The sequence below is a fragment of the Bacillus sp. FJAT-27986 genome, from assembly GCF_001685035.1.
Taxonomy (GTDB): Bacteria; Bacillota; Bacilli; order Bacillales; family Pradoshiaceae; genus Pradoshia.
Map to the genome: position 1 here is coordinate 230,687 of NZ_MAYV01000015.1, position 115,343 is coordinate 346,029.

The following is a 115,343-nucleotide window of genomic DNA, read 5'->3' on the forward strand; positions in this document are numbered from 1 at the left end:
GAAACGAAAGAATAAGTGTTGGTATAGATAGAGAATAGTTTTAGTGAAATTGATGACTTTCTAATAAGATAAGAAGAGCCTCAATTCAAATAGGATAACACTGGAAAGGAAAGTGTCTTCCTAAGTGTATCTTAAGGCTCTTCATTTTATTCGGAAGATTTTAAGGCAATATATGCCCGCTGTTCAAATAAAGGCGATACCATTCTTCACGGCTTAACTGTAATTCATTGCCCCGAATAATGTCAGCCATCCGTTTTTGATTAGTTGTACCAGCAATCAACTGAATGTTTGCTGGGTGTCGCAAAATCCAAGCTGCTGCAATAGCGGTTGGAGTTGTTTCATATTTATCAGCTAACTCTGTAAGAGTCTCGTTCAATTCGGGGAACTTCTCATCATTCCCGATAAAAACGCCTTCAAAGAAACCATATTGAAAAGGTGACCAAGCTTGGATGGTTATATCATGGAGTCTGCAATAATCTAGGACACTACCATCCCTCTCAACGGCGCCTTCTGTTTGCATATTCACTTCCATCCCATTAGCAATCATGTTCGAAAAGGGGAGGCTTAGTTGCAGTTGGTTTACAATGATCGGCTGCTTTACATATTTTTTTAACAATTCAATTTGCATTGGCTTATGATTGGATACGCCAAATTGACGGACTTTGCCAGAGCTCTCTAAGGTATCGAATGCTTCAGCTACTTCCTCAGGATCTACCAAAGCGTCTGGACGATGAAGTACCAGTGCATCTAAGTAATCGGTGTCCAGGCGTGTTAGTATTTTATCGACAGACGTTAAGATATGCTCTTTTGATAAGTCATACATAGTACCCGGCTTGATCCCGCATTTTGATTGCAGGATTACATCTTCTCTGTTATATCCCGCAATCTTTAAGGCCTTACCAAACTTGGATTCACAAATGCCATTTCCATAAATATCAGCATGGTCAAAGAAATTCAGCCCATTCTACAAAAAGTAAGATGTGCTGCTAAATTGTCATCATTCATAGAATCAATTCTCATACAGCCTACAGCAATAGCTGGAACGCTTAAACTGCTGCTACCAAGTTTTATCCTTTTCATGCTTATTCCTCCATCCATTTAAAAAACTCTTATTTTTCTATCTATGTTAGCGACTGATTATACCGGAAAACAGTGTATCCCTCATCGTAATCTGTACGCTGTCCCCATTTTACTATAATTCAGAAAATTTTTATGGATGACTCTATTCCTGTGTTAAAAGAATTACAGTCGAAATTTAGACGAGCATGTAGACACACTTTATAAGATATAGACAATGTAAAAAAAGAATAGGGAATTCATCAGTTTTATCGATTATTGTTTCCATATTTGGATAATGTATATTGACAAAGCATAATCAAGCTCATTATAATTTTAATAATTCAAAATATTATAAAGTATGGAAGAGGAGAGTAGATTCTGGATATTTCTCTTTTAGAGAGCTTCGGCAGCTGAAAAGGAGCGGGAAGTACCATTATTGAAAATGGCCTCTGAGCCTCGTGCTGAAAGTATAATTTATTAATTATATGAATAGGTTTCGACGAGATTTGGTACTCGTTATCCATATCAGAGTGTAGGAAGCGTTGATTCGTTTTTACGCTTACGAAGGCTGTTTATGTGAGTAAGCAGCGAATTAAGGTGGAACCACGTGAAGTCACACCACGTCCTCATCATGGTAAGGACGTGGTGTTTTTTATTTTGGACAAAGAAATGGGTGGGATGAAGTTGAAACGTTTATTAGTTTTTCAATCAGATTTTGGATTAAGTGATGGGGCTGTAAGTGCTATGTATGGAGTAGCGCTTTCTGTCGAGCCATCTTTAAAGATTAGTAATAATACGCATGATATTCCAACGTTTAATATATGGGAAGGCTCATACCGTCTATTGCAGGCTATTTCTTATTGGCCGGAAGGAACGGTATTTGTATCGGTGGTAGATCCGGGTGTAGGATGCGATCGCCGAAGTATCGTTGCAAAGACCTCTGGTGGACACTATGTGGTCACGCCTGATAACGGTACCCTATCCCATATCAAAAATAAAATTGGCATCACGGAAGCAAGAGTGATAGATGAGAAGGTAAATCGTTTGCCGCGTTCAGGAGAATCCTACACTTTCCACGGGCGTGATGTTTATGCGTATACAGGGGCAAGGATTGCAGCTGGGGTGATTAGTTTTGAGGAAGTGGGGCCGGAAATACCTGTTGATTCCCTTATTGAACTACCTCTTTATGAGGCATACATACATGATCATAAGATTACCGGTATTATTGAAATTCTTGATATTCGATTTGGAAATCTATGGACGAATATTTCGCGAGAACTCTTTAGAAAACTGGAAATCTCACTGGGAGATAAGGTCTGGGTTCAAATTGAAAAGGATGGAACAGTGAGGTTTGAGGAAGAGGTTGTATATGGCAGATCTTTTGCAGACAGTGCATTAGAGGAAGCCATTCTTTATGTTAATTCACTTGATAATCTGGGGCTGGCCCTAAATCAAAAATCATTCGCTGATACTTATCACATTAGTACGGGCAGTAATTGGCGCATTACCATTCGTAAAGCGCCATAATTGATGAAGGTTTGTCTAACCTTCCTTAAATACATCATTGAGACGTATTATGCGACTTAAGCATGGGTGGTGTGTTTTTCAGAACAAGGGGTTATTTTAGGTTAGATATTTTACTGCTAGTGTTGTTTAATATTGTTTTTCTCCTTTCAGCTAATGCTAAAATTGCATTTCGATGGAGATAATTCTTTTTGATTCATCTATCCACAGGCAAAGTGTTTGTGTGTGATGAGAGAAATAACGCAGAGCATGCGAATTTTTTAGGGAATCATTCAGAATCCAATTTGAGAGTTGAAAACCAAATGAAGGGCTTTCCGTGTTTTCTTTTAAATAGGCTAGTACTAGATCAAACTCCTTGTCCTCGTAGGAATTGATTTTCTCTGGAATTACTCTATACGGACTTGAAGGTGAGAATTGAACTTGTTGAAGTTGTTTGCTTTGTGGAAAAAGGCTCTTAATAACAGGGTTTAAGGGATTAGACATGAGATGCTTTAAAGAATCATTATTGGGCTTAGCCAACATGATCTCAATCGGTTTATCATTCACTATAAATTCTTTTCGCTCATCGAAGTGCAAGATGATTTCTCGCAGCTCCTTATCCTTGATAAGGCCATTTTTTATCGGATAATAAGTAACGCTATCGCTCAACTGTGCACTTAATAATAGGAAAAATTGCGTCAGAAGGGAATATTGTTTTGGCACTCCATTACCATCAATGGATTTGCTCCTGAAGAAAGGAGAGCTATCCTCTTCTTCATCAATAAAAAAATCTCTATTAAAAGGTTCTAGCCAATTCAAATGAACTCCCCCAATAACTATGATTTATTTTATTGTCTTATATTTCCTTTAAATGCGCATCTGTTATTTATCGTAAATGGAGTTTAACCTAATAAGAAATAGAGCTTTAAAGAGACCAAGCTGATTTTCATTGGGTTGGTCTCTTTGGATATTCAACCGAGAGCCAGTTTTTTGCCCCCCTGATAACGATCCTGATACCTTTTTGTAAACACAAGAGAGATGAGTAAGATTAATTCAAACGCATTGGTGATTGCGCCGCTTTCAATTGGGATCTTGACCATGCTCCCGACAATCATAAGTGCGGTTCCAACGAATATCCAATACCAACCTGTCCTTTTCCAAAGAATAATGGATGACACAAGAAGTGCCAGTGTGACCATTAAAATCATGATTGGCGGTCCTTGTGGAGAATTGGTTGAAGAATAGCTTAGAATGCCATAGCTTTTTTCCGCTTTTAGTGAGAGGTCCCACACAACTGTAAATAGTTCTATCAAAAAAGCAATTAGTGTAAAGGCAACTGTAATCAGTATGGCTGAGGTGGTATTCACCCACTTGACCCTAGCACGTTTAAGTACATCCCAGGAAAATAAAATTAACAAAGGTGTAAAAATCGCATGCATCCAGTATCGAGCAGCATTCAAATTCTCTAAAACTTCTCCCTCCCCAATCCACTTTCCGATGCCAAGAATGGCATTATCATAGATGAGCGGTACAATAACCAGAATTAATACATTCGATACTATGCTAACACCACTCTTTTTTATGGATTGAACCATCATGATGAGCAAGCCGGCATAAAAACAAGCAAACAGTATATACAAAAATGTATCCATCAGAAAACCTCCTCGTTATCCTATACCTTTCCTAAAACAGTAAGGACTTAAACATAGGAATGCTTACGATGTATTTATACATGAGAAAAGAGGATATCCGGTCTGGATATCCTCTCTTAAGCTAATGCAGTCTATTTTACCCCTACGCAAATTATTCATTGACCTTATAAGTAAAGTAATCAAAATCAGCAGCCTTGCCTTCTCCAGATGTATCCTGGCACTGCATGCCTACAAAGGCTCCAGTAAAGAATCCGCCACCTCGGATATAATCATCAGATAGTTTATAAGAGTATAGGGTTACTGGGATTTGTGTCCAAGCTTCTCCGTCAAATGAATAGGAGTAGTGATACGTGTTTGTTTGGACTTCGGAACGTATATAAACATATTCAATTTCATCCGGTACCGGAATTTCATTACCACTCAATGGTCGATCAAAGGTGAAATTATCACATACGGTTAAATCTAGAACTCTACCTTTCTCTTCGTTCCATGTAAGCTGAAGGGCGCTCCAATTTTCCGTGTTGTAATAGTTTACTAAGCCGGCGGCCTGCTGGAATGTGTCCGGGTTAAAAGCCAATTTAGTTTCAGCTGTAAAGTTAAAATGCTGCCAGCGTCTTGCCACAAAAGCCTGTGTGAATTTTGAAGTGAGTGATTCTTTACCGTACAATCGCAAGTGACCTGGTTTGTCTTCCAATGAGAGATAATCTCCTAGAGGAATCCGTAAAGTTTGGAAGTTAAGATTCAATGATTTCTCGTTAAAATCATCTTTTTCAGGATAATCTTTTTCCCATTTTACTTCCTCCATCTTAGGTCCTTCTATTTCAAGAGAAGGCTGATTACCGCCCACTACATACGGCCAATCGTTCTCCCAAGTCAATCGTTGAATGGCTGTTTCACGGCCGAGCGGACAAAACCCTCTTGGATCCAGCAATGCCTGATTCTCTTTAGGAAGAGGGCGTCCGGTTAAATGAACTAAAAACCATTCATCTGTATGAGTGTGAACGATAGAAGCATGGCCCGCTTTTTGTAATGGATTTCTTGGATAAGGAAACGATGTAATTAACGGATTTTCCGGATGTACTTCATATGGTCCATCAATCGTTTTGGAGCGGGCAATGGTTGCCTGGTGATCATATTTTGTTCCACCCTCTGCCGTTAACAGATAGTAGTAGCCATTCCATTTATATAAATGCGGAGCTTCTGTCAGTTTGATGTCGGTTCCTTTAAAGATAATTTTTTTATCTCCAACTAACTTTTTCTCTTCTACACTATATTCCTGAAGTACAATTCCATAGAAACTATGGTTTCCAAGGCGATGATCCCAGACCATATTCACAAGATATTTTTTGCTGTCATCATCATGGAATAAAGATGGATCAAAGCCAGAGCTATTAAGATGGATTGGATCAGACCATTCGCCATCAATCGTTTCACAGGTACTGAGATAATTATGGCTGTCTTTCCACTGTCCGCCTGTCACCTTGACATCTGTATAAATGAGCCAGAACTTCCCATCATGGTAGGAGAGAGCAGGAGCCCAAATACCCCCTGAATCAGGATTTCCCATCATATTTAATTGGCTTAATCTATTTAATGGGCGGGAAACTAATGACCAATTTTTTAAATCCTTAGAGTGATAAATACCGACCCCGGGGAACCATTCAAACGTAGAAACGGCAATATAATAATCTTCGTCACGTCTGCAAATACTTGGATCAGGGTTAAAGCCAGTTAAAATAGGGTTTTGAATTTTCATTATTGTAGCCTCCTTAATATATAAAAAAATAGAAGCGCTTTCATAAATGTGTAATCTTGATTGCGTCAGCAAAGAAAGCAGCTAATATTGATGCACTAATGGATAGGTCTGAATACTTTGATGATACAGGTCGTTATCTAAGAAATGTTCAGTTGAAAAAGCAGCTACGCCCAGTGCGCAAGAATGACTCGCTAAACTTGAATATTGTATATGTAAGTTCTTTTGATGATTAGATAGAGAATGATTTTTTATGGTTTCTACTAATGAAGAGTGAATCCATTTTTCACAGGCGGCCAGGCGATTGCCAAGAATAACTTGATTAGGGTTAAAAATATTAATGATATTATTAATGCCAATCCCAATCGATTTCCCTATTTCACTGAATAATTCAATTGCTGTTAGGTCTTCATTTTCAGCAAGATCAATTAAGTGTTCGAGTGTAATGGCGGGATCATTCATCATGAGCTTCGCCTGACTGACTAGGGCTCTCTCTGATGCATATAATTCCCAGCATCCATGGTCTCCACAGCGGCATTTTTCTCCGCTTCTTTCGATTGTCATGTGACCCAGCTCCCCTGAAAGTCCATTATTGCCCTGATAAAGTTGGTTATTCAGGATTAAGCCGCCGCCGATTCCAAACCCAATACTGATGTATATCATGTTGGTGAAGTTTATTCCGACACCGAATTTTTTTTCGCCATATGCCCCACAGTTTGCTTCATTCTCAACTTTAACAGGTACACAGTATTTCTTTGCGACCATATTTTTCAAATCGATGTTTTTCCAGTTTAAATTGGGAGCCATTAAAATTCTTCCAGTTGTATCAACTGTGCCCGGTACACCAATACCAATCCCGACTAAACCATATGGTGAATCAGGAATGGAAGCAATCATACAATCAATCATTTCATACAGTCTTTTTTTAATATCTTCATAGGTTAGTTCCTGGAATTTTTCCAGTTTTTCTTTGTGGATTTTCCCCTGTAGGTTGGTTACGATTCCTAAAATATAGTTAACTCCAAGATCAACTCCTATGGAATAGCCTGCATTTTCATTGAAGAATAACATAACTGGCCGTCGGCCACCGTTGGATTTGCCAGGTCCGGATTCAGATACGAGCTGTTCCTCTATAAGCTCGGAAACCAATGAAGAGACTGTTCCTTTATTAAGGCCGGTTTTATTGGCCACATCTGTGCGTGATAAAGGAGGAGATTCCTTAATAACATGCATGACCAAAGATTTATTTTCTTTTTTTACAACCTGCTGATTATACGTTTTCAATGGTCCGCCTCATTTCTATCACATTTACTATAATAGTAACATCTAATACTTTGTTTATCTAGTAGACAAACAAAGTATTCCATGATATTCTAAATTTAAGTTTAATAGTAAGTAAAATTAACTATTGGGGGTTTAATTATGCGTAAAAAGAAAGCGTTTTCATTTCTTGCTGGGTTCTTGGCCTTATTTTTAGTTCTAGCGGGATGTTCGTCAGAAACTGAAAAGTCAAACAGTGATGGAAAGAAAGTTGTTAAGTTTATGCACCTATGGCCGGAAGGAAGCTCTAAACAACATCATGAAATTGTTCAGAAAATCGTTGCTGATTATGAGAAGGAACATAAGGATGTTAAGGTTGAGCTTGAAGTACTTAGCAATGAACAATACAAGGATAAAATTAAAGTTTTATCTGCTTCCAATGAACTTCCTGATGTGGGAATGACATGGTCAGCAGGATACCTTCAACCATACGTGGATGGCAAAAAGTTTGCGCCGCTGGATGACATTCTAGAAGGAGATTTAAAGGATTCTTTTGTAGCTGGTACTTCGGAAGCTTACCAAATCGATGGTAAAACGTACGGTCTGCCACTGGAGCTTAATATAGCCTCTGTCTTCTATAATAAGAAAATGTTTAAGGATAATGGCTTAGAAGCTCCAAAAACATTTGATGAGTTAGTAAAGGCCGCAAAAACGCTTGATAAAAATGGAGTTGAGCCAATTGCGCTAGGTAATAAGGATAAATGGACTGGTTCATTATGGTATATGTATTTAGCAGATCGAATTGGCGGGACTGAAGCATTGAAAGGTGCCATTGATCGTTCAGGTTCTTTCGAAGATCCAGCGCTTGTATCTGCCGCTGAAAAAGTACAGGAATTAGTTGATGCAAATGGATTTGTAAACGGATTCAACGGTTTATCTGATGAAGAAGCAAAAAGTATGTTCATGAACAGCCAAGCCGCTATGTATCTAATTGCTACATGGGATTTGCCAAACTACACAACAAATCCAGATGTACCTCAGGAATTTAAAGATCAGGTTGGTTTCTTTGACTTCCCATCTGTTGATGGAAAAGGGGATATGAACAGTTATGTTGGTGGACCTGGAGTAGGATTGTTTGTTTCTGAAGACTCTAAAGTAAAAGAAGAGGCGAAGGATTTCGTATCTTACTTTGTTCAGCAGTGGGGAGAAAAATCTGTCACGGATGCCGGCGTAATACCAGCTACTAAAATTGATGCTGAGAAGCTAGATTTGCCGCAAATGTATGTAGATGTTTTAGGGAAATTAAATAAAGCAACTAATATTACCTTATATGCGGATGTACAATTAAGCTCCGATGCAGCACAGGTTCACTTAGATCAAATTCAAGCTTTATTCGGCAAGGAAACAACTCCAGAGAAATTTGCAAAAGAGCATGAAAAGGCGCTTTCTTCAAAGTAAAACGACAAAGGAAAAAGGATTCATCCTGATACGATGAATCCTTTTCCTACATACAGATGAGGTGGTTTTTATGAATAAGGTGATGTCCAATAAGTGGATTATAGCTATGTATATTCTGCCGGCTTTGTTATTGGTCAGTGTACTGATTTTTATCCCGCTTATTTTGACAGGTTATTATGGACTTATGGATTGGGATGGCATTGGAGCCATGAAGTTTATTGGATTGGAGAACTATATAAATGCAATCCAGGACGCGAAATTTTGGGATAGTGCCTGGCATTCCATTTTACTGGCTATCTTTTCAACATTGAGTTTAGTTATCTATTTAGCTATTTCTCTCATTCTTGCTTCCAAAATAAAAGGGGCAAATTTATTAAGGAAAATTTATTTGATTCCAATGCTGCTATCTTCAGTGGCAATTGCGCAGCTTTGGATTAAAGTGTTCAATCCATCGAACGGAATATTAAATACGATATTGGTTTGGTTTGGGGTTGAAAATCCACCATTATGGTTATCTGATACATCTATCGTTTTATATGCTATTTTTATCCCCATCCTATGGCAGTATGCAGGATTTTATATTTTGATTTATTATGCAGCCCTAAAAAATATACCTGAATCTTTAATTGAAGCAGCAAAAATAGACGGTGCTACTCCATGGCAGATTGCCATGAAGATTAAATTGCCACTGATCATGGGAGTTGTAAAAGTTACAATTGTACTGGCTATTGTTGGTTCACTTAAATATTTCGATCTTATTTATGTTATGACAGGCGGAGGTCCGAACGGATCCAGTGAAGTAATGGCATCCTATATGTATAAGCTGGCTTTCTCATCCTCTAATTTTGGTTACGGCAGTGCAATTGGCTTCCTGTTACTGGTCATTACGTTAATTGTGACGTTTATTATCAATAAACTGACTGCATCCAAGGAAGAAATCCAATATTAGAGAGGAGAGGAAAAGAATGGCTCGTTTTGGAAAGATAGTATTATATACTTGTTTGACAGTTGTTGCGGTCTTTCAGGTGTTCCCAATTATTTGGCTTTTCCTGTTTTCATTAAAGAGCAATCAGGAGATATTTGCGGGTTCGCCCTTTGCTCTTCCCTCCGAATTTAGATGGGAAAACTATTTGAAGGTTTGGGATGGAGGCATAGGATTATACTTTTTTAATAGTATTTGGATTACAGGAGTAGCCATTATTTTGACAGTTCTTTTTGCAAGTATGGCAACTTATGCGATTACGAGGATGCATTGGAAATTCAGTAAGCTGGTGCTTGGTTTGTTTATGATCGGGTTGATGATTCCAATTCACTCAGCATTAATTCCATTGTTCAATATGTTTTTGAACGTAAACTTAATTGATAATCCATGGTCGATTGTTCTTACCTACACTGCATATAATTTACCGATTACGATGATGATTCTGCTTGGCTTCTATACTACATTGCCAAGAGAAATTGAAGAGGCTGCGATCATAGATGGAAGCTCAATCAACCGGATGTTTTTCCGGATTGTCCTGCCAATGTCCATGCCTATTCTTTCTACGACAGTCATCATCAATATGATTTACAATTGGAATGAATTCGTTTTTGTTAATACGTTTATCAGCTCTGATAAATATAAAACCTTAACAGTCGGCATTCAGAATTTTATTGGACAGTATATGACTGACTGGGGTGCCATCGGTGCCACATTAATTATCAGTTTCCTACCATTATTGCTTGCCTTTATTTTCTTTAGTAATAAAGTAATTGAAGGATTATCAGCTAGCGCAGTAAAAGGATAATAGGATAAACCAAAGCGACATACACCTGGCATGGGGAGTATGTCGTTTTTATGGTTAAGGAATTTATTCAATGAAATCAATAAAAGCACAAGTGCGATAAAGGAGCATTTGTGCTTTGCGTTTTAATTAACTGACAGAGTTATAAATCAGTCAGTTTGATTTTGTTGTTTGCCTCTAAACGTTTGAAAGAGGAAGAGGCTAACCATGATGTAATAAAGGAATAAAAGCTTAAACCAAAAATAAATGCAAGTGCAGGGAAGATGAACGAGATGATTGAAAATGCAACAAGGCAAATGACCATCATGATAATTTGGATTGGGCTAATTAACATAATGAAGAATGCTTGTTTATAATTGGATCGTACCGTTAAATCATAATGAGCGAACACAGGAAACAGGTAAAAAAGTAAAAAGATAAAAAATAGAATGCAAGCAAATATCGGGATATGAGTCCAGGTCATAAGCTTGCTTGCCTCGCTCTGTATGTAAAAAAGATCAATACCTATCAATAAAAAGATAATGGATGTATAAATTCCTAAATGATTACTTTTCCAAAAGTCTTTTTTGTAATAGGACGAAAAAGTATTGAACACAGGTAAATCCGAATTCCCTCTCAACCATTCTCTCATTACAGAAAACATGGCTGTGGTGGCGGGGTATATCCCTAAAACAATTACACCGGCCAGCGTGAATAAAATCCATAATATATTTACATAAGCAAACCTCATAACCCATTCCAATATGGTATAAAGGCTGTTTCCTAAATCCTTCAATTACGAAAACCCCTCCCTGGTGAAATCATCTTATTCTATTTATTATACTGCAATATCGCAGGGTGTAATAAATATTAATAGAATAAATAGAATATTTGATATGGAACTATCAATAAGTATAAATAAAATCCCAGGCATTTTCTGCGTTTGGGATTTATGAATAATTCCGGTTGTTAAAATTTATTGTAATGTATCCAAATATGTTTCATATAAATAAGCAGTCCATTTAGTGTGGGTATTTGCCTTTAAGTTCTTTAGTAGGCCATGAATGATGACTCTTGGATATTGGGGATTCAATAAATCATCTTTTAATAGCACCAATGATTGCTGTATGTTTTGATCTGATATTTCATCCTTTTTTGCAGTGAGCAAATCCACCAGTTCCCCCTTGGTAGGAATGATAGATTTTGAGCTTGTATAGGTTAAATATTCTGCTGAAATAAGCGGAATGTCTGCCTGGTTAGCTAGAATGGTTACCTTTTCAACTAACGATTTGCATACTGTATCAAGCTCAAAAGGATAATTTGATATGAATAGCTCTGCATATAGTTTAGAGAAACTTTTAATGGTATAAACCAAATCTGGTCGCATCGAATCATCCACATTTGGAAATTGTCGGTCAACAATAGAGAATATAATAGAGTTCATAAATTGATCATATTTTGATAACTGTTCAAATAATTCCATACTACAGGAGGTAAATTGTTCTGTTATTAAAACCTTTGCAAAGTTGGAATGGCTTTGATACGAACTAAAAATATTAAAATAAAAATGATAAAGCAGTGAATGGTCTAAATTAGATTCACTGACCGCCTGTTCAATGTTCGCTGCCATATCGCTCAGGAAGTAATCAATAAGTGCATAAACTAATTCATCCTTAGATTTATAAGATAGGTAGAATGCGCCTTTTGAGATTCCGCATACTTCCGTTATTTGTTGAACAGATGTTGCTTCAATTCCATTCTTTGCGAAAAGCTCAAAGGCCCTTTCCATTATTAATTGTTTTTTAACCATGCCGACACCCCTGTTCATTTAGTTGACATCTGACCAACCAGTCATTATTATAATTAATTGTAGGAATTGAGTCAATTGCTTGAATTTTTTTAGTTAAAGGAAGGTGTAAGGGTGAAGGGGTTAGTCAACTTTGTTTTAGGAAATAAACTGGCCGTGTGGCTATTAACGATTATTATTACAGCATCAGGAATCTATTCAGGTACAAGAATGAAAATGGAGTCAATTCCAGATATATCTATTCCTTACTTAATTGTAATGGGTGTATATCCCGGTGCTGCTCCAGAGCAAGTAATGAATGAAGTCTCCATTCCAATGGAGAAGGCAATAGAGGGACTTGAAGATGTCAATGCCGTATATTCCAATTCATCATCCAGTGTATCTCAGGTTCAGGTAGAGTATGAGTACGGAGTAGATATGGATGAGAAAAAGCGTCAGCTTGAATCAGCTATTGACGGAGTAAAAATGCCGGAGGATGCTGAAGAACCATCTATTATGGCAATCAGTATGAATATGATGCCGATTCTATCCTTATCCATCAGCAGTGAGGAAGAGGACATTGTAGATTTAACCTCGACTGTTGAAGATACAATCCTGCCTAAGATTGAAGATATTGATGGTGTAGCTTCTGCAACTATCACAGGACAGCATATAGAAGAAGTAAACTTCAGTTACGATCAGGAAAAGATGAAGCAATTTGGACTGACTGAAGACAAAGTGAAGGAAATGATTCAGGCGAGTGATATGGAGCTTTCACTCGGTCTTTATGAGTTTGAGGAAGGCGAAGAAGCGGTTTATGTAGATGGTAAACTAAAAACAGTTGATGGCCTGAAAAACATGGTCATTCCAGTTACACCATCTGCGGAAAATCCAACGCCATTTGTGAAATTGAGTGACATTGCAAAAATTGAAACGGTTGGTAAAGTAGAATCCGTTTCACGTACGAACGGTAAGGATGCCATAGCGATTCAAATCGTTAAAGGGCAGGAAGCAAATACCGTGACAGTCGTGAATGCTGTTAAAGATTTAATTGATGACCAGGAGAAGGCAATCGATGGATTGAAGATCGATGTTACGCTTGACCAGGGTAAACCAATTGAAGACTCTGTATTTACGATGATTGAAAAAGCTTTATTTGGCGGATTAATTGCGATTCTGGTTATCTTGTTATTTTTACGGGATATCAAATCTACGATTATATCCATTATCTCTATACCAGTATCCATTTTCATGGCATTGTTGCTCTTGAATTGGATGGATATTACTTTAAATATCATGACACTTGGTGCGATTACGGTTGCGATTGGACGGGTAATTGATGACTCCATTGTCGTTGTGGAAAATATTTATCGAAGAATGCACTTGAAAGAAGAGAAGCTTAGAGGGCGTGCACTGATTCGTGAAGCAACGCTTGAAATGTTCAAGCCTATATTGTCTTCAACATTAGTAACGATAGCAGTATTTGCCCCAATGGTCTTCATTGGTGGTATGGTAGGAGAATTGTTCATGCCATTCGCCTTAACAATGTCATTTGCCTTGATTGCATCGTTAATCGTGGCCATTACAATTGTTCCGGCACTATCTCACTTCTTATTCCGTAAAGGAATATATGGTGAAAGAAAAGAAGGTCAGCATAAAGAAGTAGGTAAACTAGCATTATGGTATAAAGGTGTATTGGCGAAGGTGCTGAACCATAAAATCATCACCTCCATTATCGCTGTTGTTCTGCTAGTTGGTTCAATAGCCTTAACACCGTTAATTGGATTCAGCTTTATGGGATCACAGGAAGAGAAAACAATGTATATTACGTACACACCAGCTACTGGTGAGTTACAGGAAGATACATTGAAAAACATTGAGCAAGTCGAAGAGAAGTTAATGGATCGGAAAGATATAGATACAATCCAGATATCCGTAAACGATTCTGATTCTGCTGATATGGCAGCATCTATGGCTATGGGCGGCGGTGCTGGCGGAGCATTAATGTTCCTCATCTTTGATCCTGATATGGAAAACTTCAGTGAGGCAAAAGAAGAAGTTGAAGAATATTTACTTAATATCGGCCAATCAGGTGAATGGAAGCTGCAAGACTTTGCGGCCATGGGCGGTATGTCATCTAATGAAGTAAGCTACACGATTTACAGTAAAGACTTGGATGATCTGCAGAATGCTGTTAAACAAGTGGAAGGCGCTCTCGGTAATGTGGATGAAGTTGAAGATGTGACTTCTGATGCCGAGGATCCATATGTTGAGCACGTATTAAATGTGGATCAGGCGGATGTCCTGCAATATGGTTTAACTACTGGCCAAATTGTTATGGCACTAAATGCATCTGATCAAAAAGAAGTATTAACGACAGTTGAAAATGATGGCAATGATATAGAGGTAGTCGTTCAACGTGAAGCGAAAGCTGATCCGAAATCAATGGATGACTTACTGAAAACGCCAATACCAACTGCACAGGGTACGGCAATGCCTTTATCCGAGTTAGTAAAAGTTGAAGAAGGCACAACACTCAACACATTAGCTCGTTCTGAAGGTGAGTATTATGCGACTGTGTCTGCAACCATTATCGGTGAAGATGTATCCAAGGCTTCAACTGCAGCAGATGAAGAAGTGGATAAACTCGATTTACCTAAGGGTGTAACGACGGGAGTTGCCGGCGTTGCAGCAGATATGACTGAGACATTTACACAGCTAGGGGTGGCCATGATTGCAGCAGTTGCAATCGTCTACTTTATCCTAGTTGTCACATTCCGTGAAGGATTGGCGCCATTTGCCATTCTGTTCTCCTTGCCATTTGCAGTAATAGGTTCATTTGTTGGATTATATCTAACTGATCAAACCATTTCTGTATCTGTTATGATGGGTCTGTTAATGTTAATTGGTATTGTTGTTACAAATGCCATAGTGTTAGTTGACCGTATCATTCACATGGAACGTGAAGGAATGAAGATGCGTGAAGCCATTCTTGAGGCTGGAGCAACAAGATTGCGTCCAATTCTCATGACTGCTATTGCTACAATTGGTGCAATGATACCAATGGCACTCGGTGATGGCGGCGGTGGAGGTCTTGTTTCAAAAGACCTGGCTATTACCGTTATTGGCGGTTTGATTAGTTCCACGCTATTAACTTTAGTAGTAGTACCGATTGTTTATGAGGTACTTTCTAAAATGCTTAAGAAGAATCGTAAGGATATAGTAGAAGACTAAACAACTAAAAACACAGTTTCCTAGCAACCTAGTTTGCTAACGAAACTGTGTTTTTTTGTCTAGGCATTAATCAATATGAGTATGAATTGTGGTATAATTCACAAATATAAATCAATTTAGGTTTAAGGAGTGAACGGAATGACGATGGAAGTAATGGCGGGTTATAACGTAATCGTTCTTACGGAAAAAGCCACAGATTCAAGAGCGGTTTTATGTCCGGAAAGAGGGGGCATCTTAATTCAGCTAACTCTTCATGGAAAGGACATTTTATATTTACAAGAGGAAACGTTTGCGGATCCAGCAAAAAATATCCGTGGAGGAAACCCGGTTCTGTTTCCAATCTGTGGTCCATTACCAAACAATGAATATCAATTAAACGGACATACATATACAATGCGACAGCATGGATTTGCCCGGAATAAAGCTTGGAAAGTAATCGATCAAGCTTCAAATTGGGCTACTTTACATCTGCAGGATGATGAAGAAAGCTTTAAACAATACCCTTTTCATTTTTCTCTAGAATTTACGTATAAATTGGAAGACGGAAAACTAAGTATCTACCAAACCTACAAAAATTTATCATCAGAAACCATGCCATTCTATGCTGGTTTTCATCCTTATTTTAATGCGAATCATTCAAACAGTCGTTATGAAATTCCAGCAACTCAATATGTTGATAATGAAGATGGCATAACAAAAAAGTACGAAGAAAATCTAAAAGATTTACCTATTCAGGATGCAAAGAATTTCAGTCCAGTATCTGAAGGGATATCCAGACTAAGTAATAATCAAGACACTATAGAAGTAGAGTATAGCAACGACTTTACTACCATTGTTGTGTGGTCAGAACGGCCAGATCAATATGTATGTCTTGAACCATGGATGGCATTACCTGGTGGATTTGAACAGATGGAAGGTGTTGTTCGTTTACCTGCGCACGAAGAGTTACAGGCTAAATGCAGTATCTCAATCAAGCTGGGATAAACTTGGAAGGATACAACTCGGTAAGGCTAGTTACCGGGTTTTTTTATTTGATTGAAAGGAATAGAAGGTTTTTTGTCGAAATAAGGGATAGGAGCATAACAGAGTAAATATCTATCCTCACGTATAGATAGTAAAAGATAAGCAGGGATGTGGAGCAATGTATTTACAGATTCAAGAACCGACGCAGAGAATATCGAAGGACAGTATATTGGTTTGGAGGCTGTCCAAAACACTTGGGCATGGAGCCACTATCCTCGTAGCTGGGGTATTATGGTATCTATCTGAAATGTATGAATGGAAAACGTGGATCACCTATACTTTAATCGTGCTTATAGGTTTGACAGTGCTTTCAGCTATTTATGAAATTTTATTTGAACCGTACTATAAATATAAAACCTGGAGATACGAGATTGACGAGGAATACGTTCAATTGAAGCGTGGCCATTTTATTGTAGAGCACATTGTGATTCCGATGGCAAAAGTAGAATATGTATCGACACATCAAGGCCCCTTCTTACGAAAGTATCAGCTTTATGATGTTGAAATAGGAACCACAACTACAAATCATACGATTCCAGCGATACCAGCTGAACAAGCGATCGCTTTAAGGGAGCAAATTGCGATTTTCGCGAAGGTTAAAGACCGTGATGAAAAAGGAATGGAGCAGGAGTTATGAATCACTCTAAAAAAAGACAGCATCCTGCCTGGATTCTTATAGAAATCGTTTCATTTATTAAAAGTCTCTTATTTATTATCATCTTCCTATTTATTTTAAATGCTGGCACAGAGACCGGTTGGGTTGTATGGGCGCGATATGCATTTTGGGCTGTTGTTGCCTGGGCCCTTATATACATTCCATTAAAATGGTATTCAAATACCTATGAATTGAACGAAGAAGCGATCGTTCTTCATGAGGGTGTGTTGGTTAAAAAGCTGCGTACAACAACCTATGAACGAATTCAGGACCATCATATTCAAACAAACTTTATTCATAAGCTGCTTGGGCTAACAACGATTAAACTTGAAACCGGGACTACGGATGACGAATCGACTCTAATCTTTGAGGCTGTTAGTTCAGAGGAAGCGGATCGCATCCTTGATTTAGTATACAGGAAAAATTCCAATCGGTTAGATGAAGCAAAAGAAGAAGAAGTCGTTGAAAAACAGATCTACTTCCGCTCCACTCAAAAAGATAACCTAAAAGCTGCGCTGACGTCATTCAGTTTTCTAGCCATTTTCCCTCTTCTGGCAGCTGTGTACTCAAATATTGATGATTTTTTTAATGTAGAGGAATCCACTAAAGCAGTGTTTACCTACTTTATGAATCACTTAGGTTTATTGGTTCCGTTGATTATAATTGCGCTTCTTCTTTCTTTTGGAATAGGATATATCCAAACTGTCATCAAGTATGGGAATTATGAAATAGCCGGTGATAATCAAAGGATTTATATTTCTAAAGGAGTGTTGAACAGAAACACTTTTTCTATACAAAAAAGCAGGGTTCAGGCGATTACGATTAAACAGTCTTTAATCAAGCGTCTTCTGGGGATGGCCGAGGTCAAGGTAGTAAGTGCCGGCCAAACAGAGAGTAGTGAACAGGAGATTAGTTCACTTTATCCATTTTTACCAAAGCATGAAGCCTATTCGTTAACGAATGAATTATTGCCAGATTATCATATTGAAGAAGAAATGACTCATTTACCGAAGCACGTATTATGGCTAAGGCTAATTCGCCCTTATTACTGGACGATTGCTGCTTTGATCGGTCTCTTTTTATTCAAGAAAGACTGGATTTGGTTGGCGATAGGTGTATTTGTAATTGAGCTGATTCTCCGCCTCCTTAATTATAAATTTACAAGCTATTTGCAAACGGATGCTTTCATCCAAGTACGAAATGGCGGTTTAATTACAGAAACCTTTTTAACAAAACGTAAGAATATTCAGCAAACCGTGAGTAAATATTCATGGCTGCAGCGTAAATTTAACGTGGCTACATTGGAATTCACCAATCGCTCCAAGCCGGTTGTCATTACTTCATTACCTGATGTACCAAAGGAAGTTGTTGTGGAATTTCATGAATGGTATAAGGGTAGTGCCAATATAAAAAGATTGTAAGAGTATCCAAAATTCCCCTGTAATTTACATAAGAAAAATGATACTATGGAGATAGAAATGTTATCTGTCTCACATGTAACTGATACGATCAGGCATGGTGGTAAAGTGATAGGTTAGAAGTAACCTATTTCTAATTCCGCCATGCCTTTTTTGTTCAATGGGACAGGGTGAAGATTAATTTCTAAATACAATTCATATCTACAGACAGAGAGGAGCAATTAAGAATGGCATTTAGTTTTTTTAAGAAGAAAGAGAATAATTTGGTGGCACCGTTAAATGGTACAGTTATTTCAATTGAAGAGGTTCCCGATCCGGTATTCAGCCAAAAAATGATGGGAGAAGGTATTGCAATTCAGCCATCGGGCGGCCATGTATATGCGCCTATTAATGGAGAGATTATCATGATTGCTCCAACCAAACATGCCATTGCGATCCGCAGTAAATCTGGTATTGAGGTCTTAATTCATATTGGTCTTGAAACTGTTGCCTTAAATGGAGAAGGATTTCAGCCTTCTGTTAAAGAAGGAGAACAGGTGAGAGCTGGACAATTGTTGATAGAGGTGGATTGGGCGTATTTAGAGGAGCGAGTTGAAAGTACGGTTACTCCAATTATAGTGATGAATAGCGATAAGGAAATTACCTACGGCAGTAAGGGAACGTGTACACAAGGTGAAACGGTTATTATGACAATCTAAAACTATTTTTTATTATACATGAAAGGAGGTGATGAGAACTTTAGGAAAGTGCATTATTTTGAAAACGTTTTCAAAATCTGGTCAAATTTATGGCTTGAAAGCGTAGTCTAGCTCACTAATTAAAAGAAGTGGAGGGAGTAAAGTGAAGAAGTATATACAAAGGCTGGGCGGCTCGTTAATGTTGCCTGTCGCAGTTTTGCCTGCTGCTGCTGTTTTGATGGGACTTGGTTACTGGATTGACCCGAGTGGCTGGGGTGCTGAGAGTCCTGTGGCAGCCTTCTTAATCAAAGCCGGATCATCAATTATAGACAGTATTCCAATCCTGTTTGCAGTCGGTGTGGCACTTGGAATGTCAAAGGATCGGGATGGTTCAGCTGCTTTAAGTGGCTTAGTTGCCTTTTTGGTTGTAACGACCTTGTTGGCACCGGAAACGGTTGCGATGTTAAAGGGGATTGAATTAGAAAATGTGGATCCAGGCTTTGATAAAATCAAAAATGCATTTGTCGGAATCATATCAGGTATTATAGCATCTTCCATGTATAACCGATTCAGTCATGTCAAGCTTCCGGATGCATTAGCTTTCTTTAGCGGTAAACGTTTGGTACCGATTATGACAGCCTTAGCTATGCTGGTTGTCTCTCTCGTTCTACTATTTGTATGGCCTCCTGTTTATACAGCCCTGATTTCATTTGGTGAAGGTATCTCTAAATTGGGAGCTGTAGGTGCCGGTCTTTACGGATTCTTTAATCGATTATTAATACCAACCGGATTACACCATGCTTTAAACCAAGTTTTCTGGTTTGATGTTGCGGGCATCAATGATATCAGTAACTTCTGGAAAGGTGAAGGTGTAAAAGGTGTCACTGGAATGTATCAGGCCGGATTCTTCCCGGTAATGATGTTTGGGTTACCTGCTGCTGGATTGGCTATGTATCATACGGCGAAAACTAAACATAAGAAACAGATTGCTTCCTTAATGCTTGCAGCCGGCTTTGCTGCATTCTTTACAGGTGTGACGGAACCTCTTGAGTTTGCTTTTATGTTTGCAGCTCCATTATTATACTTAGTCCATGCTGTATTGACAGGAATTTCGCTAGCGATTGCCGCCACTTTTCATTGGACAGCGGGGTTTGGTTTCAGTGCTGGTCTTATAGACTTTGTCCTAAGTTTCAGATTACCGCTCGCTAATCAACCTTATATGCTGATTGTCCAGGGATTAATTTTTGCAGTCATTTATTATTTCTTGTTCCGATTCATTATTGTGAAATTTAATCTTAATACACCTGGAAGAGGAGAAGAATTGGAGAATGAGGCAAATGGAATGCAAGCTGCTGCGGCCTCTATTGAAAATAAATATGCCAGTTTAGCTGCTGCGATTTATACAGGATTGGGTGGTAAAGAAAATATCGTTTCTGTTGATAATTGTGCAACTCGCCTTAGACTGGAAGTCAAAAATATGGATGTGGTTGATCAAAATAAAATTAAATCAACCGGTGTACATGGTATTAAGATAACCGGAAGGGAAAGTCTGCAGGTAATTGTCGGTACAAATGTTCAATTTGTTGCTGATGAGCTAAAAAAATTAGTGAAGAACTAGTTCATAATCGTTTTAAATGAAAGATACAATCATAGAATTTCAAGTGGATCCTATTAAATTGGCAACTTAGCTTCATTTTTTGCAGGCATCTAGCCTATAATGCAACTCAAACGAAAGCTCCTTCCAGTCGATATGGAAAGAGCTTTTTTTAGTATTACAAGTTCAACTATGAGAGAAGCGGTCAAAGCTATCAGCAATAAATAACATAATCATCCCTTTCTGCCTCGCAATCTCTCAATATGAATCGTAATATAGCCAATTTCCTCAGAGGGAAGATGTATGCCATGCTGTGTAGATAGATGTTCTGCGATTGTTTTAGCACATTGGTAAGAGGAAGGAAACTTACTGCTTATCATCATTAGCATTTCTTCATCCATTGTGCGTTCAGGAGCTTCATTGACTCTATACAGGGTGTAGCGAAAATGAGTTATTAAGCGCTCGTAGGAAAGTCCTGTTTCTTCTAAACTGATAGAAAAATAGTCCCTGATCATATGTACAATTTCATTAATAATAGAAGTTTGGCGCAGGGAGACTTGCAGATTTCCAGACGGAATAGATGCCGTATGCAGATGGAGCGCGATAAAGGCAGCTTCATCTATGGGCATTTGTATACCTATTTTCTCCTTAACATGATTGATCGCCCAAATGCCTATGTCAAACTCCTTTTTATATAAAACTCTTATTTCGGGGATAAGTTTATTTTTTATAAATATACCATCTTCATGGCGTTCAATCGCAAACGTAAGATGGTCTGCGAGAGCAATAAAGATATGGGGATTTAATTTTACTTGAAGGCAATCCTCAGCATACTGAATAATCTCCTGTGTTAGAATCATATGCTCATTGGGGATTTGGGGCAAAAGCTGATCAAAATGATCACTGTTTTTGATAACAAATAGTTTATCGATCTTATTCCTATTGATGATATCGTTTTTCCCTTTATTAAATGCAATTCCTGGACCCAGCGCAATTTTTTCCTGATTTTCATCCATGACAATAACGGCATTATTATTAAGGACTTTCTTGATTTTCATGCATCTTCATCTCCTGCAATCCTTGGCATATTAGTTTTATATCGATGGGAAAGTGGTTACTTCTATCATATTAAAATAGATAATAGATGTAAAATTTATATTTAATTGGAAGAAAATTGTGTAGTTGTTAAAAATATAACAGGAAATAGATGGTTTATAACGAAGTATGTAAAAGAAGTCTTTAGATTTTCAGTAAAGAATTATTAATAGAGAAAAGGAGGCTGTGATGGTGTTGTCTACTATTAAATTACCAAGTCAAACTTTTATCGGCTGGGGTTCAATGGAGAGACTGGATGAAGGTTTGCAATCTATGAAAAGTAATAAAATCCTGCTAATCACTGACCAAATATTACTTGATATTGGATTGCTTACACCTTATATGACTCCATTGCAATCAAAATATAGAGTTGAAATTTACACAGATGTAGAGCCAGAGCCGACTCTTGCTTGTGCTCAACGATTGGTCGATTTTGCAAGAATAGAAGATTTTGATTGTATTGTAGGTATTGGCGGAGGATCGGTATTGGATTTAGCTAAGCTGGCCGCGGTTATATCTGACAATGAAGGGGATGTTGCCGACTATTTAAATTTAACTGGGACAAAACCAATCCTCCGTAAAGGGAAACAAAAAATATTAATCCCGACCACCTCGGGGACTGGAAGTGAAGTGACGGACATTGCCGTGTTATCACTTGATGGAACAAAAGATGTCATTACCCATAAGTATTTGTTGTCTGATCTGGCAATTGTCGATCCGCAGCTGACTGTTTCTGTACCAAGACGAATTACGGCTGCTACCGGTGTGGATGCTTTGACACATGCGATAGAGTCATATCTTTCAGTCCAAGCGAATGATGTGACGGATGGGATTGCCATTCAAGCAATTAAGCTTATTGGAGGGGCAATCCGCAGGGCTGTACAAAATGGTGAGACCCCGGAAGCAAGATCAGCAATGAGCCATGGGAGTTATCTGGCTGGCCTGGCTTTTCACAATGCAGGTGTAGCCGGTGTCCATGCACTTGCGTATCCACTAGGAAGTCAATACAAACTGCCTCATGGTGAATCGAATGCTGTATTGCTGCCTTATGTAATGGACTATATTAAGGAACATTGCCAGGATAAAATGAGTCATCTAGTAACGATGCTGGGAGATGAAAAGCAGACGCCATTCGAGGTGTTTCATCAATTGATAGAGGACGTTGGATTGCCTGTCACATTGAAAGAATATGGTGTGAAGGAAGCCTCGTTGGTAGGATTGTCCGATGATGCGAACAAACAGACAAGGCTGCTGGCCAGAAGTCCGCTCCCTTTAAATAAGGATGATATATTGAACATTTATCAGCATGCATATAAAGGAGTGCCTTTGAGTAGGGAGGCGGGAGGCCGGTATGTATAAGAAAACGATAGAGCCGAGAGTTTCTGAAACAGATGGCATTGGCCATGTCAATAATACGACGATTCCCATTTGGCTTGAAGCAGCAAGGAACCCGATTTTTAAACTGTTTACTCCAGATCTCTCATTTCAGAAATGGAAAATGATCATTCTAAATATGAATATAGATTATAGTAGACAAATATATTTCGGTACAAATGTCGAAGTTTTCACATGGGTTAAACGCATTGGAAATACAAGCTTGGAGCTGTATGAGGAGATTCACCAGAATGGTCAGGTTTGTGCCAAAGGGACAGCAGTATATGTTAATTTTAATTTGGAGACTCAGAAAACAGAACCTATACCGCAACATTTAAAACATGAACTTTCCCAGCATGTATATATTGAAAATTGATTAGAGACTTACGGATTACGTAAGTCTTATTTCTATTAGGGCAGCTAGTTGGTACAGAACGGAAATGGCATGCATGAATAGTATGTTTATATACTTTTCTGAGGGGTATCCTGTTTTATTATGGACTATATATGAGGAGCTGTTGATATGAAAGGTATAAAAGAAATTCCTCGTGAAAAAACCGTTGATAACACCCTTACCCTATTATCAGAAGGGTACGAATTTATTTCTAACAGGCGAAAGCAATTCAATTCGGACATATTTCAGACTCGCCTTCTGGGACAGAAGGTTATTTGTATGACAGGAGAGGAAGCTGGAAGAGCCTTCTATGATGAAGGTCGATTTATTCGTAAACCGGCAATTCCGATGAGAATTCAGAAATCTCTTTTTGGTAAAAATGGTGTACAAACGCTGGATGAAGAAGAACACCGACATCGTAAAGGGATGTTCATGTCGATTATGACACACCAAAGTTTGGACAAACTCCAGGAAATCACAAAAAAACAATGGATGTCGGTTATCCCTAAATGGGAAAAGAGTAAAAAAGTGATTTTAATGGAAGAGGCTAAACAAGTTCTTTACAGGATTGCCTGTGAGTGGGCTGGAGTTCCGTTAAAAGAAAAGGAAGTAAAAAAGAGAGCAGAAGAAATGTTTAATTTAGTTGATTCTATTGGTGGAGTGGGTCCAAGATACCAAAAAGGCAGATGGGCAAGAAGAGACTCAGATAAGTGGGTTGCTGATATTATTGGACAAGTACGAGATGGGAAACTAAGAGCTGAGCAAGGTACTGCTTTATCGATCATAGCTAATCATCGTGATTTGACTGGTGAATTGTTGGAACCGGAATTGGCCGCGGTCGAATTAATTAATATCATTCGACCTGTGGTGGCTAATTGTTATTTTGTTGTATTCTGTGCTATAGCGATGCATGATTATCCTGAGGTACGTAAATTATTGAAAACCAATAATGAAGTGTACAATAAAATGTTTGTACAGGAAGTACGTCGCTATTATCCTTTTGCACCATTTTTAGGAGCCAGAGTCCGCAAAGACTTTTATTGGAATGAATATCCGTTCAAAAAAGGGACATTGGTTCTTTTGGATCTATACGGAACCAATCATCATCCGAATCTTTGGGATGATCCAGATACATTTAACGTTGAGCGATTTAGAGAATGGAAGGACAGCCCATTTGCCTTTATTCCACAAGGCGGCGGAGATTATGATAAGGGACACCGTTGTGCAGGGGAATGGGCTACCGTCAAGATTTTGCAAACAACTGTTGATTTTCTAGTTAAAGATATTGATTATGAAGTACCCGAACAGGACTTAGCAATCAGTAAGACCAGAATACCAACCTACCCAAAAAGTGGATTCATTATCCAAAATGTAAAAAGTATTTAAATGAAGGGCACCCAGAGTGGGTGTCTTTTTTATGTTAAAGGGATTATAGGAAGCCACCTGTCTCTTGATGGGCTATTTTAATAAATATATAACCCCAGGGTGCATATAGGACACTTTTCTGCTATACGCATAATAGTGAGGCTAAAATTCGGGAGGTCTGAATTATATGTATCCATACTATAAGTATTTAAGGAAGGAAAGATATTGTAAAGATGTACCGATTGCTTTTCCTCCTCAACATCAAAGCGAGCATCCGGGGTTGGAATATGTAATGAATCCTAGACCTATATCTGAAAATCCATACTACAAAGGGAGCGGAAAGCTGGAGAGGAAGACTGCGCTTATTACAGGAGGAGATTCAGGTATTGGCAGAGCGGTCGCCTATTCTTTTGCGAAAGAGGGTGCGAATGTTGCTATTGTATATCTGTATGAGCATGAGGATGCCGAGGAAACAAAAGAAAGAATCGAGAAGCTAGGGGTTAAGTGCCTGCTTATATGTGGAAATCTTACCCATGAGGATATGTCAGTGGCTGCCGTTCGTCAATGTTTGGACGAATTTGGAAAGATCGATATTTTGGTAAATAATCATGCTGTACAGTTTGTTCAAAAACGGATTGAGGATATTACGGAGGAACAACTTGATTTAACATTTCGTACGAATATTTATTCCTATTTTTTTATGGTGAAGGCTGTCCTGCCACATCTCCAGCGTGGGTCTTCTATTATAAATACAGCTTCCGTAACAGCATATAATGGTCACCCTAAGCTATTGGATTATTCAGCAACGAAAGGGGCGGTTGTTACATTTACGCGTTCGCTTTCTCTTTCTTTAATAAAAAAGGGGATTCGGGTAAATGGTGTAGCTCCAGGACCAATTTGGACACCGCTGATTCCGTCTTCATTTTCAGCTGAAGAGGTAAAGACTTTTGGAACATTAACTCCTGAGGTACCGATGAAGCGAGCAGGCCAACCATTTGAAATTGCCCCCAGCTATGTATTTTTAGCATCAGATGATTCGAGCTATATGTCGGGGCAAATCCTCCATCCAAATGGAGGGGATATGGTAAGTTCGTAACAAGTAGTGACGAAACTGCAAGCCAAGGCATCCCCATCTGAATTGATCGAATATAGTATAGGTTTAGATTGTATCCATTGATATATCGTCCCATTCCTCATCCAAGATATTAATCATCCAATTTAGAGCATATCTTCTCTCGTAAACAACACCGGGACTAATTTCAATCGGAAATTCTTCATTATTCATACGAGTTTCGGCAATAGCCCAATGGAGTCTGTACAAAAGATCGAGTGCATCCAGTATTTCATTTTTGTCCCGATAGGAAGCCCGTTCCAATAGCTCTTCCTTGGTAGAATGCAATACAAGATCATAAAGTGTTTCTACATCGGATAAAGTATGTGGGAATGGAAGATCGGGTATCAGATTAATGGCCCATAAAAGGGCAGAGTTACATTCAATTTTCCAGGAGTAGGTGTTATATTCGTCCTGGTCAGGTTCTTCATTCTCAATGAACTCTTTTTCCTCAGGAGAAAATAATTCTTTCGCATTGTAACTCTCTAAAAATTCGTCGATCGTTTCATCGGGGGCACCGCTGCCTTTAGCCGATACTATGGTGATGGCAATAATTCGGTCAATCACCTGTTCAATATCTTTAAAATGCAGGCTATTTTCACTTTCTAATGTATGTAAGTGTGTATTTATTGGGATTCCCATCTCTTTTAATAATTTTTCTGTCCGCTTTTTTCTTCCTATTGGACTATTCATTTAAATCTCCTCTTTCTGTACAAAGGCCTGCCTTTTATCTTGTAAATATGGATAATCATTTTGTCATGATGATTTTAACATATTTTGGTTAAATGATTGAATATTCTGCACTGGGAGGAGAATTTTGTAATTTTTTTATGTAAGAGGGTTTGTATAAGAGAGGTTTGATTTGAGTGGGCAGTTCACTCAGAAAGATAAGGTAGTGCAAAAGAAAAAGAACGATGACATTACCACAGGATGTGGCGAATTTAGTCTTCGTTCCTTAACCCAGCCCTTCAGCCTTTTGCTTAATCCAGATTCAGGGCCTAGGAGCTCAGGACATAAGCATGACCTCTACAGGAGGGAGAACACCTCCTTCCGAGCTCCTGAGCTAGGCCCTTCATTTTTTTGCTTAATCTAGCTTCGACGGCTAGAAGCTCAGGACATAAGTATGAACTCTACAGGAGGGAGAACACCTCCTTCCGAGTTCCTGTCTTATGCTCCTCGCTTCTGGGCAAGCCGTCTCAGCCTTTTGCTTTTTTCCATTTAGCTTTTTCCGCGAGTGCGGCGCGTTGGTTTTCTTTTCGGTTTAGGTAGGCGAGTTCGCGTTGGAGTTTTAGGTAACTGGCAAAGCGTTCTTTACTCAGCGTTTTATTGGATATTGCCTCCTGTACTGCGCAACTTGGTTCGGTTTTGTGTTTACAGTCTGTGAATTTACATTGTGAAGCTAATTCTTCTATATCAGTGAAACTATGACTGATTCCTTCGTCGGCTTCCCATAATTGTAATTCCCTCATTCCGGGAGTATCAATTATGATCCCTCCTCCATTAAGGATAACTAGTTCTCGGTGTGTAGTTGTGTGTCTCCCTTTATCATCATCTTTCCGAATGGATTTAACCTCTAGGATGCTGTCGCCGTATAGTACATTTGTTAATGTTGATTTACCGGTACCAGATGAACCAAGTAAAGCAACTGTTTTACCTTCTTGGATATAAGGGTCTAATTGCTCTAAACCCATCCTGTTTTCCGCACTGATAGCATGAATGGGTACACCTAATGCGATTGCCTCTACTTCTCTGATTTTTTGATCAACATCATCACATAAATCAGATTTGCTTAAAATAATGACAGGATTTGCTCCGCTTTCCCAAGCCATCAATAAGTAACGTTCCAGCCTGCGCATATTAAAATCGGTGTTAAGTGCATTGACTAAGAAAATGGTATCGATATTGGCTGCGACAAGTTGCTCTTCAGTAGTCACTCCAGCTTTCTTTCTTGAGAATTTACTTCTTCTTGGCAGTACTGCGTGGATGGTTGCTTTTTGCTCCTCTTTTCGGGAAGTGATGGCAACCCAATCACCGACTGCAGGAAAATCGGAGCTTTCCTTTGCTTCATGACGCATTTTGCCTGTAACTTCAGCTAAAAGATTACCATCTTCCGAGAAAACACGATACATACCCTTATGTTCCAAAGCTACACGGCCTACTGTATATTCTTTATGGCTATATTGTTTGAAAGCTTCTTCAAAATGCTGATTCCAGCCTAATTGTTTTAAATTCAATTTAAATTCCTCCAAATGATTGTTTTGATTGCAAAATAAAAAGGAGGCCAAATACGTTGGTCTCCTTTATGTCGTTTCTGTGTTATAGACAGATTCGGACAAATAAAAACCGTGGGCGCACACAGCCCACGGAAATATGCAAATTCAATCATGTTAAAATAAAGGAATTTTATGCATCCTTACCAGAGGGCTGTGATATGAAATTGACAGAAACTATATTTACGATTTGAGTTTCCATAATACATTCCTCCTTTAAGTAAGTGATTACATTAACTATAGTTTAATTTTTTTTGATTTGCAAATGAATTATTCAGTTTATTCAAAAATGTTTGTATATGACATATGTCATGTTCACCTATTGACGTTTATGACTAGTTTGGAGTTGAACTATTCTATAACATTAAGAATAAATATTGTTATAGAGGTGAATAAAATGTCCAAGGAGAAGAATATATCCTTAAGAAAACAAATTGCTCCCTATGAAAAGGCGAATACAAAATCAAGCGTAAAACAAATTCTAAATACATTTATTCCATTTTTAATTCTTTGGTTTGCTGCCTATCAAAGCCTGGAGATTTCGTATTGGCTGACATTGTTTTTTGCGGTACTTACATCCGGATTTGTTATTAGATTATTTATTATCTTCCATGATTGCTGCCATCAATCCTTTTTTAAAAATAGGAAATGGAACGATATTTTAGGGACGATAACTGGAGTTATTACCATGTTTCCATATGAACAGTGGAAAAGAAGTCATTCCATTCATCATGCGACAAGCAGTAATTTGAATAAGCGTGGAACCGGAGACATTTGGATTATGACTGTCGAGGAATACAAGATGGCCTCGTTTAAGGAAAAGTTAATATATCGACTATATCGGAATCCAATTGTCATGTTTGGGTTAGGTCCTATCTATTTATTTTTAGTTACAAATCGTTTCAATCGTAAGGGTGCCAGAAGAAAAGAACGCATAAACACGTATATTACCAATCTATCTATCGTCGTCATATATGCATCTATGTGCTTGCTCATCGGTTGGAAAGAATTTTTATTGATTCAATTGCCGATCTTGTTTATTGCAGGTGCTCTGGGAATCTGGTTATTCTATGTACAGCATCAATTTGAAGATTCATATTTTGAGGAAGAAAAAGATTGGGACTATGTCAAAGCGGCAATCGACGGAAGCTCCTATTATAAGCTTCCAAGAATTCTTCAATGGGTGACGGGGAATATAGGGTTTCACCATGTCCATCATTTAAGCCCAAGAGTACCAAATTATCATCTTGAAAAAGTCCATAATGAGACTGCTCCTTTACAGCAAGCTACAACCATTACGATATCTTCAAGCTTAAAGGCAATCCGTTTTCGCTTATGGGATGAAAAAGGTAAAGGCTTTGTGAGCTTTAAAGACATAAATAGGCGTGCTGGTAAGGTAAAGTCATAATTTAGATGTTACAAAAAAATACAGTAAATTTACTGTATTTTTTTTATTTACTGGTATATGCTGAAGTAAAATTAATGGAGGGGGAGAGGACAATTGAATGCTTTGAATCAGTTATTTCCAACTAATAAAGGACTGAATCTTTATGTTTGGCTCGTATTTAGTATTCTCCCTTTCTATTTTATTTTTCATGCAAAATCCATTTTTATGATTGTGTTAGGAATCATTCTTATTCTGTTATTTTTTATAAGCAATCGTATTTCAGCTATTTCGAAAGGTGGATTTGTTTATTTCTGGGTAGGAATCCAAATGGCGATTTGTATCGCTATGTCATTAATATTTGGGTTTGTTTATTTTTCGCTCTTTCTGGCTTATTATATTGGAACTGTTGAGAATAAGGTAGGTTTCTTTATTTTATATGGTATTCATGTTGGAGGCACAGTACTGACGGTTAATTGGGGATTCATTACTCAGAATCCACTCTTCTTTTCACAATTTCCTTTTATTTTAATATGTGTAATTGGTGTTATTTTACTTCCATTGAGCTCCTATAATATTCACAAAAGAGAAAGGCTGGAGGCTGAGCTGAAAGATGCTCACAAACAAATATCAGATTTAGTTAAGCTTCAGGAACGCCAGCGAATTGCAAGGGACTTACATGATATTCTTGGTCAGAAACTCTCGTTGATCGGACTGAAAAGTGATTTGGCCGGTAGGCTGGTACAAATAAATCCGGAGCAGGCAAAGAATGAATTGAAAGATATTCAAGTGACTGCAAGAACAGCATTAAAAGAAGTGCGTGACATTGTAGCTGATATGAGGGGCACCAAAATGGAGGATGAATTAATCCGTATCAAGCAAATATTGAGAGCAGCTCAAATGGAATTTTATGTTGAAGGAGAAGAGAGTATCCAGAAGATTCCGCTGCTTGTGGAAAATGTATTGAGTATGTGTTTAAAGGAAGCTATTACTAACATCGTGAAGCATAGCAGGGCCAATGAATGCAGACTCGATATTAAAAAAACGCATACAGAATTAACAATGATTATTCAGGATAATGGAACAGGAATTGTTGAAAAAGAAATGGGTAAAGGGAATGGATTAAAGGGAATGAGGGAGCGGCTTGAATTTGTGAATGGAAGCCTTGATATTCGGGTTAATTCAGGAACAGAATTAATTTTTAAAATTCCACTGATAGAGCGGAACGTTCAACAGGAGGTAATGGCATGATTAAAATCGTAATAGCTGAAGATCAAAGAATGCTGCTTGGTGCATTAGGCGCATTGTTAGATTTAGAACCAGATATGACGGTAGTTGGTAAAGCTAAAAATGGAGAGGAAGCTATATCCATGATCAAACAGCATAAGCCAGATGTTTGTGTGATGGATATAGAAATGCCTGGAAAAAGTGGACTCGATGTCGCAGAAGAATTAAAAGGAAGCGCATGCAAAGTAATTATACTTACAACCTTTGCGAGATCAGGTTATTTTGAAAGGGCACGAAAAGCGGATGTACGCGGGTATTTGTTAAAGGACAGTCCGAGTGAAGAACTGGCCAACTCTATCAGGGTTATTATGGATGGACGACGTATTTATTCACCCGAACTGGTTGACATGATTTATGAAGAGGAAAACCCTCTTACGGAACGTGAACAGCAGGTTTTGGGCTTAATAGCTGATGGGAAAAATACGAAGGAAATTGCCAATCAACTATTTATAACAACAGGGACGGTTCGAAACTATATCTCTGTCATACTTGATAAACTGGACGTCAATAATCGAATAGAAGCTATCTCTCGATTTAAAGAAAAAGGCTGGTTTAAGTAGAATATGTTATAATTTTTAAAAAATATGATTGATAATGTTATAATATACCAGTAAAATCTAAATTATATGATGAAATATAGGTAAAATAGGATTGAACAAATGTAGTAACATGTTCCTATTTTGCTTTTTCATTTATCGGAGGAAATATTCCTTTTAAACATCTTTAGATCTACATTTCTATTACCTCAGAGTATGACACTTCTTAGTACAGCAAGTTTTACATCTAGATGAGATGAATTTGCTACTTCAATTCTATTAGAATGATTAAACCACTACACACAGATAATAAAATAGTATATTCCCATGATAATAAGAGGTTATTTCATGAATCTTATCTAAGTATAATTACCCCAAAAATGGAAAACATTGTTTTAATTTGGTTGACGGACAAACTTTATATACATATAATTCTAAGTAGTCCATATAATATCAGAAAATATAAAATATTGCCGCAAATATCAGCAAGGGGGAAGTATTTTGATTGTCTTTGATCATGTAAATAAGTATTTTGGTGATTTTCATGTTCTAAAAGATATAAATCTACAAATTGAAAAGGGAGAAGTAGTAGTCGTAATTGGACCTTCGGGATCTGGTAAAAGTACGATGCTCAGATGTATTAATCGTCTCGAAGCGATTAATAGCGGTACTTTAAAAGTAAATGGTATTTCGGTGACGGATAAAAAGACAAATATCAACGAGCTTCGTCGTGATATCGGTATGGTATTTCAGCATTTTTATTTATATCCTCATAAAACAGTCCTTCAAAATATAACATTGGCTCCTATGAAAGTGTTGGGTAAGTCTGAAGAGGAAGCCGTAAAGACCGCAAAACTATATCTTGAAAAAGTAGGTATCCCTGATAAGGCAAATGCATTTCCTGCCCAGCTTTCCGGCGGGCAGCAACAGCGTGTTGCTATTGCGAGAGGATTAGCGATGAATCCGGAAGTTATGCTTTTTGATGAACCAACCTCTGCTCTCGATCCTGAGATGATTGGTGAAGTATTGGATGTTATGAAAGCGCTGGCGAAGGAAGGCATGACGATGGTTGTCGTCACGCATGAAATGGGCTTTGCGAAAGAGGTTGCTAATCGTATTGTCTTTATGGATGAAGGAAAAATTTTAGAAGAATCCACACCGGCTGAATTCTTTACGAATCCACAGGAAGAAAGGGCTCGTTCATTCTTAAGCCGTATTTTAAATCATTAATAAGGGGGAAAAAGAATGTCATTAAAAAAGTTTTGGAAGGTATCAATACTCTCAATCATTGCTGTATTCATGTTGACAGCCTGCGGTAGTAAAGAAGAAACAACCGGAGGATCATCTGAAAACGGTCTGGAAAAAATTAAGGATAAAGATAAAATCGTATTTGGTGTGAAAAATGATACACGTCTGTTTGGATTGAAAAATACAAGCACTGGTAAAGTAGAAGGCTTTGATGTGGACATTGCAAAAGCATTGGCTAAAGAGGTAATCGGGGATGAAAATAAAGTAGAGTTCGTAGAAGTAACTTCTAAAACGCGTGTGCCACTGCTACAGAATGGAAAAATTGACGCTGTTGTTGCCACTATGACAATTACAGAGGAACGTAAAAAAGAAGTAGATTTCACAGATGTTTATTTTGAAGCAGGTCAATCATTGCTTGTTAAAAAGGGAAGCAAAATTAAAAGCATAGATGATTTAAAAGCAGGTACCAAAGTTCTTGCTGTTAAAGGTTCTACTTCTGCTATTAATATAGCAGAAAAAGCACCGGATGCAGAAGTTCTGCAATATGAAAACTATGCAGAAGCTTTTACAGCACTTAAATCCGGACAAGGAGATGCTTTAACAACGGATGATGCCATCCTGTATGGAATGGTTGATGAAGATCCTTCGTATGAATTAGTTGGCGGACAATTTACGGAAGAGCCATATGGAATCGCTGTTAAAAAAGGTAATACAGAATTAGTGGATGAATTAAATAAAGCTCTAAAAACAATTAAAGATAACGGAACTTATGATGAGATACTTAATAAATGGATCGAAAATAAATAATTTCTCCGATCAGGATGGGCATGTATGCTCATCCTGATTGATTAAGAGGAGTGAATCAATTGCTGGATTTTTCTATACTCGCAGAAAATATGGATATGTATTTGGAGGGTTTTTTAAAAACGATACAAATTAGTTTATTAGCCCTCGTAGGAAGCTTTTTTTTAGGGGCATTGATTGCAGTCATGAGGATTGCGCCGTTCAAGCCACTAAATTGGATTGGGACTGCCTATGTTGAATTTGTCCGAAATATCCCCTTATTGATCATTGCATTTATCTTTTATTATGGAGCGAAAATGCCAGGCTTTGCGGCGGGATCATTAGCATTAACGATCTATACAGCTGCCTTTATAGCAGAAGCCATTCGTGCGGGGATCCTTTCAATTCACAAAGGGCAAATGGAAGCAGCCCGTTCATCAGGTTTAACCTATGGGCAGGCTATGAGAATGATTGTTTTGCCTCAGGCTATAAAAGTTGTAATTCCTCCATTAGGCAATCAATTTATCAATTTAGTTAAAAATTCATCCATTTTGGCTGTCATTGCCGGCGGTGAATTAATGTATCAGGCTGATTTGATCTCTCTCCACACATTTGTTGTATTTGATGTCTATATTTTTGTTGCTATATTCTATTTGGTTATCACCATTCCACTAAGTTTAGGTGTTGGCTATTTAGAAAAACACCTGGAAAAAAGCTCGTAAGGAGGCGTAATCATGGATTTTGCAGGAGCATATACGCCCGATAATCTCAAATTTTTAGTAGATGGATTTCTTGTTACGCTAAAGGTTGCTGTAATTTCTATTATCCTTAGTTTTATTATCGGGGGGATATTAGGAATAATCCGTTATGCCAAGATACCATTGTTATCAAAGGTTGTGGCGGTTATAGTAGAAACGATTCGAAATCTGCCACTAATCCTAATTATTTTCTTTGTTTATTTTGGTTTACAGGATCCAAGCAGAGGCTGGTCCTTGAATATGAGTGTAACGACTGCTGCCATTATGGCGTTAACCATTTTTGAATCTGCTATGATCTCAGAAATTATCAGAAGTGGCTTAAACTCAGTGCCAAAAGGACAAATAGAAGCAGCCCGTTCATCAGGTTTAAATTATATGCAGACACTTATTCATATTATTTTGCCACAGGCCTTGCGGAACATGGTTCCACCTATTGTTAGTCAGTTTATTTCCTTGTTAAAAGATACATCATTAGCGGTTATTATTGCATTGCCAGAACTGACACATAACGGCCAGATTATTTACGCGCAAAACGGGAACTATATTTATCCCATCCTGCTCCTTGTTGCACTTATGTATTTTGTGGTTAATTACGGTTTATCCTTAGTTGCAAGAAGATTAGAGATTAAAAGGGCTTAGAGTGTGTACGTAGCATCATCCTTAAGAAGGGATGATGCTTTTTTGCACATTAGTTTAGGTATATGTCATATACATAAAGAAAAATGGTTCACTTAAATAAATCGATGTATCATGATATAGATATTACTATTTTTTAATAGGGCACATTTATAGTATGATAGTCAATGAGGTTGATTTATAAGATATCTCAAACAGGATTATCGTTGTACTCATGAATGTAGTTTTAGCGATTTCCAACCATTTGCAGTGATTTACCAGAGTGAATCATGTATATAATAAGATATGACAAATATAAATTCAGAAGGTTGAGAGTATGAATAAACAAAAAACAATTGAAGAATTGCAGCAGATTATTCAGGCAGAACATATTAAACAGGATGAACCTTTACGTGAATATACATTTACTAAAACGGGTGGGAATGCAGACTTTTTGGTGTTGCCTACAACCTATGAAGAGGTTCAAAGTACGATACTTTATGCAAATAAGAATGATATACCGTTGACTATTTTAGGAAATGGGTCGAATTTAATTGTTAGAGATGGTGGAATAAGAGGAATTGTCCTGATTCTAAATCATTTGGATAAGATTTATATGGAAGATGGGAAAATTATTGCCCAGAGCGGAGCAACCATTATTGATGTATCCCGCTTTGCTTTAGAACAGAAGCTGACGGGATTAGAGTTTGCTTGCGGAATCCCTGGTTCAGTCGGTGGAGCTGTGTATATGAATGCTGGTGCTTACGGTGGAGAAATTTCACAGGTCATTGAGTCAGCTATCGTGTTAAATGAGAAGGGTGAGCTTCTTACATTGACGAAGGATGAGATGGAGCTTACTTACCGTAGCAGTTTGATCGCCAAGCAAAATTATATCGTTTTAGAAGCCCGTTTTGTTCCAGTACCGGGAGATGTAAAAGTAATTAAAGAAAAAATGGATGAGTTAACCTTTTTAAGGGAGTCCAAGCAACCGCTTGAGTATCCTTCCTGTGGAAGTGTATTTAAACGTCCGCCTGGCTATTTTGCGGGTAAACTGATTCAGGATAGCGGTTTGCAAGGGGCTCAAATTGGTGGAGCACAGGTATCTACAAAGCATGCCGGTTTCATCATTAACACTGGCGATGCTACTGCTACTGACTATCTGGCGCTGATTAAGCATGTTCAGGACACGGTTAAAGCTAATTTTGGCGTCAGCCTGGAAACAGAAGTAAAAATAATTGGTGAAGAAGAATAGAATTTGATAAATTGAATGTCTGGCCCCTCATAAAAGAGGGGCTTTTTTAGTGTCAATTCTTATGCAAAAGGGTATAAAGGAGCAAAAAAGTTTAGATTTTCCCGAAATAGGATATAGTAATAAGTAGGGGAAAATGGTTTGTTTCAAAAAAATACATAGAAGGAGTGGTTGTTTGCAGCCAAAAATAAGTATAAAAAATGTTGTAAAAGTGTTTGGAAAATCTCCACAATCTGCACTTGAATTATTGAAGCAGGGCTCTTCAAAAAAAGATATCTTAAAGAAAACAGGATGTACGATTGGGGTTAATAATGCCAATCTTGATATCTATGAAGGAGAAATTTTTGTTGTTATGGGGTTATCGGGGAGTGGGAAATCCACGTTGATTCGAATGTTAAACCGTCTAATTGCCCCGACATCCGGTGAGATTTTGATTGATAATGAGAATATAGTTAACATGTCACCGGCTGAATTACGTGAAACTAGAAGAAAGAAAATTAGTATGGTGTTTCAAAACTTCGCCCTATTTCCTCATAAAACTATCCTGGAGAATACAGAGTATGGATTGGAAATTCAAAAAATACCTGAACAGGAACGAAAACAGAAGGCAATGGAATCACTCGAAGTAGTTGGCCTAAAAGGATATGAAGATCAATATCCATCCCAGTTGAGCGGCGGGATGCAACAGCGTGTTGGACTTGCGAGGGCTTTGGCCAGTGATACAGATATTCTTCTTATGGATGAGGCATTTAGTGCCCTTGATCCACTTATCCGCAAAAGCATGCAGGATGAGCTGCTGGAGATCCAGGATAATTACAAAAAAACAATTGTGTTTATTACGCATGACTTGGATGAAGCTTTAAGAATAGGTGACCGGATCGCTTTGATGCGTGATGGCAGGGTAATTCAAGTGGGAACTCCTGAGGAAATCATGATGAATCCTGCCAATGATTATGTTGAACGATTTATTGAAGATATCGATTTGTCACATGTTCTGACTGCGTCTTCGATTATGACTCGGGCGGAACGTATTACAATTGACAGAGGTCCTCGTGTTGCCTTACAAATTATGAAAGACAGGGGATACTCCAGTATATTTATCGTAGACCGCAAGCAGACACTGCTTGGGGCGCTCTCCGCCGACCAGGCAAGAGAAGCTATTCTAAAGAAAATCCCTATAGAAGAGGTCATGACAAAAGAAGTGCCAACAGCATTGGAAAATACGATTCTATCTGATTTGCTCGACGATATGGCAAATGCACAAATCCCATTAGCAATCGTTGATGAAGCTAACAGATTGAAGGGTGTTCTTGTACGTGGTGTTGTCATTGGAGCATTGGCTGGTAACAAAGATGTACTCCAAGATAAGGAGGAAAGTCAATGAACCTAGAAAAATTACCGATAGCTTCTGGAGTAGATCGTTTTATTGATTGGGTAACAGAAGTATGTGGACCACTATTTAATTGGATTTCGATGTTCATTCAAACTATTATTGATACAAGTGTGGAAGTACTGGGCTTAGGACCTTCCATTCTGTTAATTATCCTGATTACTCTGCTAGTTTTATATACAAATAATTGGGGCATGGCATTATTAACGTTTATAGGATTATTATTGATTGATAATTTGGGATTATGGGATGCTATGATTCAAACATTGGCATTAGTATTGGCATCCGTACTGATTACGGTTATTGTCGGAGTCCCAATTGGTATTTGGGCGTCACAGAGTAATACGGTGAAGAGAATTGTAATGCCGATTCTGGATTTCATGCAAACGATGCCTGGCTTCGTTTATCTGATTCCTGCCATCCTTTTCTTTGGAATTGGAGTCGTTCCGGGAATCGTGGCCTCTTTTATTTTCGCTGTTGCGCCGACGATTCGAATGACGAACTTAGGAATCCGGGAGGTTCCGGCAGATTTAATAGAAGCTTCTCAAGCCTTTGGTTCCACCACGTGGCAGAAAATCACAAAGGTCCAACTGCCATTGGCTGTTTCAACGATAATGGCCGGAATCAACCAAAGTATCATGCTTTCTTTATCTATGGTGGTTATGGCATCCCTTGTTGGTGCGCCTGGATTGGGTGCCGAGGTATACCGTGCCGTTTCGCAAATAGCAGTAGGTGAAGGATTCGAAGCTGGTTTAGCACTTGTTATCATTGCAATTATTTTAGACAGATTATCGCAAAACCTCAGAACTCCTGTATATGAAAGAGTAATTGCTAAGAAATGGGTTTATAGTTTCATCATCTTAATTTTCCTTGGAGGATACGCATATATAGCATTATCTTCTTCTGCAGAAACAGGTACAAAAGATGATGCTTATGTGGGCAATCAGGTGGATTATAAAATTGTGGGTATTGAGCCTGGAGCAGGAATTATGTCAGCAACTGAAGAAGTGTTGAAGAAATATGGACTGGAAGAAGACTGGACTTTGCAGGAAGGATCATCTGCTGCTATGGTTGCTGAGCTTCAAAAAGCTTACGATAATCAGGATCCAATTATTCTGACAGGTTGGACACCGCATTGGAAGTTCCAAAAATATGATCTGAAATATTTAGATGATCCCAAGAATGTATATGGCCAAAGTGAAAACATCCATACATTGGTCCGAAAAGGCTTGAAAGAAGAGTTGCCTGGAGCAGAACAAATCTTAGATCAATTTTACTGGACTCCAGCTGATATGGAAGAGGTAATGGTGGACATGGAAGGAGGAATGACACCAAAAGAGGCAGCCGCCAAATGGATTGAAAAATATCCAAATAAGGTGGATCAATGGCTGACAGGTGCAGAAAAGGGAGAAGGACAAAGTATTAGTCTAATCTATGTTGCCTGGGAGTCAGAGATCGCATCAACAAATGTTATTGGTGAAGTATTAAGAATGCATGGATATAGTCCGGAATTAAAGCAGGTAGAAATTGGGCCGATGTTTGCATCAATTGCCAATCAAAAAGCAGATGCCATGGTTGCGGCTTGGCTGCCATTAACTCATAATGCCTACTATGATAAGTATAAGGAAGATTTAACCGATCTGGGTCCAAATCTAAAAGGTGCCAAGAGTGGACTCGTTGTTCCTACTTACATGGATATAGATTCAATCGAGGATCTAGTGAAAGAATAATTGAGTAAATGACATATTGTTTTGCAGATGATTTAGGGCATGAGTTCGGTACTTTACTGGACTCATGCTTTTTGTTTTGCCTGCATGATAAATCAGAAAGTTGGACGGCTGCATAAAGGATTAGAACAACTCGGTGCCTCAAAGGATGTTAATCTTTTTTACGTGATCTTTTTGTAAATTTAAATGTTCAATAATTGAAACATATTAGCGTTTATGCTGGAAAGTACAAAATTCTCTTGAATTCGAGGTAAAAGGCGATAAAGAATCGCCTTTTATCTTTCAATCACTCGATTTAATTCTGAATTTAGTATTCGTAATCCTTCCTGACTTAACACAATCTTTCCATTGGCTAATGAAATATTCTGATTACTGACTTCACCTGTAATGGCACAAGCCTTACCCGGTGTATATTTTTGCAGGATAATTTTGTCTTCATCCGTAAAAATCTCTATAGAATCTTTTATGTTAATATCAAGAGTTCTTCTAAGTTCAATCGGCAGTACAATTCTGCCGAGTTCATCGACTTTTCTAACAATCCCAGTTGACTTCATTTTCACACCACTTTTCTTTCCTTTTTATAGAATAATAGTCTTAAATTGGTTATAAGTAAATAGTTTTGCTCAAATATTAACATGATTGTAATACTAAATGCTATACCAGTAATAATAATATATATACCAATATTTCGATTGACCTTCTGCATTTTTGGTATAATTTGTCGCCTTAATGGACAATTTACATAAGAAGGAGGTGGATGTTATGGCTAAAATTGGTGTGGAGCAATCTTTATCAGACGTTCAACAAGCTTTACGTGATAAAGGACATAATGTAATCGAATTAAAACAGGAAAATGACACACAAGGGTGTGACTGCTGTGTTGTATCCGGCCTGGATATTAACGTAATGGGTATGCAGGATACAGCAACAAAAGCTTCAGTGATCAACGCTGATGGTCTTACTGCTGAGGAAGTATGTCAGGCAGTTGAAAACAGAATTCAATAAAAAATAACGGCTGCCGTGTACAAGCAGCCGTTATTTTTTTTCAAAGAAATAGATTTACATCAATACGATCGTACAGGGGATATAAGGTGAAGATGAGACGGATTGTTAACTGGTTCAATCAAGACGGGTCTTAAGGATCCGCCAAAACTTAATTTTACTTCTTTTTCTTTTATGGCTTTTAAAGCATCGAGTAGAAATTCTCCATCAAGAGATATACTTAAATTAATTTCACCTTGAACCATTCTGATATCCATTATTTCTTCGATTTTCCCCATGTCTGTTGAGTTTGATGCAATCTTTATTTGTTTACCATCTATCATTTCAATCAATATATTGTTATTTTTCCATTCACTTGCAAACAGCCGAGCCCGATCTATCCCCTTTAATAACTTTACTGTATCTAGTATCATGACGGTTTTCGAATCGGCTGGTATAAGTTTAGAGATGCCAGGGAAATTACCTTCAATAAGTCTGGAATATAATGAGGTAGTCGACGATTTGAATACGATATAATTGTCTAATATGTAAATATGTATAAGATCTTTTTCATTATTCATTAGTTTTGTGAGCTCAGTAAGGCTGGCACCAGGAACAATGAAAGAAGCTTCAATTTGTGAGTTTATTGGTACTTTCCTTAAAGCCAGTCGATGGGAATTGGTCGCAACACAGGTTAGCTTATTCTCTTTAAACGACATATTCACACCAGTTAGAACAGGTCTTGTTTCACTTTTGGAGACTGCAAATGTAGTTTGTTTGATTATTTCCATTAAGGCAGAGCTGTGTATCTGTATAAAATGGTTTGTCTTTATTGAAGGGTAAGTGGGATACTTGCCAGGATTAAATCCATTTAGGTATACCATGACTTCATCAGATTGAATTTTAGCTACGTTATTTCCAGTTACCTTTATATGAATATCATCAGATAATTTTTTTACAACTTCACATAAATATTTAGCTGGAAGAACTGCGCTGCCAGTTTCATCTATGTTTAATATCCGGATACCGTTCATTTCTAAAGGAATTATTTTTTCTATTGCAATATTGGAATTGCTGCCAATCAGGATTAAACAATCCTCCTTAGCGACCAACTTTATGCCTGTTAGAATTGGTAAAAGCGATTTTGTTGTCACTGCCCTGCTAACATCGGATAATGCCTCGTTGAAATAATCTTTACTTATTGTAAGTTCCATTAGAAGTCTCCCAAGTCCATAATTAGTTTCATGTATATTCAATTCTCCAAAAAGAATCATATTCCTTCTTTCAGCATGAATCCTTCCGGTTAACTTACTAGCCATTAAGTTGCATAAAATTAAGTAAAGGCTCCCCGCTAACAAAATGTTAGTTATGATATACCTATATTCTATAATTCACTCAAAATTCCTCCTAAATATAGACCGAATCTAGATTGCAAGTGAAATAGCGGAAAGGAAACTGATGATTAGGATATTCTAGGGAGAGTAACAGGGGGAATCCCGCCGATTCGGCAGGAAATCCAGCGGGAAAGAGGCAGAAACCAGCCAATTAGGTGAATAAACCAGCGGAAAGCAGGAATAATCAAGCCGGATTGAGGAAAAAACCAGCCAGCGCCTGCCCATAGCGCTTAAGATTACCTCTTATAAAACAAAAAAGCCTCCGATGGTAAAAATCGAAGGCTTCAATACTATAATTTTATAAAGCTTGAACTTTTCTTGCCTGAGCATGGTAAACCTGATAAAGCAATAATGCACCTACAGTCAGAATAGCTCCTGAAATATAAGGGAGCCCAACGGCGAATGAATACAGTAGACCTCCAAGTGGCGGGCCGATGATCCTGCCAAGGGAATCAAAGGATGAAAGTAGTCCGGTTGAGCTGCCGTGTCCTCCTGTTGAGGTCTTTGTCAGCAATGCAGTGACAGCTGGACGAATAAGCCCATTGCCTAACCCGAAGATTGTTATAAAGAGTGTTGCAGTCCAGAAGCTATTGGTAAATAGGATTAGTATAAACCCGATGATTGAAACGATTAGCCCGATTTGAATGACTCGGCCTTCTCCCCATTTCTTCGTCATAATTCCAATGAGTCCTCCCTGCACAATCGCGCTTCCAAATCCCATAATCATAAAGATATACCCTAGCTGGACCGTATCAATTCCAGCCTTAATAGCGGCAAAATAAGCAAAAGTTGCTTCAAGACCAGCCATAGACAAAGATACGACGCATTGAAGCACGAACAGAATAGAAGCAGCACCGCTAAAATTCATCCACATCGATTTGTTGCCCGAGCTTTGTTTTCCTAACTGTTCAGCTGTTAAGGATTCCTTAAGAACAATAAGTACTAATAAGAACGTCAAAGTAGAGAGGATTCCGGCAATTAAGAAAGGCGTATTTAAGCTGGATTTTGAAAGAATCCCGCCAATTGCCGGACCGAAGATGAAGCCTAACCCGGTCGCTGCTCCTATAATCCCCATTCCTTTTCCACGATCTTCTTCAGTCGTAATATCTGCTACATAGGCCATGGTAGTTGGCATATTGGCTGAGGAAAGGATACCACCAATGATCCGTGCCACAAACATTAACCATAGTGAGTCGGCTATGGCCATGATGAAGAATGATAAAGCCAAACCAAATATACCAATTAACATAACTGGTTTTCTGCCGATTCGATCTGATATCTTTCCCCAAATCGGGGCGAAAATTAACTGCATTAACGAATAAACTGCCATTAGTAAGCCAAGTTGAGTAGGCGTGCCGCCGACCTCTTCTGCTAAAAATGGAAGGACCGGAATGATAATCCCGAAGCCAACCATCACTAAAAACATGACCAGGAATAGAACGGGCAATATTTTTTTATTTTCCATGAGTTTCTCCTCTAAAACCGCTCAAAATGCTTAGATAGTTATGTGTCTATGAAGTATAAAAAAATCTATGTATCAAGCGGTTATATTAATAGTTATATTCTTTTCAACTGTACATAATCAACATTTCTAACGTCAATTGTAAAGCTTTTCATACAAATATAATAGTTTCGCCTACACAAATATTTTTAGTTTTGTTTGACATTTTATCGACACATTATGGTCGTAAGATTTTTTATAGAAAAGCTTTTCTAAGGATTTACCCGGTATAGATTGTCAGAAAGGATGAAAAAGATGAACTTTATAAAAAGGGCTTTTTTAAGTGTAAAAGCCAGAAAAGGGAAGAGCATTTTGCAGTTGGTTATATTTACTGCTATCTGCGTGCTGGTTTTATCAGGTCTTTCAATTCAGACAGCGGCAAATAAATCAGCAGAGCTCGCAAAACAGAGTCTTGGCAGTGAAGTCACACTAAGTGCAGATCGAGAAAAATTAATGGAGCAGCAGCGACAGGAACGTGAAAATCAAGAAAACAGTGAAAATAGAGAACCTGTTAGATTGATGGAAGAGCCTGTCGCGGTTGAGGATGCCAATGAATTACTATCTTTGTCACAGATAAAAGGATATAACTATTATTCTACTACATTTGGAGTGGCTGGAAATTTTGATCCAATAGAAACAGAGTCAACAAGTACAACAAATGAAACGAACAAAAATGGCCAAGGTCCGGGATTTGGAGGAGGCATCAGTCCAAGTATGGCGGATGCCGATATTAGTCTCCAGGGAGTAGCTTTTACAGATACAACAAGCGAATTTATGGATGGAGATGCCGAAATGGTAGAGGGCACTCATCTATCAGATGACCATTTAAATAAAAATGTAGCCATTATCGAAGAGACACTGGCTGAAGAGAACGAATTGGTAGTTGGGGACCAATTAGAGGTGACCTCTTCAACAGATGAAGATACAACTGTTGAAGTCGAAATAATCGGCATTTACAAAACTTCTTCAATATCTACTGATTCAGGTATGATGAACTTCACTGCCATGAATCCGTATAACAAAGTATATGTACCATACACACTTGTTAATGAATTGAAGGGTGAAGATTACAAGGATACAATCGAAAGCGCAGTCTACTACATGAATGACCCAGCGGATACGGATTCTTTTATTGAGGATGCAGAAGCGACCGGAGCTATTGATACGGACATATTTAAATTGGATGCCAACGATCAGTTGTATCAACAAATGGTTGAACCAATTAACAATGTAGCATCCTTTTCTAAGAACGTTGTCTATCTCGTGACTATTGCAGGTGCGATTATTTTAGGACTGATTGTAATGCTTGGTATACGGGAGCGTAAATATGAAATGGGCGTACTGCTGGCCATTGGAGAAAAGAAGAGCAAGTTGATAGGGCAGTTTATTGTAGAAATACTAATCATTGCTGTATTTGCACTTGGTATAGCTTCTGTCACTGGTAATGTAGCAGCTGATAAAATCGGCGATCAATTATTATCCCAACAAGTAGAAACGGATACACAATCCACAATGGATCCATTTGGCGGTAAAGGAATGCAAATGGAAGGCGGTATGGGCCCTGGAATGGGAGGAGGAGGAAACGCTCCTGGTGCACCGAATCAGGCACAGGTGGAAACAGCTCAAGTGGATGATCTAGATGTTAAAGTAACTGCTTCCGATCTTGGTATGTTAACCGGTATTGGTTTACTGATTGCCATCCTGGCTACATTGATCCCATCATTATCCATACTTCGATTGCAGCCAAAAGCAATACTTTCAAGACAGGATTAGGAGGAACCGTAAATGAGCGCATTATTGGAGTTTAAGGATCTAAGTTATTGGTACAGACATAATAATAAACAGCATGATATAGTAAAGAAAATTAATGTTTCTTTTAATAAAGGATTATTTTATGCAATTGTCGGTCCTTCCGGTTCAGGAAAAACTACGCTTCTCGCCTTGGCGAGTGCGCTGGATGCTCCTAAGGATGGACAGGTATTATACGAAGGAAAAGATATTAGAAAAATCGGATATACCACGTTTCGAAATAAATATGTTTCGATTGTCTTCCAATCCTATAATTTACTGCCCTATATGACTGCGTTACAAAATGTCACTACAGCGATGGAGATTACCGGAAATAAGGTTAAGGACAAAAAACAGTATGCACTCGAGATGCTTAGAAAAGTGGGCATCGATGAAAAGCAGGCTGGACAAAAGGTGCTCACACTGAGTGGCGGTCAGCAGCAACGTGTCTCCATTGCACGAGCCCTTTGCTGTAAATCAGATTTAATTGTAGCAGATGAACCGACTGGAAACCTCGATGAGGATACCGCTCAAGACATCATTAAGTTATTTATGCAGCTGGCACATGAGGAAAATAAATGTGTCATCATCGTTACGCATGATCAGCATATTGCTGACATTGCAGATCAAACGATTCGCCTTTCTAAAGGCCAAATAACGATTGTTAATAATATAAGCGAACATTCGCACCAATAAGTGAATTTTGTTTAATGAAAATCTCCGAGTTATCGGGGATTTTTGTCCTATCTTTTAATCCTCGAGGAGTGAGTACGAAAGATGCAAAAAATCATGATTGTAGAAGATGAAAAAGCCATCAGCCAGGTTTTAAAGGCTTACTTGAAGAAAGTAAACTACGAAGTTGAACAAGTATTTACAGGTGGTGAAGCCATTGCTAAATTTGAGGAGTTTCAACCGAATCTTGTTTTGCTCGATGTTATGCTTCCAGGTATGAGTGGATGGGATATATTAAAAGAAATTCGTACGAAAAGCGCATGCCCTGTTATTATGCTCACAGCACTTGGTGATATTAATTACAAGCTCACAGGCTTAAATGATGGAGCTGACGACTATATCACTAAACCCTTCATTGGAGATGAAGTGGTTGCCCGTGTCCAGGCAGTATTGAGAAGATCTGGACAGGTCATTGATGATAAGGAAAAGAAACAGTTTGGCGCGTTGTGCATTTATATGAAAGCTCATAATGTTACATTAAATGGAGTAGAGCTTGACTTAACACCGCGCGATCTCTCACTGCTCATCTTCTTGGCACAAAATCCTAATCAATTATTTACGAGAGATCAATTAATTGATCATGTATGGGGGATGGATTACGACGGCAGTGACCGAGCGGTAGATTTGTCCATCAAAAGGCTGAGAAAGTCTCTGCAAAACTGGCCTGCATCTGAAGGAGAAATTAAAACTCTGCGAGGATTGGGGTATCAATTAAGTGTCTATGAAAAAAAATAATAAACTGCAAATGTATTTTCTGAAGCACTTGGGTCAAAAAAAGAAAAACCATCCGACTAAACGTGTCAGTTTGTTGAAATACTGGACGACACGATATCTGGTTACCCTGTTTATTGGACTTATTGTCATAGGATTCCTTACAGGAATCATTATCAGGCAATCCACTCTTAATAAGAACCTGGATATTAATAAATATTTGGCTGAGGAAGTAGCAGCGCGAATACTGGATCAAATGGTTGGAACTGATATTCAAACAGAGCAGAATCCAGAGGTTTTTGCCAATCGAAAAAAATTATTAGAGGTCAGCGGCAATCCGTCCATTTATGTGGTGGATGTAAATGGAAAAATAGTAATTGAGAATCGTTCAAGTAATCACCTTAATGTATCTTCATTTTCAACTGCACTGCTTAATAGTAAGGATGAAGTGAAACAATTAAACAATATTGGTGGCAGAGATTATTATTTGGTTAAGCGGCCTATGATTGTGAATGATACGGTGATTAGTTGGATTGTCGTTATGCAATCTGAGGATGAGTTAACTGCAGTAGATCAGGAATACAAATTACTTTTGATTATGATTTTAAGTTTGGCCTTGCTCGGATGGGTTGCGATTTACTTTTTATCCAAAAGACTGGTTAAGCCGATTGAGAATGTAGCTGAAGCAGCTAAGCAGGTTCAAAAAGGAAATTATACTATTGAACTTATTGAAGAGGTAAATGAACAGGAAGTTTATGATTTAGTCCATTCCTTTAAGGAAATGGCTATTAAATTGGAGCAGCTTGAAGCTATGCGAGCTGAATTGCTGGCAGGTGTAACACATGAATTAAAGACGCCTGTAACGTCTATCAGCGGTTTGCTTCAAGCCGTTAATGATGGAGTTGTAACAGGGGAAGAAGCAAAAGAGTTTCTGGCCATATCCTTACAGGAAACGACTCGTATGCAAAAAATGGTGGGAGACTTATTGGAGTTCAACTCCTTTACAGCCAATGCCATCCCTGTTAACAGAGAGTCTGTAAAAATTGGTGAGGTCATTAATGAAATGATTTACCAATGGGATATTGTGCAGGATGATCAACTTGTTAAAGTTACTGTACAGCAACCAAAAGAAGATATGGTAGTATCGGCGGACCCTCTGCGATTGCAGCAAATTATGATTAATCTCTTGAATAATTCCAAGCATGCTATTCAAGGAGAGGGAACGATAGAGGTCCGTATTTATAAATATGATGAGGATCATGTCGCAATCGATGTACAGGACAGCGGTTCGGGAATCCCGCTTGCCGAGCAGGATTTAATATTTGAACGTTTTTATCGAGGAGAAGATAAAAAATACAAAATCCGCGGTCTAGGACTAGGACTCCCATTCAGCAGAATGCTCGCCAATGCAATGGATGGAGATTTGGTATTAACGAATAGCAGTGAAGAAGGTACAACCTTTACTATAGTACTGAAGAGCCTTATCTTAAGGAACGAAGACTAAGAACGCCACGTCCTGTGGCAACGTCTTCATGACCTACATCCTGTAGGCCCGTGAGGAGCATAAGACAGAGGCTCGAAGGGGATGTTCTTCCCCGAAGAGGCTATGCTTATGTCCCGAACTCCTAGGCTCTGAAGCCGGATTACCATAGTGCTGAAGAGCCTCGTTTAAGGAACGAAGACTAAAAGCGCCACGTCCTGTGGCAACGTCTTCATGACCTACATCCTGTAGGCCCGCGAGGAGCATAAGACAGAGGCTCGGAAGGATTAAGGGTAAGGGACAAAGACTAAAAACGCCATGTCCTGTGGCAACGTCTTTGTGACCTACATCCTGTAGGCCCCCAGAACATAATGAATATGTTTAAAAGCTGCCAAAGAACAGGCAGCTTTTAAATTTTTTAAGAGGAGAAAAGATTTTGACATTTTGTTGACACATACAGTTAGTAAATTAGATAGTGAGAAGAGCAGAAATGCAATTATTCTACAATTATCGTAATATATTAAATAGACAGTTTAATGAGTGAGGAGAGGAATTTGGATGGAAAACAATAACCGTCGTGATTATGATGATTTTGATAGACCAATAGATACTGCTAATCAGGATAATATTCAGATTCCTGCATTACCAGACGAGAAAGATATTGAAACAGAAATTATTTCATATCGTGGATATCATGAACTAAGCTCTGCCAAGGAAGAAGATATGACAGATGAAAATAATGAACAAGTAAATGAATGCGTGGAAGTACAACCGCTTCAAGCATCTGATGATCAAGCAGAGGTTAGATCTACAAGAGAGAAGAAAAAAAGGTCCAGATGGCTGACACCAGTCATTACCGCAATTCTTGGTGGAATGGTGGCACTTGGAGCAGGTTCTTACTTAGGTTTTGTTGATTTATCAGGCGTACTGCCAGGTGATGATGGACCTGTTAAAACAGCCATTGCTACAAATGATAAGGTAAATGATGAGGATGGCCTGAAGATTGTTGACTCTACGAAAACAACCTCTGAACTAATTCAAATGATTGAGGAGGTTTCTCCTGCGGTTGTAGGTATAGTGAATATACAAAACTCATCTAATTACTATGACTACCGCCAACCAACAATCAATGAGGAGTCCAATAACAGCCAGGAGAGCGGGACTGGTTCTGGGGTTATTTTCAAAAAATCGGGAAAAGATGCATTTATTGTGACCAATAATCATGTTATTGAGAATGCAGATACTATTGAGGTGTCCTTGGCAGAAGGTACAAGGATAACGGCTGAACTGGTTGGAACAGATCCATTAACAGACTTGGCGGTATTAAAAATTGATGGAAGCAAAGTGACAAAAGTAGCCGAATTCGGAGACTCTGAAAAGCTAAGTGTTGGTGAACCAGTGTTGGCAATAGGTAACCCTTTGGGTCTTGACTTCTCGGGGTCCGTAACCCAGGGAATTATCAGCGGATTGCAGCGTACAGTAACGGTTGCTACATCTGCTGGTGAATGGGATATGGATGCAATTCAAACGGATGCAGCTATAAACCCTGGGAACAGTGGCGGAGCGCTTGTCAATTCCGACGGACAAGTTATTGGTATCAACAGTATGAAAATATCATCTGAAGAGGTTGAGGGAATAGGGTTTGCTATTCCAAGTAAGGATGTTTCAGATATTGTGAATGACCTTCTTGCCGATGGAAAAGTACAACGTCCATATATTGGTGTAGGCTTGCAATCTATATCCGAAATACCTCAATATGTATTGCAGCAACAATTGAATCTTCCTTCCGAGATAACAAGTGGAGTGTTAGTAACTCAGGTGGAAACCGGTTCTCCCGCTGCTGAAGCAGGTATAGAGGCTAAGGACGTGGTAGTGGCAATCAATGATGCGGAAGTCACTACACTTGGGGAGTTCAGAAAATACTTGTATTCTAATGCTGCAAATGGAGATAAGGTCAAAATCAAGCTTTATCGAAATGGGGTGGAGAAAACCGTACCTGTTACAGTAACGGAGAAATAATAACTGAGAATAACTGTCGACTGCCTTGCCCCCTTGGGTAGAAGACATTATTTAAATAGATGAAGATTTCGCTTTGAAGCCTTATTTTAAGGCTTCTTTTTTTTTGCATTTATGAGCAAGTTGGTATTTTCGTGTACATATATATAGAAGAAAAGATATGAGGGAGATCAAAATGGGAGTGTCGTACTGTCCTAAACGGAAAATATTCCATTTGCAAGCTGGTGAAATGAGCTATGTGATAAAAATCTATCATCAAGCATATCTGTCTCATTTATATTGGGGGAAAAGGATCAAGGATGTGAATGAAAGCAATCAATTACAGTTTAAGTACCGATTGTTCTCTCCACAACCAGAAGGGTTTGACAGAACGTTTTCCCTTGATACGTTGCCTCAGGAATATCCAGCAAACAACACTGATTTTCGTACGCCGGCCTATCAAGTTCAATTTTCGGATGGTTCAGCCGTTACTGATTTAAAATATAAACATTTTCACATATATAAAGGGAAACGAAAATTAACCGGGTTACCTGCTACGTACATTGAAGAAGAAGAGGAAGCAACCTCTATAGATTTTACCCTTATGGATAATCAAACGGGGCTTCAGGCGATATTGACGTATAGTACATACGAGCAATCCAATGTGATCACTCGGTCAGTCCGGTTTATAAATCATGGAGATAACCCAGTATGTATACTTAAAGTCATGAGTGCTTCTGTAGATTTTAGAGAAAGCGAATTTGATTTGCTCACTTTATATGGCGCCCATGCGAATGAATGTAATCTATCGAGAAAACGTTTAACAGCCGGAAGCCATCTCATCGAGAGCAGACGTGGGGCCAGCAGTCATCAGCATAATCCCTTTATGTGCCTGGCAAAGCCAGATACAAATGAAGAGTATGGAGAAGTATATGGGTTCAGTCTGGTTTATAGTGGGAATTTTAGAGCGCAGGCTGAGGTTGATCAGTATGAAACCACGCGCCTTTCCATTGGTATTAATCCCTCTAATTTTAGTTGGCATTTGGGGAGAGGAGAAATCTTTCAAACACCGGAAGTCGTTATGGTTTATTCTTATAAGGGTTTCAGTGACATGTCGAGAACTTATCATGAATTATATCGCTTTCGATTGGCGAGAGGGCAGCACAGAGATTGTCTGCGGCCAGTATTGTTAAATAACTGGGAGGCTACGTATTTTAAATTTGACTCTGACAAGCTTTTAAAGCTTGCACGAGAAGGTAAGGAGCTTGGGATTGAATTATTTGTCCTGGATGATGGATGGTTCGGAAAACGTAACAACGCCAAAACTTCTCTTGGAGATTGGTATGTAAATAAGCAAAAATTACCTGGCGGGTTAAAAAAGCTGGCAGAGCAAATTAATCAGCTTGGGATGAAATTTGGGCTTTGGTTTGAACCTGAAATGGTATCTATGGAAAGTGACTTATATCGAAATCATCCCGATTGGTGCATTCAAGTGCCCAATCGCCCGAAATCATTAGGACGTAATCAATTGGTCCTCGATCTAACAAGAGCCGAGGTATGTGAGTACATTATTGAATCGGTTTCAAATGTCTTATTATCTGCTCCTATTAGCTATGTGAAGTGGGATATGAATCGACATATGACGGAAGTGGGGTCACTTGCTTTACCTATAGAACGCCAAAGAGAAACAGGGCATCGCTACATTTTGGGACTATATTATATATTAGAGGTATTGACTAGCCGCCATCCAACGGTCTTATTTGAGAGTTGTTCAGGGGGAGGGGGAAGATATGATCCAGGAATGCTGTTTTATATGCCTCAGGTGTGGACGAGTGACAATACAGATGCTGTCTCAAGGTTGAAAATCCAGCACGGAACAAGCCTTGTGTATCCGCCGGTGACAATGGGAGCTCATGTGTCAGCAAGCCCAAACCATCAGGTGCATCGTCACACTTCTTTAAACATGCGTGGACATGTTGCTATGTCAGGAAATCTAGGATACGAGCTGGATTTTTCCAAACTGAGTCAATTAGAAAAAGAAATGATCAAAGACCAGATTTCCTTGTATAAGGAAATTCGTCCGATTATACAATATGGCACGTATTATCGATTACTTAGCCCATTTGCAGGAAATCAGGCAGCTTGGCAATTTGTCAGTCAAGATTTATCTGAAACGGTTGTGATGTATTTCAGAATGATGGCACAGCCTGCAGAACCGTTCCATATTCTGAGGCTCAGGGGGTTAAATCCCGAGAAAGAATACCTCGATAAACATACATCCTTAATATATGGTGGAGATGAATTAATGTATGCAGGACTTTCTATCCCGGAAATGAAGGGGGATTATTGCAGTATGTTTTGGAGGCTCGCCTTTGAAGGTTACGAAAAGATTAATAATATAGAGTTCTAGCTTTTATGAGTTTAGATTAATATACTGAGACTTCTAAAAATAATAATTTACTTTGGATATATTTTCCTCTAAACTTCAAAGTATAGATGTGTTTAGAAGGAGAATCAGATGACAAGTGAATTCATTGCAAATTTATTTATTAATCTATTTATCATTCTGATTATTATTCAATTCATTTACTTTTGGCATGTTAAATATGAGGTACCTGGAGTGATTAGTCCTTTAATCGTTGGAATTGGTCAAGCGATTGCGATTCTTATTAATATTGTATTCTTCACTGCTGAATCACCTCCTGTCTTTCAGATCATGAATTTTAGTTCTATCTCCATTTTTATCGGTATCTTTTATGGTGGGTATGCGGTTGGTATCAGTTTATATATGCTGACGCTTACTACGTCTATCCTTTACACCACTTCATTTGAATGGTTTCACTTCTTTTCAGGTTTTTTTGCCCTTTTCTCTGCAATGGTTATTAGAGAGCAATACGTTAAACTAATGACCAGACAGCGTTTAGTAGCCTCCTTTGTAACGGCGCTTATTTCCTCTTTGGCTATTATGGAGATTTTTACAATTATAATGATTAACGATATTAAAACACTAAATCAAATTTTATATGTTTTCTTGTATATAACTGGAACGGTCTGGCTTGTTTATTCAATAGAAAGGCTAGAGAAAAACAGAAACTTTAAAAGTAAATTGATTGATACGGAAAAGATGCAGTCTGTCAGTCATTTAGCAGCCTCAATTTCACATGAAGTTCGTAATCCATTAACAGCCACGAAAGGATTTTTACAATTATTAAGAAGTGATGAGAATCTTACGAAGGAAAAAAAGGAGCAGTATATTGATATTGCGCTATCCGAATTGGACCGGGCTGATAACATTATTAAAGATTTTCTGGCGTTTGCTAAACCGCATATTAACAGTAAAGAAGATATCAATATTCAAGCAGAGTTGAATAAAGTAGCTGATATTGTTCAGCCGCTGGCTACTATGCGAAATGTACGTATTCAGATTGAAGTAGCTTCCTTTATAGTGAGAGGAGAAAAGCAATTATTTCAGCAATGTTTCGTTAATATCTTAAAAAATGGAATCGAATCAATGGGTCATGGGGGTTCTCTTACAATCAACACGGATCATAAGAGAAAAGGTGTAGATATACATATCATCGATACGGGCATTGGTATGACCAATGAACAATTAAAGCGTTTGGGCGAGCCCTATTATTCAACAAAAGGGGTAGAAGGAACAGGTCTTGGAATGATGGCGGTATATCGGATAATTGATTCGATGAAAGGGTCAATCCGTGTAAAAAGCAAGCCTGGTGAAGGGACAGCCTTTACCATCTATTTTCCGGGACAAGAATAAATAACTCCATAAATGGAGAAGACCTGAAGGGTTATAGCCCATTCAGGTCTTTTTATGCCTTTAATCAACATGGTATAAATCAGTCGGTATCCCATCAAGAAATGGACTCATTTCATCACTGCTAACCAGATAGAGTTCGTGCATAGCTCTTGTACAAGCCGTATAGAATAATTTTCTCTCCAATTCGCGGCTATAGGTTTCTTTTGATGCATCAAAAATAATGACAGCATCGAATTCAATTCCTTTTGATAAATAGGAAGGCAGAATTAATATTCCCTTATTATACGAATAGGTGTTTTTTTGCATGAGCTGGACATCGAGGTTTTTTGATAATTCTACGTAGGCATTCCGAGTTTCTTCTTCTGTTTTGCATATAATCGCAATGGTTTGATGACCAGCGTTCTCCAAAGAAGCGATCAGATTCATTATTTCCTGGGTCCGTTCTGAATTGTTATTTACGATTTTTATTGTAGGTTTTGGCCCAGTTCTATTAAATGGCTCAATTTGGACATTGCCCAAAATTTCCTTCGTAAAGTCAACAATTTGACGGGTTGATCGGTAGCTCTTTGTCAGAACCATCTTGTCAAAGCTCTCTGACTCATACAGCTCATTAGACAGAAGGGTTGGCGCATTCATCGAATGAGCATAAATAGCCTGATTAAAGTCGCCTAAAATGGTCATTTTACTATTTGGAAAAAGTTGTTTAAGAACAGCAAATTGAAATGGCGAATAATCCTGTGCCTCATCAATAAATAAGTGCCGGATAATATTATTAGTTTTTCGCCCCTCCAATTGTGCCTTTAAATAAATATAAGCTGTTGCATCTTCATTGGCTAATTGGTTTTGTTTGCATTTGTCTAAGGTGTAATCACAAATCCTTGGCCATGATTCAGGATAATCTGCATCATTGATATATTTATAGCCATTAAGGAAGAAGTTCTTATAGATAGCTTTTACATGGATAAATTTTAGATTTTTAATGGCTTTTTTTATTGGATTAAAATATTTACGAACTAATTTTTTTGCCAATTCATCTTTCTCGTGTTCAAAATCATTAAATGTGTCCTCTGACAAGCGATCTTTTGCCTGAATCTCCAAATAAGTCTCGGTATATTCATCTGTTTCAAGTAACTCTAGTTCATCTTCTACCCATTCTTTTTTATATTCGAGTTTTTCTTTTTGATCCAGCTTTTGTAAAAGCCAATCCTTCACGGTCTGCATACGAAGTTGGATAGGACTCCTGTTATCAAGAGAGTAAAAGTATTCCGCAATTTCACTTGCCGAAATAAGTGTTTCACCGCGAAAAGAAATTGTTTTAAATTTTAAATCCTGTCGACTGAGATGGTGAATATAGGCATCTATCAATTGTTTATACTGCAAATGGGATTTAAAACGAATTCCTTCAAGTCGAGCCTGGTAATATTCATCCTGTTCATTTTTCAATACGTATTCCATTTGCTGAAAAGGATCCTCGATATCAAATTCGTTACCTACATACTTTTCGATATAATCCTGAAAAGTAATTTGTTGCATGTTTTCTTCACCTAAATTAGGCAGAACAGTGGCTATATAGCTGTTGAATAAGGGATTTGGAGAAAATAATAAGATATGATCTGATTTGATCTTCCCAAAATAACGATATAGTAAAAAAGCCACGCGCTGAAGGGCAGCCGAAGTTTTACCGCTTCCGGCCACACCCTGGACGACCAAATACTTACTTTGTACGTTACGAATAATTTTATTTTGCTCTTTTTGAATCGTGGCAACAATATTCTTCATTTGATTATCCGCACGGGTGCCAAGAACTTCTTTTAAGAGTTCATCCCCTATTGTTAAGCCGGTATCAAACATACTTTTAAGCTTTCCATTTTTGATGATATATTGTCTCTTTAGCTCCATCGTGCCCGTGATGGACCCTTCGAGTGTTTGATATTCAGCGGGTCCGGGTGAGTGGTCATAGTATAGACTCGAGATTGGGGCACGCCAATCATAGATCAGGAAATTTTCATTGTTCTGATCCATTAGAGAAGCAATTCCAATATAGACTTGATCTATTTGTTCTTCACCGTCTTCATGAAAATCAATCCTGCCGAAATATGGGGAGTCTTTAAGTAGGTCCAGTGTTTTTAGTTGCTTCGTAATCTGATGTTGGGTTCTTTCTCTTTCTGACAGTAATTCAGATTGCTGTTTTATGCTCGCCAATGTTTCGACTGCATCCTCAACATTGTCCATATTGACGGTGACATCTTCCCAAAAGGTTTTACGAATATAAATGACTTCATCCTTGAGTCCACCTGATGATTGGTTCAGCTTATTGGCTTTATTCTCAATAATCTTGATAATGGTTGATAGTCGTTGTTCTTCCTGTTGTTTAGCAAAATTTTGTTCGGTCATATCCTGTCCTCCTAGTGATTCGGATATTGATACACAGTCATACTTTCTATAATGGTTGATTTTGGTGAATATAATGAAAGACGGATCAAATTATTCTTTTCCAAACTATAAAATATCAATACCCGGTATCGGTGACATTTAAATCCTGTCATCAATACCGGGTATTGGTGGGTTAAATTACAGTTTAGTTGAATGAACTTCTTTCTGTTGATCTGCATCTTTTTCAAAGAACAGGATTAGAGAAGGCAGTAATAGGCCTCTTACAAGGAATGTATCCAATATAATGCCTATTGCTACAATAAAACCAAAAACAAATAAAACGGCTATGGGCTGTGTCATTAATACAGCGAATGTGGCCGCAAGAATGATTCCAGCGGAGGAAATGACACCGCCTGTATTAGCCACCGCGATTTCTACAGCTTTTTTAACAGGGTGCTTTTCACGTTCTTCTTTGTATCTGGATATTAAAATAATATTATAATCGATACCCAGTGCTACAAGGAAAACGAAAGCATACAGCGGTACACGGGTGTTAATAGCATCAATACCAAATAGGATATCTGTTAAAAATGTTCCAAGGCCTAGAGCTGCCAGGAAGGATAGCAAAATCGTTCCCATCATATAAATCGGCATCTTGAAGGATCTGGTCAGAACAAACAGTAGGACTAAAATGAGTAATGTTTCTGCAATGACAATCACGATAATATCCCGATCATTAATGGTTCGATCGTCCACTTTTGTAGCAGTTTCTCCAGCGAAGTATAGCTCCCCTTCAATGTCTGCATCTTTTAAGAGCTTATCTGATTTGTCTCGTATGGACTCTAAAGCATCTAAGGATTCTAATGCATATGGACTTTCTGAAAATGAAAGGCTGTACTGTAGTGCTTTTCCATCTTCAGTAGCACCTGATTGGCGAATACTTGCCACTAGATTTTGTTCTTCAAGTGTTTTTGCAAGTTTTTCACTTTGGTCTTTTGAAATAGATTGTTCAGATTTAAGTAAAACGGTTGTTGGTGCCAAGTCACCTTTATCGAACTTTTCTTCCACAATCTCATAGCCTTCGCGAGATTGCATATCCTCTGGGAATCCTTTTACTGTATCAAATTCATATTTTATATTAAATATGTTTAAGGCAGAGATAAGTAGAATAGCAAATACAATTCCTCCAGCCATTAAAGGCTTGGTGGTAACAAAGTTTGCAGTTCTGGACCAGAAAGTAGCTTTTGTTTGATTGCTTTCCCCAACCTGAGGGACCTTAGGCCAAAAGGATTTTCGGCCAAATAGGGTAAATAAAGCCGGAACGAGTGTCACTGATGCGATCATGATGATAAACATCGTTGTGGCAAAGGTAGGTGCAAAGCTTTGATAATCCCCATTTTTAGCTAGGAATAGGACAAGCATGGCAGCCAAAACCGTCCCGCCTGAGAAGAAAACAGGTTCGCCTGTTTCTCGCATCGCCAAACTCATTGCTTCATGCTTGCTGGTATAACGTTTCAGTTCTTCTCGATATCGTGCAAAGACAAATAGAGAATAATCTATTACAGCTGCAAATAAGAGAATGGTCATAATGGAGAGAGATTGCGTGCTCATTTCCAAACCAGCTTTCCCCATTATTCCGAGCAACTGATCTACTACTATATACACAAAACCAGCAGCCAAAAGCGGAATAAGTGCCAATAATGGGGAACGATAAATAACAATTAGCAGGACTAAAATCAATCCAACTGTTGAAAATAATAAGACAAGGTCGGCTTTTGAAAATAAGCCCAATGTATCAGCGGCAATTCCCGCCGGTCCAGTAATCTTGAATGTCATATCAGCAGTGGTATCTTCTACTGCAGCATAGATATCCTCAATACCGGCTTGAATCTCTTTTGACTCAAGTGAGCTTTCAAAATTAAGCGGTACAACAGCTGTTGTTCCATCCTTTGATAAGAATTGTACCTGTGCCTGTGGAGGCAGTGAAGAAAAAGGAACAGCTTCCTTAACTCCTTTTATATCTTCCTTAATGATCACATCCATCGCTTGACTTATTGTCTGCGTGTCTGCTTTTCCTGACTCAGCTGAGAATACTAAAAGGGCTGGGACCCCCTGATCATCTTTAAAATATTTGTTCAGTTCTTCGTTGGCAATAACGGATTTTGCATCATCAGGTAATGTTTGTATACTCGACACATCATAATCTTTGGCACTTGGTGCAAATAAGAATAATCCTAAGGTCACCACTAACCATGCAATTAACGTTATCCACATGCCGCGTTTAGTAGTAACCCTATCTGTTAGTGCGGCTAATAATCTCTTCAATTAAATTCCTCCTTCAGGAAAGGTTATGGGAATTATACGCATACCATAATTTAATTAAATAATTTATACAACAATTTATCAAATTTGATGATTCCTTAAATTGTACTAATATTGTCTGTACACTGAATCGTATTGGTTGAAACATTCCATATAGTAAGATATAAAAAGAATAAATGAGCGTATAGAAGGAAAGAAGGTAACAACTTGGAAACAAAGACATGCAGTGAAACAAGAATTGTAAAAACAAACCGTATATTTCCGAGCGATGTAAACGATCATAATACGTTATTTGGCGGAAAGTTAATGAGTGATATTGATATGACAGCTTCACTTTCAGCGACGAGACATAGCCGTAAAACGGTGGTTACGGCTTCAACAGATTCTGTAGATTTTCTAAATCCCATTACAACCCGGGACTCTGTATGTTTGGAGTCATATGTGACCTATACTGGTAAGAGCTCTATGGAGGTATTTGTAAAGGTAATTGCTGAAAATTTAATGAGTGGAGAACGTAAAATTGCAGCCACAGCATTTCTTACTTTTGTTGCACTAGATGAAGGAGGAAGGCCATGTCGTGTTCCAACCATCGTCCCTGAAACTGAGGAAGAGAAGAAACTGAATGAGACAGGGAGCATTCGCGCTGCTAAACGAAAACTTCATCGTATCCAAAGTAAGGAGCTTGCTGAATACATCACAACAAAAAGACCGTGGGAATAACAAGATGTTACTAAAAAGAAATGCAGAAAATGGGACAGCCATAATCTACATTTCTTTTTTTTGATTCCAATCACCAGCTAATGTCTTTTTTTAGCCGATAGGATGTTATAGCCGCGTACTCCCTGACATGTGACTTCAGCCTTGAAATTTTAGGTGTTTTAGCTGGGATTCCAGTTAATTTTAAATCTAGTTTCTCAGCTATTTTGATTGTTCGATAGAGGTGGTAATCATTTGTTACAACGGCACCAGAATTTAGGTGGCTTGGTATAAGTTCTTTAGAAAATGATATGTTTTCTTTCGTGTTTGTCGAAGCATCTTCGAGAATTAATCTGTTGCTTGGTATACCGTATTCCTCTAATCCTCTTTTCATTGCCTCAGCTTCTGAAATATCCTCACCATCTCCCTGGCCACCGGATAGGATTGCCATACATTTAGGATGATTTATTAAAAAGTCAGCCGCAGCATCAATACGGTACTTTAGTGACAGAGATGGTGTTTCACCTTTTACTCTTGCCCCGAGTACAATAATATAATCAATTGTTTTCTCCTGTTCTTGATTTGCGTAGCGATACATATTGAATTGAAGAATGGATATGTAAATAAGTAAGATTATGATAATAGCTGTAAAACTTATCAATAGAATCCTTTTCACCTTTGGCAGCTCCTTTTCAGCATTTCTAAGATAATCATAAAGGAAATATGGAGGGGTGTGTAAAATAAATAGGTAATAATTAACAAAAAGTTCAAAATGTAGGCATTTATTTGAATGGGATATGAGTTATTATTAAGGCAGAAGGATCATATACAAAGTTTTAACCTATAAAGAGGCTCAATCAACGTGTTTGTTTCGTAGAGGTAAGTCACTGGAAAAGGCGAACAAAGTAAAAATATTTATTATATCCTTAAAATTAAATGGAATTGCAGCATAATTCGTGCGAATCATTCTAACCTTACAGATTATGTGAACGAATGTGATAGAGGGTACAGGGATAGAGAAATGAAATATATAGTTGAGTTTCTTGTAATGTTAGAATACGGAACCTGCACAATCAGCTGATTCGTATTTTATAAGTAACCGATGACAAATGTATTTTAAATTTATCAGCTGTTTATGATTGAGTCTCTTTGTATGTTAACTGAAGGATCCTTCGATTACGGAAATAGAGAAATGAAAAAAGAGATTAGAGGTAGAGAAACTATCTAATCTCCTTTTTTATTTTTATAGAAGGTGATTTAACAGGACATTCTCGATTGTCTATAGAGGCATCAAAAAGGGTGTCCATTTGAAAAAAGTGCCTATTCTTCTTCCTTGTAAATACTGTGTTTCGGAATGGCCATCTCATCAAAATTGGATGCTAGGATGTTAAGCTCTTTTTTTAAATATTCCTCAAGGAGAGGAAGACCATGACCTGTTACAGCAAAGTTTGGATTTAGCTGGTTTAATTGTATGACTGAATCTTTTGCGGCTTTCCAGTCTGTTGTGAAATAACGGGGCGGACCGCTGATTTCTTGTTTTTGAGTAAGGACTTTATAAAGGGATTCCTGTTTTACACCAACAAATGCATCTCCGGCAATCAGGAAGCCGTCATCTTCTCGGTATAATGAAATATGTCCAGGTGTATGCCCAGGCGTATGGATCCATCTCCATCCAGGCATTTCAGGAACACTCCCATCAGCAGGAAGAGGTTGCACTTTATTGCCAAGATCAATGCCGTGATTAGGAAAGAAGCGGGCAATATCCGGAACAAGTCCGCCCTCTGCTTTATAGTCAGGTTCAGGATAATTCTTTTGTCCGGTTAAATAAGGGATTTCCAGCTCATGTGCATATACGGGCACATCCCACTTATCCAGTAATTCTTCGAGTGCACCAACATGGTCAAAGTGGCCGTGTGTTAAAATAATCGCTTTTGGCATACTGCCTTCACCGAACCGTTTGTTTACTGCTTCAATAATTTCGTCATCTGCTTTAGGCATACCGGCATCAATCAGAACAAAATTGTCTTGATTAGGAAGTCCGGCCAGTGTCACATTGACAATTTGCGTATTCAGGACATAAATATCTTCTTTTACCTCAATACCCATTCCGCTTGTAGAGGAAGTTAAAGGAATATATGTATGACGGAATGTTTGTTTAGATTTATGTTCCATAAAAGATCACTCCTTTAGTCAGCTCTTTAGTAGTATGTACCCTTATTACTTTTCTCATTAACACTAATCATGGAAAATAGAAAAAATTAACGATTTTAAGATTCCTTGCAGATGCAAATGTTTGTAGTTCAAATCTATAAAACTGGTACAATTAGAATCCATTAAAAATAGTAAAAAGAAGAACTGTATTGCAGAAAGTGGAATTGATAATGATTTATATGTATAATTATCTTTTTCAGGAATTATATTCTTGATGCCGTGTCAGTTGTGATTTTATCTTGTTCAAGTATAATAAAGAAAATGGCTACTGGCCTAACTAGTAATGAATATGGTGGTTTATCATGTCTAACAATAAAAATTTCACGTCGAGAATAGATTATGGTCTTCTATTTATTGTATTTTTGCTTTTTATAACAAGCTGTATGGCTATATATAGTGCACAAACGACAGGTCAATATGCCGAAAACTTTCTTGTAAAGCAAATTGTCTGGTATATCGTAGGAATCAGCCTTGCATTTGTGATCATGAGATTTGATGCTGACCAAATGAAAAAAATGAGCTGGTATTTATACTTCTTTGGCTTATTTCTATTGATGACCATTATAATTGCACCAACAAGTATTGCTCCAGTTGTCAATGGAGCAAAGAGCTGGTTTAGATTTCCTGGTATTGGTTCAATTCAGCCATCGGAATTTATGAAGGTATTTCTAATTTTGGCGTTGGCGGCTCTTATCCAAAATCATCATTTGAAGCATCGGATTAAAACACTTCAAACGGACTTCATCCTTTTATGTAAAATCGTACTTACTACAGCTATTCCGATTTTGCTTGTCATGAAACAGCCCGATTTGGGTACTTCTCTTGTCATGATTGCGATTATGGTTGGGATGATTTTTGTATCGGGTATCACTTGGAAATTGCTTTTACCGATATTTGGCGGTGGCACACTGTTAGTTGGAGTTATTTTTTACCTCGTTGTATGGCATCCAAATATTATGGAGAAATATTTCCATGTTAAACAGTATCAATTTGGGCGTATATATGCATGGCTTGATCCGTATAACTATACTTCCTCAGAAGGATACCAGTTAATTAAATCACTATTAGCGATTGGATCCGGCACCACATCCGGTAAGGGATTTGGAAATAGGGAAGTTTACTTGCCAGAAGGTCACACAGATTTCATATTTGCTGTCATTGGAGAAGAATACGGATTCCTTGGTTCAAGTATTGTCATCAGCTTATTCTTCTTATTGATCTATAACATGACAAAAATTGGACTTGAAACTAAAAATGATTTTAATACCTATATATGTGTTGGTGTAATCTGTATGCTGACTTTCCATGTGTTTGAAAATATTGGGATGACGATCGGCTTGCTGCCGATTACCGGTATTCCTTTACCATTTTTAAGCTATGGGGGAAGTTCATTGCTCGGCAATATGATGGCGCTCGGATTAATATTCAGCATAAGATACCATCATAAGAAATACATGTTTTCTACATCTTCATAAGGAAATTAACATTGAATACCTCTTGCTGATCTTAAATCGGCAGGGGGTATTTTTTGTTTAATAACAATCTAATATGGCTCAAAATAGATGTTTTTTATGAATGATAAATTACTATTTTATATTTAGTTTAAGAATATGTTACATGGCAGTTATTGTTATTTTTTATTTTATAATAAAGAGATAGTCATATAAAACCACATAAGTGCGAACTATATAAATAATATGTAAAGAAAAGGTGAATGAATGAGACAAAAGTCATATGGAAAATTACCGGGTTTATTTATAGGATATTATCCGGTATTTCTCACTCTGTTTCTCTTGTTATTAGGCTTGAATTTTATAGTAATCCTATTTGATTATGAACATTTGGAATTTGGAACAATCCTCCTCTCTGGTTTATTGATTTTTGTTATTAGTCTTCAATCCTATTACATATCCAGACAGCCAATAAACGTGGGTGATATGGAGAGGGGACAATCTATTAATTCGATTTTATATGGAATCATTATCAGTGATTCCCAAGGGAAAATTATTGATATAAATCGAGTTGGGAGTGAGATCCTTGGAATAGCAGCTGAAAGTGCTTCTTCTGTATCATTGATTGATGGCCTATGGGGACTCGTAGACAGAAATGGAAATCTAATGCATAAAAATGATATCCCAATATCGGTTTCATTAAATACGTGTAAACCGGTTGAAAAAGAAGTTATAGGCATAAAAAATTTCAAATTTCAACAGCCTATTTGGCTCGAAGTTAGTGCCAATCCTGTTTTAAATGCAGATAAACATATAGAAGCAGTTGTACTCGTATTCAGTGAGATAACTGACCAATTTAATTCAATAAAACTATTAAATGAAAAAAATGAACAATTACGGCAAATGTCATTCACAGATTATATTTTAAATATCCCAAATCGACGTTATTTTAATTCTTATTTAACTGAGGTTTGGCTTGAATCTAAAAAGTCTGGAACACCTGTTACATTATATTTAATCGAAATTGATTATACGAAGGAGTATAGGAGAGATCAGGAATTTACCTATAGTGACCAAGTATTAATGGAAGTATCTAAAAAATTATGCGTGGCAGTGAACGGAGAGGGAGTGGTAGCTCATATAGAGGGAAGCAGATTTGCTGTCATCTTTTCAGGACTATTTGGTAAACAAATAAGAGAGAGGCAAGCCGAATTAAGAAATGGGCTTATTCAGCTTGTAGATGAAAATAAATTAGCATCTAATATAATTGATTTCACTGTATCTATGGGAGCGTCTACACGGGTAGCGACAGACAATTTAGATTACTCTATTCTTATAGAAGAAGCAAATGTTGAATTGAATCAGGCAAAAATAAGTAGTGCTGCGAGAATGTAAATGACGTTCCAATTAAACAAATATGTATAGAGTTAAAAAAAGTATGTATTTTAATAATAAATTTATTAAAAATACATACTTTTTTGTTTTTTTATCTACTTTTAATTATTTTAATATAATTTTTTGATAATATTAAAGAAGAGATATTATACATTTTGATAGTAATAGAATAGAAACTATATTCAAATCATACGTATGGTTACTCGCTCCCATACTATATTACTGCAAGGATAAGGTCCAATCGATCAGCATCCGGTATGTTTGTAAAATAATTTAAATGTCAATGGAGTGAAATAAGGTTAAGTAGAATCTTGCCTTAAAGGGATTTTTATATTGTTATCAGCTCTAAACATATTTTGTTTGCAAGCTGAATTTAATAGAAGAATTGATAGTAAACTGAACAATACATATAAGTGGGTGTTCGAATGAAAGCAAAAGCAATTCAATTATTAAGACAAGTTGACCTATTTTCGTGCTTATCAGAAAAAGAGATAAAAGAACTGGAGCCTTTTATATATGAAAGAACATATAAGAAGGGTCAATATCTATTTTTTGAAGGAGATCCGAGACTCAGGATATATATATTGCTTGAAGGCTTTGTTATGCTTGAAAAATCGAATCAACAGGGTAGCTTATTATATACAAGTTACGTCAAAAAGAACACGGTCTTTCCTTATATGGGCTTATTTAAAAATGAGGACTACAATCACAGTGCCGTTGCAGAAACAGATATTCGGGTCTTCTATATGGTAGCGGATGCATTCGAAAGTATTGTGGCAAAAAACTCTGCACTTCTTAAAAAAGTAATCCTACAAGTCAATGAGTTGCTTGCGGTACAAGAAAATCGAGTTAAAAACGTTATGACCCCTAGTGCACATGTAAGAGTGTTGAATACGATTGATTATTTAATGAATGATTTGGGTGAAGAAGAATCAGGGGTCATTCGTATTAACTGTCCGATTACAACAACCAAAATTTCTGTTATGTCCGGAACCTCCAGAGAAACCGTAAGTATGGTCGTAAATAAATTAAAGAAGGATCAGATTCTATCCATAAAAGATCGAATGCTTCATATTCATAAACCTGAATATTTTGAAGAAGAAGTTATATGAGGAAAATTTATGAACTGATTAATTGAAAATCTCTCCATCTCCCTACTATAATAGGAATATTATACTAAAGGGATGGAGGGGTAATGTGATCAAAACTTCCTATCATACACTGGGAGCAGTTATATTTATTTGGGGGTTAGTATTACAACTGAAATGGCCCGGTCAGGATGAAACTATAGGCCATCAACTGTTTCAAGCGTACTCTATTCCTGTTACAGCCGAGATTGGGGTCTCTTATGTTTGGATTGTATCCATTATCATTCAGGTCAGCGGAATCTTGTTATTTTTGAAATGGCTATTTATGGAGCATCCTCAGATTTTAAAGAAATATATGAAATTTGAACCGGTATTTTTGGTTGTCTTATTGTTTGCTATTCCTTTTGTAATTAACAGTCTATTAAGTACTTCTGCCAAAACGTATATTTATGCTGCTGAGAATGGAGCTAATGCTATAGAATATTTGGAAAGCGAATGTACAATAGAAGAGCAGGATGAAGGTAATCTGTATGAATGCAAAATTATACTGCAAAATTATGAGCATCAATCACAGCAGGTAACGTTGCATTTTCCTGTTTCCGATTCGGTAAAGAAAGAAAAACAAGTAACAGCTTATTTACAGGTTCATGAAAAAAAAGAGATTAGAGTGCAATTTACAGCTGATGAATTAACCGCTTTCGAAGGGGTACCTGAATTTACAATTCAATCATAATGGTCTTAATAGAAAATATCGGAGAACCGTGTATCATAGAAGCGGTTCTCCGATATTTTTTATTGAAGGTTAGCTGGGATTACATTTCCTGCGGTGCTTCCATTCCTAATAAATGCATGCCTTCTTCAAGAACGATGGTAATTGATTTTATTAAAGCCAAGCGATTTTGCAATTCACTGTCATTCTCTAATATGCGTATATGTCCATAATAGCGATTAAATGATTGAGCCAAGTCAATCAAGTATTTAGCAATAACGGATGGCTCCATTTTTTTGAAAGACCGCTCAATCACGGATGGAAATGCCAGCAAATGCTTTACAATATCAAAGCTATATTCATCACTCAAGCCTGCTGATGCACTAGCAGGAGTAAAGGCCTTTCTAAGAATAGAATGGGCACGAGCATTTGTATATTGTAAATAGGGACCAGTTTCACCTTCAAATTTTAGGATGTCTTCGAGCGAGAATTCAATATTATTCATACGGTCATTTTTCAAATCGTTGAATATAACAGCTCCTACGCCTACTTGTCTTGCAACCTCATCTTTGTTATTTAAATCAGGATTTTTATTCTCAATATTCTTACGAGCAAGCTCGATTGATTCGGCCAGCACTTCCTCGAGGAGGACCACTCTTCCTTTACGAGTCGACATTTTTTTGCCGTCTTTCATAATCATTCCGAATGGTACATGTGAAATGTCGTCAGCCCAGTCAAATCCAAGTTTCTTTAAAACAGCTTTAAGCTGTTTAAAATGTAAGGATTGTTCATTTCCGACTACATATACAGCCTTGGCAAAGTCGTAGGTACGGTAACGGTATAAAGCAGCTGATAAATCCCGTGTTACATAAAGAGTCGCACCATCGGATTTTTTGATTAAACAAGGTGTTAATCCCTCTTCCTCTAATTTGACTACCATGGCACCCTGATCTTCTACAAGCAGGCCGCTATTCTCAATTATTTCTATAACCTCTGCCATCTTATCATTATAAAAAGCTTCCCCATTAAAAGAGTCGAATTGAATGCCAAGCAGCTCATATATTTTCTCGAATTCCTTCAGGGATTCTTCTTTGAACCATTTCCATAATTTCGTGGCTTCTTCGTCCCCATCTTCCAGCTTTTTGAACCAGTCACGTCCCTGTTGCTCTAGCTCAAGTTCTGTTTCGGCTTTTTCATGAAAGATAATATATAACTTTAAAAGTTCGCTGATGGGACTCTTTTTAACTTTTGCTTCATTTCCCCAAGCTTTATAGGCTACAATTAATTTTCCGAATTGAGTGCCCCAATCACCAATGTGATTAATTTTAACAGGGGTATAACCGCATTTTTTAATAATATTGGCTATAGAGGCTCCGATTACTGTGGAGCGAAGGTGCCCCATCGAAAAGGGCTTGGCGATATTGGGTGAAGACATATCAATTGCGATATTTTCACCATGTCCAAGAGAAAGTGTGCCGTACTGATGTTGATCAGTTAATATCGTATTCATTACTCTTTCACTGATAGACTTTTTATCGAGGAAAAAGTTAACATACGGTCCAATAGCTTTTACATCCTCATAACGTTCATCCTTTAGTTGGTCAGCTAATGTTACTGCAATTTTCTGCGGAGATTGCTTCCACAGTTTTGCGAGAGTGAAACAGGGAAATGCCAAATCTCCATGCTCTTTGTTCTTTGGGGTTTCGACCAAAGACAAGCATGTTTCAAGATTTAAGTCACCTTTTAGTACTTCATTCATATGAGAAGCTACATCTAGTTTTATATCCATATCCTCAGCCTCCAGTAAAATATAATAAAAAAAGCCCGCCTCTTAAAAATCTTTAAGAGACGGGCTGTAAACCCGCGGTACCACTCTGCTTGTTCTAATGAACCACCTTAACTTTATAACGGAAAAGTCCGGCCCAAACTACTAAAGTTGTTCGAATGAGCATTTCAGAAGGGCGTTCCTTAAAACCATTAATACCAGGCTCTCACCATTCCCGGCTCGCTATAATTTGTATTTTAAGTACTATTCTTCATCATAAATATTATCTTTATTATTTTATATACAAATAGTATAGAAATTCCGAATAGAAAGTCAATACAAAATATTCTTTTGTATGAATATATTGCTCATCTATGCACAAATGAGTATAAATAGAATTATAGAACTTAGTAAAAGGAGTATTTTATTATGAATAAGGAAAAAAGACTCGCTATTATTAAGCAGGTAATTCAGAATAATGAAATTAAAACTCAGGAACAGCTGGTCGAAGAATTATCTAAGCAAGGGTTGCATATTACACAAGCCACCATTTCTCGAGATATCCGGGAATTAAGCCTGGTAAAATATCCATCTAAGACCGGAGGGACGAAGTATGGATTTATCGGAGATCATAAGTACAATGACACAATGAAACTACGTAAAAAAATGCAAGACGCATTATTAAATATTGAAAGAATAGAATATTTTATTATCCTAAAAGTATTACCTGGCCATGCCCACTCATTTGGGGCAATTTTAGATGAACTTGAGTGGGAAGAGAAGGCGGCAACTATATGTGGGAATGATACCTGTATGATTATTTGCCGTACAATCCATCAAGCAGAGGCCCTGGAAGAAAGGTTAAGAACAGTTGCAAATTTATAAGAAATATTTTTTTATATTTCAAGTATGATATGCAAAAAAATATACATAGTTATGCGAAATAAGTAGGAAATTAAAAATAATTAATTGAATATTCATACATAAACTTTTCTATTTAAAGAGATTTATGTGAGGATTTACACATTTTTTGTGTGTAAAAAATCACAAATCTCTTTTTTTCGTTCCTTTACACTAAAAATGTAAGAAAAATAAGGTGTGCAGGAGGAAAGGCAATATGACAAATCCAATTCATGTTACTTCTGAAATCGGCACTTTAAAAACTGTAATGTTAAAGCGTCCCGGAAAAGAAGTAGAAAATCTTACTCCGGAATATCTGGAGAGACTATTGTTTGATGATATTCCTTATTTGCCGATTATTCAGGAAGAGCACGATTATTTTGCTAATACACTAAGAGATCAAGGAATAGAAGTTTTATACCTTGAGAAGCTTGCTGCAGAATCTCTTACAAATCCTGAAGTGAAAGAGGAATTTGTTAGCCGCATGCTTGAAGAAAGCAATGCAAAGGTACAGGGTACATTTGAAAATCTTAAAGAGTATTTATTATCATTTTCAAATGAAGACATGGTTGACAAAATTATGTCCGGTATCCGCAAAAATGAACTGGAGATCAGCAAAAAAACACATTTGTATGAATTGATGGAAGACCATTATCCATTCTATACAGATCCAATGCCAAACCTGTATTTTACGCGGGACCCGGCAGCAGCTATCGGAAACGGTTTAACAATTAATAACATGCGCGAACCTGCAAGACGCAGAGAGTCCATGTTCATGGAATATATTATCAAGCATCATCCACGTTTTGCTGGTAAAGATGTTCCTGTATGGCTTGACCGTACTTATCATAACCCAATTGAGGGGGGAGATGAACTGGTATTAAGCCCAGAAGTAGTCGCAATCGGTGTTTCAGCAAGAACATCTGCTAAAGCAATCGAAAAATTCGCGCTTAGCATCTTGAATAAACAAAATCAATTCAAGAAAGTAATAGCTATTGAAATACCTAGCTGCCGTGCATTCATGCACCTGGATACTGTATTTACAATGGTAGACTACAATAAATTTACAATGCATCCGATGATTCAGGGACCTGGCGGTAAAATGAATATTTACATCCTTGAAAAAGGCGCTGATGAATTTAATGTAAATATCACACACCGTACTGACATTAAAGAGACTTTAAAAGAAGTGCTTAACTTGCCTGAACTTGAAATCATCCTTTGTGGTGACGGAGATGAAATCGCAGCTCCACGTGAACAGTGGAATGATGGTTCCAATACACTGGCGATTGCACCTGGTGTAGTTGTTACATATGACCGTAACTATATCTCAAACGAGTGCTTACGCAAACATGGTGTAAAAGTTATTGAAATCAAAAGCTCTGAATTGTCTCGTGGCCGTGGGGGCCCACGCTGCATGAGCATGCCTCTAGTACGTGAAGACATTTAATAAAAGATTTAGTTGATTAAAAGGTTATCGTTGGAGGGAGTATATAAAATGATTAAAACAAGACCAGACCTTAAAGGTAGAAGTTTCTTGGCTGAGAAAGATTTCACTGAAGAAGAATTCTTACACATGATTGATTTTGCTGCTGAGTTAAAGGAAAAGAAAAAACAAGGCATTCCTCACCGTTATATGGAAGGTAAAAATATTGCCTTATTATTTGAAAAACCATCAACTCGTACACGTTGTGCTTTTACGGTAGCTTGTACTGATTTAGGCGCTCATCCTGAGTATCTTGGAAAAGATGATATCCAACTTGGAAAAAAAGAATCTATTGAAGATACTGCTAAAGTTTTAGGCCGTATGTTTGATGGTATCGAATTCCGTGGCTTTGAACATGCAAAAGTGGAATCTTTGGCTGAGCACTCCGGAGTTCCTGTATGGAATGGTCTTACAGATTTATGGCATCCAACTCAAACTTTAGCGGACTTCTTAACAGTGAAAGAAAATGTAGGCCACTTAAAAGGCGTTAAATTCGTATACGTTGGGGATGGCCGTAACAACGTAGCAAACAGCTTACTTGTCGGCGGTGCAAAAGTTGGTATGGATGTACGTATCTGTTCACCGGAATCTTTATTCCCAGAAGCATCTATTGTTGAACTTGCTAAGGAATTAGCAAAAGAGTCCCAAGGCCGTGTAACAATCACATCTAATGTTGAAGAGGCAGTATCCGGCGCTGATGTTATCTACACAGATGTTTGGGTATCAATGGGAGAAGAAGACAAGTTCGCAGAACGTATCGCTTTATTAGCTCCATATCAAGTGAATATGGATATGATCAAAATGACTGGAAATGACAACGTGATCTTCTTACACTGCTTACCGGCATTCCATGACTTAGAAACTTCTTATGGTCGTGCGATTCATGAAGAGCACGGATTAGCTGAAATGGAAGTTACAGATGAAGTCTTCCGCAGCAAGCATTCCAAAGTATTTGATCAAGCTGAAAACAGAATGCATACAATCAAATCTGTAATGGCATTGACATTAGGAAATATTGAATAAGTAGATGAGCAGGGAATTGGTTCTACACAATTCCCTGCTACCATTATCAAATTAACGAGGTGAAGAAAAAATGGCAGAAGATAAAAAGATTGGCTTATTTGCCTTAATTGCCATTGTTATAGGTTCTATGATTGGAGGAGGAGCATTTAACCTTGCTTCAGATATGGCTGGTGCAGCTTCTCCCGGTGCAATTATTTTAGGATGGACAATTACTGGTATAGGGATGGTCGCGCTAGCGTTATCTTTCCAAAACTTGAATGATAAAAGACCGGATCTTGATGGTGGAGTTTACAGCTATGCTTCAGCTGGATTTGGTAAATTTATGGGATTCAACAGTGCTTGGGGTTACTGGCTGTCTGCATGGTTAGGTAACGTAGCATACGCTACACTTTTGTTCTCTTCCATTGGTTACTTTATCCCTATGTTTGAAGGTGGACAAAACATAGCTGCAATCATTGGTGCCAGCGTATTGCTATGGGCTGTGCATGCTTTAGTTTTACGAGGAGTTCACTCAGCAACACTTGTAAATACAATAACAACAATTGCAAAATTAGTTCCTATTTTCCTATTTATCATTATTGGTATTTTTGCTTTTAATGCGGATATTTTCTTAGACGACTTCTGGGGAACTGGTGCTGGCTTCAAATTTAGTGATGTTATGTCCCAAACAAAGAGCACTATGCTTGTAACACTTTGGGTGTTCATTGGGGTTGAAGGAGCGGTTGTTTTATCCAGCCGTGCGAAAGACAAAAAGGATGTTGGTAAAGCGACTGTCATTGGTTTGATTAGTACGTTAATCATTTACGTATTAATTAATATTATGTCTATCGGTGCAATGAATCGTGCAGAAGTAGCCGGTTTGGCTAATCCGTCTATGGCATATGTGTTTGAAGAAATGGTAGGTCCATGGGGAGCAACATTCATCAATCTTGGATTAATAGTCTCTGTCCTAGGTGCTTGGTTGGGCTGGACATTGCTGGCATCCGAGATTCCTTACTTAGCAGGTAAGGATAAATTATTCCCTAAATGGTTTGCAAAAGTTAATAAAAATGGGGCTCCGTCTAATTCTTTATGGATTACAAATGGTCTGATTCAAGTGTTCCTATTGACATTCCTTGTATCTGAGCAAGCTTATAACTTTGCATTTTCATTGGCATCTTCAGCTATTTTAATTCCGTATGCATTTACAGCATTCTATCAATTGAAATATTCCTTACAAGATACTGCCGCAGATCGCGTGAAAAACATTATTGTTGGTATTGTGGCAAGTGTATATGGTGTTTGGATGGTTTATGCAGCCGGTATTGGATACTTACTATTAACTATGCTTTTATATGCACCAGGTATCCTGATTTACAGAGCTGTACAGAAAGAAGCGAATATTAAACAAGTATTTACGAAAACAGAATTGGCTATTGCAGCAGCGTTTGTTGTATTTGCCGGTATGGCGATTGTTGGATTGATCAATGGAACTATTTCCATTTAATGAGTTCTAAATACAGACTGATTTTTGGAGGTATTGAATCAACTATGGAAAGAAAAAAAGTAGTGATAGCTTTAGGCGGTAATGCCATTCAATCCGGAGATGCCAGTGCAAAGGCTCAACAGCTGGCACTAGAAAAGACAGCTGAACAGCTTGCAACGCTTGTTGAAAATGGAATGGATATTATCATTTCGCATGGTAATGGTCCACAAGTAGGAAATATCCTTCTTCAGCAAAAAGCGGCTGATTCAGAGAAAAATCCAGCAATGCCACTTGATACTTGCGGAGCGATGTCACAAGGTATGATTGGATACTGGTTGGAAAATGCCATGGACAAAGCCCTAAGCAAAAGAGGAATTCATAAAGATGTAGTGGGCATTGTAACAAGGGTCGTAGTTGATGAAAACGATGGCGCCTTCAAGAATCCTACAAAACCGATTGGTCCTTTTTATACAGAAGAGGAAGCGATGAAATTGATCCAGGAGACTGGTGCTTCCTTTAAGGAAGATGCAGGCAGAGGTTGGAGAAGAGTCGTTCCTTCACCGAAACCGGTCAGCATCCTGGAGCATAAGAGCATTAATAGTCTTGTGGAAAGTGGAAAAATTGTTATTTCTACAGGAGGCGGCGGTATCCCAGTTATGCAATCTGACGACGAGTTGATTGGTGTTGAGGCAGTAATCGACAAGGATTTTGCTTCTGAGAAGTTAGCAGAATTAGTGGATGCAGACTCATTAATTATTTTGACTGCTGTAGACAATATCTACATAAACTACAATCAGCCTAATCAGCAAAAACTGGAATCTATTTCAACCAATGAAATAAAGGCATTGGCTGAAGAAGGTCACTTTGCACCGGGCAGTATGCTTCCTAAAGTAGAAGCTGCTATTCAATTTGCAGAATCAAGACCTGGCCGTACTACTATTATTACATCTCTCGAAAAAGCATTAGATGCATTGAAAGGAAATGCGGGAACGATTATATCTATGCAGGAAGAGACAGTAATGGCATAATGATGAAACACATACCCCAAATCATTAGATTTGGGGTATTTTATGTGCGTTTAATAGGAGCGAAAAAGTACGCCTTGTACATAGTATAAAACAGGTGCAGACTATTTTTTAAACTGGTTATTTTGGCTGTTTACCTTATTATAATGTTTTTCATGGTGCGGACCAGCATTGCCTTTTACACTTGCCGCACTGACTCCTTCTTTGCTTGGATTCTTTTTAAGCTTCGCCATTAAATTCACCTCCAGTAGTAGTTTGACCAAATAAAAACTTTCTAACAAATTACCATTTTTATGGCTTTTTTAATTGCGGAATTTTCTAAAATCTTTTATAGTTAAAGATGTAGGATTTTTATTCCATATTTTTTTGTCATAAAAATGAATGAGTATTCATTCAAATTAAAGGGGGATTAATGTTGAACCTTAAAATTAAAAAAGTAGCTGTACTTGGATCAGGTGTCATGGGTTCAGGGATTGCAGCACATTTAGCCAACATTGGAATTCCGGTTAAGCTATTGGATATTGTTCCAAGAGAACTTACCGCGGATGAGGGAAAAAAGGGGCTAACTCTTGAAGACAAGCAAGTCCGTAATCGATTGGCTCAAATGTCCATTCAAAAACTACTTAAACAAAAACCTGCACCGTTAACCTCCAAGAAAAATTTATCTTTAATTGAGCCAGGAAACTTTGAAGACGACTTGTCAAAAATTAATGATTGCGACTGGATTATTGAGGTCGTTGTTGAAAGACTTGATATTAAACAAAGTGTGTTTTCACAAATTGACGAATATAGAAAGCCGGGCAGTATTATTAGTTCAAATACATCCGGAATTTCCATTGAGGCAATGGCGGAAGGGCGTTCAGAAGATTTCCGCAAACATTTCCTTGGCACTCATTTCTTTAATCCACCTAGATATTTAAAGCTTTTGGAAATTATCCCGACAGAAGCAACATCGCCTGAAATAGTTAAAGCGATGAAACAATTTGGAGAAGATGTTTTAGGAAAAGGGGTTGTAATTGCTAAAGATACCCCGAATTTTATCGGTAATCGCATTGGGACTTACGGTTTATTGGTAACTGTTCGTGAAATGATGGAGCGCGGCTACAGTGTCGGGGAAGTAGATTCTGTAACTGGTCCTTTAATTGGCCGTCCAAAGAGTGCAACCTTCCGTACGCTGGATGTAGTGGGACTGGATACATTCGCGCATGTAGCTAAAAATGTTTATGACAATGTAGATAATGAGGAAGAAAAATCTGTATTTGAAGTACCTGAATTTATGAAAAAGATGCTTGATAACGGCTGGTTGGGAAGTAAGTCAGGGCAGGGATTCTTCCTGAAAAAAGGGAAAGAAATACTGGAGCTTGACCCATCCACTTTGGAATATGTAGAGCGTAAAAAGCTAAAAGCACCTTCGCTTGATATGGTAAAGCAGGAGAAAGGCGCCGCGAGAAAATTGAAAGCGCTTATTTATGCGAAAGATCGTGTCGGTGAATTGCTATGGAATGTAATCAGCCCTACTTTACTCTATTCAGCAGAACTACTTGGCGACATTGCCGATGATATTGTTGCAATCGATCAGGCCATGAAATGGGGATTCGGTTGGCAGCTTGGACCATTTGAAACCTGGGATGCAATTGGCCTAGAGAAATCCGTTGCCAGGATGCAGGAGGAAGGACGCAATATTCCTGAATGGATCACACAAATGATTGAAAACGGTAACACAACCTTCTATAAAGAAGGGGATAACGGAACCCTTTATTATGCAAATGGTGAATATCAAGAGGTTGAAGTAAACGAAAAAATCATAAATCTGAAGTTGATTAAGAAACAAAAAGGGGTCATTAAGAAAAATAGCGGTGCGAGCCTGATTGATATTGGTGATGGTGTGGCTTTGCTAGAATTCCATTCTCCGAATAATGCGATTGGCTTTGATATTATTCAAATGATTAATTATGCAATTGAAGAAGTGGATAAAAACTACAAAGGACTAGTTATCGGAAACCAGGGCAAAAACTTCTGCGTTGGAGCCAACCTGGCTATGATTTTAATGGAAGTACAGGACGACAATATATTTGATGTAGAAATGATTACACGTCAATTCCAGCAAGCGATGATGAATATTAAATACAGCAATAAACCGGTTGTTGCGGCGCCGTTTAATATGACGCTTGGCGGAGGAGCTGAAATTTGCCTGCCAGCCGCGAAAATCCAGGCATCATCTGAGTCATATATTGGATTGGTTGAGACGGGTGTCGGCTTGTTGCCTGGCGGAGGCGGAAATAAAGAGCTATATATTAAACACCTGGATAGCTTACCGAATGGTATTGATTTCGATATTACTAAAGTTGCTATTAAAGTGTTTGAAACGATTGCTACTGCCCAAGTATCTACTTCCGCTGATGAAGCAAGAGAGAATAACTTCCTGAATAGTAACGATGGAATCAGTTTTAATCCAGATCATCAGTTATATGATGCGAAACAAGCTGTTATTGCTTTACATGATACTGGCTATAAGCCGCCGGTGCGCAAAAAAATTCCGGTATCAGGAGAACCAGGTTATGCGGCTCTATTACTAGGAGCACAATCTATGCTGTATTCAGGCTATATTTCAGAGCACGATTTGAAGATTGCCCAAAAAATTGCCTATGTTTTAGCCGGCGGTAAGGTGCCTTATGGAACAGAAGTGGATGAACAGTATTTGCTTGATTTAGAAAGAGAAGCATTCATCAGCCTTGTCCAGGAAGGAAAAACACAGCAGCGCATGCAGCATATGCTTGTTAAAGGAAAACCATTACGCAATTAATAGATCCGTATTTTGATTGATTAAGAGGAGGATTGGCATGAGAGAAGCAGTGATTGTAGCCGGAGCCAGAACCCCGGTTGGCAGAGCCAAAAAAGGAACTCTTGCAAATGTTCGACCAGATGATTTAGGTGCATTAGTAGTAAAGGAAACGCTAAAACGAGCAGAAAATTACGATGGACCCATTGATGATATGATCTTTGGATGCGCAATGCCTGAAGCAGAGCAAGGGCTCAATGTGACTCGTAATATCGGTGCCTTGGCAGGATTACCATACAATGTACCGGCTATTACGATCAACCGTTACTGTTCATCAGGACTGCAATCCATTGCTTATGGTGCAGAGCGAATTATGCTCGGACATTCTGAAACGGTCATTTCCGGTGGGGTTGAATCGATGAGTATGGTTCCGATGATGGGACATGTAGTTCGTCCTAATTCCAAACTGGCAGAAGCAGCTCCTGAATACTATATGGGTATGGGTCATACGGCTGAAGAAGTTGCTAAGAAATTTGGGATTACCCGTGCGGAACAGGATGCCTTTGCAGTATGCAGTCACCAAAAAGCTGCGCAGGCCATTCGAGATGGGAAATTTGAAGATGAAATCGTTCCTGTTGATGTCACTTTTCGGCAAGTAGGATCAGACCATAAATTAAAAGAGCGATCCGTTCAATTTACAACAGATGAAGGAGTTCGAGAAGGGACAACAACGGAAGTACTTGCTAAACTGAGGCCTGCATTTTCACTCACGGGAACAGTAACAGCCGGTAATGCTTCACAAACCAGTGATGGAGCAGCAGCGGTATTACTAATGGACCGGGAAAAAGCCGAGGCAGATGGTTTCAAGCCACTTTTGAAATTCCGTTCTTTTGCAGTCGCAGGAGTGCCGCCGGAACTTATGGGAATCGGTCCGGTAGAAGCAATTCCAAAAGCTCTTAAGCTGGCAGGATTAAGTTTATCTGATATTGGATTATTCGAATTGAATGAAGCGTTTGCTTCTCAATCCATTCAGGTAATTCGTCAGCTTGGATTGGATGAGGAGAGAGTGAATGTAAATGGCGGCGCCATTGCATTAGGACATCCGCTTGGGTGTACTGGAGCTAAATTAACATTGAGCCTCCTTCATGAGATGAAACGCCGAAATGAGCAATTTGGAATCGTAACGATGTGTATTGGCGGGGGAATGGGCGCGGCTGGTGTATTTGAATTATTAGCATAAAAATTTATAAACGATGAGATGATTGGCAACAAGAGTCCAGTCATCTCTAAATCAGGAGGAAGAAAAGTGGCTAATCAAACAGAAGAAGTGTTAAAAGGCGGAGCGTTTTTAATTGAAGATATTGATGCAGAAAACATGTTTACACCTGAGGATTATACTGATGAACATAAAATGATTGCGAAAACGACTGAGGATTATTTAGTAAATGAAGTATTGCCTCAGGTGGAATATTTAGAGAATCATGAGTTTGACCGTTCTGTAAAATTATTGAAACAAGCTGGAGAACTAGGTCTATTAGGTGCAGATGTACCGGAGGAATATGGTGGATTAGGCTTGGATAAAGTCAGTTCCGCCCTTATTTCAGAAAGATTATCCCGTGCAGGAGGCTTCTCAATTTCTCATGGAGCACATGTTGGGATCGGGTCCTTGCCAATCGTTTTATTTGGTAATGAAGAACAAAAACAAAAGTACCTCCCATTATTAGCTACCGGGGAAAAGCTGGCAGCCTATGCCTTAACTGAACCAAGCTCAGGCTCTGATGCTCTTGGCGCAAAGACAACAGCAAAATTGAATGAAGCAGGAACTCACTATGTCTTAAATGGTGAGAAACAATGGATTACAAATGCAGGCTTTGCTGATGTATTTGTCGTATATGCAAAAATCGACGGCGACAAATTTTCTGCATTCATCGTAGAAAGAGAGTATCCAGGTGTGTCTACTGGACCGGAAGAAAAGAAAATGGGGATTAAGAGCTCTTCAACTAGAACATTAATTCTTGAGGATGCAGAAGTACCTGTTGAGAACCTATTGGGAGAAGCAGGAAGAGGTCATGTAATTGCCTTTAACATTTTGAATATCGGTCGTTATAAATTGGGAGTAGGAGCTGTTGGTGCTTCCAAACGAGGATTTGAATTAGCTGCTACGTATGCTAATCAACGCCAACAGTTTAAAACACCAATCTCTTCATTTAATTTAACAAAAGAAAAGCTCTCTACAATGGCTTCCAAAATATACGCAGCTGAAAGTTCCGTCTATAGGACAGTTGGTTTATTCGAGGAAAGAATGAGCCGCCTAAGTGATGAAGAAGTAAAAGATGGGAAAGAAGTAGCAAAATCAATTGCTGAATATGCAATCGAATGCTCCTTAAATAAGTTCTTTGCTTCCGAGGTTTTAGATTATGTTGTGGATGAAGCGGTTCAGCTTCATGGAGGCTATGGATTTATGGCTGAGTATGAAATTGAAAGAATGTACCGTGATTCTCGTATTAACCGTATATTTGAAGGAACAAACGAAATTAACCGTCTGCTTGTACCAGGTACATTCCTGAAAAAAGCTTTAAAAGGTGAATTGCCGTTATTACAAAAAGCACAGGAGCTGTCTGAAGGACTCATGATGCTTATGCCTGAAGAGCCAGGTACAGAGCCGCTTGATCAAGAAAAACATCTTGTGAAAAATGCTAAGAAGATTGGTATTATGATTGCAGGATTGGCTGCGCAAAAATATGGTACTGAGCTGGAAAAAGAACAAGAAATTCTTGTTAATATTGCGGATATTGCTTCTTTCGTTTATGCGATGGAATCAGTTGTTCTTCGTACAGAAAAAGCAATCAAAAAAGATGGCTTAGAAAAGAACAAACAAAAACTTCTTTATACTCAAATCTTCTGCCAGGAAGCATTTGGCGAAATCGAGAAGCATGCTAAAGAAACATTAGTGGCAACAGAAACTGGTGATACATTACGTATGATGACATCAGCTTTACGTAAATTCACACGTTTCACACCAATCAATGTAATCGCACTTAAACGTGAAGCTTCAGAAAAGTTAGTTGATGCTGAGCGTTACACTGTTTAATCCTTTATACTATGGAGGCCTGGTGAAAACCAGGCTTTTTCTTTTCCTGCTATGTTAGACCTGTTACCTTTTCTAGAGCAGAAGTATATCCGTTTAAGATAGATGAAAAAATGTGGTATGCTTCAATTGAGGTGATAAAACGATGATTACATTATACTGGTATCCTAAATGCGGGACATGCAGAAAAGCAAAGAAATGGTTTGATGAAAAGGGAATATCCTATCAAGAAGTTGATATAGCGCAAAATCCTCCATCGAAAGAAGAGCTAGAAATAATTTATCAAAAAAGTGAATTGTCTCTTCAGAAATTTTTTAACACAAGTGGGATGAAATACAGAGAACTTGGGTTAAAAGATAAAGTGAAGGATATGTCTGAAGATGAAATTCTTACCTTGCTTGCATCAGACGGGATGCTAATCAAGCGCCCAATCGCATTTGATGGAGAAAAAGTAACAGTAGGATTCAAAGAGGTAAATTACCAGAAAATCTGGGCATGAAACAATTGTCAAATAACCAGTTTGATGTCATGATAAATAGGAACCATACATACATTTTGGGGGGATTAAATCATGAGCATTCCAGCGGGATTACGTTATACAGCTGAGCATGAATGGGTTAAACAAGAGGATGGTAAGATTCGAATTGGAATAACTGATTTTGCTCAAAAAGAATTGGGAGACATCGTATTTGTGGAACTACCGGAAATAGGTGATCAATTGACCCGTAATGAACCGTTTGGCAGTGTAGAATCAGTTAAGACAGTATCTGAATTGTATGCGCCAATCAGTGGGACAGTTGTTGAAGTAAATGAAGAATTAGCGGATAGTCCAGAATATGTTAATGAATCTCCATATGAAAAAGCATGGATGGTAGTTGTTGAACCATCCGAAATCAGCGAATATGATGAATTAATGGATGCTGGCCAATACGAAACAGCGACTAAAGAAGAGTAGTCAATAGAGGGGAGAAGTTTGGGGTCATTCGTCAGCTTCTTTCCTTTTTATTATGTTTTTAGATCAATTGTTACTTTCCACTATGTTAGGGTAAGATACATATAATGAAAAAGACGAAGGCAATTGTCCAATCACATAGAACGTACTCTCCTAATAAAAGGTAATCAATCATGCAGGATGCTCAAAGTGAGAAAGTAATTATTGTGGAAGGTTCTACCGACCGCCAAAAAATACAATCTGTACTTAACGAATCTGTCGATATAAGATGTACAAATGGAACCATCAGTCTATCGAAAATGGATGAATTAGTAGACGAACTTGAACAGAGAGACGTGTATATTTTGGCTGATGCAGATGAATCCGGAGAAAAGCTGAGAAAACAGTTAAGACGAGAAATGCCAAATGCATCTCACATATATATTGATCGTACATACCGTGAAGTTGCTAATGCGCCAAGATATCATTTAGCAACGGTTCTTTTGGCAGCCAATATAGATGTAAAAGCCGAATTTTTAAAACAAATGAAGGATGTAATGAAAAATGAACAATCAAACCACGATAAATAAAGCGATCTATACTTTTACTCCTCTTTGCGGAACATGTCAATTAGCAGGTAAAATGCTTGATATTGCAAAGGAAGTCCTCCCAAATGCCTCTTTGGAAAAAGTCAATCTTAACTATGCTAAGGAACTTGCAGAAGAATATCAAATTCAAAGTGTACCATGCCTCATTTTAATCAAGGATAACCAGCCAATCGAGAAAATCTATGCCTTCCACTCAGTTCCCTATCTTGTTGATCAATTAAAGAGAATTACAGAATAAGAGCAGTTATTTCTCAGGAAATATGTCGATGAATATTTAACTAGAATCTTAAAGGTGCTGTTTCTATTTTACGCTGTCTATGTCAGAAGTTTTAATTGATTTGTAGAATTCTATATAATAGCCTGTAATCTCAACCGATTAGACGATTGTTAAGTGGCTAACTGGAGGCATTTATTATAGTAAAAGAAGCTCCTTGTTATTTAATTTAAAAATTCTGAATAATCAGTTGACTCATATTTTTCCATATGCTATAGTTTTAACAACTTAATACTTGGTTCTTATCAAGAGAGGTGGAGGGACTGGCCCGTTGAAGCCCGGCAACCGGTATTTTTATAATACACGGTGCCAATTCCAGCGGATATAAATCCGGGAGATAAGGAGAGATGGAAAATGCCTGCCTCTTCTTGTGAAGAGGTTTTTTTCATTTACTCACTTCTCTATTTAAAATGAAATGGAGAGATGTAGAATGGCAAATGAAGAAAAGAAGTATCGGTTTGAAACAGTAGGTATACACGGAGGATTGCAGCAGGATTCGGTAACTGGAGCGAGAAGCGTGCCGATTTACCAGACGAATGCTTATTTATTTAAAGACACAGATCATGCTGCGGATTTATTTGGATTAGCTGAAACTGGCTATATTTATACTAGAATCCATAATCCAACTTCAAGTGTATTCGAAGAACGTATAGCAGAATTAGAAGGTGGCATTGGAGCTTTAGCGGTATCAAGTGGTGCTGCAGCTATAACACTCTCAATCCTAAATATTGCGGGAGCAGGTGATGAAATTATCTCTGCGTCCACTCTATACGGCGGAACCTACAATTTATTTGCCAATACTCTCCCTAAGTATGGTATTAACGTAAGGTTCGTGGATCCAAGTGACACTGAAAATTTTAGAGAAGCGATTACATCAAAGACCAAAGCTATTTTTGGAGAAACGATTGGAAATCCAAGCCTGCAGGTTCTTGATATTGAACGGGTGGCGGAAATTGCTCATGAAGCTGGAATTCCGTTAATCATTGATAATACATTTGCAACTCCTTATTTATCCCGTCCGATTGAGTTTGGAGCGGATATCGTCGTACACTCAGCTACGAAATGGCTGCTTGGAAATGGAACCACATTAGGCGGGGTCATAGTCGATGGAGGGAAGTTTGACTGGAATTCATCTAAATTTCCGGGCTTTACTGAACCCGATCCAAGCTATCATGATCTGATTTACAGTGAAGCAATTGGTGCAGCAGCATTTATTGTAAAGGCCAGAGTTCAGCTGTTGAGAGATTTAGGTCCTTCCTTAAGCCCGTACAATGCCTTTCAATTTATTCTCGGATTGGAAACTCTGCATGTGAGGATGAAGGAGCATGTAGCCAATACGAGATTAATAGTTGACTATTTAAAACAGCATCCGGCTGTATCGTGGGTCTTGTATCCAGGAGATTCAGATCACCCTGATTACGAAAAAACGAAGAAATATTTACCCAAAGGTGCTGGAGCAGTCGTTGTTTTTGGAATAAAGGGTGGACGTGAGGCAGGTAAAAAACTGATTGATTCCGTTGAACTGTGGTCCCATGTGGCCAATGTGGGAGATGCAAAGAGCCTAATTATCCATCCGGCAAGCACGACTCATCAGCAACTAAGTGAAGAGGGATTAAAAGCATCAGGTGTACAGGAGGATTTAATCAGACTGTCTGTTGGAATTGAACATGCAGAAGATCTAATTGAAGAATTGGAGCTTGCGATTGAAAAAGCAACAGGTATAGCTTCCACTGAGGTGGTTGTGAAATAAATATTGAACATGCTATGCAGACTTTGGTGTTGACAGTTCTTTCTTCAACATGATAGGATAGCAGACAGTTAGATTTAATTGAATAGTTTAAGTACTCTTATCAAGAGAGGCCGAGGGAAGTGCCCTTTGACGCCCGGCAACCGGCAATCATTTATGATTGAAAAGGTGCCAATTCACACAGGATAATAAATCCTGGGAGATGAGAGAAAGGAACATGTTATAAATAAATCATGCCTTTCTGCCTCCGCAGAAAGGCATTTTTGTTTAACTGAAGTTATTCTTTAATTATAGGTTGATAGAAAGAGCAGGTGAACTTTTCATGATTACATTACGTGATGTATCGAAGACCTTCTCAGGAACATTTAAACGTTCATCAGCTGTCAAAGCAGTGGATCAAGTCTCATTATCTATTGAAAAAGGCGAGATCTTTGGAATTATTGGGTACAGCGGTGCGGGAAAAAGTACCCTCATTAGAATGCTGAACGGTTTAGAGAAGCCAACAGAAGGCAGTGTCTTGGTGGCAGGCAAAGATATGGCTGCTATAAAAGGCGCTGAATTAAGAAAAGCCAGAATGGAAATAAGTATGATTTTTCAACACTTTAATCTCCTCTGGTCAAGGACAGTCAGCGAAAATATAGAGTTTCCTTTAGAAATTGCGGGCGTACCAAGCAAGGTACGTAAAGAAAGAGTGAAGGAACTTGTAAGTCTGGTAGGATTAGATGGCCGTGAAAATGCTTATCCATCTCAGTTGAGCGGCGGTCAGAAGCAGCGGGTCGGTATAGCGCGCGCATTAGCGAACAATCCACAGGTTCTTCTTTGTGACGAGGCGACATCAGCACTTGATCCTCAGACTACAGACGATATTTTGGATTTGCTCGTTGATATAAATAAAAGACTTGGCTTGACAATCGTATTAATTACACATGAAATGCATGTTATTCGTAAAATCTGTCATCGCGTTGCTGTGATGGAGATGGGGAAAGTGGTCGAGAGCGGAAAAGTACTTGATGTATTTAAAAAACCAAATGCTCCGATTACTAAACGATTTGTACAGCAAGTGACAGAGCCAGAAGAAACGAAAGAGACGATTGAGCATTTGCTTGCTGAATATCCGACGGGGAAAGTTGTACAATTATCCTTTATTGGCGAATCAGCTGAAACCCCTGTTTTATCAGAGGTTATCCGCTCTTACAAAATCAATGTAAACATATTGCAGGGTAAAATATCGCAGACTCAGCACGGGTCCTATGGAACGTTATTTATTCATGTAGACGGTGATGCTGCTGAAGTGGCGAAAGCGATTGACTATCTCCACAATCAGGAAATTGGTGTGGAGGTGATTTCAGAATGATGGAAACATTATTACCAAATGTAGTTTGGGAACGAATTTATGAAAAGACATGGGAAACCTTGTATATGACAGGTGTCTCATTAATCGCAACTTTTTTCCTTGGAATTATATTGGGTCTGCTATTATTCTTGACCTCAAAGGGGAATATGTGGGAAAACAAAGTGATTTACGGAATTGTAGGTGCTTTCGTTAACATATTCCGTTCCATTCCATTCATTATTCTAATCGTGTTGTTAATTCCTTTCACAAAGGCATTAGTAGGAAGTATTATCGGTGTCAATGCGGCTTTGCCAGCTTTAATTATAGGTGCTGCTCCATTCTATGCGCGAATGGTTGAGATTGGATTGCGTGAAATTGATAAAGGTGTAATAGAAGCAGCAAGATCGATGGGGGCCACTTCCTTTACAATCATATGGAAGGTGCTAATTCCTGAATCTCTGCCTGCACTTGTTTCTGGTATCACAGTTACGGCAATTGCGCTTGTAGGTTATACAGCGATGGCAGGTATGATTGGTGCGGGCGGACTTGGAAACCTTGCCTATTTGGAAGGGTTTAGCCGCGGACAGACAGATGTCACGATTGTTGCTACTATTTTAGTATTGATTATTGTGTTTATTCTCCAATTTATTGGAGATTTTATAACAAGAAAATTAGATAAGCGCTAGGGAGGAAACCAAAGTGAAAAAGTTATCGTTCATACTTGTTTTAGGATTAACCCTATTATTGGCAGCCTGCGGTGGATCAGGAGATGAATCCAATTCCGGGGACAAAGAACTAAAAACGATTAAAATTGGCGCATCAAATGTTCCACATGCAGAAATATTGGAAGAAGCAGCAACTCTTCTTGAAGAAAAAGGTATTAAACTTGAAGTTGAAGTATTTACAGACTATGTAATGCCGAATAAAGCATTGGAAGATGGCTCAATTGACGCTAACTATTTCCAACACATCCCTTATTTTGAGAGTCAAGTGAAGGATAATGGGTATGATTTCGCCAATGCAGGCGGAATCCATATTGAACCGATTGGTGTTTATTCTAAAAAATACGACAGCCTGGATGACCTACCAAAAGGCGCAAGCATCATTATGAGCAGCTCAGTAGCTGATCATGGGCGTATGTTATCTATGCTGGAAACAGAAGGCTTAATAAAGCTAAAAGAAGGCATTGATAAAACTAAAGCAACTGTGGATGATATTGCGGAAAATCCGAAGAATTTAAAGTTTAAAACGGATATTGAAGCACCTATGCTTACGCAGGTTTACAATAATGATGAAGGCGATGCAGTACTGATTAATTCCAACTATGCCATTGAAGCGGATCTTGTACCAGCTGAGGATGCGATTGCATTGGAAAGTGCTGATAATAATCCATACGTAAACATTATTGCTGTTAGATCTGAGGATAAGAATAAGGAAGAAATTAAAACATTGGTTGAAGTTCTTCATTCTAAAGATATCCAGGATTTCATTAATGAAAACTACAAAGGGTCCGTTATCCCATCAAATAAATAATAGAAAAGGAAGGTGCAGCTATTCATTTAGCTGCACCTTTTTCATCTATATAATAGGTGTTTTAAAAGCAATTGTAAGATGCTTTTCCAATGAATTATTTTCTTCTCTGGTATTATTTTTCAGGATAATCAAGGATTTCCTAGAAGAAATACGCAATATCACTTTTAAGATGTGCTCAGAGTGGTATATAGACTTTGAGGGTTCTTCTGCAAAGTGATACCCTTATTATAATAAATGGAAAGGAATGATTCATTATCTTTGACAATCAGTTACAGCTTAGAGTAACAGATGAAATGGAAAAAGCGATGAGGCAGGCACATGGAGTTGGCTATGAAGTTTACAGTCAGAATCTTGAAGTGCGTATGAAAGTAGAAGAGAAGCGTGAACGTAGTTATATGAAGAGTAATCAAATCTTAAATGATGTGAATAGAAGAGTACATGGGTAAATGAATCAAGTGATAAAGTGAATATTTCTAAAAGTGATAATCATAAAAACAGGTAGCGGAAGAAAAATCAATTTCTCCTTCTACCTGTTTTTATGTTTTCAATTAGTGCAAAAATGTTACTGCCGTCTTTAAAATCAGGGTGGTTGGTAAAGATCATGCTGGTTCTTTTCTTTCGTGAAAATTAACATTATAATGTCAGTAAAGCTAAGTATTATGTTAAAATATTATGTCCATTTTATGTAATTTTCTCGTTTCAAAAAGTTGAATCTAGATTTGATTTGTTATAAGATTGTAATGAGAATAAATTGAGAATAGAAATAATCTAAAACTTTAGATGACTATATATTGGAGGTATAAGAATGGCTGGTTCAGTTCTTACAATTAAAGATTTACATGTTTCAATAGAAGGTAAAGAGATTCTTAAAGGGGTAAACCTTGAAGTTAAAGGTGGAGAAATCCATGCAATTATGGGGCCAAATGGTACAGGAAAATCTACATTGTCATCTGCTATCATGGGTCACCCAAAATATGAAGTAACAAGTGGTTCCATCACAATGGACGGTGAAGATGTTCTTGAAATGGAAGTTGACGAACGTGCTCGTGCCGGTCTATTTTTAGCAATGCAATACCCAAGTGAAATTACTGGGGTTACTAATGCCGACTTCATGCGTTCTGCTATTAACAGTAAACGTGAAGAAGGAGACGAAATTTCCTTAATGAAATTCATTAAAGAAATGGATAAAAAAATGGATCTATTAGAAATGGATCAAGATATGGCTCAACGTTATTTAAATGAAGGCTTTTCCGGTGGTGAAAAGAAACGTAATGAAATCCTTCAATTATTAATGCTGCAACCAGCCATTGCGATTCTTGATGAAATCGACTCCGGTTTAGATATTGATGCGCTGAAAGTTGTTTCCAAAGGAATCAACCAAATGAGAAACGAAGATTTTGGCTGCCTAATGATTACTCACTATCAACGCTTATTGAACTACATTACTCCAGATTATGTTCACGTAATGATGCAAGGTAAAATCGTGAAATCCGGTGGAGCAGAACTAGCGCAACGCTTAGAAGCAGAAGGATATGACTGGATTAAAAAAGAATTAGGTATTGAAGACGAAACAGTAGGAATTGAAGCATAAGCAATAGGAGGATCGTTATGACAATCGAAACTACATTACTCGAAAAAGATGTTGTATCATCTTTTTCAAAAGCACATAGTGAGCCTGCCTGGCTTGAAAGCTTCCGTTTAGACGCCCTTTCTGCCTCAGCTGAGCTACCTATGCCGAGACCTGATAAAACGAAGATTGATAAATGGCAATTAGAGGATATGAAAGTGAACTCCGTTACAAGCGAGACATTTACATCTATTGATGAACTTGCTGAAGACGTGAAAAAGCTGATCAATCCTGATGAGAACAGAAGTTTGTATGTACAACGAAACAATACAGCTGCTTATTTGACAGTATCTCAGGAACTTAAAGATAAAGGTGTTATTTTTACAGATATCAGGACTGCTGCTAAAGAACATCCTGAACTTTTGCAAAAATACTTCATGACTACAAGTGTTCCTGTAAAAACGAATAAGCTTACAGCTTTACATGCAGCACTCTTTAATGGTGGAGCTTTTCTTTATATCCCACGCAACGTGGTTATTGAAGAACCCATCCAGGCTATCTTCATGATTGATAATGCTGAGACTGAATTATATAATCACGTACTTGTTGTTGCTGAAGAGAGCAGCTCCGTAACGTACGTTGAAAACTATATTTCATTGGTTGACGGCAAAGAGACTATTGGAAATATCATTTCTGAGGTTATCGTCGGCAACAATGCGGTCGTTAAATATGGTGCAGTTGATACATTATCTAAAGATATGAAAACCTATGTAAACCGTAATGCATATGTAGGAAATGATGGACGAGTGGAATGGGCATTGGGCTTAATGAACGATGGTAATACTATTTCAGAGAATATTACAAACCTACATGGTAATGGTTCATATGGTGATACTAAAACAGTAGTGGTTGGTACTGGTAAACAAACTCAAAACTTTACAACTAAAGTTGTTCATTTTGGTAAAAACTCAAATGGATATATCCTGAAGCACGGTGTTATGAAGGATGAAGCATCCTCCATTTTTAATGGTATCGGTAAGATTGAACATGGTGCCACTAAAGCTGATGCTGTACAGGAATCCAGAGTATTAATGCTTAGTCCGAAAGCACGTGGGGATGCAAACCCTATTCTGTTAATTGATGAAGATGATGTAACAGCTGGACACGCAGCTTCTGTAGGCCGTGTGGATCCAATTCAGCTTTATTATTTAATGAGCAGAGGGATCAGTAAAACAGAAGCAGAACGTTTAATTATCCATGGGTTCCTTGCCCCAGTAGTAAATCAATTACCTGTTGAAGCTGTTAAAAAGCAGTTGACTGAGGTAATTGAAAGGAAAGTTAAATAATGATTCCAACGAATATTAAAGAACTTTTCCCAATTTTAAATGAGAAAGTCAATGGTCATTCATTAGTATATCTGGACAGTGCCGCAACTTCGCAGAAGCCAGCATCCGTTATTCAGACTATTGATGAGTATTACAAGCGGTATAACTCTAATGTACACCGTGGTGTTCACACACTTGGAACGATGGCCACGGATGCTTATGAGGGAGCACGTGAAAAGGTAAGAAAGTTCATTAATGCGAAATCCATCGAAGAAGTTGTCTTTACAAGAGGGACAACGACTTCGATTAATACAATTGCTGCCAGCTACGGGAAAGCTAACCTAAAAGCTGGTGATGAAATTGTTATCAGTATGATGGAACATCATAGTAATATCATTCCATGGCAGCAAGTAGCTAAAGCAACCGGTGCGACATTGAAATATATCCCGCTTGGAGAAGACGGTACTATTTCACTTGAAACAGTCAAAGAAGTGATTACTTCAAACACGAAAATCGTTTCAGTTATGCACGTATCGAATGTGCTTGGTGTCATCAATCCGGTTAAAGAAATTGCGAAAATTGCCCATGAAAATGGAGCAGTAATGGTTGTAGATGGTGCGCAAAGCACTCCGCATTTGAAAGTGGATGTTCAGGATCTTGACTGTGATTTCTTTGCCTTTTCTGCACATAAAATGTGTGGACCAACTGGCATTGGTGTCATGTACGGGAAAAAGGAATACCTCGAGAATATGGAACCAATCGAATTTGGCGGAGAGATGATTGATTTTGTGGGATTGCAGGATTCTACATGGAAAGAGCTGCCTTGGAAATTTGAAGGCGGTACTCCAATCATTGCAGGTGCCATTGGACTTGGAGCTGCAATTGATTTCTTGAATGAGATTGGTCTTGATAATGTAGAGGCGCATGAGCATAAGCTTGCTGCTTATGCACTTGATAAATTATCAAGTATAGAGGGGCTCCAAATCTATGGACCTAAAAATCCGGAATCAAGAGCTGGTGTAGTAACTTTTAACCTTGAGGATGTTCATCCGCATGATGTCGCTACCGTTCTGGATGCAGATGGAATAGCTATTCGTGCCGGGCATCACTGTGCACAACCGCTTATGAAATGGTTAAAAGCTTCGTCTACGGCGAGAGCAAGTTTTTATGTATATAATACAGAACAAGATATCGACCGTTTAGTCGAAGGACTCGTTAAAACAAAGGAGTATTTCAGTAATGGCTTCTAATAATTTAGATACCCTTTACAGGCAAGTGATCATGGATCACTATAAAAATCCACGAAATAAAGGAAGCCTGGAAGACGGCAGTCTTGTGATAGATATGAATAACCCTACTTGTGGAGATCGTATTCATCTTACACTTAAAGTAGAGGATGGTATTGTGCAAGATGCAAAGTTTGATGGAGAAGGTTGTTCCATCTCTATGTCATCAGCTTCCATGATGACTCAAATCGTCAAAGGCAAAAGCAGTGAGGAAGCATTAAAGCTTGCTGGTATATTTTCGAACATGATACAGGGCAAGGAATATGACGAAGGCGATCTTGATCTTGGTGATATAGAGGCCCTTCAAGGTGTGAGTAAATTTCCAGCACGTATTAAGTGTGCGACACTTGCTTGGAAAGCTATGGAAAAAGGGCTTAACGAAAACTAAAATGACATGTTTTAGCTGAGAGTGAAAAACAGCTAGAACTAAGTAAGAAGGAGGAAGCGATCGATGGCTAAAAAAATGCCTGATATCGGTGATTATAAATATGGCTTTCATGATAAGGACGTTTCCATCTTTCGTTCTAAACGCGGTTTAACTAAAGGGATTGTTGAAGAAATCTCTCGTATGAAGAACGAACCACAATGGATGCTTGACTTCCGCTTGAAGTCTCTTGAACATTTTTATAACATGCCAATGCCACAATGGGGAGGCAATCTTTCAGATTTAAACTTTGATGAGATTACGTATTATGTAAAACCATCTGAGAAGTCCGAGAAATCATGGGATGAAGTTCCTGAGGAAATTAAACGTACATTTGACAAACTTGGTATTCCTGAAGCTGAACAAAAATACCTAGCCGGTGTATCAGCTCAATACGAATCTGAAGTTGTGTACCATAACATGAAGGAAGACTTAGAAGCAATGGGAATCGTATTCAAAGATACAGATTCCGCTTTACGTGAAAATGAAGACCTTTTCCGTGAACACTTTGCTAAAGTAATTCCGCCATCTGATAATAAATTTGCTGCATTGAACTCTGCAGTTTGGTCTGGCGGATCATTTATCTATGTCCCACCAGGTATTAAAGTAGATACACCATTGCAAGCATATTTCCGTATTAACTCTGAAAACATGGGTCAGTTTGAGCGTACTTTAATCATCGTTGATAAAGATGCGTCCGTACATTATGTAGAAGGCTGTACGGCTCCTGTTTATACAACAAATTCACTTCACAGTGCTGTTGTTGAAATCATTGTTAAAGAAAATGCTTATTGCCGTTACACAACAATCCAAAACTGGGCAAACAATGTATATAACCTTGTTACTAAACGTACAGTAGTAGATGCTCACGGTACAATGGAATGGGTAGATGGAAACATCGGCTCCAAGCTTACCATGAAATATCCAGCTTGTATTTTACGCGGTGAGGGTGCCCGTGGTATGACGCTTTCCATTGCTATTGCAGGTAAAGGTCAACACCAGGATGCAGGTGCTAAAATGATTCACTTAGCTCCAAATACATCTTCTACAATTGTATCTAAGTCAATTTCTCAGCATGGCGGTAAAGTGAGCTATCGTGGGGTTGTGCACTTTGGTAAAAGGGCTGATGGAGCACGCTCTAATATCGAGTGTGATACACTCATTATGGATAATCAATCAACTTCTGATACGATTCCATACAATGAAATCCACAATGATAATATCTCACTTGAGCATGAAGCGAAAGTTTCCAAAGTATCTGAAGAGCAGCTCTTCTATTTAATGAGCCGCGGTATCTCAGAACAGGAAGCAACAGAAATGATCGTTATGGGATTCATTGAACCGTTCACAAAAGAACTTCCAATGGAATATGCAGTTGAAATGAACAGATTAATTAAATTTGAGATGGAAGGTTCTATCGGTTAATACTGAGACAACTCTTTCCACTATATTAAGAATCCGAATTTATTTTCGGATTCTTTTTTTATCGTCTCCAAAGTTGAAGGGGAATCACCTATACCCTACCTATGGCGTAGTTATGCCCCACCTATACCGGGGTAAAGGTGCAGGATGTGTGAAAGGTGGAGGAAGCCACCTATAATCCGCCTATGCCGCAGCTATGCCCCATCTTTACCGAAGGAAGAATAAGCAATGCAACTTATATTAGCCATGAACCATATAATTTAGACTCCATAGCATCTGCCTCTATTTTATTTAAATAGGTCTACTAGATTTTATTAAACAATAACACTTGGATAATAACAGAATATTTAGTAGTATTTAGTAATCCTTATATTGTTTTTATAATTAGGGAGGATAGATATGGACTTTATTAACAGGTTACAAAGTTATATCAGCATTGATTGGCCTCAACTCAAAAGTTATGGATTAACAATCCTATACACTTTTATCATCACCTATGCTTTGATTTATCTCGTCAGGTTTATTCTTCACAAGTTCTTTAAGCATACAAATTTTTTGATTGAGAAAAAGGAACAAACAATTGAATCTGTAGTACGCAACACGTCTAATTATTTGGGTTTCTTTATTATTATTCTTGCCATGATTAAACCCTTCGTGGATATCAAAAATATACTGGTTGCCGGCGGAGTGGTAGGAATTGTAGTTGGACTGGGTGCCCAAAAAATTATGACTGATCTTCTGGCAGGGTTTTTTATGATATTCGAAAAACAATTTCAGCGAGGGGATTTTGTCCACGTAAATGGGGAAATAGATGGTGGGACAGTAGAGGATATGGGATTTAGAGTGGTGAAAATCCGATTACTTAACGGAAAACTAATGACAGTTCCAAATGGTGAAATTCGCAAAGTAGAAAACGGAAATGTTGAAAGGAGAAGAATTTTTGAGAGCGTAATTGTTAGTTTCCAAGAGAATCCTGCAAAAATAGAAGAGTTACTTGCTGAGGTATGTGATGAACTCAACCAAAAGCAAATCCATTATCTCAAAACTGATTTAAACGGAGAATATCTCGAACCCTATCAAGTTCATGGCTTATCTTCATTAGATAGCAGTCCGTATGGCTTACGATTTTCAATCAAAGCTACAGTAAGCGATGAGTACTATATGGAAGCAGCTCAAATGGCTAAGAAAGTTATGGCGCAGAAAATGTATGAAAATCGTATTGGTTTAGCATCGCAACAATTTGCCGTACAAGATAGACAAAAGGATTATATAGAACACTAAGAAATGCCGTTACGTAGTGGTAACGGCATTTCTTAGTGCTGTTTAATTTTCATTAAACCATAAACCATTGATTCCATATCTCTCTTTAAATCTCTATTCTACTTTTTCTCAGCAAGCCATGCAGCAACTTTCTCTGCATCCTCGCCTTTGATTATTCCTGCAGGCATTCCTTTCGCACCGTTATTGATTATATCCAGGATTTCATCCTTACTCATACTATTTCCGATATCCTCAAGCTTTGGTCCGGCATAGCCTTCTAAAGCATTGCCATGGCAGGAAGCACAGTTATTGGCATATATTTTTTCTTCTTCTGTTAGTGGTTTTTGCGATTCTTCTTCATTACCAGAAGAGCATGCAGTTAAAGAAAAAACTAAGCCTGCCAGTAAGAGGGCTTTTTTGTACATAGGAATCATTCTCCCTTCAGTTCTATTTAAGAATTACTTTACTTGAGTTTATTATTTTGTCAATATAAAGACTTCTCTGTCAATCCGATAGAAGTGGATCTATGACAAAGGACTTAAATTCAAAAAATAATGACTACAGTTAGACAAATACATAAAGCAGGCATATAATAAGTATGTGAAGTATTTCACTATCTGTAAGGTGAAGGTGTTCACAAATTGTTTACAGACTGATTTTAAATAATCTGATAAAATTAAATTGTCAGATAGGATGTTCAGTAATTTTTTTCACTAATAGGGACGTATTTTATCCCTGTGGGACTATTTACGACCAATGCTAAGTTTTCTATAAGGAGGAAATTGAAATGGCTGTTAAAGAAGAAAAAATAGAAGAAGTCCTTAAGGTATCTGAGATGATTGAAGAGTTAATCGAAAATGGAAAATCGGCCCTGCGTACATTTGAGACATTTGATCAAGAAAAAATCGATGAGATTGTTCATCAAATGGCAATTGCCGGTCTTGATCAACACATGCTTTTAGCTAAAATGGCGGTGGAAGAGACTGGCAGAGGGATTTACGAAGATAAATGTACTAAAAACATGTTTGCAACGGAATATATTTGGCACAGTATTAAATACGATAAAACGGTTGGTGTCATTCGTGAAGATCAACAAACAGGTGTCATGGAGATTGCAGAGCCTGTCGGAATTGTTGCAGGTGTCACACCAGTTACGAATCCTACTTCGACTACTATGTTTAAAGCTTTAATATCTATTAAGACACGTAACCCAATTATATTTGCTTTCCATCCATCAGCACAAGAATGCTCCAAGAAGGCGGCGCAAGTCCTGCATGATGCTGCCGTAGCTGCAGGTGCTCCTAAAGGATGTATTCAATGGATTGAGCACCCATCCATTGAAGCTACAAAGCAATTAATGAATCATAAAGATATCGCATTAGTGCTTGCGACAGGCGGAGCAGGAATGGTTAAATCAGCTTATTCTACAGGTAAGCCGGCACTAGGTGTAGGTCCTGGTAACGTACCTTGTTATATTGAAAAGTCAGCTAAAGTAAAACGTGCAGTCAATGATGTTATTTTATCGAAGTCTTTTGATAACGGCATGATCTGTGCCTCTGAGCAAGCTATTATTGTAGATGATCAGATCTATGAAGAAGTTAAACAAGAGTTTATAAAAAATAACTGCTATTTTGTAAATGATAAAGAATTAAAGAAACTTGAACGTCTTGTTATTGATGAAAAATCATGTGCCGTTAATGCTCATATTGTTGGAAAATCTGCTAATGAGATAGCTGAAATGGCTGGAATTAAAGTACCTGAGCATACCAAAATAATAATTGCCGAAATTGATGGTGCAGGTCCACAATATCCTTTATCTCGTGAAAAATTAAGTCCGGTATTGGCGTGTATCCGTGTTAAATCTACGGAAGAGGGCTTTGGTGCATGTATGGATATGCTGAACTTAGGTGGTCTTGGACACTCGGCCGTTATTCATAGCACCAATGAACAAATCCAACGGGAATACGGAATAAAAATGAAAGCATGTCGTATTATTGTAAATTCCCCATCTGCTCAAGGAGGAATTGGTGACATCTATAATGCCTTCATTCCATCTTTAACACTTGGTTGTGGCTCTTATGGAAATAACTCAGTTTCTGAAAATGTATCAGCTACTCACTTGATTAACGTGAAGATGATGACACAGCGTCGTAATAATATGCAATGGTTTAAATTGCCGCCAAAAATTTATTTTGAGAAGTATTCCACACAGTATCTAGCAAAAATGAGAAGAATCAAACGTGCCTTTATTGTAACGGATCCAGGCATGGTAAGCCTTGGTTATGTTGATATTGTTAAAGAATATTTATGGAAAAATAAAGGGATTGAAGCAATCGAAATGTTTGCGGATGTTGAACCGGATCCATCTGATGAAACAGTATTCAAGGGTGCTAAATTAATGCATAGCTTTGAGCCGGATGTAATTGTCGCTCTGGGCGGTGGTTCTGCGCTGGATGCAGCGAAGGGCATGTGGTTATTCTATGAACAACCGGAAACATCATTCTTTAACATTAAACAAAAATTCATTGATATCAGGAAACGTACGTATAAATATCCTGACTTAGGTGAAAAAGCCCAATTTGTTGCCATCCCGACCACCTCCGGTACTGGTTCTGAAGTAACGCCATTTGCGGTTATTACGGATAAAGAAACGAATGTAAAGTATCCGCTGGCTGACTATGCCTTAACACCGGATGTAGCAATCCTGGATTCCCAGTTTGTCATGACTGTTCCTAAAAATATCACAGCTGATACAGGGATGGACGTTTTAACACATGCCATTGAGGCTTATGTGTCTGTAATGGCAAATGATTATACAGATGGTTTAGCCTTAAAAGCTATTGAACTAGTCTTTAATAATTTAAAAACAGCGTACCATGACGGAGCGAATGAGGAAGCTCGTGAGAAAATGCATAATGCATCCTGTATGGCAGGGATGGCCTTCTCCAATGCCTTCCTGGGTATTAATCACAGCCTAGCACATAAGATTGGAGCTGAATTCCATATCCCGCATGGCCGCTCTAATGCAATTCTTATGCCGCATGTTATTCGTTACAATGCCATTCGTCCAAGAAAACATGCGCTCTTCCCTAAATATGAATACTACTGTGCGGATGAGCGATATGCTCAAATAGCCAGAATACTGGGACTACCTGCAAGCACAACTGAAGAAGGGGTTCAGTCATTAATAGAGGCTGTCACTGAGCTGGGTAAATCATTGGAAATCGATATGAGCATTAAAGGACAAGGAATAACTCAAGAAAGATTTGAGGAAAATGTAAAAATATTAGCAGAGCGTGCATTTGAAGACCAATGTACAACTGCCAATCCAAAATTACCTCTAATCAGTGAACTGGAAGAAATCTTAAGAGAAGCGTACAAAGGAGTTTAATTATCTGGTAAAAAAGACGGCATGAAATGTGCCGTCTTTTTTGTATATAGGATTAAATGTAGTCCTCCAAAACAAAGGAGCACCAATCACCAAGGATCTGTATTCATATGCTATTATATGACGTAGGAGGGGGATCCTTTATGATTTATATTGGTGTAACCGGTTGGGGTGATCATGATACCCTTTATCCTTCAACTATTAAGCCTAAAGATAAGCTGGCTGAGTACAGTAGCCATTTTCCGGTAGTGGAAGTTGATGCCTCCTTTTATGCGGTACAGCCGATTAGGAACGCTGAGAAATGGGTTAAAGAGACACCTGATTCTTTTAAATTTATAGTTAAAGCCTATCAAGGAATGACGGGCCATCAGCGTGGCGATATCCCTTTTAAATCAAAAAAAGACATGTTCCATGCTTTTAAGGATTCCTTAAAGCCGTACAGTAACGCGAATAAGCTGGCCTTGGTTTTGTTTCAATTTCCCCCATGGTTTGATTGTAAAAAAGAAAACGTCAGTTATTTAAGGTATTGCAAGGAAATGATGGGCGATTGTAAGGTGGCCTTGGAATTCAGAAATCAATCATGGTTTAGTGAGAAATATCGTGAAGCAACCTTGTCTTTTATGAAAGAAGAAGGGTGGATTCATTCAATTGTGGATGAACCGCAAGCAGGCGAGGGTTCAATCCCGACAGTACCAGTTGCAACCGATTCTGAAGTTACACTTGTGCGGATGCATGGAAGAAATGTGTATGGCTGGAATAAACCGAATGATGCAAATTGGCGGGAAGTTCGATATTTATATAAATACAATGAAGAAGAACTGCTTGAATGGAGAATGAGAATCCAGGAGTTAGCAAAGGATACAAGGGATATCATTGTCTTATTTAACAATAATTCCGGTGGAGACGCCGCTGGTAACGCAAAGGAATTTCAACAAATGCTCGGGATAAGCTATCAAGATTTAAATCCGAGACAAATGGATTTGTTTTAACTTGATTCAGCAGAAGTCTCCCCACCTCGATTAGGTCGTGAGATAAATCAGTAGGAGTTCAAACTTCGACTGAATCAAGTTAAAAGCCTCCAGCGGTTGGAAGGAACATCGCAAGGATTTATTAGGCAGATACGCCTGGACGATTTTTCTCTGCAATAACGTCGAGGTGTTATTAATGATATAAACAACCGATGAGCTATAATCAAGCAGCTTTGTCTCTTTATTACTAAATCATTGGAAGGCGGATTATATGAGTTATATTTTATTAATAATTGTGGGGTTAGCTGCCGGCTTTTTCGGTTCCCTTGTTGGATTGGGCGGAGGTATTATCATCGTTCCGATTCTATTATTTTTATCAGGTGGAATCCTCGGTGCCCTCAGCCCCCAAATGGCAGTGGGTACTTCTCTGTTTACCCTGATTTTTACGGGGCTGTCTTCTACTCTTGCTTATTTAAAGCAGAAGACTGTGGACTATAAAAGTGCATATTTATTTTTGATTGGGATTGCGCCAGGCAGTTTGATTGGAGGATGGGCCAATTCCTATTTAAATGTGGATGCCTTTAATATCCTGTTTGGAATCCTTATGGTTTTCATGTCCTTTCTCCTTATGGTCAGAAATAAACTGAAGCCAAAAAAGAAGAATTTCAACGGGATGGTTACACGTACATACATAGATAAGGAAGGGCGTGAGCATCAATATGGTTACAAAAAAAGTAGCGCCATATTGGTCTCTTTTGCGGTCGGCTTTCTCTCTTCGTTATTTGGGATAGGCGGAGGCTCTTTGATGGTACCGGTTATGTTGATTGCGTTCCATTTTCCTCCCCATGTCGCTGTCGGGACATCGATGTTGTTAATATTCTTCTCTTCCATTATTGGATCCATTAGCCACATTTTTCAGGGCCATGTCAATTGGCTTTATGCATTGGCGCTAATACCGGGTGGATATATTGGAGCAAAATTGGGTGCCTTTGTAAATACGAAAATGAAAAGTACAACCTTGGTCATCGCACTCAGAATCATGCTGGTAGTAGTTGGCATAAAATTGATCTGGGAAGGGGTACAAGCGTTAATTTAGAGGTGGGAATATGAAGGAAACAATTCATTTGTTTCATATAAATGATATACATAGTCATTTTGAGCATTGGAATAAAATTGTAACATATATGAATAATCAGCAGGCGGCATATGAGGAAGCCGGAGATATTGTGTTTAAGCTCGATATAGGTGATCATGTTGACCGATTTCATCCTTTTACGGAAGGTACAATGGGAAAAGGAAATATTCAATTATTAAATGAAGCGGGCATAAACGGTGCAACGATTGGCAATAACGAGGGAATTACATTACCCCATGATGAATTGGATCATTTATATGAGGAAGCCGAATTTCCAGTTACCGTTGCCAATCTTTATAAACCTGATGGAAGCAGACCTAGCTGGGCTTTGCCATATTATATTAGGGTAACGCCTAAAGGAAGGCGTATTGCTTTTTTTGGCGTAACAGCTCCATTTACTGAATTGTATCATCTCCTAGGGTGGTCCATCACAGATCCATTTTATGAGGTCGAACGTATTATAAATGAATTAAAGGGAAAAGCAGATATTATAATTTTATTATCTCACTTAGGCTTACCAAGTGATGAGGTTATCGCAGCCAAACATCCGGAAATTTCTCTGATTATTGGAGGGCATACTCATCATATTTTGCATAGTGGAAAAAGGATTAACCAAACTCTTTTATGTTGTGCAGGTAAATATGGAATGTACGTCGGTCATGCAGAAGTAACAATAGATGAAGGATTTATTTCTACACGGGCCGGTCTTGTAGATATGCGATCGGATGGATTAACGGTAGCAGATCAGTTGATGGCAGATAAACTGTATGAAATCGGAAAGACAACTCTCAATGAAACGATACTAACTCTAGAACAGCCGTTAAAAACTGACTGGTTTCATGATTCAGATCTTTCTAAATTACTTTGCCAAGGGGTGAAGGAATGGTGTGAAGTGGACATCGCCTTATTAAATTCAGGTCTACTATTGGATGGTTTGGATGCTAAAGATGTGACTAAATATGATATCCACAAAATTTGTCCTCACCCAATTAATCCATGTATATTAACCATTACAGGAGAAAAATTAATACAAATTTTAAATCTGACTCGTAATCCCGACTGGCCTCATCTGCAAGTAAAGGGTCTTGGCTTTAGGGGGAAAATAATGGGATCATTTGTTTATGACGGTGTTCAATTGATAGATAGGGATAATCAGAGCTGTTGGTTACATAATGGTAAACAAATTAATACACAGGAGCTGTACAGGGTGGCCATTCCTGATATGTTTACGTTTGGCCATCTTTTTCCGGAAGTCAGAGAGGTTGAGAACAAAACCTATTTGATGCCAGAATTTCTTAGAGATATTCTTGCCTGGAAATTAGCGCAGCTTGCATCTTAACGGCATGTTTTAGGGTGAGCAGCCATATACTTTATGAATGGTACTGGAATAAGGGGTGGTGCTCATGATTGAATTTGTGCCCTTTGAAATAGACGGTAAATTATATAAGGGTGTGAGTGTACAGCTTCCAAAGACATCTCTACTGGCAATTGCCGGACAGAAGGGATATATTATGTGCGGAGCACTGGATATTGGATTATTGAATGAAAGGCTCAACGAACGTAGGATTATTGCCGGAAGAGCGGTAGGGGTACGTACCCTAGAGGAATTATTGAATGCTCCGCTCGAATCAGTAACGGAAGAAGCCAAAAGAAGAGGGATTGTTCCAGGAATGCTTGGAAAAGATGCAATTCAATTTATGTAGAGCAACTCCTAAAGGGGTGCTCTTTTTTTATGTTAACGAACTAATGGAATAGTGTGATTAACAAACAATTTTTTATAATATATTCCAAAATTTGAAAATAATTTTAGGTTAATCTGTTATAATATAGGATAAGATGTCAAATTATAGACATTAAATCTTTTCCTAAACAGAGGTATAAAAATGAGAATCGTTCAGACAGCTTATTTAACTTCGGGTGCCGTTTTAGGAAAGCCAATCGTTGATATCAAGGGGCGTACCCTGTTGCATAAAGGTGTGCAAATTACAGATTGGCAGATTAAACGGCTGCAGAAATACAATATTCCATATGTTTATATTGATGATATAGAAACCAGTCATATAATTCCTGAGGATATTATTTCAGATAAAATCCGAAGAGGAGCTATTGTAACAATTAAAGATACCTTTGATAATATGAAGAATGAAGTCAAGCAATCTAAAAGTATAGTCATAGAAAATGCTGCATTGACCATGTCAAAGCTAGTTGATCAACTGACAGCCGAATTAAAAGGGCATCAGGATTTATTTCATATTATTTCTGATATCTATACCTTTGATAGTTATGTTTTTAATCACTCCTTAAATGTCGCACTATATTCACTGGCCATCGGCTTGGAATTAAAATTAAAGCCAGATGTATTAAGAACATTGGGACTTGGTTCAATCCTGCATGATGTAGGGAAAATGGCCGTTCCGGAGGAAATCCTCTTTAAACCAGGAAAACTTCTGGAAAGTGAGTTCCAAATTATTAAACGGCATTCGGAAGAAGGATTCCATATACTCAGACAGGTCCACAATCTTTCATTGCTCGTGGCTCATTGTGCATATCAGCATCATGAACGGCTTGATGGCAGCGGGTATCCTCGAGGACTAAAAAACAATGAAATTTTATACATGGCTAAAATTATTGCTGTAGCAGATGTTTTTGATGCTGTTACATCTAAACGTGTGTATCGGGAAGCGATGCTGCCAAGTGAAGCTCTGGAACTGTTGTATGCAGGTACAGGTACTAAATTTGATCGGGAGATTGTGGATGCATTCAAGAGGTCGATTGCCATTTATCCAGTCGGCATCACTGTTGAATTAAATGATGGACGAAAAGGAATCGTATCTAGGCAGAATGCAGGCTACAGTGATCGCCCTGTCATAGAAGTGTATGAAAGAAATGGTGAGCAGCTCCCATTTAGATATGAAGTTGATTTGAAAATACAGCTGGATGTAACCATTAAAAAATGTGATACAACCTTCAGCAATCATACAATGAAATTAAGCTAATAAACCTCTTCTTACAAGCATAGGTATACTTGTAAGGAGGGGATTTTTTATGTATAGACGTAAACGGATTAAAAGGAAACGATCTATTATGCGGGGTCCCTTGCCGGTTAAGCATGTCCTTCTTATAACATTTTTGTTCTTTATGGGAACGAGCCTAATCAGTCTTTGGATCGTGAATGCGGCTATTGAACCTACATTGATGCGTTATGCAGAATCTGAAACGAAAAAACTTACCAGCTTGGTTATTAATCAAGCAATTAAAGAAACTCTTTCCACACATAATGATATGGACAAAATTATTACAGATATACCCAAGCAGGGAGACGATATAGCTGTGGATGGAATCCAGTTTAACACAGAAATTATTAATAGAATCCGTTCGGAAACCTCTTTGCTTATCCAAAATCAATTAAGTGAAATAGAAAATGGTAATTTATCATCCTTTGACTATCTGAAGGATCGAGTAAGGGTGAAGGAAAATGGTTCAAAGGGAATTATACATGAGGTTCCGCTCGGGAAAGCAACGAATAATGCCTTGCTTGGTAATCTTGGTCCAAAAATCCCGGTGGAAATGGAAACAATCAGTGATATACAAAGTGATGTCAAAACGACCCTGGAGCCATACGGAATCAATAACGCCCTGATTAAGGTCTATTTAGAGGTTGAAGTTCATGCCCAGGTTATTATCCCATTTGCTTCAAAGCCGACGAAGATTAAAACCACTATTCCAATGGGAATGAGAGTCGTGTCCGGTCATGTTCCTACTTATTTCAATGGGAGTGGGACAGGGGGATCCCCTGCTATCCAACTACCTGCAAAATAGGGGGTCTGTTCAATAGAAAAAGGCTTGAATCTTGTTTTATACAGGACCCAAGCCTTTCTAGTTTACTTTGCCTTCGCGGCTTTTTCAGCTCTTTCCCAAAGCTTTAAATACGGATATGGATTAAAGGACCATTCAGTGCGGCCGTTTTCTTTATACATCCCATAATGAAGATGAGGAGGGAATTTTCCAGATGTACCGGGGGGACCATATCCAGAGCTGCCAACACCTCCAAGGAGAGTGCCTGGTTCAACTAATTGACCAACCTCAATCCCTTTTGCAAATCCATTTAGATGTGCAAAATAATGATAGGTGTTATTGATATCACGAATGCCAATTCTCCACCCGCCAAATTTATTCCACCCCTTTAGCTCTATAATTCCATAACAGGTGGATCTTACGGGTACACCATAGCCTGCAAAAATATCTGTACCTTCATGAGAACGACGGCCACCCCAGCCACGGGCAACTCCCCATGTGCTTGTATATGTATAATGGCTGCCAAGTGGAACAGGAAAAGCTTTTTTCTGCAAATCAATGGTTTGATGTTTTTTAAATAATTGAGCATTGCTCATAATAATACTTACTGCTCGATCTCTTTTATAGTATTCCCATATACCGATACGGAAGTTATCTTTATCTACTCCATAGGATAGTAAATATTGATTTATCGCAGCTAATTGATCATATTCATTAAAGGGATCTGCTTTACCATCTTGATCACCATCAATCCCCATGCCACCAAAAAAAGAAATGGTTAAAGGGTTAGTGTCTTTGGTATTTGGATTTGAGATTCCGGTCCACTTATCTGCTGGAATTAGAATACCAAGTGTATTTGGGTCCGATAGGTCTTTTCGAGCCAATCTGATACTTCGTTCATATTGATCAAAAGCAGCTATATAGTACCAAGGGAGTTGGGTGGAGTCTTCTACACGTTTGTACATTTCCATCCGTTTTTTTAATAGTTGCTGCTCATCTTGACTGGCTGATGCTTGCACAGGTATGCAGGGGGAGATATAAGCTGCCAGAATGAATAGAATCAATATACGATAGAACATTTGGAACACTCCTTTACTGTTCGTTAGTATACCGATAAATGAGGATGATTATTTTAGTAGGAAATTGGAAAGTGATTGTAAAATCTGTAAGGTAGCTCATTATAATAACAGTAGGTAAACATGGATAAAGAAAATGGAGGGCTAGAGAAATCCACATCATAAATAAAAAACTTCATGGTTATATGTGGGGAATGATATAATAAGGAAACAAATTACGGAATAAATGAGTAAGAGGTGAACAAATGATTACCATTAATAACACTCAATATGAGATTGTAGAAGAACATGGAGACGGGTTTAATGAAGAGACCTTTAAAAGCCGTTTTAGTGAGATATTGAACCGTTATGACTATATACTTGGGGACTGGGGATATGGACAACTTCGCCTTAAAGGGTTTTTTGATGACCAGAATCAGAAAGCATCCTACGATAATAAAATAAGTACCATCAAAGAATATCTGTATGAATACTGTAACTTTGGCTGTTCGTACTTTATTTTAAAGAAAACTAAAAAGTGAGTGAAAAGCCCCCAATTCTTCGTAATTGAGGGGCTATTATTTTAACCGCTGTGCAGAGTTAAATGACCTCGTCTAAGAATTTTTTCCACTCCAATGCCTCATCACTCGTTATAGAAAAAGCATATTCCAAATAGCCGGGCTCCTCTAAATCGTCTGGTCCAATAATGGCGAAACGGTTCCCTTGCATATCCAACACAAGTGTTTTTCCATAGAAACGATCGGTTCTGGTTAAAGCTAGGTCAATTCTGCTGTTTTCACCCATGAAACTGACAAATCTAGTTTTTGTATCATACGTGTCATCGTAAAGAAAAAATCGCTCGGACATATGGGTTCCTCCATTTTGTTATTATCATTTGATTCTTCTAAATCCTATGGTTTTTATACTGGAGACTTCTAGTCTTATTCTAACATTTTTCAACAAAAAATTTTAAAAAAAGGATATAATAGGAATATACTGAAAGTTTAAGGCTCTAATGTTAAATCCCAACTATGCTTTTGTGAGAGGATTGTGTAATATGGTTCATTCCTATAATGGAGGAACAAAATGGAGTAAGTGGATGTCCATTTTTCTTCTTGATTCGAGACTTCTGTTCTATCCTCCGAAATTTACAATAAGAAACCCAATTGTATCAAGGATAAAAAAAGCATTTGGAAATCAAGGTGAAATTGCAATTGTTGTATTTCATATTAGCAAAATGGATGAATTAAAGGAAATGGCTGGTGAGCAAGCCTATTACTCCTTCTTTCATGATTTAAAAAAAGAATTTGAAATAGCTATTAAAAAATATATTTACAGAACAAATATTATGGGAGTACAAGATTTTAATCAGGATAGCATTGTCTTGTATGTAAGGAGTCCTTTGTGCACACCAGGAACTGACCAGTTGGATAATATAATAGGGAATATACACCAGTCAGTACAGGAATCTGACATATATAGATATTCGCCAATTGAGCTTACAATCGGACGTGGATATATGTACTGTGACCGGACCTATATAAATATTGAAACAACGGTTAATCGGGCCTTTGTTTTAGCTCATTCCATGGCTCGTAATGAGGTGGAGCCAGATTATAATGATATGATTCATCAGCTTACTGGTATTATCCATGATAAATCGATTCGCTTGATGTCACAGGCTATCTTAGAAGTAGAAACGGGTAAGGTTAAAGCATGGGAAATGCTATCAAGAGGACCGTCCGGAACGAAGCTTGAAAATCCGTTAACGTTATTTGCAGTCGCTAAACAAACTGGCAGATTGTTTACTCTTGAAATGATTGTGTTGGAAAAGGTATTTCAACACATCCAAATGACGGATATAGAGGGTGATATCTATATCAATTTTACACCAATAACAATGGGAGAACGTAATTTTCCTGGCCATGTAGAGATGTTATTAAAAAAATATGAGATTGACCCATCCGTGGTAGTGTTTGAAATAACCGAGAGAGATTCGATTGAAGGAGTTCATCTATTAAGATCAAATGTCAGCTATTTACGTTCACTTGGAATTAGAATAGCTATTGATGATACAGGAGCTGGCTATGCAAGTTTGCATATTATAGGAGAAGTATTGCCGGATATCATAAAAATCGATCGTACAGTTATACAAAATATTCATTCAAACCGTGTGAAAGAATCTATGCTTAAGGGTCTGCTGCTCATTGCTAAAGAAACGGGTTCTCTTGTTGTTGCAGAAGGAATAGAAAATGAAGATGAGGCTATGGTGATGGTACGGAATAAGGTAGACCTTGCTCAGGGTTATTTTTATGGGAGACCCCAATTTCTTGAACTTTCATTAGCAACCATTTAAGCTTAAAAATGGATAGTATATGTGGTGAGATTGATGAGGAGGAATACAGGATGTACTTCGTAGATCGAGAAGCAATTGAGGATAAACTGCTTTATTTAGAAACTCAGACAAATCTTCTGAAAAGTAAAGGAGAATGGACTGAGTCTACTATTGAGAAACTGGCATTAGAGCGTATCTTTCAAACCATCATTGATGCCGTTCTGGATGTAGGGAATTCAATGATAGATGGTTTTATTATGAGAGATCCAGGCAGCTATGAAGACATAATCGATATCCTGCTGGATGAAAAAGTGATTGATTCAGCGATGGAGATTGATTTAAAAACATTGCTCCCATACAGGAAAGAACTCGTGCAAGCCTACACAGCTATTCATCACGGGCAACTGCAAAAAGCAGTATATGAAAATTTGAACACTATTCAACAATTCCCTGCATGTATAAGAAGCTATATTGAAACTGAATTAGGTGTCGTAACAGCTTTTAAACCATATGATAAATGATACGTACATAAACGATGAGCCAATATGCTTATCGTTTTTTTAATGATTGTGATAATCGTTTGAGTTAGACATTTTGGGTACTTTTGAATTTTAAATACCCTGATAAAAGAAGGTGCTATGATGGAAATCTGGAACTTAACTGAAAATCCTGTAGGTAATACTTATCAGCAATTATTAGAAGTCTTATGTGATTACTCGGACACATTCTATTTTGTAACACGGAAAGAATTAACTTATAAACAAGAAATACTTGAACAATTTTGCATGGTTCACCTGTACTACACATGAGGAGTTCGGTGGATTTTCCATTCGTTCGGAATTTTATAGGAAGTTAATTGGCCAAATAGAAAGCTTAAAAGTAGAAAAAGAGGATTAAACTACTTGGGTATGTCCTAATTAGCATCAGGAGATAATTAGACGGGCTTCCGCTTTTCGATTGAATGCTACTGTGGTAAAGTAAATGAAGTAAATCTAACACGTCCAGGAGAGAACAATGCGTATGAAAAAGTATAAAGGTTATTTAATTGATTTAGATGGAACAATGTATAAGGGAACAGAACGAATTTTGGAGGCTGTCCATTTTGTGCAGGAACTAAAAAGACAAGAGATTCCTTATTTATTTGTAACGAATAATTCATCACGTACTCCTGAGCAGGTAGCTGAAAAGCTGCGCCAATTTGACATTCCTGCTACAGGGGAACAAGTTTTTACAACAAGTATGGCTACAGCAAATTATATATATGAGAAAAAACAAGATGCATCTGTTTTCATTATTGGGGAAGACGGTATCATTGAAGCCTGTAAAGAAAAAGGATTTACCTTTAAGAATGAAGATGCTGATTTTGTGATTACTGGAATTGATCGTGGAATTACATATGAAAAATTATCGGTTGCCTGTCTTGCAGTCCGTAATGGAGCAACATTCATTTCTACCAATGCTGATATTGCCATTCCAACTGAGAGAGGGCTCTTACCAGGTAATGGATCATTAACTTCTGTTGTTACTGTGTCTACTCAAACGGAGCCTATATTTATCGGAAAGCCTGAATCAATCATTATGGAACAGGCGATGAAGGTGCTGGGTGTCTCTAAAGAAGAGACGTTGATGGTTGGAGATAACTATGATACGGATATTATGGCTGGTATGAATGCTGGGGTTGATACATTGCTTGTTCATACTGGTGTTACGACCAGAGAACATTTAAAAGGCTATGACCGCAAGCCAACTTATACAATTGATTCATTGGATCAATGGACTATTTAATCTAAAAAAAGGCTCACAACTCATGATTAATTCTCGAGTGTGAGCCTTCTTTAATGATTTTACTCCACGTTTTCAATACGGTGTGCCAGCCGGCTAGAGGCAGCAGCTGCGATGGCGCCGACAATATCATCTAGAAAGGTATGACATTCTCCGGTTGATTTATCATTTAATCGCTTCAGGATACCGGGCTTAAGTTTATCTACATATCCATAGTTGGTAAAGCCAATGGAGCCATATACATTAACAATGCTTAATGCAAGAATCTCATCCACGCCATACAAACCTTCATCGACACCAATAATGGATTGTATTGGTTCCTCCAATAAGCCCTTTTCAGCTAACATATCTAATTGAATGCCGGTTAAAATGGCATTTTGAACCTCGCGTTTTGAAAGTACGCGTTCCACGTTGTAAATACAATCTTCCAATTGCAAATCATCATGGTATTTATGCTGGAGATACATAACTAATTCACCGATATCTTTTACCGATACGCCGCGATCCATTAGCCATTGTCTTGCAGTCTGTTCCGTTTTATCAATCGATTTATCTTTCATTAAGTGTACACCGACTTCCATTTATAATACGTACAAATAGTGGTTGATGAGCATATTAAAAGGCCTTCTTCCTTATCGGCTAATCATCTATCCTTGCAATCTTTGTAAAATCCATATCGCTTTAATTATGAAATATTCTTCTTTTTATATCTTAGTAAGCATGCTAATAAGAGGTGATTATTTGCTGAATAAAATTTGCATCATAAGAAGACACCCATTTAGTATGCGGAGAAGAATTTACTTTGCTTATGGTTCAAATATATTTTTAGAATATTGTGTATAATAGAACGATAGGGTAAAATTATTTTAATTTTTAATTAATTTAATATTGTAAACGGTTATGTTTATATTTATAATGTCTTCTATACATAAACAAATGTATTTTTGTGGTAGACAAAAAGGGGGAGATAGGGTGAAACCAATTACAATTGGATTACTGGGACTGGGAACTGTCGGAACAGGTGTGGTACAAATCATTCAGAATCACCAGGAAAAACTGACGCATCAGGTTGGTTGCCCGGTAGAGATTAAAAGAATCCTTGTTAAAGATAAATATAAAGATAGAGCAATGGATGTATCATCCGAACTTTTAACGACTTCCGCAACAGACATCATCTCTGATCCTGAAATAGATATCGTTATTGAGGTAATAGGCGGTGTGGAAGATACTTACTTGTTGCTGATGCAGGCTTTAAATAATAAAAAACATATAGTAACAGCTAATAAAGATCTGATGGCAGTCTATGGACCGGATTTATTGCGTACTGCTTCAGAGAATGGCTGTGATTTATTTTATGAGGCAAGTGTAGCTGGGGGTATCCCTATTTTACGAAGCTTGGTAGATGGACTTGCATCAGATCATATTACAAAAATAATGGGCATTGTAAATGGTACTACGAATTATATTATGACGAAAATGACCAAGGAAAAAGTCTCTTATCAGGAAGCGTTAAAAGAAGCACAGGATCTTGGCTTTGCTGAAGCAGATCCAACTGCCGATGTAGAAGGCTTAGATGCAGCAAGAAAGATGGCGATTCTGGCAACCTTGGGCTTTTCAATGAATATTGGATTGGAAGATGTGAAGGTACAGGGGATTACAACTGTTTCTGATGCGGACCTAGCGCTCTGCAAAAGGCTTGGATACACTATGAAGCTGCTTGGGTTTGCCAATCGAACCGAAAATAAAGTGGAGGTGAGCGTCCAGCCCACCCTTTTACCGGAGGAACATCCTCTTGCTACCGTAAATGACGAATATAATGCGGTGTATGTATATGGGGAGGCAGTTGGTGAGACCATGTTTTACGGACCTGGAGCCGGCAGTCTGCCAACAGCAACAGCAGTAGTATCGGATCTTGTTGCCATCATGAAAAATATGAGGCTGGATGTAAATGGGCGAAGTGCAGTTATACCTCAATTTGATAAAAAATTAAAAACGAATGAAGAAATTAATAGCAAATTTTTTCTGCGGATTCATGTGAAGGATGAAGTTGGTGTTTTTGCACAGCTAACTGCTATTTTTGCTAACCATGGAATAAGCTTTGAGAAAATCATGCAGCTGCCAATTAAGGTCAACGAATTATCGGAAATTGTACTTGTATCACATAAGGCTCCAGTGGCTAATTTTGAAAACGTATTGCGTGAGCTGGAAACCAATGAAAAAGTTTACTCCATAAAAAGTACGTATCGAGTTGAAGGGGGAGCATAGAATGAGCTGGAATGGGTTACTGCAGGAATTTAAAGAATTTTTACCGGTGAATAACCAGACCCCGAATTTAAGTCTGTTGGAGGGGAATACGCCGTTAATTCGCTGTCATAATCTTTCAAAGGAGTTGGGGATTGATTTATATGTTAAATATGAAGGTGCCAATCCAACAGGCTCCTTTAAAGATCGGGGAATGGTGATGGCAGTAGCAAAAGCCATAGAAGAAGGCAGTGATACGATTATATGTGCTTCAACCGGCAATACATCCGCTGCAGCTGCAGCCTACGCAGCCCGATCCGGGCTACGCTGCATTGTTGTTATTCCTGATGGGAAAATTGCCATGGGTAAGTTAGCTCAGGCAGTTATGTATGGAGCCGAAATCTATGCCATTAAAGGGAACTTCGATCAGGCATTGGCTATGGTCCGCTCCATCAGTGCCAAATTTCCCATCACACTTGTCAATTCGGTGAATCCTTACAGAATTGAAGGGCAAAAAACGGCTGCTTTTGAGATATGTAAACAATTGGGTAAGGCCCCTGATGTGCTCGCAATACCGGTTGGAAATGCCGGTAATATTACAGCGTATTGGAAAGGGTTTAAGGAATATCATGAGCAATGCCAGAGTGGGCTTCCGGAAATGAGAGGATTCGAAGCGGAAGGTGCGGCTGCGATTGTACATAATCGGGTGTTCGAACAACCAGAAACCATAGCCACTGCGATTCGTATCGGAAATCCGGCCAGTTGGGAATATGCCGTTGAGGCGGTAAAGGAATCAAACGGAAAAATAGATGAAATCAATGATGATGATATTATCAAGGCTTATCAGTTATTAGCCAGAAAAGAAGGAATATTTGCCGAACCAGCTTCCTGTGCTTCCATTGCAGGTATCTATAAACAATTGCAAACAGGAGAAATAAAGAAGGGACAAACAGTTGTCGCAGTATTAACCGGTAACGGGCTTAAAGACCCAAATACGGCTGTGGAGTACAGTCAAATACAACCAACTGTTATTGAAAACGATGAAGAAGAATTGGTAAGATGCTTTGGCGGTGTAGTCTCATCATGAACCAGCCTGACATGTTGCGTATTAAAATACCGGCAAGTACAGCCAATCTGGGACCGGGATTTGACTCAATTGGAATCGCACTGGGCTTGTATTTGACGATAGAAGCAATGCCATCAGATGAATGGATGGTTATTATCAAATCGGATGAATTAAAGAAAACTCCTTCGGATGAAAGTAATTTTATTGTTCGGATGGCTAAGAAAGCTGCAGCCTATTTTGGGGCAGAAATGCCGGTCTGCAGATTGATGGTGAAAAGTGAAATACCGTTGGCAAGAGGTCTGGGCAGCAGTGCGTCAGCAATTGTAGCGGGACTTGAGCTTGCCAATGTCTTTTGTAATCTGAATTTGAGCAAGGAAGAAAAACTAAGATTTGCGAGTTTAGAGGAAGGGCATCCAGATAATGTGGGTGCATCCATTTACGGTGGCATGATTGTCGGCATTCATAATGATTGTGAATCAACCCTTGTATCATTACCGATTGGGGATGTCGGGGCAATTGTAACGATTCCTCCGTTTGAGTTGAACACTGAAAGAGCACGTGAAGTATTGCCAACTCATCTGTCCCATTCTCAAGCTGTTTCTTCAAGTGCTGCAGCGAACATTTTGGTAGCCGCTGCTGCTACAAATGATTGGAAACTGGTTGGAGAGATGATGGAAAGAGATGATTTCCATGAAAAGTATCGAAGTGAGTTAATGCCTCACTATTCTAGAATTAAACGTTTAGCAAAAGAGGAAGGAGCTTATGGCAGTTCAATCAGTGGTGCCGGGCCAACCATTTTTTCTTTAGCTCCTTCACATTCTGTTCCACTTATTTGTGAACGTCTTAAAGGAGAGTTTCCTGAAATGAATATCCTTCATATTCCAATGGTCAATACGGGTTCTATTATACAACTGACGGATTTAAATTAAAAACAGCGATTCCCCAATTATAGGGGAATCGCTGCTATTTGTGTTTTGATCATTAGAAAACTTGTTCAACTTCAACAACGCCTGGAACTTCTTCAAGAAGTGCACGTTCGATGCCAGCTTTCAATGTGATTGTGGAGCTGGGACAGCTTCCGCAAGCCCCTAAAAGACGTAATTTTACAATTCCATCATCCACATCAACCAGCTCACAGTCGCCGCCGTCGCGAAGAAGAAATGGACGTAATTTATCTAGTACTTCCTGAACTTGCCCAAATAATTCTTGTTCTGCCATGGCTATCGACTCCTTTCCTAATCATATTATAATGATTTTACCTTAAAAAAGCTATCTACATTCCTTAGCTTATAGTTAAAATTTGTTTCCTATATTAAATTTATGTATGATGAAAAGAAAAGCGATAAAATAGGGGGAAAACAGGTGACGGTTGCAAATTTATATGTATACGGAGCCACACAAATATGTGCAAGCTGTGTTGGAATGCCATCATCAAAAGAAACATATGAATGGCTGCAGGCTGCCTTATCGAGAAAATTCCCAAGTCACCCATTAACGATCACATACATCGATATTTTTAACCCACCAGAAGATCCGAAAATTAAAGAAATAGCTGAGAAAGTTGCCGAAGGAGAATATTTTTATCCTTTAGTCATCTTGGACGGGAAAGTAGTCGGAGAAGGAAGCCCTCGATTAAAGATAATAACTGAAGCTTTACGAGATTACGGATATAAAAGTGAATAATTATTTGGATAAAGCTTGCAGCCTACTTTTAGGGTCTGCAAGCTTGTTTTTTAATAATCGATATATTCGAACCATCAACATAGGGTCCTATTATCCATTATGATACTTGTACATCCACAAAACCCCTGACTTTAACAGCCGCGCCATTCTGCCAGTAATAATAGTACGTTCAGACATTAGTCCGAAACCATGTTTTTTACCAAGGGATCCTAGAATTCCCTTCAGTTTAATTGGAGGGAAGGATTCAGGGAGCGGTTCTCCGGCCCATTTTTTAACCAGTACCTGATAAATTTGTTCACCTTGCCCCTCTGCCAATTGCGCACTTGGGGCATGTCCAAGGCTTGCGCAATCTCCAATGACAAATACATCTGGATAGCCTGGGATGGTGTGCTGGACTGTCAGTTTTATTTTGTTACCGCTGTCTTTTTCAACAGGCAGTTCTCTGACTGGCTGTACTGGCTGAATGCCAGCGGTCCAAACAATGGCATCACATGGAATGGAAACGTCACCATTATAAAGCAGGTTAGGTTCTATCTTAGTAATATTACTATTTGGGACTAAGTCTACACGATGTTCATGAAACCAGCTTTCCACATAATTACTAAGTTTTTTAGGAAATGCTGATAAAATATGGTCATTACGGTCAAAAAGCTTAATATTTAAATCCGGGCGTCCTTCAATCAATTCACTAGCTAGTTCAATTCCGCTTAATCCTCCGCCAATGATGGCAACTACTTTACCTGGTCCGAGGTTATTCAGTGCTTGATAGGTACTGCGAGATTTATCAATAGACTGTATGCTATAGGTATATTCTGCGGCTCCAGGCACATTATGATAATTGTCCTCACAGCCCAGGCCGATAATCAGTTCATCATATGTAAGCGGTTCCTGATCTTTTAATAGAACTTTCTTATTTGATAAATCGATAGAGGATACTTCACCGTACTTGTATTGAATTCTTTCGTGCTGAGGAAATGATACACGAATAGTGTGGTCAGAAATGGAACCAGCGGCAAGCGCATAAAATTCAGTTTTTAAACAATGATAAGGAATTCGATCGACCAAAGTAACATGAATATCTGCGGGAAAATGATGATCAGTGAGCTTGTTAAGTATTCTCATACCACCATACCCACCACCGAGGATGACTAAGTTTTTCATAGAAATGACGACTCCTTTGTTGGGATACAATTTTCTAATTTTAAACTATGCTAGAATACTAAATTCAAAGTAGTGCTATAAAAATATTAAATTATTATAATAGATGTCAATATTGTAAAATTCCATACAAAGTATATCGAAAATAGGAAAAAATAACAACTGAATTGTGCATAATTTGTGAAAAGTCACATTATTACTCCGTTTCGGATGTCCTAATTTAAAAACATTTTCTCTATCACATCTCTCGGCAGATGGAGTATAAAAAGGTAACTGATTCACCTTAATTAATTGACTATTATATCATTTTAGAGTAGGATTTTGGTTGTGCTAAGGGGTGACAATAGTATGAAACCAATAATTGAATTTTGTGTCAGTAATCTTGTCAGCGGTTCACAGGCCGCTATGGAGATTTTAGATAAAGATCCTAATTTGGATGTTATTGAATATGGGTGTCTTAGTTATTGTGGAATTTGCTCTGCCAGTATGTATGCCCTTGTAAATGGAGAAGTCGTAACAGGGGACAGTCCGGAAGAATTAGTAGATCATATTTACGAATATCTGGAAGAGAACCCAATGTTTTAATATAATAAAAAGGGAAGAAATAGGCATACTCTGCTTATTTCTTCCCTATTTTTTGTATAAAGAATTACTCATCATCATTGGTATCTTCAGTATAAGGATCTTCCTCATATGGTTTTAAATCGCCAAAGGATGTCATGATACCTTCTTCATCCAATAAATCCTTTAATTGCTCAAGTTCTGCTGTAGGATAGATTTGAACATTTTTCCCTTCAATATCGTTTCCAGCGAAATTTTCAATATCCTCCACATATCCAATATATTCATCGGAATTTAAATAGACCTGATCATAGTGCTCTTTTGGATCATAATAATCAGATGGGGTATCTGAACTCCCCCACTCCGCAACAGCCTGCCAGGAATCTTCTTCATCAAAGCCATTTACTTCTGTCTCATGCTTTTTTTCATATAATGGATGCAGGACCTGTTCTTCTATTGGACGTTCGTGAGAAACGGTTTGCTCAGTACTGTGCTCGATGCAATAAGTGGTAGATGGTATTGCTTGAAGCCGCTCAAAAGGGATGTCTTTACCGCATACTTCACATTTACCATAGGTTCCTTGTTCAATTGCCTGTAAAGCTCTATTTACCTGATTAAGTTCATTCTCAAAATGTTCATTTAAGGCTAGGTCTTTACCACGTTCATATAGCTCAGTGGCGGTATCCGCAGGATGGTTATCATATGTAGAGAGTTCTCCTACATAATTATAAAAATTTTCATCTTCCCCTATGCCAAAATGATTATTCAGGGAAATGTGATGTTCAAGTTCCTTTTTTTCATCTGCTAATTTTGATTGAAGATTGGATTGTTGTTCGGAAGAAAGCATCAAGGAAACTCCTTTCAATTTCGTCTTTCTATTTTCTTTCATTCCGCTGCTGTTTATGTAAA

The 115,343-nt window shown here is 38.1% G+C and carries 102 protein-coding genes, 1 pseudogene, 2 riboswitches and 1 other annotated feature (1 of these 106 cut by a window edge); of the genes and pseudogenes, 77 read left to right on the plus strand and 26 right to left on the minus strand.

All coding sequences use genetic code 11. The annotated features are described in order from the left end of the window. Positions 1-15: the 3' portion of a hypothetical protein gene (locus tag A8L44_RS12045; protein ID WP_066106293.1), read on the plus strand. The gene continues 858 nt to the left of window position 1, outside the view; 15 of the gene's 873 nt are visible here — the last part of the coding sequence; its start codon lies beyond the left edge, outside the window; the stop codon is at positions 13-15. 145 nt (positions 16-160) lie between these two features. Here the strand turns inward: A8L44_RS12045 and A8L44_RS12050 are convergent. Beyond that, positions 161-1,080, minus strand: a pseudogene (locus A8L44_RS12050) (aldo/keto reductase). Positions 1,081-1,737: 657 nt separating this feature from the next. Here A8L44_RS12050 and A8L44_RS12055 point away from each other — a divergent pair. Then, positions 1,738-2,586, plus strand: a complete 849-nt coding sequence (locus A8L44_RS12055) for an SAM hydrolase/SAM-dependent halogenase family protein (RefSeq protein ID WP_066106884.1) — start codon at positions 1,738-1,740, stop codon at positions 2,584-2,586. A gap of 156 nt (positions 2,587-2,742) precedes the next feature. Here A8L44_RS12055 and A8L44_RS12060 read toward each other — a convergent pair whose 3' ends face one another. The 4 genes from A8L44_RS12060 to A8L44_RS12075 form a co-directional block, all read right to left on the minus strand. Continuing rightward, a complete protein-coding gene (locus tag A8L44_RS12060) occupies positions 2,743-3,381 on the minus strand; it encodes a hypothetical protein (protein ID WP_066106296.1) in 639 nt (212 codons plus the stop codon). 152 nt (positions 3,382-3,533) lie between these two features. Next, a complete protein-coding gene (locus A8L44_RS12065) occupies positions 3,534-4,214 on the minus strand; it encodes a hypothetical protein (protein ID WP_066106299.1) in 681 nt (226 codons plus the stop codon). A gap of 151 nt (positions 4,215-4,365) precedes the next feature. Beyond that, positions 4,366-5,973: a glycoside hydrolase family 43 protein gene (locus A8L44_RS12070; RefSeq protein WP_066106887.1), complete on the minus strand. Its 1,608-nt coding sequence runs from the start codon at positions 5,971-5,973 to the stop codon at positions 4,366-4,368. Between the two features lie 78 nt (positions 5,974-6,051). Further along, complete coding sequence (locus A8L44_RS12075; protein WP_066106300.1) at positions 6,052-7,251, minus strand: ROK family transcriptional regulator; 1,200 nt, start codon at positions 7,249-7,251, stop codon at positions 6,052-6,054. 138 nt (positions 7,252-7,389) lie between these two features. Between A8L44_RS12075 and A8L44_RS12080 the strand changes: the two genes are divergently transcribed. The 3 genes from A8L44_RS12080 to A8L44_RS12090 all read left to right on the plus strand — a co-directional run bounded on the left by A8L44_RS12080 (position 7,390) and on the right by A8L44_RS12090 (position 10,472). Further along, on the plus strand, positions 7,390-8,685 hold the full coding sequence (locus tag A8L44_RS12080) for an extracellular solute-binding protein (RefSeq protein ID WP_066106303.1): 1,296 nt from the start codon (positions 7,390-7,392) through the stop codon (positions 8,683-8,685). 70 nt (positions 8,686-8,755) lie between these two features. Then, entirely contained in the window at positions 8,756-9,634 is an 879-nt protein-coding gene (locus A8L44_RS12085) for a carbohydrate ABC transporter permease (RefSeq protein WP_066106306.1), read from the plus strand. Between the two features lie 16 nt (positions 9,635-9,650). After that, positions 9,651-10,472, plus strand: coding sequence for a carbohydrate ABC transporter permease (locus A8L44_RS12090; RefSeq protein ID WP_066106309.1), 822 nt, complete (start codon positions 9,651-9,653; stop codon positions 10,470-10,472). Positions 10,473-10,611: 139 nt separating this feature from the next. Here A8L44_RS12090 and A8L44_RS12095 read toward each other — a convergent pair whose 3' ends face one another. Continuing rightward, the gene (locus tag A8L44_RS12095; protein ID WP_077248111.1) at positions 10,612-11,244 is read right to left on the minus strand and encodes a YesL family protein; all 633 of its coding nucleotides are present in this window, start codon (positions 11,242-11,244) and stop codon (positions 10,612-10,614) included. A gap of 180 nt (positions 11,245-11,424) precedes the next feature. Then, positions 11,425-12,258, minus strand: coding sequence for a TetR/AcrR family transcriptional regulator (locus tag A8L44_RS12100; protein ID WP_066106312.1), 834 nt, complete (start codon positions 12,256-12,258; stop codon positions 11,425-11,427). A gap of 111 nt (positions 12,259-12,369) precedes the next feature. Between A8L44_RS12100 and A8L44_RS12105 the strand changes: the two genes are divergently transcribed. From A8L44_RS12105 to nagE, 6 genes are all read left to right on the plus strand, one after another. Next, the gene (locus A8L44_RS12105; protein WP_066106315.1) at positions 12,370-15,468 is read left to right on the plus strand and encodes an efflux RND transporter permease subunit; all 3,099 of its coding nucleotides are present in this window, start codon (positions 12,370-12,372) and stop codon (positions 15,466-15,468) included. Positions 15,469-15,606: 138 nt separating this feature from the next. Then, entirely contained in the window at positions 15,607-16,452 is an 846-nt protein-coding gene (locus A8L44_RS12110; RefSeq protein WP_066106319.1) for an aldose epimerase family protein, read from the plus strand. A gap of 157 nt (positions 16,453-16,609) precedes the next feature. After that, on the plus strand, positions 16,610-17,128 hold the full coding sequence (locus A8L44_RS12115) for a PH domain-containing protein (RefSeq protein WP_066106323.1): 519 nt from the start codon (positions 16,610-16,612) through the stop codon (positions 17,126-17,128). Next, positions 17,125-18,567, plus strand: a complete 1,443-nt coding sequence (locus A8L44_RS12120) for a PH domain-containing protein (RefSeq protein ID WP_066106326.1) — start codon at positions 17,125-17,127, stop codon at positions 18,565-18,567. The genes A8L44_RS12115 and A8L44_RS12120 overlap by 4 nt, the downstream gene beginning before the upstream one ends. A gap of 224 nt (positions 18,568-18,791) precedes the next feature. Next, positions 18,792-19,262, plus strand: a complete 471-nt coding sequence (locus A8L44_RS12125) for a PTS sugar transporter subunit IIA (protein ID WP_066106329.1) — start codon at positions 18,792-18,794, stop codon at positions 19,260-19,262. Positions 19,263-19,404: 142 nt separating this feature from the next. Next, positions 19,405-20,859, plus strand: a complete 1,455-nt coding sequence (gene nagE, locus A8L44_RS12130; RefSeq protein WP_066106332.1) for an N-acetylglucosamine-specific PTS transporter subunit IIBC — start codon at positions 19,405-19,407, stop codon at positions 20,857-20,859. 209 nt (positions 20,860-21,068) lie between these two features. Here nagE and A8L44_RS12135 read toward each other — a convergent pair whose 3' ends face one another. Further along, positions 21,069-21,893 carry a PRD domain-containing protein gene (locus A8L44_RS12135; protein ID WP_066106335.1) on the minus strand — a complete coding sequence of 275 codons (825 nt, stop codon included), beginning with the start codon at positions 21,891-21,893 and terminating at the stop codon, positions 21,069-21,071. Between the two features lie 226 nt (positions 21,894-22,119). On the opposite strand from A8L44_RS12135, the gene A8L44_RS12140 reads away from it, so the two are divergent. The 4 genes from A8L44_RS12140 (at position 22,120) to A8L44_RS12155 (ending at position 26,159) form a co-directional block, all read left to right on the plus strand. Then, positions 22,120-23,289 carry an iron-containing alcohol dehydrogenase gene (locus tag A8L44_RS12140; RefSeq protein ID WP_066106338.1) on the plus strand — a complete coding sequence of 390 codons (1,170 nt, stop codon included), beginning with the start codon at positions 22,120-22,122 and terminating at the stop codon, positions 23,287-23,289. Then, positions 23,282-23,680: an acyl-CoA thioesterase gene (locus tag A8L44_RS12145; protein ID WP_066106341.1), complete on the plus strand. Its 399-nt coding sequence runs from the start codon at positions 23,282-23,284 to the stop codon at positions 23,678-23,680. The genes A8L44_RS12140 and A8L44_RS12145 overlap by 8 nt, the downstream gene beginning before the upstream one ends. A gap of 147 nt (positions 23,681-23,827) precedes the next feature. Then, a complete protein-coding gene (locus A8L44_RS12150) occupies positions 23,828-25,084 on the plus strand; it encodes a cytochrome P450 (RefSeq protein WP_066106343.1) in 1,257 nt (418 codons plus the stop codon). 166 nt (positions 25,085-25,250) lie between these two features. After that, positions 25,251-26,159 carry an SDR family oxidoreductase gene (locus A8L44_RS12155; RefSeq protein WP_066106347.1) on the plus strand — a complete coding sequence of 303 codons (909 nt, stop codon included), beginning with the start codon at positions 25,251-25,253 and terminating at the stop codon, positions 26,157-26,159. 63 nt (positions 26,160-26,222) lie between these two features. Here A8L44_RS12155 and A8L44_RS12160 read toward each other — a convergent pair whose 3' ends face one another. Then, positions 26,223-26,867 carry a DUF4272 domain-containing protein gene (locus tag A8L44_RS12160; RefSeq protein ID WP_066106350.1) on the minus strand — a complete coding sequence of 215 codons (645 nt, stop codon included), beginning with the start codon at positions 26,865-26,867 and terminating at the stop codon, positions 26,223-26,225. A gap of 503 nt (positions 26,868-27,370) precedes the next feature. Beyond that, positions 27,371-28,408 (minus strand): ribosome small subunit-dependent GTPase A, encoded by a 1,038-nt coding sequence (gene rsgA / locus A8L44_RS12165; protein ID WP_066106894.1) that lies wholly within the window; start codon positions 28,406-28,408, stop codon positions 27,371-27,373. A 433-nt stretch (positions 28,409-28,841) separates the two neighbouring features. On the opposite strand from rsgA, the gene A8L44_RS12170 reads away from it, so the two are divergent. The 10 genes from A8L44_RS12170 to A8L44_RS19385 all read left to right on the plus strand — a co-directional run bounded on the left by A8L44_RS12170 (position 28,842) and on the right by A8L44_RS19385 (position 39,424). Next, positions 28,842-29,852: a fatty acid desaturase gene (locus A8L44_RS12170; protein ID WP_066106354.1), complete on the plus strand. Its 1,011-nt coding sequence runs from the start codon at positions 28,842-28,844 to the stop codon at positions 29,850-29,852. Positions 29,853-29,945: 93 nt separating this feature from the next. Continuing rightward, the gene (locus A8L44_RS12175) at positions 29,946-31,079 is read left to right on the plus strand and encodes a sensor histidine kinase (protein WP_066106359.1); all 1,134 of its coding nucleotides are present in this window, start codon (positions 29,946-29,948) and stop codon (positions 31,077-31,079) included. Then, positions 31,076-31,675 (plus strand): response regulator transcription factor, encoded by a 600-nt coding sequence (locus A8L44_RS12180; protein ID WP_066106362.1) that lies wholly within the window; start codon positions 31,076-31,078, stop codon positions 31,673-31,675. Before A8L44_RS12175 ends, A8L44_RS12180 begins: the two co-directional genes overlap by 4 nt. Positions 31,676-32,152: 477 nt before the next feature. Next, entirely contained in the window at positions 32,153-32,881 is a 729-nt protein-coding gene (locus A8L44_RS12185) for an amino acid ABC transporter ATP-binding protein (RefSeq protein WP_066106365.1), read from the plus strand. Positions 32,882-32,896: 15 nt separating this feature from the next. Continuing rightward, positions 32,897-33,706 (plus strand): transporter substrate-binding domain-containing protein, encoded by an 810-nt coding sequence (locus tag A8L44_RS12190; protein ID WP_066106370.1) that lies wholly within the window; start codon positions 32,897-32,899, stop codon positions 33,704-33,706. 62 nt (positions 33,707-33,768) lie between these two features. After that, positions 33,769-34,404: an amino acid ABC transporter permease gene (locus A8L44_RS12195; RefSeq protein ID WP_077248128.1), complete on the plus strand. Its 636-nt coding sequence runs from the start codon at positions 33,769-33,771 to the stop codon at positions 34,402-34,404. Between the two features lie 12 nt (positions 34,405-34,416). Continuing rightward, the gene (locus A8L44_RS12200) at positions 34,417-35,079 is read left to right on the plus strand and encodes an amino acid ABC transporter permease (RefSeq protein WP_066106376.1); all 663 of its coding nucleotides are present in this window, start codon (positions 34,417-34,419) and stop codon (positions 35,077-35,079) included. Positions 35,080-35,392: 313 nt separating this feature from the next. Continuing rightward, positions 35,393-36,307: a UDP-N-acetylmuramate dehydrogenase gene (murB, locus tag A8L44_RS12205; protein WP_066106379.1), complete on the plus strand. Its 915-nt coding sequence runs from the start codon at positions 35,393-35,395 to the stop codon at positions 36,305-36,307. A gap of 172 nt (positions 36,308-36,479) precedes the next feature. Then, the gene (locus tag A8L44_RS12210) at positions 36,480-37,688 is read left to right on the plus strand and encodes a quaternary amine ABC transporter ATP-binding protein (protein ID WP_066106383.1); all 1,209 of its coding nucleotides are present in this window, start codon (positions 36,480-36,482) and stop codon (positions 37,686-37,688) included. After that, complete coding sequence (locus A8L44_RS19385; RefSeq protein ID WP_066106386.1) at positions 37,685-39,424, plus strand: glycine betaine ABC transporter substrate-binding protein; 1,740 nt, start codon at positions 37,685-37,687, stop codon at positions 39,422-39,424. Before A8L44_RS12210 ends, A8L44_RS19385 begins: the two co-directional genes overlap by 4 nt. A 272-nt stretch (positions 39,425-39,696) precedes the next feature. Here the strand turns inward: A8L44_RS19385 and A8L44_RS12220 are convergent, their stop codons facing one another. Next, on the minus strand, positions 39,697-39,975 hold the full coding sequence (locus A8L44_RS12220; RefSeq protein WP_066106388.1) for an AbrB/MazE/SpoVT family DNA-binding domain-containing protein: 279 nt from the start codon (positions 39,973-39,975) through the stop codon (positions 39,697-39,699). A gap of 208 nt (positions 39,976-40,183) precedes the next feature. Between A8L44_RS12220 and A8L44_RS12225 the strand changes: the two genes are divergently transcribed. Continuing rightward, the gene (locus A8L44_RS12225) at positions 40,184-40,426 is read left to right on the plus strand and encodes a YkuS family protein (protein WP_066106389.1); all 243 of its coding nucleotides are present in this window, start codon (positions 40,184-40,186) and stop codon (positions 40,424-40,426) included. A 59-nt stretch (positions 40,427-40,485) separates the two neighbouring features. On the opposite strand, the gene dnaN is transcribed toward A8L44_RS12225, so the two are convergent. Both dnaN and A8L44_RS12235 read right to left on the minus strand, forming a co-directional pair. Continuing rightward, positions 40,486-41,616, minus strand: coding sequence for a DNA polymerase III subunit beta (dnaN, locus tag A8L44_RS12230; protein WP_066106897.1), 1,131 nt, complete (start codon positions 41,614-41,616; stop codon positions 40,486-40,488). Positions 41,617-42,094: 478 nt separating this feature from the next. Further along, complete coding sequence (locus tag A8L44_RS12235; protein WP_066106392.1) at positions 42,095-43,261, minus strand: MFS transporter; 1,167 nt, start codon at positions 43,259-43,261, stop codon at positions 42,095-42,097. A gap of 291 nt (positions 43,262-43,552) precedes the next feature. Here A8L44_RS12235 and A8L44_RS12240 point away from each other — a divergent pair, with 291 nt between their 5' ends. From A8L44_RS12240 to A8L44_RS12270, 7 genes are all read left to right on the plus strand, one after another. Beyond that, positions 43,553-45,070: an ABC transporter permease gene (locus A8L44_RS12240; protein WP_066106395.1), complete on the plus strand. Its 1,518-nt coding sequence runs from the start codon at positions 43,553-43,555 to the stop codon at positions 45,068-45,070. A 12-nt stretch (positions 45,071-45,082) separates the two neighbouring features. Beyond that, the gene (locus A8L44_RS12245) at positions 45,083-45,781 is read left to right on the plus strand and encodes an ABC transporter ATP-binding protein (protein WP_066106398.1); all 699 of its coding nucleotides are present in this window, start codon (positions 45,083-45,085) and stop codon (positions 45,779-45,781) included. Positions 45,782-45,862: 81 nt separating this feature from the next. After that, positions 45,863-46,552, plus strand: coding sequence for a response regulator transcription factor (locus tag A8L44_RS12250; RefSeq protein WP_066106403.1), 690 nt, complete (start codon positions 45,863-45,865; stop codon positions 46,550-46,552). Beyond that, positions 46,539-48,032, plus strand: coding sequence for a HAMP domain-containing sensor histidine kinase (locus tag A8L44_RS12255; RefSeq protein ID WP_254654723.1), 1,494 nt, complete (start codon positions 46,539-46,541; stop codon positions 48,030-48,032). The genes A8L44_RS12250 and A8L44_RS12255 overlap by 14 nt, the downstream gene beginning before the upstream one ends. Positions 48,033-48,566: 534 nt before the next feature. Next, on the plus strand, positions 48,567-50,027 hold the full coding sequence (locus A8L44_RS12260; RefSeq protein WP_139063850.1) for a S1C family serine protease: 1,461 nt from the start codon (positions 48,567-48,569) through the stop codon (positions 50,025-50,027). A gap of 172 nt (positions 50,028-50,199) precedes the next feature. Then, positions 50,200-52,413, plus strand: a complete 2,214-nt coding sequence (locus A8L44_RS12265) for an alpha-galactosidase (protein ID WP_066106406.1) — start codon at positions 50,200-50,202, stop codon at positions 52,411-52,413. A gap of 108 nt (positions 52,414-52,521) precedes the next feature. Beyond that, a complete protein-coding gene (locus A8L44_RS12270; RefSeq protein ID WP_066106409.1) occupies positions 52,522-53,781 on the plus strand; it encodes a sensor histidine kinase in 1,260 nt (419 codons plus the stop codon). A gap of 60 nt (positions 53,782-53,841) precedes the next feature. Here the strand turns inward: A8L44_RS12270 and helD are convergent, their stop codons facing one another. Both helD and A8L44_RS12280 read right to left on the minus strand, forming a co-directional pair. After that, on the minus strand, positions 53,842-56,175 hold the full coding sequence (gene helD / locus A8L44_RS12275; protein WP_066106410.1) for an RNA polymerase recycling motor HelD: 2,334 nt from the start codon (positions 56,173-56,175) through the stop codon (positions 53,842-53,844). 177 nt (positions 56,176-56,352) lie between these two features. After that, on the minus strand, positions 56,353-58,479 hold the full coding sequence (locus A8L44_RS12280) for an MMPL family transporter (RefSeq protein WP_066106414.1): 2,127 nt from the start codon (positions 58,477-58,479) through the stop codon (positions 56,353-56,355). 204 nt (positions 58,480-58,683) lie between these two features. Between A8L44_RS12280 and A8L44_RS12285 the strand changes: the two genes are divergently transcribed. Then, entirely contained in the window at positions 58,684-59,196 is a 513-nt protein-coding gene (locus tag A8L44_RS12285; protein WP_066106417.1) for an acyl-CoA thioesterase, read from the plus strand. Positions 59,197-59,266: 70 nt separating this feature from the next. Here the strand turns inward: A8L44_RS12285 and A8L44_RS12290 are convergent, their stop codons facing one another. Next, on the minus strand, positions 59,267-59,848 hold the full coding sequence (locus A8L44_RS12290; protein WP_066106420.1) for a YdcF family protein: 582 nt from the start codon (positions 59,846-59,848) through the stop codon (positions 59,267-59,269). Between the two features lie 644 nt (positions 59,849-60,492). Next, positions 60,493-61,344, minus strand: coding sequence for an MBL fold metallo-hydrolase (locus A8L44_RS12295; protein ID WP_066106422.1), 852 nt, complete (start codon positions 61,342-61,344; stop codon positions 60,493-60,495). Positions 61,345-61,685: 341 nt separating this feature from the next. Here A8L44_RS12295 and rodA point away from each other — a divergent pair, with 341 nt between their 5' ends. The 4 genes from rodA (at position 61,686) to A8L44_RS12315 (ending at position 66,050) form a co-directional block, all read left to right on the plus strand. Continuing rightward, positions 61,686-62,858, plus strand: coding sequence for a rod shape-determining protein RodA (gene rodA, locus A8L44_RS12300; protein ID WP_066106425.1), 1,173 nt, complete (start codon positions 61,686-61,688; stop codon positions 62,856-62,858). A 243-nt stretch (positions 62,859-63,101) separates the two neighbouring features. After that, entirely contained in the window at positions 63,102-64,229 is a 1,128-nt protein-coding gene (locus A8L44_RS12305) for a sensor domain-containing diguanylate cyclase (RefSeq protein ID WP_066106428.1), read from the plus strand. Positions 64,230-64,654: 425 nt separating this feature from the next. Then, positions 64,655-65,341: a Crp/Fnr family transcriptional regulator gene (locus A8L44_RS12310; protein WP_066106431.1), complete on the plus strand. Its 687-nt coding sequence runs from the start codon at positions 64,655-64,657 to the stop codon at positions 65,339-65,341. 85 nt (positions 65,342-65,426) lie between these two features. Next, positions 65,427-66,050, plus strand: a complete 624-nt coding sequence (locus tag A8L44_RS12315) for a hypothetical protein (protein WP_066106434.1) — start codon at positions 65,427-65,429, stop codon at positions 66,048-66,050. A gap of 79 nt (positions 66,051-66,129) precedes the next feature. Here the strand turns inward: A8L44_RS12315 and argS are convergent, their stop codons facing one another. After that, on the minus strand, positions 66,130-67,815 hold the full coding sequence (argS, locus tag A8L44_RS12320) for an arginine--tRNA ligase (protein WP_066106437.1): 1,686 nt from the start codon (positions 67,813-67,815) through the stop codon (positions 66,130-66,132). Between the two features lie 52 nt (positions 67,816-67,867). Beyond that, positions 67,868-68,078: a binding site (T-box leader), on the minus strand. A gap of 142 nt (positions 68,079-68,220) precedes the next feature. Here argS and argR point away from each other — a divergent pair. The 5 genes from argR (at position 68,221) to arcC (ending at position 73,693) form a co-directional block, all read left to right on the plus strand. Next, entirely contained in the window at positions 68,221-68,676 is a 456-nt protein-coding gene (argR, locus tag A8L44_RS12325) for an arginine repressor (RefSeq protein WP_066106440.1), read from the plus strand. 232 nt (positions 68,677-68,908) lie between these two features. Continuing rightward, a complete protein-coding gene (gene arcA, locus A8L44_RS12330; RefSeq protein WP_066106443.1) occupies positions 68,909-70,141 on the plus strand; it encodes an arginine deiminase in 1,233 nt (410 codons plus the stop codon). A 48-nt stretch (positions 70,142-70,189) separates the two neighbouring features. Then, the gene (gene argF / locus A8L44_RS12335; protein WP_066106447.1) at positions 70,190-71,200 is read left to right on the plus strand and encodes an ornithine carbamoyltransferase; all 1,011 of its coding nucleotides are present in this window, start codon (positions 70,190-70,192) and stop codon (positions 71,198-71,200) included. A gap of 70 nt (positions 71,201-71,270) precedes the next feature. Then, a complete protein-coding gene (arcD, locus tag A8L44_RS12340) occupies positions 71,271-72,686 on the plus strand; it encodes an arginine-ornithine antiporter (protein WP_066106450.1) in 1,416 nt (471 codons plus the stop codon). Between the two features lie 44 nt (positions 72,687-72,730). Next, complete coding sequence (gene arcC, locus A8L44_RS12345; protein WP_066106453.1) at positions 72,731-73,693, plus strand: carbamate kinase; 963 nt, start codon at positions 72,731-72,733, stop codon at positions 73,691-73,693. 101 nt (positions 73,694-73,794) lie between these two features. Here the strand turns inward: arcC and A8L44_RS18580 are convergent, their stop codons facing one another. Then, positions 73,795-73,923, minus strand: a complete 129-nt coding sequence (locus A8L44_RS18580; protein ID WP_077248114.1) for a YuzL family protein — start codon at positions 73,921-73,923, stop codon at positions 73,795-73,797. Positions 73,924-74,102: 179 nt separating this feature from the next. Here A8L44_RS18580 and A8L44_RS12350 point away from each other — a divergent pair, with 179 nt between their 5' ends. The 18 genes from A8L44_RS12350 (at position 74,103) to A8L44_RS12430 (ending at position 93,288) form a co-directional block, all read left to right on the plus strand. Further along, positions 74,103-76,493, plus strand: coding sequence for a 3-hydroxyacyl-CoA dehydrogenase/enoyl-CoA hydratase family protein (locus A8L44_RS12350; RefSeq protein ID WP_066106456.1), 2,391 nt, complete (start codon positions 74,103-74,105; stop codon positions 76,491-76,493). A 37-nt stretch (positions 76,494-76,530) separates the two neighbouring features. Next, positions 76,531-77,709: an acetyl-CoA C-acetyltransferase gene (locus A8L44_RS12355; RefSeq protein ID WP_066106459.1), complete on the plus strand. Its 1,179-nt coding sequence runs from the start codon at positions 76,531-76,533 to the stop codon at positions 77,707-77,709. A 66-nt stretch (positions 77,710-77,775) separates the two neighbouring features. Beyond that, entirely contained in the window at positions 77,776-79,560 is a 1,785-nt protein-coding gene (locus tag A8L44_RS12360) for an acyl-CoA dehydrogenase family protein (RefSeq protein WP_066106463.1), read from the plus strand. Between the two features lie 142 nt (positions 79,561-79,702). Beyond that, positions 79,703-80,056, plus strand: coding sequence for an arsenate reductase family protein (locus tag A8L44_RS12365; protein WP_066106466.1), 354 nt, complete (start codon positions 79,703-79,705; stop codon positions 80,054-80,056). A 72-nt stretch (positions 80,057-80,128) separates the two neighbouring features. After that, positions 80,129-80,512, plus strand: coding sequence for a glycine cleavage system protein GcvH (gcvH, locus tag A8L44_RS12370; RefSeq protein ID WP_066106469.1), 384 nt, complete (start codon positions 80,129-80,131; stop codon positions 80,510-80,512). Positions 80,513-80,682: 170 nt separating this feature from the next. Next, entirely contained in the window at positions 80,683-81,078 is a 396-nt protein-coding gene (locus A8L44_RS12375; protein WP_066106472.1) for a toprim domain-containing protein, read from the plus strand. Then, entirely contained in the window at positions 81,053-81,334 is a 282-nt protein-coding gene (locus A8L44_RS12380; protein WP_066106475.1) for a thioredoxin family protein, read from the plus strand. The genes A8L44_RS12375 and A8L44_RS12380 overlap by 26 nt, the downstream gene beginning before the upstream one ends. A gap of 275 nt (positions 81,335-81,609) precedes the next feature. After that, positions 81,610-81,714: riboswitch (SAM riboswitch) on the plus strand. Between the two features lie 86 nt (positions 81,715-81,800). Next, positions 81,801-83,120, plus strand: a complete 1,320-nt coding sequence (locus A8L44_RS12385; RefSeq protein ID WP_066106478.1) for an O-acetylhomoserine aminocarboxypropyltransferase/cysteine synthase family protein — start codon at positions 81,801-81,803, stop codon at positions 83,118-83,120. 94 nt (positions 83,121-83,214) lie between these two features. Next, positions 83,215-83,326, plus strand: a riboswitch (SAM riboswitch). Positions 83,327-83,439: 113 nt separating this feature from the next. After that, the gene (locus A8L44_RS12390; protein ID WP_066106481.1) at positions 83,440-84,471 is read left to right on the plus strand and encodes a methionine ABC transporter ATP-binding protein; all 1,032 of its coding nucleotides are present in this window, start codon (positions 83,440-83,442) and stop codon (positions 84,469-84,471) included. Beyond that, positions 84,468-85,136 carry a methionine ABC transporter permease gene (locus tag A8L44_RS12395; RefSeq protein ID WP_066106484.1) on the plus strand — a complete coding sequence of 223 codons (669 nt, stop codon included), beginning with the start codon at positions 84,468-84,470 and terminating at the stop codon, positions 85,134-85,136. Before A8L44_RS12390 ends, A8L44_RS12395 begins: the two co-directional genes overlap by 4 nt. 13 nt (positions 85,137-85,149) lie before the next feature. Then, positions 85,150-85,983: a MetQ/NlpA family ABC transporter substrate-binding protein gene (locus A8L44_RS12400; protein WP_066106487.1), complete on the plus strand. Its 834-nt coding sequence runs from the start codon at positions 85,150-85,152 to the stop codon at positions 85,981-85,983. A 293-nt stretch (positions 85,984-86,276) separates the two neighbouring features. Further along, positions 86,277-86,429 carry a hypothetical protein gene (locus tag A8L44_RS19005; protein WP_175354290.1) on the plus strand — a complete coding sequence of 51 codons (153 nt, stop codon included), beginning with the start codon at positions 86,277-86,279 and terminating at the stop codon, positions 86,427-86,429. Positions 86,430-86,788: 359 nt separating this feature from the next. Continuing rightward, positions 86,789-87,574 (plus strand): Fe-S cluster assembly ATPase SufC, encoded by a 786-nt coding sequence (gene sufC, locus A8L44_RS12405; protein ID WP_066106490.1) that lies wholly within the window; start codon positions 86,789-86,791, stop codon positions 87,572-87,574. A 17-nt stretch (positions 87,575-87,591) separates the two neighbouring features. Then, on the plus strand, positions 87,592-88,896 hold the full coding sequence (sufD, locus tag A8L44_RS12410) for a Fe-S cluster assembly protein SufD (RefSeq protein WP_066106498.1): 1,305 nt from the start codon (positions 87,592-87,594) through the stop codon (positions 88,894-88,896). Beyond that, the gene (locus A8L44_RS12415) at positions 88,896-90,125 is read left to right on the plus strand and encodes a cysteine desulfurase (protein ID WP_066106501.1); all 1,230 of its coding nucleotides are present in this window, start codon (positions 88,896-88,898) and stop codon (positions 90,123-90,125) included. Before sufD ends, A8L44_RS12415 begins: the two co-directional genes overlap by 1 nt. Then, positions 90,115-90,549 (plus strand): Fe-S cluster assembly sulfur transfer protein SufU, encoded by a 435-nt coding sequence (sufU, locus tag A8L44_RS12420; protein ID WP_066106504.1) that lies wholly within the window; start codon positions 90,115-90,117, stop codon positions 90,547-90,549. Before A8L44_RS12415 ends, sufU begins: the two co-directional genes overlap by 11 nt. Before the next feature lie 63 nt (positions 90,550-90,612). Further along, positions 90,613-92,010 (plus strand): Fe-S cluster assembly protein SufB, encoded by a 1,398-nt coding sequence (gene sufB, locus A8L44_RS12425; RefSeq protein WP_066106507.1) that lies wholly within the window; start codon positions 90,613-90,615, stop codon positions 92,008-92,010. 396 nt (positions 92,011-92,406) lie between these two features. After that, positions 92,407-93,288, plus strand: a complete 882-nt coding sequence (locus A8L44_RS12430) for a mechanosensitive ion channel family protein (protein WP_077248115.1) — start codon at positions 92,407-92,409, stop codon at positions 93,286-93,288. Between the two features lie 98 nt (positions 93,289-93,386). Here A8L44_RS12430 and A8L44_RS12435 read toward each other — a convergent pair whose 3' ends face one another. Next, a complete protein-coding gene (locus tag A8L44_RS12435) occupies positions 93,387-93,692 on the minus strand; it encodes a c-type cytochrome (protein WP_066106511.1) in 306 nt (101 codons plus the stop codon). 362 nt (positions 93,693-94,054) lie between these two features. Here A8L44_RS12435 and adhE point away from each other — a divergent pair, with 362 nt between their 5' ends. The 7 genes from adhE (at position 94,055) to yunB (ending at position 102,577) form a co-directional block, all read left to right on the plus strand. Then, the gene (gene adhE, locus A8L44_RS12440; RefSeq protein ID WP_066106514.1) at positions 94,055-96,658 is read left to right on the plus strand and encodes a bifunctional acetaldehyde-CoA/alcohol dehydrogenase; all 2,604 of its coding nucleotides are present in this window, start codon (positions 94,055-94,057) and stop codon (positions 96,656-96,658) included. Between the two features lie 140 nt (positions 96,659-96,798). Continuing rightward, the gene (locus A8L44_RS12445; protein WP_066106517.1) at positions 96,799-97,644 is read left to right on the plus strand and encodes a DUF72 domain-containing protein; all 846 of its coding nucleotides are present in this window, start codon (positions 96,799-96,801) and stop codon (positions 97,642-97,644) included. 250 nt (positions 97,645-97,894) lie between these two features. Next, positions 97,895-98,719, plus strand: a complete 825-nt coding sequence (locus A8L44_RS12450) for a sulfite exporter TauE/SafE family protein (protein ID WP_066106520.1) — start codon at positions 97,895-97,897, stop codon at positions 98,717-98,719. Between the two features lie 10 nt (positions 98,720-98,729). Beyond that, positions 98,730-100,097, plus strand: a complete 1,368-nt coding sequence (locus A8L44_RS12455; protein ID WP_066106523.1) for a bifunctional metallophosphatase/5'-nucleotidase — start codon at positions 98,730-98,732, stop codon at positions 100,095-100,097. Positions 100,098-100,161: 64 nt separating this feature from the next. Continuing rightward, the gene (locus A8L44_RS12460) at positions 100,162-100,461 is read left to right on the plus strand and encodes a YunC family protein (protein ID WP_066106526.1); all 300 of its coding nucleotides are present in this window, start codon (positions 100,162-100,164) and stop codon (positions 100,459-100,461) included. A 180-nt stretch (positions 100,462-100,641) separates the two neighbouring features. Next, a complete protein-coding gene (locus A8L44_RS12465) occupies positions 100,642-101,754 on the plus strand; it encodes an HD-GYP domain-containing protein (RefSeq protein ID WP_066106527.1) in 1,113 nt (370 codons plus the stop codon). Between the two features lie 49 nt (positions 101,755-101,803). Then, entirely contained in the window at positions 101,804-102,577 is a 774-nt protein-coding gene (gene yunB, locus A8L44_RS12470; RefSeq protein ID WP_066106530.1) for a sporulation protein YunB, read from the plus strand. Positions 102,578-102,639: 62 nt separating this feature from the next. Here the strand turns inward: yunB and A8L44_RS12475 are convergent, their stop codons facing one another. Beyond that, entirely contained in the window at positions 102,640-103,632 is a 993-nt protein-coding gene (locus tag A8L44_RS12475; RefSeq protein WP_066106532.1) for a M23 family metallopeptidase, read from the minus strand. Between the two features lie 242 nt (positions 103,633-103,874). Between A8L44_RS12475 and A8L44_RS12480 the strand changes: the two genes are divergently transcribed. Next, on the plus strand, positions 103,875-104,150 hold the full coding sequence (locus tag A8L44_RS12480) for a YutD family protein (RefSeq protein WP_066106535.1): 276 nt from the start codon (positions 103,875-103,877) through the stop codon (positions 104,148-104,150). Between the two features lie 58 nt (positions 104,151-104,208). Here A8L44_RS12480 and A8L44_RS12485 read toward each other — a convergent pair whose 3' ends face one another. Next, a complete protein-coding gene (locus tag A8L44_RS12485; protein WP_066106537.1) occupies positions 104,209-104,475 on the minus strand; it encodes a DUF3055 domain-containing protein in 267 nt (88 codons plus the stop codon). 190 nt (positions 104,476-104,665) lie between these two features. On the opposite strand from A8L44_RS12485, the gene A8L44_RS12490 reads away from it, so the two are divergent. From A8L44_RS12490 to A8L44_RS12500, 3 genes are all read left to right on the plus strand, one after another. After that, a complete protein-coding gene (locus tag A8L44_RS12490) occupies positions 104,666-105,964 on the plus strand; it encodes an EAL domain-containing protein (RefSeq protein WP_066106540.1) in 1,299 nt (432 codons plus the stop codon). A gap of 50 nt (positions 105,965-106,014) precedes the next feature. Beyond that, complete coding sequence (locus tag A8L44_RS12495; RefSeq protein ID WP_066106543.1) at positions 106,015-106,464, plus strand: DUF86 domain-containing protein; 450 nt, start codon at positions 106,015-106,017, stop codon at positions 106,462-106,464. 499 nt (positions 106,465-106,963) lie between these two features. Beyond that, complete coding sequence (locus tag A8L44_RS12500; RefSeq protein WP_066106910.1) at positions 106,964-107,728, plus strand: TIGR01457 family HAD-type hydrolase; 765 nt, start codon at positions 106,964-106,966, stop codon at positions 107,726-107,728. A gap of 59 nt (positions 107,729-107,787) precedes the next feature. Here A8L44_RS12500 and A8L44_RS12505 read toward each other — a convergent pair whose 3' ends face one another. Next, a complete protein-coding gene (locus tag A8L44_RS12505; RefSeq protein WP_066106546.1) occupies positions 107,788-108,285 on the minus strand; it encodes a phosphatidylglycerophosphatase A family protein in 498 nt (165 codons plus the stop codon). 412 nt (positions 108,286-108,697) lie between these two features. Here A8L44_RS12505 and A8L44_RS12510 point away from each other — a divergent pair, with 412 nt between their 5' ends. Genes A8L44_RS12510 through thrB form a run of 3 tightly spaced genes read left to right on the plus strand, consistent with a single transcriptional unit; the run spans position 108,698 to position 111,961 of the window. Beyond that, positions 108,698-109,990, plus strand: a complete 1,293-nt coding sequence (locus A8L44_RS12510) for a homoserine dehydrogenase (protein ID WP_175354291.1) — start codon at positions 108,698-108,700, stop codon at positions 109,988-109,990. A gap of 1 nt (position 109,991) precedes the next feature. Next, a complete protein-coding gene (thrC, locus tag A8L44_RS12515) occupies positions 109,992-111,053 on the plus strand; it encodes a threonine synthase (protein WP_066106550.1) in 1,062 nt (353 codons plus the stop codon). After that, the gene (thrB, locus tag A8L44_RS12520) at positions 111,050-111,961 is read left to right on the plus strand and encodes a homoserine kinase (protein ID WP_066106554.1); all 912 of its coding nucleotides are present in this window, start codon (positions 111,050-111,052) and stop codon (positions 111,959-111,961) included. The genes thrC and thrB overlap by 4 nt, the downstream gene beginning before the upstream one ends. Positions 111,962-112,013: 52 nt before the next feature. On the opposite strand, the gene A8L44_RS12525 is transcribed toward thrB, so the two are convergent. Next, a complete protein-coding gene (locus A8L44_RS12525; RefSeq protein ID WP_066106557.1) occupies positions 112,014-112,250 on the minus strand; it encodes a NifU family protein in 237 nt (78 codons plus the stop codon). Positions 112,251-112,352: 102 nt separating this feature from the next. On the opposite strand from A8L44_RS12525, the gene A8L44_RS12530 reads away from it, so the two are divergent. Beyond that, complete coding sequence (locus A8L44_RS12530) at positions 112,353-112,715, plus strand: YuzD family protein (RefSeq protein ID WP_066106560.1); 363 nt, start codon at positions 112,353-112,355, stop codon at positions 112,713-112,715. Between the two features lie 90 nt (positions 112,716-112,805). Here A8L44_RS12530 and A8L44_RS12535 read toward each other — a convergent pair whose 3' ends face one another. Further along, positions 112,806-113,876 carry an NAD(P)/FAD-dependent oxidoreductase gene (locus tag A8L44_RS12535; protein ID WP_066106563.1) on the minus strand — a complete coding sequence of 357 codons (1,071 nt, stop codon included), beginning with the start codon at positions 113,874-113,876 and terminating at the stop codon, positions 112,806-112,808. A gap of 345 nt (positions 113,877-114,221) precedes the next feature. Here A8L44_RS12535 and A8L44_RS12540 point away from each other — a divergent pair, with 345 nt between their 5' ends. Next, positions 114,222-114,458, plus strand: a complete 237-nt coding sequence (locus A8L44_RS12540) for a YuzB family protein (RefSeq protein ID WP_066106566.1) — start codon at positions 114,222-114,224, stop codon at positions 114,456-114,458. 64 nt (positions 114,459-114,522) lie between these two features. Here A8L44_RS12540 and A8L44_RS12545 read toward each other — a convergent pair whose 3' ends face one another. Continuing rightward, the gene (locus tag A8L44_RS12545) at positions 114,523-115,281 is read right to left on the minus strand and encodes a TraR/DksA C4-type zinc finger protein (RefSeq protein WP_066106567.1); all 759 of its coding nucleotides are present in this window, start codon (positions 115,279-115,281) and stop codon (positions 114,523-114,525) included. Positions 115,282-115,343: the final 62 nt, after the last annotated feature.

Coding starts and splice junctions, on each gene's coding strand:
- A8L44_RS12055 (WP_066106884.1), top strand. CDS start 1,738: ATGAAGTTGAAACGTTTATTAGTTTTTCAATCAGATTTTGGATTAAGT.
- A8L44_RS12065 (WP_066106299.1), bottom strand. CDS start 4,214: ATGGATACATTTTTGTATATACTGTTTGCTTGTTTTTATGCCGGCTTG.
- A8L44_RS12080 (WP_066106303.1), top strand. CDS start 7,390: ATGCGTAAAAAGAAAGCGTTTTCATTTCTTGCTGGGTTCTTGGCCTTA.
- A8L44_RS12085 (WP_066106306.1), top strand. CDS start 8,756: ATGAATAAGGTGATGTCCAATAAGTGGATTATAGCTATGTATATTCTG.
- A8L44_RS12090 (WP_066106309.1), top strand. CDS start 9,651: ATGGCTCGTTTTGGAAAGATAGTATTATATACTTGTTTGACAGTTGTT.
- A8L44_RS12100 (WP_066106312.1), bottom strand. CDS start 12,258: ATGGTTAAAAAACAATTAATAATGGAAAGGGCCTTTGAGCTTTTCGCA.
- A8L44_RS12110 (WP_066106319.1), top strand. CDS start 15,607: ATGACGATGGAAGTAATGGCGGGTTATAACGTAATCGTTCTTACGGAA.
- A8L44_RS12115 (WP_066106323.1), top strand. CDS start 16,610: ATGTATTTACAGATTCAAGAACCGACGCAGAGAATATCGAAGGACAGT.
- A8L44_RS12120 (WP_066106326.1), top strand. CDS start 17,125: ATGAATCACTCTAAAAAAAGACAGCATCCTGCCTGGATTCTTATAGAA.
- A8L44_RS12125 (WP_066106329.1), top strand. CDS start 18,792: ATGGCATTTAGTTTTTTTAAGAAGAAAGAGAATAATTTGGTGGCACCG.
- A8L44_RS12135 (WP_066106335.1), bottom strand. CDS start 21,893: ATGAAAATCAAGAAAGTCCTTAATAATAATGCCGTTATTGTCATGGAT.
- A8L44_RS12140 (WP_066106338.1), top strand. CDS start 22,120: ATGGTGTTGTCTACTATTAAATTACCAAGTCAAACTTTTATCGGCTGG.
- A8L44_RS12145 (WP_066106341.1), top strand. CDS start 23,282: ATGTATAAGAAAACGATAGAGCCGAGAGTTTCTGAAACAGATGGCATT.
- A8L44_RS12150 (WP_066106343.1), top strand. CDS start 23,828: ATGAAAGGTATAAAAGAAATTCCTCGTGAAAAAACCGTTGATAACACC.
- A8L44_RS12155 (WP_066106347.1), top strand. CDS start 25,251: ATGTATCCATACTATAAGTATTTAAGGAAGGAAAGATATTGTAAAGAT.
- A8L44_RS12160 (WP_066106350.1), bottom strand. CDS start 26,867: ATGAATAGTCCAATAGGAAGAAAAAAGCGGACAGAAAAATTATTAAAA.
- A8L44_RS12170 (WP_066106354.1), top strand. CDS start 28,842: ATGTCCAAGGAGAAGAATATATCCTTAAGAAAACAAATTGCTCCCTAT.
- A8L44_RS12180 (WP_066106362.1), top strand. CDS start 31,076: ATGATTAAAATCGTAATAGCTGAAGATCAAAGAATGCTGCTTGGTGCA.
- A8L44_RS12190 (WP_066106370.1), top strand. CDS start 32,897: ATGTCATTAAAAAAGTTTTGGAAGGTATCAATACTCTCAATCATTGCT.
- A8L44_RS12200 (WP_066106376.1), top strand. CDS start 34,417: ATGGATTTTGCAGGAGCATATACGCCCGATAATCTCAAATTTTTAGTA.
- murB (WP_066106379.1), top strand. CDS start 35,393: ATGAATAAACAAAAAACAATTGAAGAATTGCAGCAGATTATTCAGGCA.
- A8L44_RS19385 (WP_066106386.1), top strand. CDS start 37,685: ATGAACCTAGAAAAATTACCGATAGCTTCTGGAGTAGATCGTTTTATT.
- A8L44_RS12220 (WP_066106388.1), bottom strand. CDS start 39,975: ATGAAGTCAACTGGGATTGTTAGAAAAGTCGATGAACTCGGCAGAATT.
- A8L44_RS12225 (WP_066106389.1), top strand. CDS start 40,184: ATGGCTAAAATTGGTGTGGAGCAATCTTTATCAGACGTTCAACAAGCT.
- dnaN (WP_066106897.1), bottom strand. CDS start 41,616: ATGGAACTTACAATAAGTAAAGATTATTTCAACGAGGCATTATCCGAT.
- A8L44_RS12235 (WP_066106392.1), bottom strand. CDS start 43,261: ATGGAAAATAAAAAAATATTGCCCGTTCTATTCCTGGTCATGTTTTTA.
- A8L44_RS12240 (WP_066106395.1), top strand. CDS start 43,553: ATGAACTTTATAAAAAGGGCTTTTTTAAGTGTAAAAGCCAGAAAAGGG.
- A8L44_RS12245 (WP_066106398.1), top strand. CDS start 45,083: ATGAGCGCATTATTGGAGTTTAAGGATCTAAGTTATTGGTACAGACAT.
- A8L44_RS12250 (WP_066106403.1), top strand. CDS start 45,863: ATGCAAAAAATCATGATTGTAGAAGATGAAAAAGCCATCAGCCAGGTT.
- A8L44_RS12255 (WP_254654723.1), top strand. CDS start 46,539: ATGAAAAAAAATAATAAACTGCAAATGTATTTTCTGAAGCACTTGGGT.
- A8L44_RS12260 (WP_139063850.1), top strand. CDS start 48,567: ATGGAAAACAATAACCGTCGTGATTATGATGATTTTGATAGACCAATA.
- A8L44_RS12265 (WP_066106406.1), top strand. CDS start 50,200: ATGGGAGTGTCGTACTGTCCTAAACGGAAAATATTCCATTTGCAAGCT.
- A8L44_RS12270 (WP_066106409.1), top strand. CDS start 52,522: ATGACAAGTGAATTCATTGCAAATTTATTTATTAATCTATTTATCATT.
- helD (WP_066106410.1), bottom strand. CDS start 56,175: ATGACCGAACAAAATTTTGCTAAACAACAGGAAGAACAACGACTATCA.
- A8L44_RS12295 (WP_066106422.1), bottom strand. CDS start 61,344: ATGGAACATAAATCTAAACAAACATTCCGTCATACATATATTCCTTTA.
- rodA (WP_066106425.1), top strand. CDS start 61,686: ATGTCTAACAATAAAAATTTCACGTCGAGAATAGATTATGGTCTTCTA.
- A8L44_RS12305 (WP_066106428.1), top strand. CDS start 63,102: ATGAGACAAAAGTCATATGGAAAATTACCGGGTTTATTTATAGGATAT.
- A8L44_RS12310 (WP_066106431.1), top strand. CDS start 64,655: ATGAAAGCAAAAGCAATTCAATTATTAAGACAAGTTGACCTATTTTCG.
- argS (WP_066106437.1), bottom strand. CDS start 67,815: ATGGATATAAAACTAGATGTAGCTTCTCATATGAATGAAGTACTAAAA.
- argR (WP_066106440.1), top strand. CDS start 68,221: ATGAATAAGGAAAAAAGACTCGCTATTATTAAGCAGGTAATTCAGAAT.
- arcA (WP_066106443.1), top strand. CDS start 68,909: ATGACAAATCCAATTCATGTTACTTCTGAAATCGGCACTTTAAAAACT.
- argF (WP_066106447.1), top strand. CDS start 70,190: ATGATTAAAACAAGACCAGACCTTAAAGGTAGAAGTTTCTTGGCTGAG.
- arcD (WP_066106450.1), top strand. CDS start 71,271: ATGGCAGAAGATAAAAAGATTGGCTTATTTGCCTTAATTGCCATTGTT.
- arcC (WP_066106453.1), top strand. CDS start 72,731: ATGGAAAGAAAAAAAGTAGTGATAGCTTTAGGCGGTAATGCCATTCAA.
- A8L44_RS18580 (WP_077248114.1), bottom strand. CDS start 73,923: ATGGCGAAGCTTAAAAAGAATCCAAGCAAAGAAGGAGTCAGTGCGGCA.
- A8L44_RS12350 (WP_066106456.1), top strand. CDS start 74,103: ATGTTGAACCTTAAAATTAAAAAAGTAGCTGTACTTGGATCAGGTGTC.
- A8L44_RS12355 (WP_066106459.1), top strand. CDS start 76,531: ATGAGAGAAGCAGTGATTGTAGCCGGAGCCAGAACCCCGGTTGGCAGA.
- A8L44_RS12365 (WP_066106466.1), top strand. CDS start 79,703: ATGATTACATTATACTGGTATCCTAAATGCGGGACATGCAGAAAAGCA.
- gcvH (WP_066106469.1), top strand. CDS start 80,129: ATGAGCATTCCAGCGGGATTACGTTATACAGCTGAGCATGAATGGGTT.
- A8L44_RS12375 (WP_066106472.1), top strand. CDS start 80,683: ATGCAGGATGCTCAAAGTGAGAAAGTAATTATTGTGGAAGGTTCTACC.
- A8L44_RS12380 (WP_066106475.1), top strand. CDS start 81,053: ATGAACAATCAAACCACGATAAATAAAGCGATCTATACTTTTACTCCT.
- A8L44_RS12385 (WP_066106478.1), top strand. CDS start 81,801: ATGGCAAATGAAGAAAAGAAGTATCGGTTTGAAACAGTAGGTATACAC.
- A8L44_RS12390 (WP_066106481.1), top strand. CDS start 83,440: ATGATTACATTACGTGATGTATCGAAGACCTTCTCAGGAACATTTAAA.
- A8L44_RS12395 (WP_066106484.1), top strand. CDS start 84,468: ATGATGGAAACATTATTACCAAATGTAGTTTGGGAACGAATTTATGAA.
- A8L44_RS19005 (WP_175354290.1), top strand. CDS start 86,277: ATGGAAAAAGCGATGAGGCAGGCACATGGAGTTGGCTATGAAGTTTAC.
- sufC (WP_066106490.1), top strand. CDS start 86,789: ATGGCTGGTTCAGTTCTTACAATTAAAGATTTACATGTTTCAATAGAA.
- sufD (WP_066106498.1), top strand. CDS start 87,592: ATGACAATCGAAACTACATTACTCGAAAAAGATGTTGTATCATCTTTT.
- A8L44_RS12415 (WP_066106501.1), top strand. CDS start 88,896: ATGATTCCAACGAATATTAAAGAACTTTTCCCAATTTTAAATGAGAAA.
- sufU (WP_066106504.1), top strand. CDS start 90,115: ATGGCTTCTAATAATTTAGATACCCTTTACAGGCAAGTGATCATGGAT.
- sufB (WP_066106507.1), top strand. CDS start 90,613: ATGGCTAAAAAAATGCCTGATATCGGTGATTATAAATATGGCTTTCAT.
- A8L44_RS12430 (WP_077248115.1), top strand. CDS start 92,407: ATGGACTTTATTAACAGGTTACAAAGTTATATCAGCATTGATTGGCCT.
- A8L44_RS12435 (WP_066106511.1), bottom strand. CDS start 93,692: ATGTACAAAAAAGCCCTCTTACTGGCAGGCTTAGTTTTTTCTTTAACT.
- adhE (WP_066106514.1), top strand. CDS start 94,055: ATGGCTGTTAAAGAAGAAAAAATAGAAGAAGTCCTTAAGGTATCTGAG.
- A8L44_RS12445 (WP_066106517.1), top strand. CDS start 96,799: ATGATTTATATTGGTGTAACCGGTTGGGGTGATCATGATACCCTTTAT.
- A8L44_RS12450 (WP_066106520.1), top strand. CDS start 97,895: ATGAGTTATATTTTATTAATAATTGTGGGGTTAGCTGCCGGCTTTTTC.
- A8L44_RS12455 (WP_066106523.1), top strand. CDS start 98,730: ATGAAGGAAACAATTCATTTGTTTCATATAAATGATATACATAGTCAT.
- A8L44_RS12460 (WP_066106526.1), top strand. CDS start 100,162: ATGATTGAATTTGTGCCCTTTGAAATAGACGGTAAATTATATAAGGGT.
- A8L44_RS12465 (WP_066106527.1), top strand. CDS start 100,642: ATGAGAATCGTTCAGACAGCTTATTTAACTTCGGGTGCCGTTTTAGGA.
- yunB (WP_066106530.1), top strand. CDS start 101,804: ATGTATAGACGTAAACGGATTAAAAGGAAACGATCTATTATGCGGGGT.
- A8L44_RS12475 (WP_066106532.1), bottom strand. CDS start 103,632: ATGTTCTATCGTATATTGATTCTATTCATTCTGGCAGCTTATATCTCC.
- A8L44_RS12480 (WP_066106535.1), top strand. CDS start 103,875: ATGATTACCATTAATAACACTCAATATGAGATTGTAGAAGAACATGGA.
- A8L44_RS12485 (WP_066106537.1), bottom strand. CDS start 104,475: ATGTCCGAGCGATTTTTTCTTTACGATGACACGTATGATACAAAAACT.
- A8L44_RS12490 (WP_066106540.1), top strand. CDS start 104,666: ATGGTTCATTCCTATAATGGAGGAACAAAATGGAGTAAGTGGATGTCC.
- A8L44_RS12495 (WP_066106543.1), top strand. CDS start 106,015: ATGTACTTCGTAGATCGAGAAGCAATTGAGGATAAACTGCTTTATTTA.
- A8L44_RS12500 (WP_066106910.1), top strand. CDS start 106,964: ATGAAAAAGTATAAAGGTTATTTAATTGATTTAGATGGAACAATGTAT.
- A8L44_RS12505 (WP_066106546.1), bottom strand. CDS start 108,285: ATGAAAGATAAATCGATTGATAAAACGGAACAGACTGCAAGACAATGG.
- thrC (WP_066106550.1), top strand. CDS start 109,992: ATGAGCTGGAATGGGTTACTGCAGGAATTTAAAGAATTTTTACCGGTG.
- thrB (WP_066106554.1), top strand. CDS start 111,050: ATGAACCAGCCTGACATGTTGCGTATTAAAATACCGGCAAGTACAGCC.
- A8L44_RS12525 (WP_066106557.1), bottom strand. CDS start 112,250: ATGGCAGAACAAGAATTATTTGGGCAAGTTCAGGAAGTACTAGATAAA.
- A8L44_RS12530 (WP_066106560.1), top strand. CDS start 112,353: ATGTATGATGAAAAGAAAAGCGATAAAATAGGGGGAAAACAGGTGACG.
- A8L44_RS12535 (WP_066106563.1), bottom strand. CDS start 113,876: ATGAAAAACTTAGTCATCCTCGGTGGTGGGTATGGTGGTATGAGAATA.
- A8L44_RS12540 (WP_066106566.1), top strand. CDS start 114,222: ATGAAACCAATAATTGAATTTTGTGTCAGTAATCTTGTCAGCGGTTCA.
- A8L44_RS12545 (WP_066106567.1), bottom strand. CDS start 115,281: ATGCTTTCTTCCGAACAACAATCCAATCTTCAATCAAAATTAGCAGAT.